Origin of the sequence: Enterobacter sp. BNK-13 (assembly GCF_048685015.1) — a bacterium.
Lineage (GTDB): Bacteria > Pseudomonadota > Gammaproteobacteria > Enterobacterales > Enterobacteriaceae > Enterobacter > Enterobacter quasiroggenkampii.
In genome coordinates this window covers 2,212,673-2,326,164 of the sequence record NZ_JBLQTP010000001.1, presented here as the reverse complement: position 1 = coordinate 2,326,164, position 113,492 = coordinate 2,212,673, and the positions used below count along the sequence as shown (strand labels likewise).

Below are 113,492 nucleotides of genomic sequence, written 5' to 3'. Positions count from 1 at the left end.
CTTACCCGGCCTACAAAGGCGGACTTGGTTTTTTTATGTTGGGGAAGTGATGGTGGTGGGGGAAGGATTCGAACCTTCGAAGTCGATGACGGCAGATTTACAGTCTGCTCCCTTTGGCCGCTCGGGAACCCCACCAGGGGTAATTCAAATTTTGAGGTCGTGCTGAGAGATGGTGGTGGGGGAAGGATTCGAACCTTCGAAGTCGATGACGGCAGATTTACAGTCTGCTCCCTTTGGCCGCTCGGGAACCCCACCACGGGGTAATGCTTTTTACTGGCCTGCTTCATGCTGGAAGCGGGGCGCATCATATCAAATGAGACGCCCCTGTAAAGCATTCCTTTAGGGAAACGAAGTTGTTTGCCTGCTTTTTATCCGTAAAGGCGCAAAGCTAATCAATTCATTTTCCGAAAGATTAAAGAATGATGGTTCTGTTACCGTAAACGAAGACTCGCTGAGCCAGCACCTGATACAGCGCGCGGCTTAACACATTCTTCTCAACGTCACGACCTGCGCGCATCATGTCCTCAGCGGTGTAGGTGTGATCTACATGAATCACGTCCTGCATGATGATGGGACCTTCGTCCAGGTTGTCATTCACGTAGTGTGCGGTCGCGCCGATGATCTTCACGCCGCGCTCGTAGGCCTGGTGGTATGGACGCGCGCCAATAAAGGCCGGCAGGAACGAGTGGTGGATGTTGATGATCTTGTTCGGGAAACGCGCCACGAAAGATGGCGTTAACACGCGCATGTATTTCGCCAGCACCACGTAGTCCGGGTTATGCGCTTCAATGGCCTGCGCCATCAAATCGTCGTGCTCTTCACGGGTATGACCTTCATGGCTGACCAGCTCGAACGGAATATCAAAGCGCTCGACCAGCGTACGCAGCGTCTCGTGGTTGCCAATCACGGCAGCAATTTCAACGTCCAGACCGCCGTAGTTGGCCTTCATCAGCAGGTCACCCAGGCAGTGTGCTTCTTTGGTCACCAGGATCACGATGCGGCGTCGGCCCGCAGGGGTTAATTCGCGCACGGAGCCTTCCGGAAGCGCGCTGTCCAGATCGGCCAGCAGCGTGGTGTCGTTGAAAATACCTTCCAGTTCGGTACGCATGAAGAAGCGGCCGGTACGGTGGTCAACGAACTCGTTGTTCTGCACGATATTCAGTTCATGTTTGTAGCAAATGTTGGTAATTCGTGCGATCAGCCCTTTTTGATCGGGACAGATGGTGCGCAGAACTTTACGTTGTAATGATTGCATCGCCGGGAAATCCTGTTTGTATTTGCGAAGTCTGGGTTGTCAGGCATTACTGCCCGCAACACTTTTTAAATTTTTTACCTGAACCACACGGGCAGGGATCGTTACGACCAAACTGTGGACGCGTTCCGTCAATATAATACCATTGCCCGCTTTCCTTTAAGAACCGGGAACGCTCGATAATGGCACCCGGTTTATTATTCTCGGTAAAACGGGCAACAAAGCTGACGTAACCTTCATCCACATGACTGCCTGGAGAGGACTCATAGACGGTGAGGCCGAGCCACTGCGTGTTCGCAAACCCGGCTTCGATGTCCTGTTTGAAATCGGCTGCTCGGCAGGATGGATGCCAGGTTTTAATCAGATAGTCTGCGTCTTTGATCACAAAAGCAGTGTACCGTGAACGCATAAGGTGTGACGGGTCTGGTGCAACCTGATCGCCAGAAAGATATCGCTGGCAACATAGGCTATACTCCAGAGCGCTACCACAAGGGCAGAGTTGAGACACGATTCTCTTCCTGGAACAAAATATAAAGGCGTAAAACGCTTCGGGTAGCACTATGTTAACTGAGGCGTTGCGTTGACGCTATGTCAGGAATCCAGGGGAAGTAAAACAGGACTAATGAGAAAGGTTAAAATTGGGCTGGCGTTGGGTTCAGGTGCCGCCCGGGGATGGTCGCACATCGGCGTGATTAATGCCTTAAATCAGATGGGCATTACCGTCGATATTGTTGCAGGGTGTTCAATCGGATCGCTTGTCGGCTCCGCTTACGCGTGCGGGAAGCTTCCGGAGCTCGAGACATGGGTGCGCTCCTTCAGCTACTGGGACGTGCTGCGTCTGATGGACCTCTCCTGGCAGCGTGGTGGACTGCTGCGCGGCGAACGCGTCTTTAACCAGTTCCGCCAGGTCATGCCTCTCGAAGACTTCACTGATTGTCAGATGCCTTTCGGCGCCGTCGCGACAAACCTCAGCACAGGACGCGAGCTCTGGCTCACCGAAGGCGATATCCATCTTGCCGTGCGTGCCTCCTGCAGTATGCCGGGACTCATGGCGCCTGTCCCACACAACGGTTACTGGCTTGTCGATGGTGGCGTCGTTAACCCGGTTCCCATCTCTCTGACGCGTGCTATGGGGGCGGACATCGTGATTGCCGTCGACTTGCAGCACGATGCCCACCTGATGCAGCAGGATCTCATGCCGGTCAATCTCCAGAGCGAAGATGCTGAGGGCGAGAAACTGGCCTGGCATGAACGCCTGCGCGGAAGAATCGGGCGTCTGGCCGCGCGTCGTTCGGTTGCCGCGCCGACGGCGATAGAAATCATGACCACGTCAATTCAGGTTCTCGAGAACCGCCTTAAACGTAACCGTATGGCAGGCGATCCTCCGGATATTCTTATTCAGCCGTACTGTCCGCAAATCTCTACCCTTGATTTCCATCGGGCTGAGGCCGCCATCGCAGCGGGCTCGTTAGCCGTCGAAAAGAAAATGGACGAATTGTTGCCTTTTGTGCAGACCGCACGTTAAGCACCTTTTTTTGACTACTTCAGCAAAATCTGACAGGCGATAGTGCCGATCGCATGCCACTATTTAGTTACTGTCAGCCAGGGGAGGAACCATGACGCAGCCATTGGCCGGAAAACACATTTTGATTGTTGAAGACGAGCCCGTTTTCCGATCGCTACTGGATTCGTGGTTATCCTCGCTGGGCGCAATGACGTCGCTGGCTGAAGATGGCATCGACGCCCTGGAAAAAATGATCAGCATTACGCCCGATTTGATGATTTGCGACATTGCGATGCCGCGCATGAATGGACTGAAGCTGGTTGAACATCTGCGTAACGAAGGCAATCAGACGCCGATACTGGTGATCTCTGCCACCGAGAACATGGCGGACATCGCAAAAGCATTACGTCTTGGGGTACAGGATATTCTGCTTAAGCCGGTCAAAGATTTGCACCGGCTGCGAGAAACGGTCCTGGCGTGCCTTTATCCGAATATGTTTAATTCCCGGGTAGAGGAAGAGGAGCGTCTTTTCCAGGATTGGGACGCTCTGGTGAGTAATCCGCCTGCCGCGGCGAAACTGTTGCAAGAACTCCAGCCGCCCGTTCAGCAAACTATTTCACACTGTCGCGTAAATTATCGGCAGCTGGTGGCCGCTGACCAGCCAGGACTGGTGCTGGATATTGCGCCACTGTCAGATTCCGATCTTGCGTTTTATTCTCTGGATGTCACCCGGGCCGGGGATAACGGTGTATTAGCGGCGTTACTTCTTCGTGCGCTATTTAATGGTTTGTTGCAGGAACAGTTATCCCATCAGGGACAACGGTTGCCTGAGTTAGGCAGTTTACTCAAACAGGTAAACCAGCTTTTTCGTCAGGCCAATCTGCCTGGACAGTTCCCGCTATTGGTTGGCTATTACCATAGCGGTTTAAAAAATCTGATCCTCGTTTCAGCCGGTCTCAATGCATCACTGAATACCGGTGAACACCATATTCAGGTGAGTAACGGTGTACCGCTTGGGACGTTGGGAACGGCGTATCTTAATCAAATTAGCCACCGCTGTTCCTCGTGGCAGTGCCAAATTTGGGGTGCCGGGGGACGGTTACGCTTAATGTTGTCCACGGAATAAGCAATTGGATCGTCATTTTAAGATTGCTTTACCTGTGTTTTACGGGGAGTGCTACTATCGCTGCCCGGTTTCATGCGTATTTATCCTAATTGATCGGCAACGCGTTCTTTTCAGACCCGGACTGCGGGGCGAGACTGATATACTCAACGCGTTATTTATTGCATAAAAGTTCAAAACTTGAACAGCTCAGGAGAATTTGAATGGCTGCCCTAAATTCGAAAGTCAGAAAGGCCGTTATCCCGGTAGCGGGATTGGGGACCAGGATGTTACCAGCAACTAAGGCGATTCCTAAAGAGATGCTGCCTCTGGTTGATAAGCCATTAATCCAGTATGTCGTGAATGAATGTATCGCAGCCGGCATCACTGAAATTGTGCTGGTTACGCATTCATCTAAAAACTCTATCGAAAACCATTTCGATACAAGCTTTGAACTTGAAGCCATGCTGGAAAAACGTGTTAAGCGTCAGCTGTTAGAAGAAGTTCAGTCTATTTGCCCTCCACACGTCACCATTATGCAGGTTCGTCAGGGGCTGGCTAAAGGTCTGGGCCACGCTGTTATGTGCGCGCACCCTGTCGTGGGTGATGAGCCTGTAGCGGTAATTCTGCCTGACGTTATTCTGGATGAATACGAATCCGATCTTTCTCAGGATAACCTGGCTGAAATGATCAAACGTTTCGACGAAACCGGCAGCAGCCAGATTATGGTAGAGCCTGTTGAAGACGTAACGGCATACGGTGTGGTTGACTGCAAAGGCGTTAACCTGGAGCCGGGTGAGAGTGTGCCAATGGTGGGCGTCGTAGAGAAGCCTAAAGCCGATGTCGCGCCTTCAAACCTTGCTGTTGTAGGTCGCTATGTCCTGAGTGCTGAAATCTGGCCTCTGCTGGCTAAAACGCCTCCAGGAGCGGGTGATGAGATCCAGCTGACGGATGCCATCGATATGCTGATCGAGAAAGAGACCGTTGAGGCCTACCATATGAAAGGTAAGAGCCATGACTGCGGTAATAAGCTCGGTTATATGCAGGCGTTTGTTGAATATGGTATCCGTCACAATACCCTTGGCGAAGAATTTAAAACCTGGCTCAAAGAGAGCGTAGGTATTAAGAAATAAGCCACGGTTGTAAATGTTCGAAACCGGTGAGGCGTTGCCCACCGGTTTTTTTATGCCCATAACACTCCCGAAAACCTGTCTGAAAGTACAGTCGATGAAATTGCTAAATAATGCTTTATGACAGAGTGTAAGAGGATGTTTGTGACAAATTTAGGTTAAAAAAAATCCCGCAATATGCGGGATTTTTCTGAATGAGGCTCGATTAATCCTTGATCAGGAAGTCGTCCAGCTGTTTACCCTGCTCATCCATCGCTTTCTTGATAACAGCAGGAGTACGACCCTGGCCAGTCCAGGTTTTAGTTTCGCCGTTCTCATCAACGTAGCTATATTTAGCAGGACGGGCAGCACGCTTAGCTTTAGTACCGGTTTTAGCGGCAGCCATGCTGTTCAGCAATTCATTTGGATCGATACCATCAGCAATCAGCATTTCACGATATTGCTGCAGTTTACGAGTACGTTCTTCGATTTCAGCCGCAGCAGCGCTTTCTTCTTCGCGACGTTCATTAACTACAACTTCTAATTTTTCCAGCATTTCTTCAAGCGTTTCGAGGGTGCATTCTCTTGCTTGCGCACGAAGAGTACGGATGTTGTTCAGAATTTTAAGTGCTTCGCTCATTGTAGTAATCTCAAACTTATAATGGGGGGTGGTTTGTTGACCTAATAATAGAGCCATAAATTCAGATGTGCAATAGCCAGGAATGTAAGGAATTCAAAAAATACTAAATAATGCCGCTATTATTAATTACGCTAACTTAAATTCCACCACCCAGCTGTCTCGGTTGTTATCACCGGAACCTGCTTAACCCGGTCGATTGCGTCTTTTTTTTGTGACATTTCCCGCAGGAATTATAGTTGCGGCGGAGAAATATCAGCCTTTTGTATTAGTTCTCACCCCTGGTGTTAAGCCTGAAATAGTTAATAAATAGTGAATTTTAAAGGGCCGGGATTCCACTATAAAAAGAAGTGTTATGTTTGGCTTAACTTATAACATATTGGCGTGGCTGAATGGGTTTACTTCATGTTTTAGCGGGTTATTTTCAGAAACAGAAGGTACTGAACGCGGCACTGAACCGCACCCTCTGTGCGCTGCATCGCTGATGACCGGACAAAATATGGTACAATGACTCATCGGGAATATTACACATTGATTAGGGTTTTACGGCCAATGGCACAACTTTATTTCTACTATTCGGCAATGAATGCCGGGAAATCCACCGCGCTGCTGCAATCCTCGTACAATTACCAGGAACGCGGGATGCGTACCGTTGTTTATACGGCTGAAATTGACGATCGCTTTGGCGCAGGGAAGGTGAGCTCCAGAATAGGGCTCTCGTCGCCTGCCAGGCTGTTTAACCCGAAAACCCATCTGTTTGAAGACATTCGTGCAGAACATGCGGCACAGCCCATTCACTGCGTACTGGTCGATGAGAGCCAGTTTCTGACGCGTGAACAGGTCCATGCCCTGTCAGAGGTAGTCGATGAGCTTGATATCCCCGTGCTCTGTTACGGCCTGCGTACGGATTTCCGCGGGGAGCTTTTTGAAGGGAGCCAGTATTTGCTCGCCTGGTCGGATAAACTTGTCGAACTGAAAACGATCTGCTTCTGCGGTCGTAAAGCGAGTATGGTGCTTCGTCTCGACCAGTCCGGGAAACCTTATGCAGATGGCGAGCAGGTGGTGATAGGCGGCAATGAACGCTATGTTTCGGTCTGCCGTAAGCATTATAAAGAAGCGTTATCTGTAGGCTCGCTGACGGCGATTCAGCACGACAACAGAAAATAACGTCAGTCTTATTATTCAGACATAAAAAAACCCGCCATTTAGGCGGGTTTTTCATCTGCTGCTGTCAATTAAGCGCTTTTCTTCGCTTTCTTGTCAGCTTTGATGACTGGGGCTTCTGTTTTCACAGCGGCAACGTCACCTTCTTTGAACTCACGACCGTAGTAGGTATCCAGCAGAATCTGTTTCAGCTCGGAGATCAGTGGGTAGCGCGGGTTGGCACCAGTACACTGGTCATCGAATGCATCTTCAGACAGCTTGTCTACGTGAGCGAGGAAGTCAGCTTCCTGTACGCCCGCTTCACGGATTGATTTAGGAATACCCAGTTCAGCCTTCAGGCTTTCCAGCCATGCCAGCAGTTTCTCAATCTTCGCAGCAGTGCGGTCGCCCGGTGCGCTCAGACCAAGGTGGTCAGCGATTTCAGCATAGCGACGACGGGCTTGTGGACGGTCGTACTGGCTGAAAGCCGTCTGCTTGGTTGGGTTGTCGTTAGCGTTATAACGGATAACGTTGCTGATCAACAGGGCGTTCGCAAGACCGTGAGGAATGTGGAACTGTGAGCCCAGTTTGTGCGCCATTGAGTGGCAAACACCCAGGAAGGCGTTGGCAAACGCGATACCGGCGATGGTTGCTGCACTGTGGACACGTTCACGTGCTACAGGGTTTTTAGAGCCTTCGTTGTAAGACGCTGGCAGGTTTTCTTTCAGCAGTTTCAGAGCCTGCAGGGCCTGACCGTCTGAGAACTCAGACGCCAGCACAGAAACGTAAGCTTCCAGGGCGTGAGTCACCGCATCCAGACCACCGAACGCACACAGTGACTTCGGCATCTCCATGACCAGGTTCGCATCAACGATAGCCATGTCTGGCGTCAGCGCATAGTCAGCCAGTGGGTATTTCTGACCTGTTGCATCGTCGGTTACTACCGCGAATGGCGTAACTTCAGAACCGGTACCGGAAGTGGTGGTGACCGCGATCATTTTCGCTTTTACGCCCATTTTCGGGAACTTGTAGATACGTTTACGGATGTCCATAAAGCGCAGTGCCAGTTCTTCGAAGTGCGTTTCTGGATGCTCGTACATAACCCACATGATTTTCGCGGCGTCCATTGGGGAACCACCACCCAGTGCGATAATCACATCTGGTTTGAAGGAGTTAGCCAGTTCAGCACCTTTACGTACAACGCTCAGAGTTGGGTCAGCTTCAACTTCGAAGAATACTTCAGTTTCGACGCCAGCCGCTTTCAGCACGGAGGTGATCTGGTCAGCGTAGCCGTTGTTAAACAGGAAACGGTCAGTCACGATGAGCGCACGTTTGTGGCCATCAGTAATCACTTCATCCAGCGCGATTGGCAGAGAACCACGGCGGAAGTAGATAGATTTCGGAAGTTTGTGCCACAACATGTTTTCAGCTCGCTTAGCAACGGTTTTCTTGTTGATCAGGTGTTTTGGACCAACGTTTTCAGAGATGGAGTTACCACCCCAGGAACCACAACCCAGAGTCAGGGAAGGTGCGAGTTTAAAGTTGTACAGGTCACCGATACCACCCTGAGAAGCAGGGGTGTTGATCAGGATACGTGCAGTTTTCATCATCTGACCGAAGTGAGCAACACGCTCTGGCTGGTTGTCCTGGTCAGTGTACAGACAAGAGGTGTGACCGATACCGCCCATGGCAACCAGCTTCTCTGCTTTCTCAACCGCGTCTTCGAAATCTTTCGCACGGTACATGGCAAGCGTAGGAGACAGTTTTTCGTGAGCAAACGGCTCGCTTTCGTCAACGACTTTTACTTCACCGATCAGGATTTTGGTTGTTGCCGGAACGGTAAAGCCTGCGAGTTCAGCAATTTTGTAGGCTGGCTGACCCACGATAGCGGCGTTCAGCGCGCCATTTTTCAGGATGATGTCCTGAACCGCTTTCAGCTCTTTGCCCTGCAGCAGGTAGCCGCCGTGGCTGGCGAAACGTTCGCGAACCGCGTCATATACGGAATCCACGACCACAACAGACTGTTCAGATGCACAGATTACGCCGTTATCGAAGGTTTTAGACATCAGCACAGACGCGACAGCACGTTTGATATCAGCGGTTTCATCGATAACAACAGGGGTGTTACCCGCGCCCACGCCGATAGCAGGTTTACCGGAGCTGTATGCGGCTTTAACCATGCCTGGACCACCGGTCGCCAGAATCAGGTTAATGTCCGGGTGATGCATCAGCGCGTTGGAGAGCTCAACAGAAGGTTGGTCGATCCAGCCGATCAGGTCTTTTGGTGCACCCGCAGCGATAGCCGCTTGCAGGACGATATCTGCAGCTTTGTTAGTCGCGTCTTTCGCACGTGGGTGTGGAGAGAAGATGATTGCGTTACGGGTCTTCAGGCTAATCAGTGATTTGAAGATTGCAGTAGACGTTGGGTTAGTGGTCGGAACAATACCGCAGATGATGCCGATAGGTTCAGCGATGGTGATGGTACCGAAGGTGTCGTCTTCGGACAGCACGCCACAGGTTTTCTCATCTTTATAGGCGTTGTAGATATACTCGGAAGCGAAGTGGTTTTTAATCACTTTATCTTCCACGATACCCATGCCGGATTCGGCAACGGCCATTTTAGCGAGAGGGATTCGAGCATCTGCAGCAGCCAGTGCGGCCGCGCGGAAGATTTTATCAACCTGTTCTTGAGTGAAATTGGCATATTCACGCTGGGCTTTTTTAACGCGCTCGACGAGGGCGTTCAGTTCAGCGATATTAGTAACAGCCATAATGCTCTCCTGATAATGTTTAAACTCTTTTAGTAAACCAGCGCTCGATACGTCACACAGTATAGACAGAGCCGATACGACTTGCGTAACACAAAGTAAAACAAAGAGTTACTTTCTGCGTCAGCACACTAATTTACTAAAAGAGCCTTACCTTAGCATCATCCCTTTTTGTCAGGTGACCTCCCTGGGGGTGTAACCAAGATTACTCACTTCTGAGTACGAAAATCATGATCTGTGTCAATTTTCCCCCAAGCTGATACCTTTCAGCAGGGTTATTTCGTGCTGATTTTTCCAGTGTTAAATAATTACGTAAGTATTGGAAGCGGCGCTATCATTGATTATACATATGTTTAACATCCTGAAATGATAACGTTTTGGTACAGATTTCAAGTGAAGTATGCTGATAAAAAGGGTATCTTCAGCGCGATTTCTCACGACAAATTGTCAGTCCAGGGCATGTGTATAAGCGGAGCAAAACGTGATCCAAACGCTCTTTGATTTTCCAACGTATTTTAAATTTTTTATTGGTTTGTTTGCCCTGGTCAACCCGGTGGGGATCATTCCTGTCTTCATTAGTATGACGAGTTACCAGACAGCGGCGGCCAGGAATAAAACCAACCTCACCGCTAACCTGTCGGTAGCGATCATATTGTTGACCTCTCTTTTTCTCGGCGACACGATTCTTCAGCTGTTCGGGATTTCCATTGATTCTTTCCGTATTGCCGGCGGGATCCTGGTGGTGACCATCGCCATGTCCATGATCAGCGGTAAGCTGGGCGAGGATAAGCAGAATAAACAAGAGAAGTCAGAAACCGCTATTCGCGAAAGCATTGGCGTAGTGCCGCTGGCCTTACCGCTGATGGCCGGTCCGGGTGCCATCAGTTCAACTATCGTCTGGGGGACGCGTTACCATAGCCTGATGCACCTGATTGGCTTTTCAGTGGCTATTGCCATTTTTGCGCTCTGCTGTTGGGGTGTGTTCCGCATGGCACCCTGGCTGGTACGCTTGCTGGGTCAAACGGGCATCAACGTCATTACGCGTATCATGGGCCTGTTGCTGATGGCATTAGGGATCGAATTCATCGTCACGGGTATTAAAAGCATTTTCCCCGGTTTGTTGCATTAATACTTCATATGAAAGGACGGAGCGACGGCTCCGTTTTTTTACGTGATTATCAGCAAATCATATAACTAAAGTTGAAATGCTCACATATCATAATAAATTCTACTAATAATGTTCATTGCTTGTATTTCAATAGGTTATTAATTCCGCTTCAACCCGCCTGCACAGAAAATCTTCGATCGCTCTGTTATTTTACTCACATGATACTCTTGGGCTTGCTGAGAGATAACCGAAATGATATTAGTAATTTCAACATTCCCCTAGACGAATGTGCTAAATAATAACCAGTTGTTAAATTTTTGTACAAAATCACTCGATGATAGCGCAGCGACGCGCTTGGAGAGAAAATTTTCTCTATCCTGTTGAATATCAGGTTGTTTTACTGATGTTCGATGTCTGGCAGGGCTGCCCTCAACGATACGGTACTCACCGTAAAAGAGAATTGCTTAACAAATTTGCAAAATGTATTGGCGCACGTTTACGCCATTTGATACTTTCCGGCCTAATATTTTGCAGCATAAAACAATCAGATGAGAATTATTTTCATATAGTTCTCTTCTCAGATATCCAGCGCAGGCCTCAAACAGGGGAGGCCTGTAAAGAATCGACGCAAGACGGCCATACGAGCGGTCAGTAATAAAAAAGTCGGTGATAGCAAGCAGTAAAAGAAGAACCTGACAGCAGCAAAAAAAACTCCTGCGCTGTACAGGCCCCAACAGGGGATTACACAGCTGGCGAAGGCCAGTCATTATAATGAGTGGAGTACCAACACAATGTCCATCATCACAAAAAAAAATCTGGTAGCGGCGGGGATTTTAACTGCGCTAATCGCGGGAAACGCTGCAATGGCTGCGGACGTTCCTGCAGGTGTTCAGCTGGCGGAGAAGCAAACGCTGGTGCGTAACAACGGTGCGGAAGTTCAGTCTCTCGACCCGCACAAAATTGAAGGTGTTCCTGAGTCTAACGTCAACCGCGATCTGTTCGAAGGTCTGCTGGTAACGGACGTAGACGGCCACCCGGCACCGGGTGTGGCAGAAAAATGGGAAAACAAAGATTTCAAAGTCTGGACTTTCCATCTGCGTAAAGATGCGAAATGGTCCGACGGTACGCCGGTCACGGCTGAAGATTTCGTTTATAGCTGGCAGCGTCTGGCGAATCCAACGACCGCCTCTCCGTATGCGAGCTACCTGCAATATGGCCATATTGCCAATATTGATGACATCATCGCGGGCAAAAAACCGATCACCGATCTGGGCGTTAAGGCGATCGATGCCAATACCTTCGAAGTCACGTTGAGCGAACCTGTTCCGTACTTCTATAAGCTGCTGGTTCACCCGTCCGTCTCCCCGGTACCAAAATCCGCCGTGGAAAAATTTGGTGAAAAATGGACCCAGCCTGCCAATATCGTGACCAACGGTGCCTACAAGCTGAAAGACTGGGTGGTCAACGAGCGTATGGTACTTGAGCGTAACCCGCAATACTGGGACAACGCGAAAACCGTGATTAATCAGGTTACCTACCTGCCAATTTCGTCCGAAGTGACTGACGTTAACCGCTACCGCAGCGGCGAAATCGACATGACCTATAACAACATGCCGATTGAACTGTTCCAGAAACTGATGAAAGAGATCCCTAAAGAAGTTCACGTCGACCCGTACCTGTGCACTTACTACTATGAAATCAACAACCAGAAAGCACCGTTCACCGACGTACGCGTTCGTACTGCGCTGAAGCTGGCACTGGATCGCGATATCATCGTGAACAAAGTGAAAAACCAGGGCGATCTGCCGGCATACAGCTATACCCCTCCATACACCGATGGCGCAAAACTGACCGAGCCAGACTGGTTCAAACAGACGCAGGAACAGCGTAACGCAGAAGCGAAGAAAATGCTGGCCGAAGCGGGCTATACCGCCGATAAGCCGCTGACCTTCAGCCTGCTGTACAACACCTCCGATCTGCACAAAAAACTGGCTATCGCCGTTGCCTCGATCTGGAAAAAGAACCTGGGCGCGAACGTGAAGCTGGAGAATCAGGAGTGGAAGACCTTCCTCGACAGCCGTCATCAGGGCACCTTTGACGTGGCGCGTGCTGGCTGGTGTGCGGACTATAACGAACCGACCTCCTTCCTGAACACCATGCTGAGTGACAGCTCAAACAACACCGCGCACTATAAGAGCCCGGCGTTTGACAAGCTGATCGCCGACACGCTGAAAACCACTGACGAAGCACAGCGTACTGAACTGTACTCTAAAGCTGAGCAGCAGCTGGATAAAGATTCCGCGATCGTTCCGGTTTACTACTACGTTAACGCCCGTCTGGTGAAACCGTGGGTAGGTGGATATACCGGTAAAGACCCGATGGATAATATCTACGTTAAAAACTTGTATATTATCAAGCATTAATGGCAATGAGTGGGGCGGGCGTGCTCGCCCCACGGTGTCTAACCAACGTCACATTATATAGGCACACGCCAGAAGGTACGGGCAATGTTGAAATTTATCCTACGTCGCTGTCTGGAAGCGATTCCAACGCTATTTATTCTCATCACGATTTCCTTCTTCATGATGCGCCTTGCGCCGGGAAGTCCATTTACCGGTGAGCGTACGTTGCCGCCAGAAGTTATGGCGAATATCGAAGCGAAATACCACTTAAACGATCCTATCTCCACCCAGTACTTCAACTACCTGAAGCAGCTGGCGCACGGTGATTTTGGACCGTCATTTAAATATAAAGACTATTCCGTTAACGACCTGGTGGCGTCCAGCTTCCCGGTGTCGGCGAAATTGGGTGCTGCGGCATTCATTCTGGCGATCGTTTTCGGGGTCACCGCTGGCGTCATCGCCGCGCTCAGACAAAATACCAAATGGGATTATGCCGTAATGGGGGTGGCGATGACCGGGGTAGTCATACCCAGCTTCGTTGTCGCGCCATTACTGGTGATGATATTTGCCATTACGCTGAAGTGGCTGCCTGGCGGCGGCTGGAACGGCGGGGCACTCAAGTTCATGATTTTGCCGATGGTGGCATTATCTCTGGCGTACATCGCCAGTATCGCGCGTATCACCCGTGGTTCAATGATCGAAGTGCTGCACTCGAACTTCATTCGTACCGCGCGCGCGAAAGGGCTGCCGATGCGTCGGATTATCTTCCGCCACGCGCTTAAACCGGCGCTGTTGCCCGTGCTCTCCTACATGGGACCGGCATTCGTCGGGATCATCACTGGCTCAATGGTTATCGAAACAATCTACGGCCTGCCAGGCATTGGTCAGCTGTTTGTTAACGGCGCGCTCAACCGCGACTATTCGCTGGTGCTGAGCCTGACCATTCTCGTCGGTGCACTGACCATTCTCTTTAACGCAATCGTCGATGTTCTGTACGCCGTCATCGACCCGAAAATCCGTTACTAACTGGAGCACGCCATGATGTTGAGTAAGAAAAACAGCGAGGCGCTGGAAAACTTCAGTGAAAAACTGGAAGTAGAAGGTCGTAGCCTCTGGCAGGACGCGCGCCGTCGCTTTATGCACAACCGCGCGGCGGTGGCGAGTCTGGTGGTTCTGGTGATCATCGCGCTGTTTGTGACCCTGGCGCCGATGCTGTCGCAATTTACCTATTTCGACACCGACTGGGGCATGATGTCCAGCGCGCCGGATATGGAGTCTGGCCACTATTTCGGCACGGACTCTTCCGGACGCGATCTGCTGGTGCGTGTTGCTATCGGGGGGCGTATCTCGCTGATGGTCGGGATTGCTGCCGCGCTGGTGGCGGTGATCGTCGGGACGCTCTATGGCTCACTGTCCGGCTACCTTGGCGGCAAAGTGGACTCGGTGATGATGCGTTTGCTGGAAATCCTGAACTCCTTCCCGTTTATGTTCTTCGTCATCCTGCTGGTGACCTTCTTCGGTCAGAATATCCTGTTGATCTTCGTGGCCATCGGGATGGTTTCCTGGCTGGATATGGCGCGTATTGTCCGCGGCCAGACGCTGAGCCTCAAACGCAAAGAGTTTATCGAAGCCGCACAGGTCGGCGGTGTCTCTACCGGGAATATCGTGGTTCGCCATATCGTTCCTAACGTGCTGGGCGTGGTGGTGGTTTATGCATCACTGCTGGTGCCAAGCATGATCCTGTTTGAATCCTTCCTGAGCTTCCTCGGTCTGGGTACGCAAGAGCCGCTGAGCAGCTGGGGCGCGCTGCTGAGTGACGGTGCAAACTCAATGGAAGTATCACCGTGGCTGCTGTTATACCCGGCGGGTTTCCTGGTCGTTACCCTGTTTTGTTTTAACTTTATCGGCGATGGCCTGCGTGATGCCCTCGACCCGAAAGACCGTTAAGGAGCGCCGTCATGACAATGATTGAAACGGCAACCGCGCCACAGGCGCAGCAGCGGAGCGACCTTCTGCTGGACGTAAAAGATCTTCGCGTCACCTTTAAGACCCCGGACGGGGATGTGACCGCCGTGAACGATCTCAACTTCAACCTGCGCGCGGGCGAAACGCTCGGCATCGTGGGTGAATCCGGATCCGGGAAATCCCAGACCGCCTTTGCGCTAATGGGCCTGCTGGCCGCTAACGGTGTGATTGGCGGTTCCGCGAAATTCAACGGTCGTGAAATCCTCAATCTTCCGGAGCACGAGCTGAACAAGCTGCGCGCCGAGCAGATCTCGATGATTTTCCAGGATCCGATGACCTCGCTGAACCCGTACATGCGCGTCGGTGAGCAGCTGATGGAAGTCCTGATGCTGCACAAAGGTCTGGGCAAAGCCGAAGCCTTTGAAGAGTCAGTCAAAATGCTCGATGCGGTGAAAATGCCGGAAGCGCGCAAGCGCATGCGAATGTTCCCGCACGAGTTCTCTGGCGGTATGCGTCAGCGCGTGATGATTGCGATGGCGCTGCTGTGCCGGCCAAAATTGCTGATTGCCGACGAACCGACCACCGCGCTGGACGTTACCGTTCAGGCACAAATCATGACCCTGCTGAACGAGCTGAAGCGTGAGTTCAACACGGCGATCATCATGATCACCCACGACCTGGGCGTGGTGGCGGGCATCTGTGACAAAGTGCTGGTGATGTATGCCGGCCGTACCATGGAATACGGCAAAGCGCGTGACGTATTCTATCAGCCTGCGCATCCTTACTCGATTGGCCTGCTGAACGCGGTACCGCGTCTCGATGCGGAAGGGGAATCCCTGCTCACCATTCCGGGCAACCCGCCAAACCTGCTGCGCCTGCCGAAAGGCTGTCCGTTCCAGCCGCGCTGCCCGCACGCCATGGAAATCTGCAACAGCGCACCGCCGCTGGAAGAGTTTGCACCAGGCCGCCTGCGCGCCTGCTTTAAGCCGCAGGAGGAGCTGGTATGAACGCATTAGATGAAAAACGCAATGTGCTGCTCGAGATTGCTGACCTTAAGGTGCATTTCGACATCAAAGACGGTAAACAGTGGTTCTGGCAGCCGTCGAAGACCCTGAAAGCGGTGGACGGCGTCACGCTGCGCCTGTATGAAGGGGAAACCCTGGGCGTGGTGGGCGAGTCCGGCTGCGGTAAATCGACCTTTGCGCGCGCCATTATCGGTCTGGTGAAAGCCACCGACGGCAAAGTGGCCTGGCTGGGTAAAGATCTGCTGGGCATGAAACCCGACGAGTGGCGCGACGTGCGCAGCGATATCCAGATGATTTTCCAGGATCCGCTGGCATCGCTAAACCCGCGTATGACCATCGGTGAGATTATTGCCGAGCCGCTGCGGACCTATCATCCGAAGATGTCCCGTCAGGAAGTTCGCGATCGCGTTAAGGCGATGATGCTTAAAGTTGGGCTGTTGCCTAACCTCATCAACCGCTATCCGCACGAATTCTCCGGCGGTCAGTGTCAGCGTATTGGTATTGCGCGCGCCCTGATCCTCGAACCGAAGCTGATTATCTGTGATGAACCGGTTTCCGCGCTCGACGTCTCCATTCAGGCGCAGGTGGTTAACCTGCTGCAGAAGCTGCAGCGCGAAATGGGGCTGTCGCTGATCTTCATCGCGCATGACCTTGCCGTGGTGAAACACATCTCTGACCGCGTGCTGGTGATGTATCTGGGGCACGCCGTGGAGCTGGGCACCTATGACGAGGTGTACCACAATCCGCTGCACCCGTACACCAAAGCGCTGATGTCGGCAGTGCCGATCCCCGATCCCGATCTGGAAAAGAATAAGACCATCCAGCTTCTGGAAGGGGAATTGCCTTCACCGATTAACCCGCCGTCGGGCTGCGTCTTCCGCACGCGCTGCCCAATGGCCGGGCCGGAATGTGCGAAAACGCGACCGGTTCTGGAAGGCAGTTTCCGACATGCGGTTTCCTGCCTGAAAGTAGACCCGTTATAATCGCAAGGGCTGACATGATGTCAGCCCTTATATTTTGCGAGGTCACTGTGTCGCGTTTATTCACGTCAGCCCGTCGGCGGCTTTATCATGTTTTATTCGATCCTGAAACGGTATCCGGGCGACGCTTCGAAGGTCTTTGCGGTTTATTTGCGCTCCTCAGCGTGGTGGTCATCTTTATTGAGTCAGGCGCCGGGACGCAATACCACCTGACGTTTGACGAATGGCATGTCTTTGTCTGGCTTGAGCTGGCGATTACCCTGGTGTTTACCGCTGAATATTTGCTCAGAGTAATTGCCTGGCCCAACCCGGCCCGATATGTTTTCAGCTTCTGGGGATTTATTGATTTGGCCACCATTCTGCCGCTCTACGTCATGTGGCTGTGGCCGGAAATCAGCCTGAGTTATGTCTTTGCCTGGCGGGCGATGCGCGTTATTCGCGTATTACGTATTCTGAAATTACTGCGCTTTATGCCCTCACTGCGCGTGTTCTGGAGCGCAATCGTCAGCGCCCGTCATCAGCTTATTCTCTTCTACTCGTTTATTGCCATCGTCATGATCGTTTTTGGCGCGCTGATGTATCTGATAGAGGGGCCGAAATATGGTTTCACGACGCTCAATGCGTCCGTTTATTGGGCGATAGTGACCGTGACGACCGTGGGGTACGGTGATATAACGCCCCATACGCCGCTGGGCCGCATTGTGGCCTCAGTGCTGATTTTGATTGGCTATTCGGTCATTGCTATTCCGACCGGGCTTATTACCACGCACATGAGCAGCGCATTTCAGAGCCGCAAGCAGCAGCGCAAATGTCCGGCATGTCACCAGGGTGAACATGACCTTAACGCGCGGTTTTGTAACCGCTGCGGAAGTGCGTTGCCGGAGTAAATAAAAAAGGCTGCAATCGCAGCCTTTTTTATTATTCGCGCCAGAGAATATGGCACAGCTTGTGGTCTTTCTCTCGACAGAGCAGGACGCGGGCGAAAATATCGTTAATCTCGCCACCGTCTTCATCGGCCAGCCCGATGACCACTTCGGCAAAGAAGTCAGGATTCAGATCGAAATCCACATGTTCAGCCCAGTCTTCTGAAGGGTCGAACAGTTCGGCACCGCCGCGCTCTTCGAACTGCAGATTAAAGAGGATCACGTCTGCGGGATCGAGGTTATCAACCGCCAGTTCGAGAAAAATGTCATAGGCCTGCTCGAGCGTTTCGTCTTCGGTCAGGCGATTGTTCAGATCCATTTCCATGATGACTACCTGTTTAACATCGTTGGGCACGTTTTACAGCAACGGACTAAAGAAGTAAAACAGTCGTTCGGCAATTCTCTGCCACAGCGGACGTTTTACCCACAGTCTGGCATCCAGCAGCCGCGAGCGGGAGATATAATCATCCTGCACCGCCGCGAGATCGCCGCCAAAGCCGGCATCATCAATAACCAGCGTGATTTCAAAGTTGAGCCACAGGCTGCGCATATCCAGGTTCACTGTCCCCACCAGGCTTAACTCGCCGTCGACAAGCACGCTTTTGGTGTGGAGCAATCCGCCTTCGAACTGGTAGATCTTCACCCCTGCAGCCAGCAGTTCGCTAAAGAATGCCCGGCTGGCCCAGCCCACCAGAAGGGAGTCATTTTTGCGCGGCAAAATAATGCTCACATCGACGCCGCGCTGCGCCGCGGTACAGATCGCGTGCAGGAGATCATCGCTGGGAACAAAGTAGGGAGTCGTCATGATCAGGTATTCACGCGCCGAGTACGTCGCCGTCAGCAGCGCCTGATGGATCAAATCCTCCGGGAAACCTGGCCCGGAAGCAATGGTATGAATGGTGTGACCACTGGCCTCTTCAAACGGCATAATATTGCCGTCCGGCGGGGGCGGCAGAATGCGTTTGCCGGTTTCTATCTCCCAGTCGCAGGAGTAAACGATGCCCATCGAGGTGGCAATCGGCCCCTCCATTCGCGCCATCAGATCCACCCACTGGCCCACGCCCGAGTCCTGCTTGAAGAAGCGCGGATCAACCATGTTCATGCTGCCGGTGTAGGCAATATAGTTATCGATCATGATCATTTTGCGATGCTGACGGAGATCCATCCGGCGCAGAAACACGCGCAGCAGGTTAACCTTCAGCGCCTCAACCACCTCGATACCGGCATTGCGCATCATGCCCGCCCAGGGGCTACGGAAAAATGCCACGCTGCCTGCGGAGTCAAGCATCAGACGGCAGTGAATGCCGCGTCGCGCCGCGGCCATCAGCGATTCAGCGACCTGGTCAGCCATCCCGCCAGGCTGCCAGATATAAAAAACCATCTCGATATTATGACGCGCCAGCTGGATATCGCGGATTAATGCCTGCATGACGTCGTCGGACGAGGTCAGCAGCTGCAGTTGATTGCCTTTAACACCACCAATCCCCTGACGGCGCTCGCACAGCTTAAACAGTGACGAGGCGACGCTGCTGTTCTCCTCGGCAAAGATATGCTTACAGGCCTTCAGATCGTTTAGCCACTTTGCGGTTGAGGGCCACATGGCGCGGGCACGCTCGGCGCGGCGTTTGCCGAGATGAAGCTCACCGAAAGAGAGATAGGCAATAATTCCCACCAGCGGCAGGATGTAGATGATCAGAAGCCAGGCCATGGCAGAGGGTACGGCTCTGCGCTTCATCAGGATGCGTAACGTCACACCCGCGATTAACAGCCAGTATCCTAAAATGACCAGCCAACTCACCACGGTGTAGAAGGTTGTCATAGGTAAAAAAATCCTTTTGAAAGCGTATTGTTATGAGTGTACGCATCAGGATTCATCTGGCAAATAAAAACGCCAGGTAAAAGCGCTGGTTTGCTGCCAGCATGGGTTTATAATGTCGCCTCTGTTAGAGAAAGAGTTGTAGACATGAAGCGCAGTAGAACAGAAGTAGGGCGCTGGCGCATGTTGCGACAGGTGAGTCGTCGCAAAGCTCGTTGGCTGGAAGCACAATCCCGCCGCAATATGCGTATTCACGCCATCAGAAAATGTGGAATGACCCGGCATCGCAACGCGTTGCTGTTCGCCGTCCAGGATATCTGAGTACCATGAGGGCACCGTAATGGTGCCCGCTGATTTTATAGAGTCTGATTTTTAGGAGTAGCGTATTTGCAGCGCTATTCCTGCTGTATTGAGCAAAAGGAGGGAGAAGAAGTGTTTGCGGAGTTTGGCGTACTGAATTTCTGGACGTATGTTGTTGGCGCGTTTTTTATCGTGCTCGTACCGGGGCCGAATACCCTGTTTGTGCTTAAAACCGGAATTGGACACGGCGTTAAAAAAGGGTACCTTGCCGCGTCGGGTGTATTTATCGGCGATGCGGTACTGATGTTTCTGGCCTGGGCGGGCGTCGCGGCATTAATCCAGACCACGCCGGTACTGTTTAATATCGTGCGCTATCTCGGCGCCTTCTATCTGCTGTGGCTGGGCGGCAAAATGCTCTGGTCGGTCATTACCCGGCAGAATCACGCTCAGGAAAGCGGTACCGAGCCTGCCAGCGCGATCATGAAACGTTCGCTGGTATTGAGCTTGACGAATCCAAAAGCGATTCTGTTCTACGTATCGTTCTTCGTTCAGTTCATTGACGTGAACGCACAGAGCACTGGCACCTCTTTCCTTATCCTCGCGACGACGCTTGAGTTAATCAGCTTTATGTACATGAGCTTCCTGATCTTCTCCGGTGCGTTTGTCACGCGTTATCTCAAAACGAAAAAGAAACTGGCAAAGCTGGGGAACGGGCTGATAGGACTGCTGTTCGTCGGGTTTGCGGCGAGGTTAGCGTCGCTGCATTGATTGATGAAAGGCTCCTGCGGGAGCCTTTTTAATTCTGTTTGACAATCCCTCATCATTTAGTTGTATAGTACAACTAAATGATGAGGACACAACATGCACAGCGAAACCCCGGTAGTCAGTGTTATTCGACGTTCCTCGCGCCTGATGGTGCGAGAGTTAGGTTTTATGGGGTCTACCCTGGCCTCAACGAATTACTCGCCTTCGGCCGTCCATACTCTGGTCGAAATTGCTCTACGCAAAGAGATGACGGCGAGCCAGCTGGTGCAACTGCTGGGCCTGGAAAAGTCCAGCGTCAGCCGGATGCTGGCTCGCCTGATTGCCGCAGGCGAACTCGAGGAAGTCATTTCTGCTGAGGATGCGAGAGCAAAGAGCCTCAGGCTGACCGCGAAAGGTCACGAGACGGTCAGCAAAATTAATGCCTTCAGCAATGAGCGCGTGGTCACAGCAATAAAGCGTCTTGCTCCTGCCCAGCAGCAGATCATCTCTGAGGGGCTTTCCCTTTATGCCAACGCGCTGCTGGCATGCCGCGAGGCGGGCAACGATATGCAGCCCGACGAGCTGAAGATAGTGCAGGGATATATCCCCGGCATGATTGGCCGTATTGCGGAGATGCATGGCAGCTATTATTCGCGGGAGCATAACTTTGGTCGCTTCTTCGAGGCCAAAGTGGCTTCTGGGCTGGCCGAGTTCAGTGAAAGACTGGAGAAGCCCTGTAACCAGATTTGGCTGGCAGTGCTCAACGACAAAATTGTCGGATCGGTGGCAATCGATGGCGAGGATCTGGCGCCGGGTGAAGCCCATCTTCGCTGGTTTATTCTTGATGATGGCTGTCGGGGACACGGCGTGGGGAAAAAACTGCTGAATGAAGCGATGCGGTTCTGCGACAGTGTCGGTTTTTCTGCCGTGCACCTCTGGACGTTCAATAAGCTGACCGCCGCCCGGCGTCTGTACGAGTCGTTTGGGTTTACGCTGGTAAAGGAGTGGGAAGGCGACCAGTGGGGGAGCCTGATTACAGAGCAGCAGTTTACTCGGTACAGAGGCGTGTAATCGCCGCCATAAAAAAGGCTCCTTTCGGAGCCGCTTTGGTATCAGAACACTTTCTTGTACGGTCTGACCGTCACTTTTGCATACACACCCGCTGCAACGTACGGGTCTGCGTCAGCCCAGGCCTGAGCGGCTTCCTGGGATTCAAATTCAGCAATAACCGTGGAGCCGGCAAAACCGGCAGCACCCGGATCGTTGCTGTCTACTGCGGGCATGGGGCCAGCGGTCAGTAATCGGCCTTCATCCTGAAGCAACTGCAAACGTGCCAGATGCGCAGGGCGCACAGACTGGCGTTTTTCGAGCGAATCAGCAACATCTTCAGAGTAAATCACGTAAAACACGGCGAAGCTCCTTAACCGGTAAAAGTGTCAGTTACGTTATGTGAAAGGGCAATCGACTGCAATGTAAAATAAAAACAATGTTAATACCCTGATCTGAATGCGCCTTTTTTGGCCTCTCAGGCGCTAAAGTTGCGCCAGAGCAAAGTGTCTTATTGAATATGATTGCTATTTGCATTTAAAATCAGGGTTCGGTTTTTTAACGTTGATGAATATGACTTCGATGACCCTTGATTTACCTCGCCGCTTTCCCTGGCCGACGCTGCTTTCTGTCGTGATTCACGGTGCCGTTGTGGCGGGTCTGCTGTATACCTCGGTTCATCAGGTTATTGAAACGCCCGCGCCCGCGCAGCCAATTTCCGTGACGATGGTCTCGCCAGCGGATCTTGAACCGCCGCAGGTTGCCCCTCCGCCGCCACAGCCGGTGGCTGAACCGGAGCCAGAACCCGAACCCGTTCCGGAGCCACCGAAGGAAGCCCCGGTGGTGATCCACAAACCTGAACCGAAGCCAAAACCTAAGCCGAAGCCAAAGCCGGTGAAGAAGGTTGAGGAGCGTCCGAAACGCGAGGAACGACCGGTTGAACCGCGCGCGACCCAGCCGGTCGAAAATGCAGCGCCTTCACGTCCTGTGATGAACAATACGGCAACGACGTCAAAGCCAACGGTTACCGCGCCAGCGGGCCCGCGAGCCGTAAGCCGCAATCAGCCTCAGTATCCGGCGCGAGCTCAGGCCTTGCGTATTGAAGGCCGTGTACGGGTGAAATTTGATGTCACTGCGGATGGCCGCGTGGATAACGTGGAAATCTTATCTGCGCAACCTTCTAATATGTTTGAGCGCGAAGTGAAATCTGCCATGCGCAGATGGCGCTATGAGCCAGGCAAGCCGGGTAGCGGATTGATCGTCAATATTGTTTTCCGCCTGAACGGCGGGGCGCAGATGGAATAAAAAAAGCCTCCGAAAGGAGGCTTTTTTTTGCCTGTCGATCAGGCCTGTGGAAGTTGACGAGGTTTACCCTCGCTGTCCACAGCGACATAAATAAACAGCGCTTCAGTGGCCTTATAACGTTGCCCAATCGGCTCAGAAGAGACTTTCTTCACCCAGACTTCGATGTTGATGGAAATGGAGGTATTACCGCGTTTCACGCAGCGCGCGTAGCAGCAAACCACATCACCCACCGCAACCGGGCGCAGGAAGGTCATGCCGTCCACTCTCACGGTGACCACGCGCCCGTGGGCAATCTCTTTTGCCAGAATTGCGCCGCCCATATCCATCTGCGACATCAGCCAGCCGCCAAAAATATCGCCATTGGCATTGGTGTCAGCGGGCATTGCCAGTGTGCGTAAAACCAGTTCGCCCTGAGGGGCGTTAGTTGTTGTCATTGTTTTAACTCGTAACGGAAGACTTCAGGCGGGATGCTACTATGATTCGCGTGCGGAGAGAATAGACCAGAACGCCCGTCGTTGACGTTCTGGTCAGTCAGTAATCAGTGGTTGTCGTCCTGCGGCATATGACGATAGATGTATACACCGCTCAACAGCGTGAAGATAAGCGTCAGCGCAGTCAGGCCAAAGACCTTAAAGTTGACCCAGATATCCTGCGGCAGCCAGAAGGCGATATAGATATTAGCGAGACCGCAGAGAATAAAGAAGATTGCCCAGGCAGTATTCAGACGCGACCAGACTACCTGCGGCAGGGTGAGTTCTTTACCTAACATGCTCTGGATAAGGGGCTTTTTCATGAACCATTGACTGAACAGTAATGCTGCTGCAAACAACGCATAAATAACAGTCACCTTCCACTTAATAAATTCAACATCATGCAAGGCAATGGTCAATCCACCGAACACCGCCACTAGGATGAACGTAATAAGTGCCATTTTTTCGACTTTGCGATAGCGAATCCAGCTATAGATCAGCACAACGGCGGTCACAACGATTAATGCTTTTGTTGCAGCAAAAATGTCGTACAACTTATAGACAGCGAAAAACACCGCGAGCGGTAAAAAATCAAGAAACTGCTTCATTCTGTGATTCCATCTTCTGAGCGGGGCGGGAGACAGCGATGCCCCCCGCCTCGGGATTACTGACGAATTAACATATACAGGCGGAACAGATAGACGAGCAGTACCGCTGAAATGAGATTGCTCAGCGTATTCGCCACCACGGCGCCAACATTAGGCGTTAAAACCGCAAAATTCGGCGCAAACAATAACAGCAGCGTTTTGGCCAGCAGCCAGCCGATCACGGCGGGCGCCACCAGACGCATATTAGCCCATGCCAGTCTGATGCTGTTGCGCATCGCGGTAAAAATACCCATCTTATCCTGCACGACCATCACCGGGGCAAATGAGAGCACGATAGCCAGTAATACGCCCGGCACCACAACCAGCATAATCCCAATCTGCACCAGCAGGGTGGTCAAAAAGATCAGGATAAACAGCTTAGGTAAGACCGGCGCGCTGGCACCAATCGCCCGTAAGGCGCTGACCCGGTGACCTGCCGATACCAGCTGAATCATCAGCAAAACGCCGCCCGCCAGAACCGCATTACCAATCAGGCCTGAGAACGTGGACGCGGCAGAAGCGCGCAGCAGAATTTGCTGCTGCTCCGGCGTCATGTTTTGCACCAGCTCAAACAACCCCACGCTACCCGCAAGATGGTCGCCCTGGCTCAGGCTGGCAATCTGTTCTTCACTCGGTGAGAACGCATGACCCAGCACCACCGTGATAAAGGCGCAAAGCAACGCGATCAGTAAAAAGGTAATGAACTGATTGCGGAAAAAGTTTCCCGTGTCACGGTAGACAGACTTCGCCGTGATAGACATGCACTCTCCTTGAGTATTGCAGGTGTTAATTAGCTGGCAATTGTACACCGGATGCACCTGCTGTGGCAGCATCAAGGCTTGTATGGAAAAGCATATCTTTGTAAAGCGGCGGTAATCCAACGCGGGCGCGGGCGCGGTTACAGGCTTCGTTGACCTGCCCATCTTCCCCCGACATGGCAAATTCCCGGCACGGGCTGGGGCGATCCTCATAGATGGAACAGCGGGTCGCGACCCCAGGCTCACCCTGTAGCGCCACACAGCGGGCCTGCTTTTGGTTCGTGCCGCTCATGCAGCGCAGAAAGGGTGTTAACGGCTCGGTAAGATGAACCGGAACGGTACCGCCGCCATCGCTGGCTTCGGCCCAGTAGAAAGAGACTCGAAAATACGCACAACAGGCTCCGCACGTCATGCACGGGTTAATATCACTCATGGCACACCTGCAAAAGAAGAACGCATCAAATCAACTTGTGAGAGCGATAAATTATCCAGCCGCCAGAGGAAGAGCAAGAGGGGGAAAAGGGAAAATTTTGTAACCGTGAAATGCCAAAAATTGACATGGAAACAACTTATTGGTTTTGGATGCGTAACAAAAAATTAATCCAGATCAATGAATGTTAAGTTACTGGTTTTAATGTGATCTGTGGCAGATCACTTATTACCCTTTTGTGAGTATATTCTCATCCGCGATTAAAACCACAACGATGGAGCGGATATGAAAAAATTAGCGGTGGCAGCCCTTGTATTAAGCAGTCTCTCTGGCGGCGCGTATGCGCATGAAGCAGGCGAATTCTTTATTCGTGCCGGTTCGGCTACGGTTCGCCCAACTGAAGGATCGGATAACGTGCTGGGAATGGGCGGTTTTAACGTCAGTAATAACACCCAGTTAGGTTTAACCTTTACCTGGATGGCGACGGATAACGTGGGCGTTGAGCTTCTGGCCGCAACGCCGTTCCGTCATCGCGTCGGTTTAGGACCAACCGGTGATATCGCCACGGTTCACCATTTACCGCCAACGCTGATGGCGCAATGGTACTTTGGCGACTCAAGCAGCAAGGTGCGTCCATATATTGGCGCCGGTGTGAACTACACCACCTTCTTTGATGAGAAATTCAACGATACCGGTAAAGAGGCGGGTCTGACGGACCTCAGCCTGAAAGATTCGTGGGGCATGGCGGGACAGGTCGGTCTGGATTACCTGATTAACCGCGACTGGCTGATCAACGCCTCGGTCTGGTATATGGATATTGATACGGACGTACGCTTCAAGGCGGGCGGTCAGCAGCAAAGTATCAATACCCGCCTGGATCCGTGGGTGTTTATGTTCTCTGCGGGTTATCGTTTCTGATCCCCCGTCAAACTGGCCACAGGGTGGCCAGTTTGCTTTGCTCACTTCAAAACGACGGATAAACCGGCCGCTCATCAAGCTTTACGCAGTGCCTCAGGATCGTTTCCCCATCATATAAATAGCTGAAAGCGTCGCTGGACAGGGAATGGAAGAGAATATCGCCGTTGGCAAACGGGATAATTTCGGTGTCACCCGCACGTTTATGTCCCGCGCCGGTTTCAAAATGACCGCGCCACCGTTCCTGGGTATGGTCATAGACGTGCAGAATGACCTCGACAAGTCCTCGTTGCGGACAATTAAGGCGCAGGAAGGTAGAAGAGAAATTCAGGGACAGCGCATGGAAGGGAATCAATAAGGCGAAAACCAGTAAAGCTCGTAAATACATCAAACCGCGAAAACCTCCTTCAAAAGGGAAATGAGATTTTACTTAAGTCAAAAATCACGTTTTTGCCGTGGATCAAGATGTCTTATAATTCAATACGATAAAGGCCCCTGACGGGGCCCTTAACGATCATTTTTGAATCAGATAGCGAATGGTTGGGCCATCCTGCTGGATATCCAGCACCGTATAACCGTGGTTTTTCGCGTCCAGCGGTATGTTGTTGATGGACTGCGGGCAGTCGCTGACTACCTCCAGAATTTCACCTTTCTTAAGCTGCGGCAGCGCTTCAAGCGTAGCCACCGCCGGATATGGACAGGGCTCGCCAACCATATCCAGACGATAATCAGGCACAATCTCTTTCATGCTGCATTCTCCTGCGTTTTTGTTTTAACGCTCGCACGGCGGAAGAAACGTCTCTCCTGTGCGACGACCAGTAAAAATGCGACCAACAGCAGGGCGTAGGTGACGAGCAGGCCGCCGAGAGGCCCGAAGGTATTCAGCAGGTTGATCTTGTCCCAGTTGGTGGCCAGGAGGGGAGACACGTCATCCCAGTAGTACGCCAGGATCGTCGAGCCAATCACATTTCCCAGACCCACCCACCAGTAGTGCACCTGGCCTTCGACGGCGCGATACATCCAGCCGGTTTCACACCCGCCAGCCAGCACGATCCCGAAGCCGAACAGCAGGCCGCCAATGACCGCGTTAGGACCGGCCCACATGATTTTTGGTTCGACGCCCAGTTGAACATAGCTGAAGATGCCGATGGCGCTGACCGCCATCCCGGCGATAATCGCCTTCGCCATCATCGTGCGCCCGGTGATCCACATATCGCGAAACGCGGAGGTGAAGCAGATCTGCGCGCGTTCAATGAGCAGGCCAAACCCCACGCCGAACAGCATCGCCAGACCGAGCTTAGGCTGGTTCAGGGCGGTGCAGAGCGCCCATGCCACCATGGCGAAAAAGACCAGCATTCCGAGGCGGAAACGGCGGCGGGCCTGAGAGGGCTTCTGGGTTAACGGAGACGCTGCGCTGACTTTTGTCATTTTCACTGGAATACGAAACAGCGGCAGCAGGGTGAATTTTGCGCCAAAGTAAGAGCCGATGGCCGTGGCGACGGCAAAGAACCAGGCGTGAAGCGAAAACTGCGGGATCCCGGTAAAGAAGGCGGCAAGGTTACACCCCATCGCCAGACGCGCGCCGAATCCGGCAATCATGCCGCCGACAACCGCCTGCACAATGCGGATCCGGCTTTTGGGCATACGCAACTTAACGTTGTTTGCCCACAGCGCGGCAGCGAAGCAGCCGCCGAACATGCCGATGATCATCATCCCGTCGATGCGGGTGAGCGGCGTACCGTCCAGATGAATGAGTTTAAAGTAGCCCCACTCTTCGGCATGTACGCCAGCGAGTTGCAGCAGTTGGCCACCCCAGCGGGTGAACTCGCCGGTTACGGCCCAGAAGGTACCGGTAATGCCAAAATAATAAGTAGAGAGAATGCCTGCCGCGATAACGGCCGGAACGGGTGACCAGAACTTAACCAGGTAAGCCTGTTTGAAGGATTGCCATGACATGAATAAGCCTCTGAACTCAGAAGGATTAAAGATAAAAAAGAGTCCAGATCATACGCTTACACGACGGTTTGAAAAGCCATTCACACCGAAAATATCGAAAGGATCAATTTTAACGTCATCCTTTGTTGATGGCGGGGAATAAAGGCTAACCGTCTGGCAGGGATGCCAGACGGTGGAGGGATCAGGCTTTACGCGTCGCCGCCTTCATGGCGGTTACAAACGCCTTCAGCTCGGCCAGCATCTGCTCGGGCTTGTCCACGTTCTTCTCGATGATCTTCACAATCGCAGAGCCGGAAATGGCACCCGCAGCCTTCGCGTCAATCGCCGCGGTGACTTGATCCGGAGAGGAGATCCCGAAGCCCTGCAGCGGCGGTGCGGCATGGTACTCGGCCAGCTTTTCCACCAAATGATGCAGCGGCAATGCGGCTTTATTCTCGGCACCGGTCACGCCTGCGCGGGAGAGCAGGTAGGTGTAACCGCGCCCGTAAGAGGCAATCTGGCGCAGCAGCTCATCGTCCGCGTTTGGCGGGCAGATGAAAATCGGGGCGACATTGTGACGCATCGCAGCCTGGCGGAACGGCGCGGACTCTTCAACCGGCACGTCGGCGACCAGAACGGAGTCGACACCCACGCGGGCGCACTCGGCGTAAAACTCATCGATACCGCGGTTGAACACCAGGTTGGCGTACATCAGCAGGCCAATCGGGATAGTGGGGTGCTTCTGACGGACCGCCGCCAGCATCTCGAAGCACTGGGTCGGCGTGACGCCCGAGGCAAATGCACGCAGCGTCGCATTCTGGATGGTCGGGCCATCCGCCAGCGGGTCAGAGAACGGGATCCCCAGCTCCAGCGCATCGGCACCGGCTTCAATCAGGGTGTCGATGATCTTCAGCGACTGTTCAGGGCCCGGATCGCCCAGGGTGACGAAGGGAACGAACGCGCCTTCCTGGCGGGATTTCAGTTCTGCAAATACGTTATCGTAGCGTTCCATCAGATTTCCCCTCGTGCTTTCAGAATATCGTGAACGGTGAAGATATCTTTGTCACCGCGTCCGGAAAGGTTGACCACCAGCAGCTGTTCTTTTTCCGGATTGTCTTTCATCATTTTCAGCGCATGGGCCAGAGCGTGTGAAGACTCCAGCGCCGGGATGATCCCTTCGCTGCGGCATAGCGTTTTAAACGCTTCCAGCGCTTCGTCATCGGTAATGGAGACATAGTCCGCACGACCGGTGCTGTTCAGATAGGCGTGCTGCGGCCCGACGGACGGGAAGTCGAGGCCGGCAGAGATAGAGTAAGACTCTTCAATCTGGCCTTCATCGGTCTGCATCATCGGGGATTTCATGCCGAAGTAGATCCCCACGCGGCCATGCTTCAGCGGCGCGCCGTGTTCTCCCGATTCAATGCCGTGACCCGCAGGCTCGACGCCAATCAGACCCACGCTGGTGTCGTCGATAAAGTCTGCGAACATGCCGATGGCGTTAGATCCGCCGCCGACGCAGGCGATGACCGCATCCGGCAGACGACCCTCTTTTTCGAGGATCTGCGCTTTGGTCTCTTCCCCGATCATGCGCTGGAATTCACGCACGATGGTCGGGAACGGGTGCGGGCCCGCCGCGGTACCGAGCATATAGTGCGCGGTTTCGTAGCTGCCAGACCAGTCGCGCAGCGCTTCGTTACAGGCATCCTTCAGCGTCGCGGAGCCGCTGTGCACCGGGATCACTTCCGCACCCATCAGACGCATACGGAAAACGTTTGGAGACTGACGCTCAACGTCTTTCGCCCCCATATAGATGCGGCATTTCAGACCGAGCAGGGCGCTGGCGAGCGCCGAGGCCACGCCATGCTGGCCTGCGCCGGTTTCGGCGATGATTTCGGTTTTGCCCATACGCTTCGCAAGCAGCGCCTGACCCAGCACCTGGTTAGTCTTGTGTGCGCCGCCGTGCAGCAGGTCTTCACGCTTAAGATACAGCGTGGTTTTCGTGCCTTCCGTCAGATTGCGGCATTTGGTCAGGGCCGTTGGGCGGCCTGCATAGTTTTTCAGCAGGTCGGTAAATTCAGCCTGAAATGCCGGATCCTTTTGTGCGCTCACAAACGCTTCTTCCAGCTGGCGCAGCGCGGGCATCAGGATTTGCGGGACGTACATCCCGCCGAACTCACCAAAATACGGGTTAAGTAATGTCGTCATCTTCTCTTCCTTAATATGCACGCAGAGTTTTAAAAACCGAGGCCAGTTTGCTGGCATCTTTAATACCCGGCTGGGACTCTACGCCTGAATTGAAATCGAGGCCTGCGCAGCCGGTTTTCGCGGCTTCTACACAGTTGTCCGGGCTTAAACCGCCCGCCAGCAGGACGTTGTCCAGCTTTTCGCCGTTCAGCAAGGACCAGTCAAAACGCTGGCCGGTTCCGCCCTGGCCGTTATCGAGGACGTATTTATCCACGTGGTTCAGGTTACGCGGGGGCAACGTATCGTCAACGCGTTGCGCTTTCCAGATCTGTACCTGCGGTGCCAGCGTGGCGCGCAGGGCATCGATATAGGCCTGATCTTCATCGCCGTGAAGCTGCACCGCGCTCAGGGATAACGCGTCGGCTTTTTCAACCACCTCTGCGATATCTGCATTGCGGAACACGCCAACATAGCTGAGCGGAGCCGCGGCGATGACCTTACGCGCCTGCTCTTCGCTGACCGCGCGAGGGGAGGAATCCACAAAAATCAGCCCGCCATAAATCGCTCCGGCTTCATACGCGGCCTGAGCGTCCTGTTCGCGGGTTAAGCCGCAGACTTTGTTTTCACCCAGCAGCACGCGACGTACTGCCGCATTGAGATCGTCATGTTCCATCATGGCGGAGCCAATCAGGAAACCGTTGGCGAAGTGGCTCAGCTCGCGCACCTGGGCATAGCTGTTAATGCCGGATTCGCTGATCACCGTGACGCCAGATCCCAGACGCGGCGCCAGCTGGCGCGTGCGGTTCAGGTCAATGGACAGGTCACGCAGATCGCGGTTATTAATGCCTACCACTTTGGCTTCCAGCGCAATCGCACGCTCCAGCTCCTCTTCATTACTCACTTCGGTCAGCACGCCCATTTTCAGGCTGTGCGCGACGGCAGAGAGCTGGCGATACTGCTCGTCGTCAAGCACCGAGAGCATCAGCAGGCAGGCGTCAGCCTGGTAAAAGCGCGCCAGCCAGATCTGATACGGGTCGATGATAAAGTCTTTGCACAGGATCGGCTGCGGCGCGATACCGCTGACGATCGGCAGAAAATCGAAGCTACCCTGAAAATATTTCTCATCCGTCAGCACGGAGATAGCGGACGCATGATGCTTATAAATGCCGGCAATACGCGCCGGGTCGAAATCGTCACGGATAACGCCTTTAGACGGAGACGCTTTTTTGCACTCAAGAATAAACGCGGTGCGCGCACCCTGCAGGGCGTCATAGAAACGACGGCTGCTCGGGACGACGTCATTCTGAAAACTGGCAAGCGGCTGCTGTTGCTTGCGGGCTTCCACCCAGATGGCCTTATCGGCAACGATTTTCGCTAAAACGGTCTGCATTCTTTACCCTCTTGCCGCAAGTGCGGTAACGCGATCGTAAGCTGCACCGGAGCGCAGTACATCCAGAACTTTTTGAACGTTGGCCTTCAGGTCTTCCTCGCCGTGCAAACGCATCAGCATGGCGACGTTGGCAGCAACGGCGGCCTCATGGGCAACCTCTCCCTTACCTTGTAATAAGCGCGTCAGAATGTCACGGTTTTCTTCCGGGGTACCGCCGGCCAGCGCTTCCTGGTGATACGGGGTTAAACCAAAGTCAGCGGCTTCCAGCTGGTAGCTCAGGATTTCACCGTCGCGCAGTTCGGCTACCAGCGTCGGCGCATGCAGTGACACTTCATCCATTCCGCCGCTGTGCACCACGGCGGCACGCTGGTAACCCAGCACGCGCAGCGTCTCAGCAATCGGCAGGACCAGTTCCGGACTGTAGACACCGATCAGCGCCAGCGGTGGATGGGCCGGGTTGATCAGGGGGCCGAGCACGTTAAACAGCGTGCGGGTTTTAAGCTGCTGACGAACCGGCATTGCGTGGCGGAAACCGGTGTGATACTTCGGCGCAAACAGGAAGCAGACGCCCAGGTCATCCAGCGCTTCACGGGAACGTTCGGCGTTCATATCGAGATTAATGCCGAATGCCGCGAGTAAATCAGACGAGCCTGACCGGCTGGACACGCTGCGGTTACCGTGCTTCGCCACTTTCAGGCCACACGCTGCGGCCACAAAGGCGCTGGCGGTTGAAATATTGATACTGTTGCTGCCGTCACCGCCGGTGCCGACGATATCGGCAAACGGATAGTCCGGACGCGGGAACGGGGCGGCATTTTCCAGCAGGGCCGTGGCGGCACCGGCGATCTCCTGCGGGCTTTCACCGCGGACCTTCATGCTCACCAGTGCGGCCGCCAGCTGTTCCGGCTTCAGCTCACCGCGAACCACGGCGGAGAAGAGCTGGTGGCTCTCCTGCTGGCTCAGGGTTTGCGCCTGATACAGTTTTTCCAGAATCGGCTGCAGGGTGTTGGTCTGCTCCAGCTTCTGTAACGCCCAGTCGAGTGTCTGCTCCAGCAGGCGGGCACCGTGGGAGGTCAGGATGGATTCCGGATGGAACTGCATCCCGCAGACGCGATCCGCGTCGTGACGTACCGCCATCACCATCCCTTCAAACGAGGCGTTGATCGTCAGCCCGGCGGGAATGTTGCTGCCGACCAGCGAGTGGTAGCGCGCGACCGGGAGCGGATTCGGCAGCCCGGCAAACATGGCCTGGCCGTCATGTTCGATGCTGGACGCTTTACCGTGCAGGATCTCACCCGCCTGGCCTACGTAACCGCCGTAGGCTTCAACAATCGCCTGATGACCGAGGCAGATGCCGATAATCGGCAGCTTGCCGCGCATACGGGTCAGCAGCTCCGGCATACAGCCTGCTTCGCTCGGTGCGCCTGGCCCCGGAGAGAGCATCAGCACCGGGTTTTGCATGGTGGCCAGACGGTCAATCAGGGTCTGCGCCGGTACGTGGTTGCGATAGATAACGACGTTATGGCCATTCGCACGCAGCTGATCTGCCAGGTTGTAGGTAAAGGAGTCGATATTATCGAGCAGCAGAATGTCAGCCATCAGAAAATCTCCTGTGCATGGTGTGCGGTAGCAATGGCGCGAAGGACCGCACGGGCTTTGCTGCGCGTTTCGTCAGCTTCAGACTGCGGAACAGAATCAAGAACAATCCCGGCACCCGCCTGGACGGTGGCAATACCGTCTTCAACATAGGCGGAGCGGATGACGATGCAGGTATCGAGGTCACCGTGGGCCGTAAAATAGCCTACCGCACCGCCGTAGCTGCCGCGACGACGCCCTTCGGCGGCGGCAATCAGCTGCATAGCGCGCACTTTCGGCGCACCGCTCAGGGTGCCCATGTTCATGCAGGCGCGGTAGGCGTGCAGCACGTCGAGGTCGTGGCGCAGCTCACCGACCACGCGGGAGACCAGGTGCATCACGAATGAATAGCGGTCGACTTTAGTCAGGTCCGCCACGTAGCGGCTGCCTGGGGTGCAAATACGAGCCAGATCGTTACGCGCCAGGTCAACCAGCATCAGGTGCTCAGAGAGCTCTTTATGGTCGGTGCGCATTTCCAGCTCGATGCGGCTGTCGAGATCGCGATCCAGCGAGCCGTCTGGGCGACGTCCACGTGGACGGGTTCCGGCGATCGGGTAGATCTCAATCTGACGGCTGGTGGCGTCATATTTCAGTGAGCTTTCCGGCGAGGCGCCGAACAGCGTGAAGTCGTTGTCCTGCATAAAGAACATGTACGGGCTTGGGTTGCTCTTTTTCAGCACGTCGTAAGCGGCCAGCGGAGACGGGCAGGGCAGAGAGAAGCGACGAGACGGTACAACCTGGAAAATTTCCCCGGCGCGAATCGCTTTTTGCATCTGGCGAACCACGGCACCGTACTGATCGTCGGTCTGGTTCACATCGCAGGTCATTTTTTCCACGCGCTGTACCGGCAGTGCAGGTGGCGCTTCCGTCATCTGCTGCTGAAGCTGCGCGATGCGGTGCTCAAGACGGTTTTTCTCAGCGGTCGAAGGCGTGAACAGGCTGGCCTGGATACGGGTGTACTGTTTCTGATGGTCGATCACCAGCAGGGTTTCGGCCAGATAGAAGCAATAGTCCGGGCAGCGATTGCCCTGCTCGGTTTCCGGTAAATCTTCAAATCCGGCGACCAGGTCGTAGGCAAACAGCCCGCCAAAGAACATCGCTTCACGCTCATCGTGCGGAACGGTGACCAGGTTCTGCAGCAGGCGGAAGGCATCGAAGACGGAAAGGGAGCACAGGCGCGCGTCTTCATCCAGCAACTGGCTAACCGGCGGGAAATGCAGAATACGCATTTCTGGATGACGTTCGTTTTCGATGCCTGAAGGCAGGGCGGCATCCAGCAGTGGCAGCAGCGAGGCGCCGTTGTCTGATAAGGCCTTGATTGTGACAGTGTCACCTAGAGCGGTAATGCGCAACGCGCTGTCGACCAGCAGTAGGCTTTTGAGATCGTCCTTGCTGTCAATGTCCGCAGATTCCAGCAGCAGCGTTGCCGGGCGTGCCCCGCACACCTGATGAAACAGCGCGGTCGGGTTGTGGCGATAGGCCGCCTCGCAGGTCAGCAATTCGAGATGGGGTTTGGCTGTTTGCATGTTGGTGTTCTCATTTATTCTGTTCAAAAAAAAGCCCGCTGGGTAGCGGGCGGGTATCTGTTTGCATTTCGCAGACGCGTGACACTGCCCGATGATCAGGAAGTACGCCACCAACCGTGCAGAGTGAAATGTGCTGTCATTTTCAGATACCTTTCTCGTGTGAACTTGCGTACTAGTTAACTAGTTCGATGGCGTGTTGTCAACCCTTGATTTCAGAATTTCGATATAAGTCGGTATCATGATGGTTTCGGATGTCTCCAACCTGTTATGGGAAGTGCTTTGAGCGATACCACCTACGCTATTATTTATGATTTACACAGCCATACTCAGGCCTCTGATGGCCTGCTGACACCCGAAGCCCTGGTTCATCGTGCCGTTGAAATGCGCGTCGGTACGCTGGCGATAACCGATCACGATACGACGGATGCCATTCCGGCGGCGCGCGCCGAGATCGCCCGCAGCGGGCTGGCGCTTAATCTGGTCTCCGGTGTCGAAATTTCGACCGTCTGGGAAAACCATGAGATTCATATCGTTGGCCTGAACATCGATATAGACCATCCGGCACTGACTGCTTTTTTGCAAGAACAAAAAACGCGCCGCAACCAGCGCGCAGAGATGATCGGCGAACGTCTGGAAAAGGCGCATATTCCGGGTGCGCTGGAAGGTGCCCAAAAGCTGGCGAACGGCGGGGCGGTCACGCGCGGTCATTTCGCCCGTTTTCTGGTAGAGGCGGGTAAAGCCACGACGATGGCGGATGTCTTTAAAAAGTATCTGGCGCGCGGGAAAACCGGATACGTTCCGCCACAGTGGTGTACAATAAAACAAGCTATTGATGTGATTCATCATTCTGGCGGTAAGGCCGTGCTGGCCCATCCGGGGCGGTATAATCTTTCTGCTAAATGGCTGAAAAGGCTGCTGGCGCACTTTGCCGAAAACGGTGGTGAGGCGATGGAAGTCGCCCAGTGTCAGCAGGCGCCCAATGAGCGCGCGCAGCTCGCGACCTATGCCCGACAGTACGGTCTGCTTGGCTCACAGGGTTCTGATTTCCATCAGCCCTGCGCCTGGATCGAACTGGGGCGCAAGCTCTGGCTGCCCGCTGGCGTTGAGCCGGTCTGGCAGCTCTGGGAACAGCCGCAGCAAATTGAAGAGAGGGAAGTATGAGTCAGTTTTTCTATATCCATCCGGACAACCCGCAGCCACGTCTGATTAACCAGGCCGTGGAGATCGTCCGCAAAGGCGGCGTGATTGTTTACCCGACCGATTCCGGCTACGCGCTGGGCTGCAAAATTGAAGATAAAGGGGCGATGGAACGCATTTGCCGTATTCGCCAGCTGCCGGACGGCCATAACTTTACCCTGATGTGCCGCGATCTCTCTGAGCTGTCCACCTATGCTTATGTGGATAACGTGGCGTTTCGCCTGATCAAGAACAACACGCCGGGCAACTACACCTTCATCCTGAAAGGGACGAAAGAGGTGCCGCGTCGCCTGCTGCAGGAAAAGCGTAAGACGATCGGCATGCGCGTGCCGTCGAACCCGATTGCGCAGGCGCTGCTGGAAACCCTCGGCGAACCGATGCTCTCTACCTCGCTGATGCTGCCGGGCAGCGAGTTTACCGAGTCCGATCCGGAAGAGATCAAAGATCGTCTGGAGAAGGTGGTCGAGCTGATTATTCACGGCGGTTATCTCGGCCAGCAGCCGACCACCGTGGTCGACTTAACCGAAGATGCACCGGAAGTGATTCGAGAAGGCGTGGGTGACGTAAAGCCTTTCTTGTAATGGTATAAGCAGATATACTACGCGGCCATCAAAGCAGGGCTCAGCCCTCTTTTGACCTGATTCGACGCCTGTGAAGGCGACACCTGAGGAAGCTCAATGAGCGAGAAGTTACAGAAAGTGCTGGCGCGTGCCGGCCACGGTTCACGCCGTGAAATCGAAGCCATTATTGAAGCGGGCCGCGTGAGTGTGGACGGTAAAATCGCCACGCTGGGTGACCGCGTAGAAATCGTACCGGGGCTGAAGATCCGTATCGACGGTCATCTTATCTCCGTGAAAGAGTCTGCTGAACAAATCTGCCGCGTGCTGGCTTACTACAAGCCGGAAGGCGAGCTGTGTACCCGCAATGACCCGGAAGGTCGCCCGACGGTGTTTGACCGTCTGCCTAAACTGCGTGGCGCTCGCTGGATTGCCGTTGGTCGTCTGGACGTGAATACCTGTGGTCTGCTGCTGTTTACCACCGATGGTGAACTGGCAAACCGTCTGATGCACCCAAGCCGTGAAGTGGAACGTGAATACGCCGTGCGCGTGTTCGGCCAGGTTGACGAGAATAAACTGCGCGACCTGTCACGTGGCGTTCAGCTGGAAGACGGTCCTGCGGCGTTCAAAACCATCAAATTTACCGGTGGGGAAGGCATCAACCAGTGGTACAACGTGACCCTGACCGAAGGCCGCAACCGCGAGGTGCGTCGTCTCTGGGAAGCGGTGGGCGTGCAGGTTAGCCGCCTGATCCGTGTCCGTTACGGCGACATCCTGCTGCCAAAAGGCCTGCCGCGTGGGGGATATACCGAACTGGATCTGACCCAGACCAACTACCTGCGCGAGCTGGTCGGTCTGACGCCGGAAACCACCTCTAAAGTGGCGGTGGAAAAAGATCGTCGCCGCATGAAGGCGAACCAGATTCGCCGTGCGGTGAAGCGTCACAGCCAGGTGAGCAGCAACCGCCGCTCTGGCAGCCGTAATAACAACGGTTAATGTAAAAGCCCGGTGAAGACACCGGGCTTTTTTCTTTAGTAATCAATCCCTATTTGCGCTTTGATGCCCGCATCAAACGCATGTTTAACCGGACGCAGCTCGCTGACGGTATCGGCCAGTTCCAGAATATCCCGATGGCACCCGCGGCCCGTGATGATAACCGTCTGATGGGCGGGACGGTCTTTCAGTGCATTAAGCACGTCTTCCAGCGGCAAATAGTCGTAGGCGACCATATACGTGATCTCATCCAGCAGAACCATATTGAGTGAAGGATCGGCCAACATTCTTTTAGCGTGCTCCCAGACGGCCAGACAGGCTGCGGTATCGGTTTCGCGGTTCTGGGTGTCCCACGTAAATCCGGTCGCCATCACCTGGAATTCAACGCCGTGGGGCTCAAGCAGATTACGCTCGCCGTTAGGCCACTCACCTTTAATAAACTGGATAACGCCGACCTTCTGCCCGTGGCCGACGGCGCGTGTCGCCGTGCCGAATGCGGCCGTGGTTTTCCCTTTGCCGTTGCCGGTAAAGACGATGACGATCCCGCGCTCATCCTGAGCGGCCGCGACGCGCGCATCAACCTGTTCCTTCAGACGCTGTTGGCGCTGCTGGTGACGTTCTTCACTCATTGCGATATTCCTGGTTTACGGCCTGGCTGGGCGTCAAAGGTCATCCCGGTTTTGCGGCGGCTGTCGTCGCCCATTAGCCAGAGATAGAGCGGCATAATGTCTGCCGGCGTTTTCAGCTTCTGCGGATCTTCCGTTGGGAAGGCGCTGGCGCGCATTTTGGTGCGCGTACCGCCCGGGTTAATGCAGTTTACGCGCAGATGGCGGCTTTGGTACTCCTCTGCCAGCACCTGCATCATGCCTTCGGTCGCGAATTTTGAAACGGCATAGGCACCCCAGTTTGCACGCCCCTCACGGCCTACGCTGGAGGAGGTGAATACCAGTGAACCTGAATCCGATTTGAGTAATAAAGGAAGCAGTGCCTGGGTCAGGAAAAACGTCCCGTTGACGTTGACCTGCATGACCTCCTGCCAGATCTCGGGATCCTGTTCATCCATCGGGCGAACTTCGCCAAGCAAGCCGGCATTGTGCAGTACGCCGTCCAGGCGCGGGTAATGGGTGCTGATGCGGTGAGCAAGCTCCTGACATGACGCGGGCGTGCAGGTGAGCAGATCGAGCGTGTACCAGCGAGCAGGAATCCCACCTGCGGCTTCAATCTCCTGCGCCACCCCTTTAAGTTTTTCTTCGTTGCGGCCGGTCAGGATGACGCTCGCGCCATACTCAGCGTAGGTCAGCGCTGCTTCACGGCCAATCCCGTCGCTGGCCCCAGTGACAAGAATGATGTGGTTCTGCAGCAGATTTTTTTGCGGTTGATAATGCAAGGTGACTCCTCGGCGCACTGTGACTCAAAGACGCCTTCTTTTGTGACTTTTCGGCTTTATGCCCGAATTCGCCTGATAATTCAATCAGTCTACAGGACGCATTGCTGTAAAATTAACAATTTGCAAATATTTAAACGCCAGACCGGGGATTCCTGAAGGCGGCTCGCAGAGGTAATGTCACGAGCGAGACGCATGGGCAGGGCTGTTGTACACTGCCGTGAAAGATTCGTGGTTAAATCAAGGTGGAACGCGTGGAATTACTTTCTCAATATGGGTTGTTTTTGGCGAAAATCGCGACGGTGGTGATTGCCATTGCGGTGGTTGCCGTTCTGATTGTCAACCTGACGCAGCGCAAGCGTCAGCGTGGGGAGTTACGCATCACCCGCCTGAGCGAGCAGTATAAAGAGATGCAGGAAGAGATGTCTCTGGCGCTGCTTGACAGTCATCAACAGAAACTGTGGCTCAAAGCGCAGAAGAAAAAGCATAAACAGGAAGCCAAAGCGGCAAAAGCAAAGGCGAAGCTCAATACGCCACAGGATAAGGTCGCGCCCCGCGTCTACGTGCTCGATTTTAAGGGCAGCATGGATGCGCATGAAGTGTCCTCTTTGCGGGAGGAAGTGACGGCCGTTCTGGCCGTGGCGACGCCGCAGGATCAGGTCGTTGTTCGTCTTGAAAGCCCGGGAGGTGTCGTGCATGGCTACGGCCTGGCCGCGTCTCAGCTACAGCGCCTGCGTGAAAAACAGATCCCGCTGACCGTAGCCGTAGATAAAGTGGCGGCGAGCGGTGGCTACATGATGGCCTGCGTGGCGGACAAAATTGTGGCCGCACCGTTTTCTATTATTGGCTCGATCGGCGTGGTCGCGCAGATCCCGAACTTTAACCGCTTCCTGAAAAATAAAGAGATTGATATCGAACTTCACACGGCGGGTCAGTACAAACGCACCCTGACGCTGCTGGGGGAAAACACGGAAGAAGGGCGCCAAAAATTCCGTGAGGATCTCAACGAAACGCATCATCTCTTTAAAGACTTTGTGCACCGTATGCGCCCGACGCTGGACATTGAGCAGGTCGCGACGGGTGAGCACTGGTACGGCGTTCAGGCGCAGGAGAAAGGGCTGGTGGATGAAGTCGGAACCAGTGACGATCTGCTGCTCAACCTGATGGAAGGTCGGGAACTGGTAGGCGTCCGCTTTGCCCAGCGCAAGCGACTCCTTGACCGCTTTACCAACAGTGCCGCAGAAAGCGCGGACCGCCTGCTGCTCCGCTGGCTACAGCGCGGACAAAAACCGCTGCTGTAAACAAAAACGCGAGGCTTATGCCTCGCGTTTTACGTTAATCGACCAGGTGATATTTCTCGGAAAGCGTGTGCGCCAGGTATTTAAACATGTTAAACACGGCGGTGCTTTTCGGGGTCGGTAGGCCCTGTTCATCAAGGAAGTATTCGCCGCTGAAAACCAGCACGCCATTTCGCTGCTCTACGCCGGTGGCTTCAATGCCTGCCAGCGTATCTTCATGGTCACGAATAAGCTTGTTTGCTTCGATAAGCAGAGAGGCTCGGTCAATAGGTTGGGTCGTATTCTGCATAATCCACTCCTTAAACAGTGACAATAGTCTACGCCGAGGGCGCTTTGGGGGCAAATTTTCCCTGTAATGTGAGGGGATAAGCTGCAGGGGCCTGGCTGGCAGGATTTGCTTTTGCATGCTAATAAAGTTGCGTAACGAATTTTATCAGGTAGAGTGTGCGCTTTCGTCATTCTGGCAACAGAATTGCTTGACATTCAACCGGGAATTCGTCACGAATTACACGAGATGTGAGAAAAATACCCGAGAACTCAATCACCTGGGCGGCTTTTCTTTAACGCCCGGTAAGACAAAGGGGTTGATATCTCCTGACGCAGTCGCAATATCATTGGCTCGTCGTCAGCGGAAGGGAAATCAACGTGCGGCGTATTCCTGGAAGAATTAAATTAGGTAAAGGTGAATATGGGTAAAGCTCTCGTCATCGTTGAGTCCCCGGCAAAAGCCAAAACGATCAATAAGTATCTGGGTAATGACTACGTGGTTAAGTCCAGCGTTGGTCATATCCGCGATTTGCCGACCAGTGGCTCAGCCAGCAAAAAGAGCGCAGACTCTACCTCCACCAAAGGGGCTAAAAAGCCTAAAAAGGATGAACGTAGCGCGCTTGTCAACCGCATGGGTGTTAACCCATGGCATAACTGGGATGCACAATATGAAGTGCTTCCAGGGAAAGAAAAAGTCGTTAACGAGCTGAAGCAGCTGGCTGAAAAAGCAGACCACATCTATCTCGCAACCGACCTTGACCGCGAAGGGGAAGCCATTGCGTGGCACCTGCGGGAAGTGATCGGGGGTGATGACAAACGCTACAGCCGCGTAGTGTTTAACGAAATTACGAAGAATGCGATTCGTCAGGCGTTTGAGAAGCCGGGCGAGCTGAATATCGACCGCGTCAACGCCCAGCAGGCGCGTCGCTTTATGGACCGCGTCGTGGGTTACATGGTTTCTCCACTGCTGTGGAAGAAGATTGCCCGTGGCCTGTCCGCAGGTCGCGTGCAATCCGTCGCCGTGCGTCTGGTCGTTGAGCGTGAGCGCGAAATTAAAGCCTTCGTGCCGGAAGAGTTCTGGGAAGTTGATGCCAATTTGACCACGCCGGGCGGTGACGCTCTGCCGCTGCAGGTAAGCCATCAGAACGATAAGCCTTTCCGTCCGGAAAACCGCGACCAGACCATGGCCGCCGTGGCGCTGCTGGAAAAGGCACGCTATCAGGTACTGGAACGTGAAGACAAACCGACCAGCAGCAAGCCTGGTGCGCCGTTTATCACCTCCACCCTGCAACAGGCGGCAAGCACCCGTCTGGGTTACGGCGTGAAGAAGACCATGATGATGGCCCAGCGCTTGTATGAAGCGGGTTACATCACCTACATGCGTACCGACTCAACCAACCTGAGTCAGGACGCGGTCAACATGGTGCGTGGCTACATCAGCGACAACTTCGGTAAGAAATACCTGCCGGAAAGCGCTAACCAGTTTGCCAGCAAAGAGAATTCTCAGGAAGCGCACGAAGCGATTCGTCCTTCTGATGTCTCTGTGCTCGCTGAATCACTGAAAGATATGGAAGCCGACGCGCAGAAGCTGTATCAGCTGATCTGGCGTCAGTTCGTGGCGTGCCAGATGACCCCGGCCCAGTACGACTCCACCACGCTGACCGTCGGAGCGGGTGATTTCCGTCTCAAGGCGCGCGGTCGTATTCTGCGTTTCGACGGCTGGACGAAAGTAATGCCTGCGCTGCGTAAAGGTGATGAAGATCGAACGCTGCCTGCGGTGAACAAAGGTGATGAACTGTCTCTGGTTGAGCTGATCCCGGCTCAGCACTTCACCAAGCCACCTGCACGCTTCAGTGAAGCATCTCTGGTAAAAGAGCTGGAAAAGCGCGGTATTGGCCGTCCGTCGACCTACGCGTCAATTATCTCGACGATTCAGGATCGCGGTTACGTCCGTGTTGAAAACCGTCGTTTCTATGCGGAAAAAATGGGTGAGATCGTCACTGATCGTCTGGAAGCCAACTTCCGCGAGCTGATGAACTACGATTTCACCGCGCAAATGGAAGACAGTCTCGACCAGGTTGCCAGCCACCAGGCAGAATGGAAAAAGGTCCTCGACAGCTTCTTCAGCGATTTCACCGACCAGCTTGAAAAAGCGGAGAAAGACCCTGAAGAGGGCGGCATGCTGCCTAACCAGATGGTACTGACCAGCATCGACTGCCCAACCTGTGGCCGCAAGATGGGGATCCGTACTGCCACCACGGGCGTGTTCCTCGGCTGCTCCGGCTATGCGCTGTCGCCAAAAGAGCGCTGCAAAACCACCATTAACCTGGTGCCGGAGAACGAAGTTCTCAACGTGCTGGAAGGTGACGATGCGGAAACTAACGCTCTGCGTGCCAAGCGCCGCTGCAAAAAATGCGGCACGGCAATGGACAGCTACCTGATCGATCCAAAACGCAAGCTGCACGTGTGTGGTAATAACCCAACGTGTGACGGGTATGAGATCGAAGAGGGCGAGTTCCGCATTAAAGGCTATGACGGCCCGATTGTGGAGTGCGAGAAGTGTGGTTCTGAAATGCACCTGAAAATGGGGCGTTTCGGTAAGTACATGGCCTGCACCAACGACGAATGTAAAAACACGCGCAAAATTCTGCGTAACGGTGAAGTGGCTCCGCCGAAGGAAGATCCGGTTCCGCTGCCTGAATTGCCTTGTGAGAAATCCGACGCGTACTTCGTGCTGCGTGACGGCGCGGCAGGTGTCTTCCTGGCCGCCAACACCTTCCCGAAATCGCGTGAAACCCGTGCGCCGCTGGTGGAAGAGCTGCATCGCTTCCGCGATCGTCTGCCGGAGAAACTGCGTTATCTGGCCGATGCGCCACAGCAGGATCCGGAAGGCAACAAAACCGTGGTGCGGTTTAGCCGTAAAACTAAGCAGCAGTACGTTGCGGCAGAGAAAGAGGGTAAAGCGACCGGATGGTCAGCCTTCTTTGTCGATGGCAAATGGGTTGAAGGCAAGAAATAATCTTCCCTAACCGTAACTTACCTGTGAAAGGGCCGGATTTCCGGCCCTTTTTTATTACCTTGTTATTATTTTTTGTTCCGTACTATACAGTCAGGCTATAAATGATATAGTGGTTATAGTTAACCTGTTTCTTATTATTAAATCGTCTTAAGCGATTGACCGCATGCGCTAAATCGGATGGTCTGGCATGAAATTACAGCAGCTTCGTTATATCGTTGAGGTGGTGAATCATAACCTTAACGTCTCTTCTACCGCCGAGGGGTTGTATACCTCGCAACCGGGCATCAGCAAACAAGTTCGTATGCTGGAGGATGAGTTAGGCATTCAGATCTTCGCCCGCAGCGGTAAGCATCTTACCCAGGTGACGCCGGCGGGGCAGGAAATCATCCGCATTGCGCGGGAAGTCCTCTCCAAAGTCGATGCGATTAAGTCTGTGGCAGGGGAGCATACCTGGCCGGATAAAGGCTCGCTGTATATTGCCACCACGCATACGCAGGCGCGCTATGCGCTGCCCGGCGTGATCAAAGGCTTTATCGAGCGTTATCCTCGCGTCTCGTTGCATATGCACCAGGGCTCGCCAACGCAAATCGCTGAAGCCGTCTCCAAGGGGAATGCAGACTTTGCCATCGCCACCGAAGCGCTTCACCTGTATGACGATCTGGTCATGCTCCCGTGCTACCACTGGAACCGCTCTATTGTGGTGACCCCCGATCACCCCCTGGCGGGTAAAGGGTCGGTCACTATCGAAGAGCTGGCCCAGTATCCTCTGGTGACGTATACCTTTGGCTTTACCGGCCGGTCCGAGCTTGATACGGCCTTTAACCGGGCAGGGTTAACGCCGCGCATTGTCTTTACCGCGACGGACGCCGACGTGATTAAGACCTATGTCCGGCTTGGATTGGGGGTGGGCGTCATTGCCAGCATGGCGGTGGATCCGGTGTCAGACCCTGACCTGGTGCGTCTTGATGCGCACGACGTTTTCAGCCATAGCACCACAAAAATTGGTTTCCGCCGCAGCACCTTCCTGCGCAGCTATATGTATGATTTTATTCAGCGCTTTGCCCCTCATTTAACGCGTGATGTGGTTGATACCGCCGTGGCATTACGCTCAAATGAAGATATTGAAGAGATGTTTAAAGACATCAAACTTCCCGAAAAATAATCACACCCGGTATCTTTCCCCCAGGGAAAGATACCGAAATAACCTCTCAAAGCTAAATTAGAATTATCATCATCTGCGATTCCCCTGCCATATAATGTCATTATCCATTTAATACGTAAGGTTATAATGTCGTGAATTGGCGACAAAAGTAGAAACTAATTTACGCCTTCGCAAATTTTTCTTTTCAATTATTTATTTCTGGTCAAAAGATTGAATATTTCATACCTCCCGGTGCGTAAATTCACTGGCTTTTCGGCTAAAGTTTCTTTAGGATTTATCTCAACAGATGATTAATTGTACCAATTGTTTGGTCCTAAATGATAAGCGATGTCGATTGTATGAGGTTAGCAATGCCTTCAGGAAGTGAAGAACCGCAAAGGGATCCTGCGCTCAAGCGTAAAGCCTGGCTGGCGGTCTTTCTCGTCTCTACCCTGTTTTGGGTGGTGGTTGCTCTCCTGGCCTGGAAATATTGGGGTTAAATATGTCAGTGACGGTACGTACAGCTTCGGTAAAACAGATGTGTCAGCATCGTGACAGCGGCCACAGAGGGCGTAAAGCACCTGCGACTGTTGTACCCGCGTCCTGGAAACTGACGCCGCAGCAGCAGGCTTTTATTGATGTGTTCGCAGAAGACGAACCCAAAAAACAATAATTTAGTTTATTGCGTAATGATGCAAATAGTCTGAATATCGACTCTGCGCTTTTGTACTCTTTAATAAATACACATCAGCAATATAGCACTGAGGAACGACCTCGGAATTTTTATAAATAATGCCTGGTGTCCCTATGATGAATAACATGACGTCTCACAAATACTGGTCGTGGATCGGCGTTTTTACCGTGTCGATTCTGTTCTGGAGTCAGCTCATCTGGCTGGCGCTCCACTAAATTGTAAAACCTCGCTACGGCGGGGTTTTTTGTTTCCCCGTGCTGGACCAATCCTAAATTTATCAATTTGGGTTGTTATCAAAACGTTACGACATCTTTGTGTTATCTTTAATTACGGCCCTGATGATTGTCAGGGCATCTCTGTGATTAAGGAGGAGCTTATGTCGTTAACCCTACGCGAAGCCAGTAAGGACACATTACAGGCAGAAAATAAAACCTGGCACTACTACAGCCTGCCGCTGGCTGCCAGAACGCTTGGGGACATTTCGCGTTTACCCAAGTCATTGAAAGTTTTACTGGAAAACCTCTTGCGCTGGCAGGACGGTGACTCTGTCACACTCGATGATATCCAGGCGCTGGCAGGGTGGCTTGAGAAGGCCCATGCCGACAGAGAAATCGCCTACCGCCCGGCAAGGGTGCTGATGCAGGACTTTACCGGTGTTCCGGCCGTGGTTGATTTGGCCGCGATGCGCGAAGCCGTTAAGCGTCTCGGCGGGGATACGGCAAAAGTTAACCCGCTTTCCCCGGTTGACCTCGTCATTGACCACTCCGTCACCGTTGACCACTTCGGTGATGATGACGCCTTTGGCGAAAACGTGCGTCTGGAGATGGAGCGTAACCACGAGCGCTATGTATTTCTGAAGTGGGGACAGCAGGCGTTCAGCCGGTTTAGCGTGGTCCCGCCAGGCACCGGCATTTGCCACCAGGTGAACCTTGAATATCTGGGTAAAGCCGTCTGGAGCGAATTGCAGGATAAAGAGTGGGTCGCTTATCCGGACACGGTGGTGGGCACGGATTCGCATACCACCATGATCAACGGTCTGGGCGTGCTGGGCTGGGGCGTCGGCGGTATTGAAGCGGAAGCCGCCATGCTCGGCCAGCCGGTATCCATGCTTATCCCGGATGTGGTGGGCTTCAAGCTGACCGGAAAGCTTTCTGAAGGCATTACCGCCACCGATCTGGTACTGACCGTCACCCAGATGCTGCGTAAGCATGGCGTGGTGGGCAAGTTTGTTGAATTCTACGGTGATGGTCTGGATTCGCTGCCGCTGGCCGACCGCGCCACCATTGCCAATATGGCGCCGGAATACGGTGCCACCTGCGGCTTTTTCCCCATTGACGACGTCACGCTGGAGTACATGCGCCTTAGCGGCCGCAGCGAAGAGCAGGTCGCGCTGGTGGAAGCGTACACCAAAGCGCAGGGCATGTGGCGCAATCCGGGCGATGAGCCTGTTTTCACCAGCACGCTTGAACTCGATATGGGAAGCGTCGAAGCGAGCCTCGCGGGGCCGAAACGTCCGCAGGATCGGGTTGCGTTGTCTGACGTGCCGAAAGCGTTTGCCGCCAGCAATGCCCTGGAAGTGAACGTGGCGCAGAAAGACCATCGTCCCGTCGACTATGTTCTGAACGGGCATCAGTATCAGCTTCCGGATGGCGCGGTTGTTATTGCCGCCATTACCTCCTGCACCAACACGTCCAACCCCAGCGTATTGATGGCAGCCGGTCTGCTGGCTAAAAAGGCGGTCGAACTTGGGTTAAAACCTCAGCCGTGGGTTAAGGCTTCGCTGGCGCCGGGATCCAAAGTGGTGTCGGACTACCTGGCTCAGGCCAAACTGACGCCGTACCTGGACGAGCTGGGCTTTAACCTCGTGGGCTACGGCTGTACGACCTGTATTGGTAACTCCGGGCCACTGCCTGAACCCATCGAAACGGCGATCAAGCAGGGTGACCTGACGGTAGGCGCCGTTCTTTCCGGTAACCGAAACTTTGAAGGGCGCATTCACCCGCTGGTAAAAACCAACTGGCTTGCTTCGCCACCGCTGGTGGTGGCATACGCTCTCGCAGGGAACATGAATATCAACCTGGTGACCGATCCGATTGGTCACGATCGCAAGAATGACCCTGTCTATCTGAAAGATATCTGGCCATCCTCGCGAGAAATCGCGCTGGCCGTTGAGAAGGTCTCTACCGAGATGTTCCGCAAAGAGTACGCGGAAGTCTTTGAAGGCACGCCGGAATGGAAAGCCATCAATGTTGCAGGTTCGGATACCTATGGCTGGCAGGATGACTCGACCTATATTCGTCTGTCGCCGTTCTTTGATGAGATGCAGGCCGAGCCCGCGCCGCTTAAGGATATCCACGGCGCGCGTATCCTGGCCATGCTGGGGGATTCCGTCACGACGGACCATATCTCTCCGGCGGGGAGCATCAAAGCCGATAGCCCGGCAGGCCGTTACCTGCAAAGCCGGGGTGTCGAACGCCGCGATTTTAACTCTTACGGCTCGCGCCGCGGTAACCATGAAGTCATGATGCGCGGGACCTTTGCCAACATCCGCATTCGTAACGAAATGGTGCAGGGTGTGGAAGGGGGCATGACGCGTCATCTGCCTGGAACGGAAGTCGTGTCGATCTATGATGCGGCCGTCAAATACCAACAGGAAGGGACGCCGCTGGCGGTGATTGCCGGTAAAGAGTACGGTTCCGGCTCCAGCCGCGACTGGGCGGCGAAAGGTCCGCGCCTGCTTGGCGTTCGGGTGGTCATCGCCGAATCGTTCGAACGTATTCACCGTTCGAATCTGATCGGCATGGGGATCCTGCCGCTTGAGTTCCCGCAGGGCGTGACGCGTAAAACGCTGGGCCTGACCGGGGAAGAGCAGATTGACATTAGCGGCCTGCAAAACCTGCAGCCGGGTAAAACGGTGCCGGTAACGTTAACGCGGGCAGACGGGAAAACCGAGGTGCTGGATTGCCGGTGCCGTATTGATACGGCAACCGAGCTGACCTACTACCAGAACGACGGCATTTTACATTACGTGATTCGTAAGATGCTGGATTGATGAACGAGCCCGGCACGCGTGCCGGGCTCAGACTGCTGACAAAGTGCTTGATGTACGTTTCGCCCGGCGGCGCTACGCTTGCACGGGCCTACAAATTACAGTAGGCCGGGTAAGCGCAGCGTCACCCGGCAAAAAACGGCTAAGCTGTTGATAACAGGGCTTGTCATCAATTTCAGTTAGCATCACTCTTTCAGCAGATGGCCCATTTTGGCGGCTTTGGTATCAAGGTAGTGGGCGTTTTTCGGGTTACGGCCGACAATCAGCGGTACGCGTTCAACGATGTTGATCCCGGCTTCGGTCAGGATCTCCACTTTTTTCGGGTTATTGGTCAGCAGACGTACTTCGTCCACGCCCAGCAGCTTGAACATATCGGCGCACAGGGTGAAATCACGTTCGTCAGCGGCAAAACCGAGCTGATGGTTCGCTTCAACCGTATCGTAGCCCTGGTCCTGAAGCGCGTAGGCGCGAATTTTATTCAGCAAACCAATATTACGCCCTTCCTGACGGTGATAAAGCAGCACGCCGCGGCCTTCTTCAGCAATATGAGAAAGGGCTGCTTCCAGCTGGAAACCGCAATCACAGCGCAGGCTGAACAACGCATCGCCGGTGAGACACTCTGAATGGACGCGGGACAGCACCGGTGTCTGCCCTGAAATGTCGCCATACACCAGTGCGACATGATCCTGTCCGGTTGCCAGTTCTTCAAAACCCACCATCAGGAAATCGCCCCATGGGGTTGGCAGTTTGGCTTCTGCCACACGTTTAAGCTGCATGTGATTCTCCAGAGTAGGCTGACACGTTTCGTGCCTGTGCCCTGTTTTGCTTTCTGTATCAGTTTATTTTGCCACAAGCTCAGCATGTTCGCCTAATGGGCACCATGCTATATGAACGTTAAACGCACGATCCGACATCTCCACCAGGTGAATAAATTTCAGTTATGATTGTGACGCTTAGCGAAAAAGGAGAAGACATGCATTCAATCGCCAGACGTACGGCAGCAGGTGCGGCCATTTTACTGATTATGCCTTTGGCCGTATGGCTTTCCGGGTGGATGTGGCAGCCCGGGCAGAACACCACGTGGTTGAAAACGTTATACTGGATTACGGAAACGGTCACCCAGCCCTGGGGAATTATTACCCACGTTCTCCTGTGCGCCTGGTTTCTGTGGTGCCTGCGCTTTCGTCTGCGCGCGGCGCTGATGCTCTTTGCTATCCTCGGTGGGGCTATCCTTATCGGTCAGGGCGTAAAATCCTGGGTGAAAGATCGCGTTCAGGAGCCGCGTCCTTTTGTCGTCTGGCTGGAAAAAACGCACCATGTTCCGGTGGATGAGTTCTACACTTTAAAGCGTAAAGATCGCGGCGCGCTGGTCAAAGAACAGCTTGCGGAACAGCAAGATATCCCGAAATTCTTGCGAAAACACTGGCAGAAAGAGACCGGGTTCGCGTTTCCTTCTGGCCATACCATGTTTGCCGCCAGCTGGGCGCTGCTGGGGGTTGGGCTGCTTTGGCCAAGACGTCGAACGGTCACTATCGTGATTCTGCTGGTCTGGGCGACGGCGGTCATGGGCAGTCGCTTACTGCTGGGGATGCACTGGCCACGGGATCTGGTCGTTGCCACGCTCATCTCGTGGCTGCTGGTGATGCTGGCGACCTGGCTGGCTGAACGATTCTGCGGCCCGCTAACGCCACCGCCGGAAGAGAAAGAAGAAATAGCCGAAAGGGACCAAACGGACGCCTGACGGTTGATATTCCGCATTTTGCCCATAGATCCATGACGTGCGCGTCACTTTTTCCGTTTCGCGCCCGTCACTAAAATGGTAGTTTATAAGGCTGATTGCGTTAAGTTGAACACACTTTATTCGCTTGAACCACATAACGGGAAGTAATGTGAAATATTTACTCATTTTCTTACTGGTATTGGCGATTTTTGTCATTTCAGTCACATTGGGTGCACAAAACGATCAGCAGGTGACGTTTAACTATCTGCTGGCTCAGGGTGAATACCGTGTGTCGAGCCTGCTCGCGGTCTTATTTGCAGCAGGCTTTGCCATTGGCTGGCTGGTTTGCGGTTTGTTCTGGTTAAAAGTCCGTGTTTCGCTTGCGCGCGCAGAACGTAAAATCAAACGACTCGAACATCACATTGCGCCTGCGTCCGACATGCCGGAAAGCTCTGGCGTGCCGGTCGTGAAGGAATAATCGACGATGCTGGAGTTGTTGTTTCTGCTTTTGCCTGTCGCCGCAGCCTATGGCTGGTATATGGGCCGCAGAAGTGCGCAACAAACAAAACAGGATGAGGCCAACCGACTCTCCCGCGACTACGTTGCGGGGGTCAACTTCCTCCTGAGCAATCAGCAGGACAAAGCGGTGGACCTGTTCCTCGACATGCTGAAAGAGGATACGGGGACCGTTGAAGCGCATCTTACCCTGGGTAACCTGTTCCGCTCGCGCGGCGAGGTTGACCGCGCCATTCGTATTCACCAGACCCTGATGGAAAGCGCCTCGCTGACCTACGATCAACGACTCCTGGCCGTACAACAGCTGGGACGAGATTACATGGCCGCGGGGTTGTACGATCGCGCTGAAGATATGTTCGCTCAACTGGTGGATGAAACAGATTTCCGCATCGGCGCGTTGCAGCAGCTCCTGCAGATTTATCAGGCCACCAGCGACTGGCAAAAAGCCATTGATACGGCCGAACGTCTGGTGAAGCTGGGTAAAGATAAGCAGCGCGTTGAGATAGCCCATTTCTACTGTGAACTTGCCCTTCAGCAGATGGGCAACGACGACATGGATAAAGCCATGACGTTGTTGAAGAAAGGTGCCGCCGCGGACCGCAACAGCGCCCGTATCTCTATCATGATGGGGCGCGTCTTTATGGCGAATGGCGACTACGCCAAAGCCGTTGAAAGCCTGCTGCGGGTTATCGATCAGGACAAAGAGCTGGTCAGTGAAACGCTGGAGATGCTGCAAACCTGCTATCAACAGCTGGACAAGCAGGAAGAATGGGTGGCGTTCCTGCGTCGCTGCGTGGAAGAGAATACCGGCGCAACCGCGGAACTGATGCTCGCTGACGTTGTTGAGCAGTATGAGGGTGGCGACACCGCGCAGGTCTATATCACCCGACAGCTTCAGCGTCATCCGACGATGCGGGTCTTCCATAAGCTGATGGATTACCACCTGAACGACGCGGAAGAAGGGCGCGCCAAAGAGAGCCTGATGGTGCTGCGCGACATGGTTGGCGAACAGGTGCGCAGCAAGCCGCGCTACCGTTGCCAGAAGTGTGGTTTTACCGCCTATACCCTCTATTGGCATTGTCCTTCATGCCGGGCCTGGTCAACCATCAAGCCAATCCGCGGCCTTGACGGGCAGTGATTTTTTAAAAGCCTTCATTTTAGTTACAACATACTGATAGCTTTTAGCACTTACTCAACACCGTGCGGTTTGCCAGCCTGGCAGAGACATAAATGGCTTCTGTCAATTTGCGGCGGCGGCAGGTAGAATGCTGGCCGTTTATCTGTTCCGCGCCGCTGCGCGCCCATAGACGAAAAGGGCTGGTCATGACGTCTGTTACATCCTCCACTTCCCGCGTAATTACGGATTCTCCTGTTGTTGTTGCGCTTGATTACAATAAGCGTGACGCTGCACTGGCGTTTGTCGACGGTATCGACCCTCGCGACTGCCGTCTGAAAGTTGGCAAAGAGATGTTCACGCTGTTTGGACCGCAAATCGTTCGCGATCTGCAACAGCGCGGCTTTGACGTTTTCCTCGACCTCAAATTCCATGATATTCCGAATACCACGGCCCACGCCGTTGCTGCAGCCGCAGAGTTGGGCGTATGGATGGTCAACGTCCATGCGTCGGGTGGGGCAAGAATGATGACCGCCGCCCGTGAGGCGCTCCTGCCGTTCGGTAAGGACGCGCCGTTGCTGATCGCCGTCACCGTGCTGACCAGTATGGACGAAAGTGATTTACGCGACCTTGGCGTGACGTTGTCACCTGCGGAGCATGCTGAACGTCTCGCCCGTTTGACGCAGCAGTGCGGCCTGGATGGTGTTGTCTGCTCCGCGCAGGAAGCGGTACGTTTCAAATCAGCACTGGGCCAGGATTTTAAACTCGTCACGCCAGGGATTCGCCCTGCGGGCAGCGACGTGGGCGATCAGCGCCGCATTATGACGCCTGAGCAGGCGCTGGCGGCGGGCGTAGACTATATGGTTATCGGGCGTCCGGTGACGCAGTCTGCAAACCCGGCTGAGACGCTTAAGGCTATCAATGCATCGCTGAACAAGGGGGCGTAATGACCGATTCCAACAGCCGTCTGGTCTACTCAACCGATTCCGGGCGGATAGACGAACCGAAAGCCAAAGTGGAGCGTCCAAAGGGAGACGGTATCGTTCGGATTCAGCGTCAAACCAGCGGACGTAAGGGGAAAGGGGTCTGCCTTATCTCCGGCATTGATCTGGATGATGCAGAACTGACTAAGCTGGCTGCCGAGCTGAAAAAGAAATGTGGCTGCGGCGGTGCCGTAAAGGACGGGGTTATTGAAATCCAGGGTGATAAACGTGATTTAATAAAATCACTGCTGGAAGCCAAAGGCATGAAAGTTAAACTGGCAGGCGGTTAAAATAAATGAGCCACGGCAAATGCCGTGGCTCGTGTTATATACGTGCGTATGTCAGACCTGAAATGCGTTTAAATATCGCAATATCGAGGAAGGCTTAGATAATAATTATTTGCCAACCTGGTGACCGATAATACCACCGACAGCAGCGCCACCTAATGTACCCAGCGTACTACCATCCGTTAATACTGCACCACCGAGAGCACCGGCACCGGCACCAATCGCGGTGTTACGGTCACGTTTAGACCAGTTAGAGCATGCGCTCAGGGACATTGCTACAGTGATTGCCAGAACAGCGGCGGCTAATTTTTTGCTGGTTAAGGTCATAATACTTTCTCCTGAATTATCGATTCACGGAAAGATGTACACGTTAAGTATAGACGAATCGAATACTTAATTCTTTTCCCCGTGAAAGCTGGTCGCGCAGGCGTTACTTCATCACGCAGGTGATAGTCACTTCCTGTTATATCGCTAACAGTAATTTTACGACTTTAGGGCAGGTTATACAGGTAAAAACTCTTAAAGCAGGGTTAAGAATCATCTCAGAGAAAGAACATGCGCGCCCGAAATTCGGGCGCGGAGGGAAATCAGGCGCTGGTTTCAATAATATTGACGATCAGACCGCTCTCTTCGAGTTTATTGCGATGCGCTTCGCTCAAACGGTCATCGGTAATCACGCGGCTAAAGCGTGAAGCGGGACCCATCGTGTAAGGATGAACGGCACCAAATTTAGAGCTGTCGGTGAGCACAATGGCTTCGCACTCTTTTTCCAGTACGGCATTGACCACGTCAGAGCGCATCATATCCCGGCCGGTAAAACCTGTTTCCGGCTGCCAGCCGTCAATCCCGATAAAGGCCTTGCTGAAATGAACCTGCTGGACGTACTGACGGGTCAGCGGGCCAACCATGCTTTCGCTTTTTTTCTGATAAATACCGCCCAGCAGAATCACCTCGCAGCGCGTCTCTTTAAGCAGATGCGCGATATAGCTACTGACGGTGATGATGGTAACGTCTTTTTGATCGGCAAGTGTTCGCGCCAGAAGGGCATTACTGCTGCCGTTTTCAATAAAGACGGTCTCACCGTTGTTCACCAGGGAGGCAGCAAATTCCGCCAGTTCATGTTTGAGCGCGTAGTTGTTCATCATGCGCGTCTCAACGTCATCACTGTCCAGCGGGACCGCATAGCCATGCGCGCGACGCAGGTAGCTCTGTTTTTCCAGCAGATTAAGATCCTGACGGATGGTGACTTCAGAAACGCCAGTGGTTTTCGCGAGATCGACTACGCTTACGCGTCCCTGATCGATGACCATCTGCAAAATGAGTTGTTGTCGGGAATTCATAGCATCCATTTAATAAAGCGAAACGAGGTCGGAAACGGTGGGCGTTAAACTTCCCACGGCGCTTTTGGCTGTCTGTTTTCGGGCGCAGCGTCAGCGCCATGCTGAGCAAGAAGTTCAGACTTCAGGATCTCAAGATTACGGATAGCAGAGTGATAATCGCCCGCCACCAGGATATCCAGCACGGTATCAATTCGTTGTGCTACAGCTTGTGCGTCAATCGTAGACATAATCTCACCCCAGGCGCGAAAAGTTAATATTTTCAATGATGCAGAAATTGGGTTCAAAAGAGAAGGGAAAAAATGCAATAACTAAATTACATAAACGGAAGTGATAAAATTATTCCCCCTCATACAGCGGGCTTATTGAGTGGATTAGTCTAAAACTGCGCGCAACGCGCTTTTTTATAGGAGGAAGTAGACTATGACAGTTATCAATCAGCCTACCTGTACACTGTTTACCGATACTGAACGGTTCACCCAGCTGTCAGGGTATTACGAGGCGGAGCGACATACCGTCTGGATGATGTTACGGGCTCAGCCACGGCCTTGCTTTAACCATGCGTTGATAGAGGAGATCATGAATTTTTCATGGCTCGTCCGCCAGTCTGGTTTTGCGGTTGATTTTTGGGTGACCGGATCGCTGGTTCCCGAAATGTATAACGCGGGCGGTGACCTGCAGTTCTTCGTTGAGTGCATTCAGCACGGTCGACGTGAAGCATTACGGGCCTATGCGCGCGCCTGCGTTGATTGCGTGCATGCGGCCTCGCGGGGATTTGATACGGGGGCCATCTCTCTGGCCATGGTTGAAGGCAGCGCGTTAGGGGGCGGGTTTGAGGCCGCTCTTGCGCACCATTTCGTTCTGGCTCAGCGCGATGCCCGTTTAGGTTTCCCCGAAATTGCCTTTAACCTGTTTCCGGGCATGGGGGGATATTCCCTTGTTGCACGCCGTTCAGGCATGAAGCTGGCAGAGGAGCTCATCTACAAAGGGGAATCCCATACGGCGGAATGGTACGAACAGCACGGCCTGGTGGATCTCCTGTTTGAACCCGGACAAAGCTATGTCTCCACCCGAACCTTCATCGACACGCTACGGCCAAAACTGAATGGCGTGAGGGCGATGCTGCGCGCCCGGACGCGCGTTCTGCAATTGCCGCGCAGTGAACTGATGGACATCACGGAGGACTGGGTAGACGCGGCTTTCTGCCTTGAACCGAAAGATATCGCCTACATGGAGCGTCTGGTGATGCTGCAAAACCGCCATCACGCGGCGGGCTTGCGTAAAGCCAGTTAATGCTGTTTTCGCACCTGATAGCGTTTTAGCCATCGCTCGAATGCGGCAGCGGGCATCGGCTTAGCAAACAGAAAACCCTGCCGTTCGTTGACGCCGTTCTTGGTCAGAAAGGCGTCTTCTTTTGCATTTTCGACCCCTTCGGCAATCACCTGCAGGTTTAACGCCTGCGCCACCGCGACGATGGCGCGCACCAGTGACTGGGAGATGGACTGCTTATGAATATCCCTGACAAACGATTGATCGAGTTTTATGGCGTCAATAGGGAAGCGGGCCAGCTGCGAAAGGGAGGAGTAGCCGGTACCAAAATCGTCGAGATGAATTTGCGCCCCCAGCCGGCTGAACTGCTGAATCACGGAGAGCGCCAGCTCTTCGTTCTCGATAAGACAGCTTTCGGTTAATTCGACGTCCACCGGGCAGTATTCAAAGTTCAGATCCTTCAGCGCCTGCTTTAAGTCGCTAAAGATAGTCTGGTCGGCCAGCTGACGCGCAGAGACGTTCACGGCCACGCGCAGGTTTATTCCCTTATCGCGCCATTTTGCCACCTGGCGAACCACATCGAGCATCACCCAGCGGCCCAGCGGCACGATCAACCCCGACTCCTCGGCATAAGAGATAAACTCCAGCGGTGGGATCAAACCGCGTTCGGGTGATTGCCAGCGTACCAGCGCTTCCAGGCTTCTGACCTCGCCGCGCCAGGTGATTTTTGGCTGGTAGTGGATCAAGAGCTGATCGTTATCCAGCGCTTTACGCAGGTTGGTATCCAGCCAGAGATACTCAAACACGCGTTGGTTCATCTCGGGCGAGAAGACGCAGAACTTGCCCCGGCCGTTCTCTTTGGCGGTGTACATGGCGGTATCGGCGTTGCGAATGACGCTTTCCCGGTCGTTGCCATGCTGAGGGGCGAGGGCGATACCCAGGGAACAGCCGGTGTAAATCTCAATCAGGCCGATTCGGAACGGCTGGCGCAGGCGGGTTAAAATGCGCGACGCCATCGCTTCCAGAGAGCCCTGAGAGGTATTGGTGGCCATGACGATAAACTCATCACCGCCAAGTCGTGCCAGCACCTGTTCCTCATCCAGACAGCTCAAAATGGCGAGCGCGACAGCCTGTAACAGCTGATCGCCAAACATATGCCCGTAAGCGTCGTTGACCTTTTTAAAGTTGTCCAGATCGAGATACACCACGCCAACCTGCGTGTCGCCGCGGTGGCTGATGGCGTCAGAAATCAGGTCATGGATTGCATTACGGTTTGGCAAGCCAGTGATGGTATCGGTATTGGCCAGCACGCGCAGCCGTTCCTGAGCGCGGCGTTCCTCGGTAATATCGGTACCGGAACAGATAAGGAAAATTTCATTTTTACCGCTGCCGCTGTGAACGAATTTGTTTCTGAACAGAAACAGTCGTTGCCCTTTACGCGTTTTGATCCAGCGCTCGACTTCATAGGAACTGCCGTTGCGGAAGAAACCGGAAATATTGCGCTTTGAGGCTGCCGCTTCGCTGCGGCTCATAAACAGCTTAAACACGTTCTGGCCAATCACTTCCTGCTCTTTCAGGCCGGTATACTCTTCGCTCAGTCGGTTAAAGCGCTGAATATTGCCGTTCTGATCGAGGATAACAATGACGGAGTTAGCCTCTGAAACGACCTGTTCCGCGAAAGAGAGCCCTTGCGCCAGGTCGCGCGCCACGGAGGGGGTATCATGCCAGGCGGAAGCGGTACCGGCCCACTCGTTACGGGTAATTTTCCGCCCAACAAGGTGAACCGGGAGGTCTTCCCCGAATAACGAGAGCGTCATGGAAATGCTGGAGGTAATCACGGTTAAGTGACGGATAAGATCGGCCTGATCGTCGTCCAGCGCAATCACCTGAGTGACATCGGCATTTTCACTGGCGGCAAGGTGCAGAGCATTGCTGTCAGCTGACAAACGCCACCATGGGCTGTGAGTCCCCATGTAGCGAAACAGCAAATTCTGCTCCAGATCGTCCATCATGTTTTCTCCCGCAGCTGTTCATTAGCGCACAAATTATTCATTTGCAGTCGACTTTTCCGTTGAGAAACAGCGGTAAAACCGAAGTGAACTTATTGTTTTTCCCTGATTTCTGATAATAAAACGAGTCAGGTTAAAAAGGATACTGAACGTATAAAAATTCACGTAACCGAATATAACAACACTCTTTTACTGTAGATAATTATGGCGAATTTGGGCGAAGGGAGACTGAAAATAGTAAGAAAAAATAATGCTTTTGTGGCGGGGGTAAAAAGAAAAATTGTCGGCCCTTCCGGAAAGGAAATGACCGACAATTGAACAGGTTATCAGGCGACAGGACGCGCGATAATACTGCGGGTTTCCATACGGACTTCAGCAATGGTGACGTCAATCACGTCGGTGACTTTGTAAACTGTTTCACCTTTAATTTGCACCGTACCGTTTTCCTGACTACAGACCATTTCATCGCGAACAGCATGCAGGAATGGCGCAGGAATAAACGCGACAGCACCGTTATCGACCAGACGGACGCGCATCCCTCCGCGGCTGATATCGATGATTTCTGCGGCGAAACGGGTATCCGTACCGGCTTTATCCTGCAGGAAGCGTGCGTACAGCCAGTCGCCAACGTCACGTTCCGCCATGCGGTTCAGACGACGGCGATCGGCCATCTGCAGCGTGGTGTCTTCCTGAGGACGGGCAACGGTTTCGCCTTTGATAATCGCTTTCAGCAGACGGTGGTTAACCATATCGCCATACTTACGGATCGGTGACGTCCAGGTCGCGTAGGCTTCGAGGCCGAGACCAAAGTGCGGGCCAGGCTCGGTGCTGATTTCTGCGAAGGACTGGAAGCGACGAATGCGGCTGTCCAGGAAGCCCGATGGCTGCGCGTCCAGTTCGCGGCGAAGCTTGCAGAAGCCCGGCAGCGTGAGCACTTCTTCCGGATCGACGTGCACGTCGTGATTCTTCAGCAGGGCTGCCAGCGCTTCGGTATTCGCTGGATCAAAGCCGGTATGGACGTTGTAAATACCAAAGCCCAGCTTGTCGCGCAGCACGCGTGCGGCACAGATGTTGGCGGAGATCATCGCCTCTTCAACGATGCGGTTCGCAATGCGTCGCGGTTCGGCCACGATATCCAGCACTTCGCCTTTCTCACCCAGAACAAAGCGATAATCCGGGCGATCTTTGAACACCAGCGCATGGGTTTGACGCCACTCGCCGCGGTTCAGACAGATGCGATGCAGCAGACGGATCTGCGCGGCAATGGCGTCTGATTCAGGTTTCCAGCTACCGGTATTTTCCAGCCAGTCGGAGACGTTATCGTAGGCCAGCTTGGCTTTCGACTCGATGGTGGCGGCAAAGAACTCGATATCGTCTTCAATCGCGCCATCCGCAGCAATGGTCATGCGGCAGGCAAGGACCGGACGCACTTCATTCGGACGCAGCGAGCAGAGATCGTCTGACAGTTCACGCGGCAGCATTGGGATGTTGAAGCCCGGCAGGTAGTTCGTGAACGCACGGATTTTCGCCGTTTCGTCAAGCTTGCTGCCTTCAACAATCCAGGCGGTGGGATCGGCAATGGCAACGGTCAGGTGCAGTTTGCCGTCGGCGCTCTCTTCAGCGTAGAGCGCATCGTCCATATCTTCGGTGCTGGCGCTGTCGATGGTGACAAACTCCAGCGCGGTAAGATCGCGACGCGTCAGACCTTCGTCCTGCATCTCGGTTGCCACGCCGTTCGGCGCTTCTTTTTCAAGATTGTGGCGTGCCAGTGTGACCCACCATGGCACGAAATGATCGGCGCCAAAGGTAATGAACTGAGTCAGTTCCGCATAAAAACAGCGATCGCCTTTCAGGGGATGACGGCGCATTTCTGCTACGGCCCAGTCACCTTCTTTAAAATCATGCTCAACACCACGGGCGGCGCGGCAGGGAATGGCATCTTTCAGCAGAGGATGATCCGGCACGATAGAAAGGCGATCGTCTTTTCGCTGCACCTTACCCACAAAACGGGTCAGGAACGGTTCGATCAGTTCTTCCGGTTCGGCGGACTCGCGATCCTTCTCGGTATGAATGACGGCCATGACGCGATCGCCATGCATCACTTTCTTCATCTGCGGTGGCGGAATGAAGTAGCTTTTCTGCGCGTCAACTTCAAGGAAGCCAAAGCCCTTTTCCGTGGCTTTTACGACCCCTTCTGCACGCGGCGTCTGGGAATGCAGTTGCTGTTTAAGCTGCGCTAGCAGCGGGTTGTCCTGAAACATAATGTTCTATTTTCGTAGCCATTGAGCGGCTGACAGTTTTACGCGATTCTCACTGTCTCAGCAAGCGGTCTTTGGGTAATGAGTGTGGTTATTCCTCTTTACCAAACGCCACTTTCAGACGATTGAGCCAGCCATCAAACGCACTTTGGGTAAGCAGCGTGATGGCATATTCGCCCTGGAGTCCTTGATCCGTGAGCGGGGTAAACTGCGCGGCGCTGAAGCGGTCCGGAGAGCGGGTCAGCAGTTCGACCGCTGCCGAAAGTGCGGGGGAGGTCTGCGGGATCTCCGCGCGGCTGTTTAACAGGATTTCTCCGGTCAGGTCGAGCAGCGTCGGCTCATGACAAAGCACCGGCGTCAACGCCTCGAGCGCGGGTTCGGCCTGCCAGCGGGACAGGGACTCCAGCTGATGCGCATTCGCGTAGCGCAGCTCGACGACGGGTAAAAGCGGCATCCACGCATCGTGGCTCGCGGGAAGCGTGTGCGGCTGAATATGGTGCCCCGGCAACCAGCGAACAGGATGTCCCAACAGGGCCTGAAAAATCGCGACCACGCGCGCCTGAAAACCGATAAAGCCGATAATCTGGTTAATCACCACGATGTCGTACGTGGACAGGCCCACCTCATCAAGCTGGTTCCGGGCTTTATCATCAATGACATCAGGTGAGCTGGCGAGCTGGCGGGCATACTGGGTGATTTGCGCCAGGCGGCGGTTGCTTTCGCGCGAGGAGTCCGGGCCGGGAAGCGGGGCGAGGAGGGCGGCGTAGTGGTTACAGAGCCGCTGAACGCCGCAGGCCTGTGCGACCGTTAACGCGGTACTGAGCCGATCGTAAGCGCTGAGCGTATGCAGTCGGTTCACGGGAATTGAGAGTGGAAACAGCTGGTGGCATAAGGCTCTGGCAGGAGTAAGCCAGCCAGAACAGGCGGCGACAATCTCATCAGGCAGGGCTAAATCGAGCAAAAAACGATCGTCGACGTTAGCGGCTTCGGGCACCAGGGGCAGAACATCCGTCTGCGCGTGGTTTGACTGGGTTTCATGATACCAGTGGCCTTTGCCGGAAAAACGGCGTTGTTCCATGTGCGTTCCTTGATCTCAAAATGGCGATCAATATCCTGGCGTAAGGCAGATAAAGGGAAAAATATTGTTAGGTGATAACAAATAGCAGAACGGAATAACGAAGGGGTGAAGTGGGGGGAAATACTCTCTTCCCGGGCGGGAAGAGAGTCATAGCTTATTTAATTTCCAGCTCGTTCATTGCAGCGATGTTGAAGCCGCCGTCAACGTGAACCACTTCGCCGGAGATACCTGCGGAAAGGTCAGAGCACAGGAATGCTGCAGAGTTACCCACATCTTCAATGGTAACAGTACGACGAATCGGGGTAACCGCTTCGCAGTGTGCCAGCATTTTACGGAAATCTTTAATACCGGAAGCGGCCAGGGTGCGGATAGGACCCGCAGAGATGGCGTTAACACGCACGCCTTCAGGACCCATTGCGTTCGCCATGTAGCGTACGTTGGCTTCCAGAGACGCTTTAGCCAGACCCATAACGTTGTAGTTAGGGATAGCACGTTCAGCGCCCAGGTAGGACAGAGTCAGCAGGGCTGCGCCCGGGTTCAGCATCGCGCGGCAGGATTTCGCCATCGCAACGAAGCTGTAGGAGCTGATGTCGTGCGCGATTTTGAAGCCATCACGGGTTACCGCGTTCACGTAGTCGCCGTCCAGCTGGTCGCCAGGAGCGAAGCCGATGGAGTGAACGAAACCGTCGAATTTCGGCCATGCTTTTGCCAGTTCAGCAAACATGCCGTCGATGCTTTCGTCTTGTGCAACGTCACATTCCAGAACAATGCTGGAACCCAGCTGCGCGGCAAACTCTTCAACACGGCCTTTCAGCTTGTCGTTCTGGTAGGTGAACGCCAGCTCAGCGCCTTCGCGATGCATTGCCTGTGCGATGCCGTATGCGATGGACAGTTTGCTGGCAACGCCAGTCACCAGAATGCGCTTACCGGAAAGAAAACCCATAGCTTTAATCCTTATATTCATTGCTTATTTTGCCTTGTAATTCATAGCGTTACAGGCAGTATTTCAAAATCATTCGAAATTAGCTCGAAATTATAGCCCACTCACAGCCCCTTGTGTCACGATATTTCTCGCACTTCTCCGAAGTCGCATGTCCCGAAGAATGCGTCGCGGACACGCGGGGGCGCGAAATTTCAGCATTCGTCCAGTATATCACCCGGCAACAGCTTCGCCTCATCCAACCAGCGAGGAGGCGCGATCCCGCAAGGGTGTTCACGCTTTCCTGATGTTGCCGATGAAGCGCGCAATAACGATAAAGAAAACCGGTACGAAGAAGATCGCGAGAAGCGTACCGCTAATCATGCCGCCAAATACGCCGGTACCGATGGCATGCTGCGTACTGTCGCTTGCACCACTGGCCAGCATCAGAGGAACAACCCCTAAGGTAAAGGCTAACGATGTCATCAGAATGGGGCGCAGGCGCTGACTGGCGGCATGAATGGTCGCCGCCAGCAGGGGTTGCCCTTCGCGATGCAGCTGCCTGGCAAACTCCACAATCAGAATGGCGTTCTTGGCCGACAGGCCGATAAGCGTAATCAGACCGACCTTAAAGAACACGTCATTGGTCATGCCGGCAACAAACACCGCTATCACCGCGCCGATAAGGCCCAGTGGAACAACCAGCATGACCGCAAAAGGAATAGACCAGCTCTCATACAGGGCGGCGAGCACCATAAACACGACCAGTATCGACAGGGCGATCAGGCCCGGAAGCTGCGATTCCGATTTTTTCTCCTGCAACGAACTCCCGGCCCACTCACCCGCCATGCCCTGAGGCAGGCTCCTGGACAAACCCTCCATGATCTTCATTGCGGTGCCGCTGGATACGCCTGACGCCGCACTTCCGGTAATCCGTATAGCAGAATAACCCTGGTAGCGCGTCAACTGCTGCGGCGCAACGTTCCAGGAGATCGTCGCAAACGTTGATACCGGCACCATCTCACCCATCCGGTTTTTCACTGATAGTTTCAGTATCTGTTCAGGCTGCATTCGGTAGGGGGCGTCGGCCTGCATAATCACCTGTTGAACGCGGCCGTTGTTGGTATAGTCGTTGACGTAATTTGAGCCCAGGGTGACGGAGAGCGTCTGGTTGATTTCATCGAATGGGACGCCCATCGCTTCCGCCTTTTCCCGGTCAACCAGAAGCGCAAGGCTGGTTCCTTCCGGCAGACCGTCTATATAGACATCACTGAGTTCAGGGCGTTGATTAGCCTGCAGAACCAGCGCGTCGGCGGCCCTCTTTAGAGCCTCATAGCCCGCTCCCGCTCTGTCCTGAACGTACCAGGTGAAGCCCGAGGAGGTGCCCATATCCGAAATGGCCGGCGGGAGCAGGCTCATTGTGACGGCATCAGTGACGTTCGTCATGCTGGCCTGTATGTGGTCGGCTTCATCATGCGCCGTCGAGCCCTGCCGATTTTTCCAGTCCTTCAGCGTGGTGAAGGCCATAGCCGAATTCGGTCCAGAACCTGAAAAGCCAAACCCCAGGATCATAATGTTGCTTTCAATGTCCGGCCGGGCCGCAATTTCCGCTTCAAATTTTTTAACCACGTTGAGGGTGCGCTGCATCGTGGCATCAGAAGGCAGCTGGATAGAGGACATAAAGTAGCCCTGATCTTCATCCGGCAGAAAGGACGACGGTAACGAAGACAATCCAACAAACAGCGCCGTGCAAAGCGCAACGTACAGGAGCAGCATACGTCCGCTTCGCTTCAGAACGGCACTCAGCCCGGCTTCGTAACAGACGGTGAGCAAACGGAAGCGCGCGTTAAACCTGGCCGCGAACCTTCCACTTCCGCTCTTTCCTGCCTTGTGCGGCTTGAGCAACGTGGCGCACAGGGCAGGCGTCAGCGTCAGGGCTAGAAACGCGGACAGCAGTATGGAGACCGCCATGGAAATACAAAATTGTCGATAAATAATCCCGACCGAACCCTCAGCAAACCCCATGGGGATAAAGACGGCAGTGAGCACCAGCGTGATCCCGATAATCGCCGGGGTGATCTCCTGCATGGCCTGCCGGGTAGCATCCCGTGGGGAGAGGCTTTTTTCCGTCATCAGTCGTTCGACGTTCTCCACAACCACAATGGCATCATCAACGATAATCCCTATCGCCAGCACCATGCCGAACATCGTCAGAATATTTATGGAGTATCCGCTCAATAACATCACCGTGAAGGTGCCAAGAAGTGCGACGGGAGCAACAATCGCCGGGATAAGCGTACAGCGTATCTTATGCAGAAACAGAAGCATCACCAGGAAGACCAGGACCATCGCTTCTACAAAGGTCTGAACCACCTTCATGATAGACAGTTTCACAAACGGCGCGGTATCGAAGGGAACCGTAAACGTCATTCCTTCCGGTAATACCTGGGAAAGCTCGCCGATGCGCGCGCGTACGCCTGAAGCCGTACTTATTGCGTTGGCACCCGGCGAGAGCTGGATTGCCGCAGCCGTTGCAGGCACGCCATTTTCGCGGATACCGAAAGCGTAACTTTGCAGGCCGGACTCAACGCGCGCGACGTCGGACAGTTTCAGCCTCGCGCCCGATGCATCTGATTTCAGGGTAATGTTTCTGAACGCCTCTACCGAAGTGAGTTGCCCCTTCACGGTGATGGGATATGTTACGCCTTGTCCCGCAGATGCTGGCTCATCTCCCGTTTTGCCGGGCGAAACCAGGGCATTTTGCTGGCCAACAGCAGTAAGCACATCGCTCACCGAAAGGCCGTAGCTGTGGAGCTTCATCGGATCCAGCCAGATACGCAGCGCTTTTTCGCCGCCAAACAGCTGAACTTTCCCTACGCCGGGCACGCGACGAAGCTCGTCACTGACGTTTCGGGCAAAATAATCGCTTAAGTCGGCTTCCTCGAATTGACCGTTGGTGGACTTCAGCCCCACCATCATTAAAAATCCAGAATTAGCGGCTTCGACGTTAATGCCGTTTTGTCTTACCGCCTGAGGAAGACGAGGCTCGACGATCTTTATCTGATTCTGCAGATCCATCTGTGCCAGCTTGATGTCCGTGCCGGGTTTAAACGTGACGGTAATCGATGCCGAACCGGTTGTGTCGCTGGATGATTCGAAGTAGAGCAAATTATCTACGCCAGAGATTTCGCGTTCGATTAACGATATCACCGACGTATTCATGATATCGGGGCTGGCCCCCGGGTAACTGACGGAAATAATGATGCCTGGCGGAGCCACCGCCGGATACTGCGCAACCGGCAAACGAGGAATAGACAGGAGACCCGTCAGGACGATAAACAGCGCCACAACCCAGGCGAAAATGGGACGTTCGATAAAAAAATGAGGCATTGGGTTATTTTTGTGCAAAAGAGTGAGGCAGAGACTCTACCGCGCACCTGTTTAGCGGAAGTGGGCGGTTTATGGAGGCCGTGTGGAGCAAGGGCTCAGATCATTCTCATAATGAGGTACAGCGGTGCTCCACCAAAAAAAATGATCAAATAACATTCATAGTAAAAGATCAGATCCTCAATATCGGGCATCGCGTTTAACAGCACGGTGAACGTAATAATGAGATAAACAAAAATCACCATCAGCCAGAAGGCGATGATAAGTAGCTCAATGAACGCGCCGGCTTTATTTTGTATGACCAGAAAAACCACTGACAATGCGATGCAGCCATAGATAAGGGGTGAAGAGAGCAGCGTCGAGGCGACTTTCTCATCCATTCTGTGTACCAGCACCAGCCAGGTATAAAGTAATCCCCACGACAGCAGCAGAAACAGGGAATATATACCCAGTTTTTTAGGAGAAAAATATTTGGAAAGTTCCATGTTCATTATTTCAGCCAACTTCATAAAATCTTTAAGAAACAGTGGTAATTTGCAGCGCGCAATGCACAACGCGTTATGCCTCATTAGCGATTTTGAACGGACATTGTCGAGTCTTTATTGACTGAATGTGTAGGCTGTGTGGAGAAATAACCGGGCATTTAAATCAACCGGGAAATTTTCGTGACTACGGCACTTTTTCCCGGAGGCTGTGTCTTATTGTGCTCAAGATATCTGATAGCGTGCTTAAAGGGATTTCACCCGCGGAGATAATATGAACAAAAATACGCTGATCCTTGTTGTTGAAGATGAAGACGAAATCGCCGATATACTGATGAGCTACTTAGAGCGTTCGGGAATGAAAACGCTCAGGGCCAGGCAGGGCGAGCAGGCGATAACGCTCAATCGCCTCCATAAACCGGATCTCATCTTGCTGGACATTCACCTGCCCGTGTGTGACGGCTGGAGTGTGCTCACCACACTTCGCCATGAAAGTGCTGTCCCCGTCATTATGGTTTCCGCTCTCGATCAGGACGTCGATAAACTTATGGGTCTGAGGCTCGGCGCGGATGATTACGTCATCAAACCCTTCAACCCTTCGGAAGTTGTCGCACGGGTTGAGGCGGTGCTGCGTAGAACAAAGCCTGCGCTTCAGCAGGCGGGGGCCATGCCGCTCAGAACGCCATTCATTACGGTCTATCCGGATGATTTCTACGTGGAGGTTACTGCGGGGCCCGAGGTTATCTCCCCGGTCTTAACGACGACCGAATTTAAATTGCTTTCTTACCTGGTGCGTTATCCGCGCAAGGTCTGTTCTCGTGAAGAGTTGCTCAACGCGTGTTTGCCGGAAGGCGATACGCTCGACAGAACCGTCGACAGCCATATGAGCAAGCTGCGAAAAAAACTGGAGCTGGCCGGTCTTTATGGCGTTCCCGAGAGCATCAGGGGCATGGGTTACCGACTTGGGGAAAAGAAATGAATAAAGAGTCTGTCCTGAGTCGTCAGATCTTAACGTATATGCTGTTGCTGACGTTTACGATAATTGGCATCGCCATACTGGGCTCCTGGTTTTTTTACTCCTTTATTCTGGATCATCTTCCCGGCGGCCCTGCTGCGGGTGATGACGAGCAGATGACGATGTGGGACTGGGTATGGATTGGGACCGCGACAACGATCAGCCTGATCATTGCCGTATTCTTTACGGTCAAACTTTCATCGCGAATACTCACCCCGCTAAACGCGGTCGCGTCCAGCCTGAAAAAAATTTCTCAGGGCGATCTGGACGCCAGAGCATTCTGTGCCAGTTCCCGGCTGGGAGAGATCAATCACCTGGTTACGGATTTCAATGAAATGGCAGAAAAGCTGCAAACGCTGGATATCCAGCGGAAATCCTGGAATGCTGCGATTGCGCATGAACTCAGAACCCCGGTCACCATTTTACGCGGAAGGCTTCAGGGGCTGGTTGACGGGGTGTTTACCCCGGACCCGGTGCTGTTTACTAACCTCCTCAAACAGACGGAAGGATTAACCCGTCTGATTGAAGATCTCCGGGTTATCAGTTCGGATGGCGGGGCAGGATACACGTTATACCAGGCCAGAACGGATCTGAAAGGGACAATACAGGACGCGCTCGATACCTTCATGCCCGAGTTCAACCGTAAGGCATTTACCGTCCATACTGAACTGAGGGAGCAGCAGTGCGTATTCGATCCCTTACGCATCAATCAGTGTCTGACCGTTTTATTTGACAATGCCTTACACTATTCAACTTCGCGCAAGCTCACGGTAAAAAATGGTGTTTCGGATAAAGGCAATTTTATCCTGATTCAGGATGGGGGACCGGGTATTCCCAGGGAGTTTCATGACTTCCTGTTTCAGCCCTTTCAGCGCGATAACGGCGCCAGACAGCTGAACCCGGAAGGCTGTGGTTTGGGCTTGTCGGTGGTAAAAGCCATCATGCTGGCGCATGGTGGCGATGTTACCTATACCTTATCCACGCAAAACCACTCGATATTTAAACTCACCTGGCCCGACTCGTGAGCGTCAGCGGCAGGTCAAATGTGCCTGCCGGCGGTAAATGCCATATTTTTCCTAGCTTAGCATCCCATTCCTGCGGGGTAATCGACAGTTTACCGCGTCTCGGGCTTAAGGTTATTTCACTGAAATAGATTTCATCTTTTTTTAGCATGAGGTCAACGCGGCAGTAGTCAATGCCATCCGCCAGCTCCTGGGATGCCAGCAACGCTTGTCGGAACAAGGCCGGCTCGCCTGGCGCCAACGGTGTATTCGGATATTCCATCTGAAAGGGTTGTAAGTTCCAGTACCTGTCGTAAACGTTGATGAAACCTTTGCCGCTGTCATCGGTAAAATCCGCTTCAACATAGTGGGCAACGCCATGAAAGCAATGGAACCTCAGCATTTCGGGCGCTGTGTTCCTGTCTGCATCATCGAAGAGATCGACATACGGTTCGCAAAGTATTTTTGGCGTAATGTTTTTGTACTGCCATTCGCGCGTGGTGTAGTACATATTTTTCTTTAACGCGAGACTGAGTTTTTTACACGCTTCCCTGACGTTAAATTGCGCTTTGTTTGTACATATTATTGTGCTGCCACTGTCATGGTTGCACTTAAGGACAAATTTTTCAGGGAGCGTCGAAAAATCAATCTGGGACACCTTACTGTAGACGCCGAGTAATGGCACCGATTTGACTCGCGTTGTTCTGGAGATTACGTATTCCCGAACGGCGAGTTTATCGGCAAGCAGGGTATAGACGTTATTGTGGTCATAAACCAGACGATGACATATTTTTTCACTCAACGTCGTGGGGGATTTAATGTCAGGATGCTGCCCCGATGTTTTCTTAAGCCTCACAGTATGAAAGTACAGGTCTGTCATTAAAAATGAACGACATTTTCTGATGAGATACTCGGTATATTTGAGAATGTAAGTGGCGTTGTTCATTTCTTCTCCTCCGTAATGTCCGGATATTCTGGAGAAGAACTGTTGATGTATTTTGCTGAGAGTATGGAGCAGCAATGGAGATGAAAAAGTTAAGGATTAAACAGCGTATTAAGGCTATTTAATCCTTATTAAGCGGCGCAACGTTTGTTTACCGGTCTTTGCGCCACGCATCGGCTGTCAGTGCTTCACCGAAATGACCGGCTATCAGCCGTTTTGTCAGCTCGTGAAGCGGGGAGGCCATCACATCCGCCGTGCTGCCACGCTCGACCACTTCACCCTGGTGCATAACCATCACCTGATCGCTGATGTGTTTCATCATCCCCAGATGCTGGGTGACGTAGATATACGAGATGCCCTGTTTTTCCTGCAGCTCCAGCATCAGGTTTATCAGCTGCGAACGCATCGACATATCCAGCGAGGCAAGCGCTTCGTCAGCAATGATCACTTTCGGGCGCAAAATCAACGCACGCGCCAGACCCAGACGCTGTTTCTGGCCGGGGGCCAGCATGTGTGGGTAGTAGCTTTCGTGATCCGGTAACAGCCCAACCATGCGCAGGGTTTCGAAGATACGCTTGCGGCGCGCCTCGGGTTCCAGGTCGGTGTTCAGACGCAGCGGAAAATCGAGGATCTGCGAAATGCGCTGGCGCGGATTGAGTGAGGTCGATGGATCCTGGAAGATCATGCGGATGCGCTGGCTGCGGAAAGAGTAATCCCCGAACGTCAGAGGGTGATCGTCAATCAATACTTCGCCAGCCGTAGGTTCAACCATGCCGGCAAGCATTTTCGCCAGGGTCGATTTCCCGGAACCGTTCTCGCCGATGATCGCCAGGGTCTGTTTTTCACGCAGGGTAAAGCTGAGCGGTTTTACCGCGTCGACAGTTTGACGATGAAACAGCCCCGTGCGGTAGCGAAAGGTCTTACTCAGGTTGCGGACTTCAAGCAAGGTTTCGACCATTTCACTCTCTCTCCATGTTCAGCGGGAAATGACAGGCGTAAAGATGATTTTTGGCCCCGGTCAGGCGTGGCGTCTCGATACATTTACGCTGAGCATACGGGCAACGCGGCCCCAGACGACAGCCTATCGGCAACGATTCCAGCAGCGGAATCGCCCCGGGCAGGGTATTCAGGCGGCTCTTATGCGGCATGGCGCTGCCAAAATCGGGAATTGCGCGGATTAGCGCCTGCGTATACGGGTGGTGCGGTGCGGTGATCAGGTCTTCACTCGGCGCGGTTTCGACCGTTTGTCCGCAGTACATCACGTCAATTTTATCCGCCCATTTGCTGAGCATTTGCAGGTCATGGCTGATCAGCAAAATGGTGGTGTTGTTGTTCTGGTTGAGACGCGACAGCAGGCGGAAGATTTGCGCCTGCGTGGTGGGTTCCATCGCGTTCGTCGGTTCATCCGCAATCAGCAAACGCGGCTGATTAGCCAGCGCGATGGCAATCATCACTTTCTGACATTCACCGTCGGTCAGCTCGTACGGGAAGCTGCGCATCGCATCTTTGTGATCTTTGATCCCGACGCGGTGTAAAAGCTCAATGGCGCGACGCTTGCGCCAGCCAACGCGCTGCCACCAGCGACCTTTATAGGTCCAGCCGGGGATGTTCTGCATCAGCTGTTTGCCCACGCGTTCGGACGGGTCGAGACAGGACTGCGGCTCCTGGAAAATCATCGAGACGTTATGTCCGACCAGCTTACGCCGCTCGCGGGGAGAGAGGCGCAGCAGGTCGATGTCATCAAACCGCATACGGTCGGCGGTCACGCGCCAGTTATCTTTCGCCACGCCGCAGATGGCTTTGGCGATCAGGCTTTTGCCTGAGCCGGATTCCCCCACCAGCCCGCGGATTTCACCTTCCGCGAGGGTGATACTGATGCGATCGACGGCTTTAACCCAACCTTCACCGGTTTTGAATTCAATGGTGAGGTTGCGAATATCAAGAAGCGGCATTATTGCACCCCCGCGTTAATTGCACGGCGAATACCGTCGCCCAGCAGGTTGATCAGCAGCACGCTCACCATAATGGCCGCACCCGGCAGCATAACCGTCCACGGCGCCACGTAAATTAACTCCAGCGCGTCACCGAGCATCGCACCCCATTCAGGCGACGGCAGCTGCGCGCCGAGGTCGAGGAAGCCGAGCGCCGCGATGTCCAGAATCGCCATCGACAGGGCGCGGGTGATCTCGGTGACCAGCCCGGACGCGATGTTAGGCAGCACGGCAAACCACAGAATGTTGAAGGTGGTCGCGCCGTCCAGACGCGCAGCGACGACATACTCTTTTTCCAGCTCGTCATGCACCATGCTGTAAACCGAGCGCACGATGCGGGGCAGGATAGCCAGCCAGACGGCGAACATGGCATGCGACAGGTGCGGACCGGCAAAGGCAACCACAATGATCGCCAGCAGCAGAGACGGAATCGACAGCAGCGTATCCAGAATGTGGTTAAGCACCGCCGAGCGGAGGCCATGCGTGGATCCCGCAAAAATACCCAGCGCCAGCCCGCAGATCGTGGCCGCGAGCGTCACCACAAACGCGCCGCCCACCGTCGGGGCCGCACCGCTCAGCAGGCGGCTCAACACGTCACGTCCGAGGTCGTCCGTTCCCAGGAAGAAGGAGACTTCCCCGTAGCGGGACCAGGACGGCGGCAGCAGCTGATAGCCAAGGAACTGCTGGTCAATGCCATACGGCGCAAACCAGGAGCCAAAGACGCACAGCAACACCAGACCGGCACAGCCATAAAGGCCGATCATTGCCGTGGTATCGCCATAGAATTTACGCCACACGGTACGCAGCACACCGGGCGTGCGCTTTTCACTGTATACGCTATCGTAAGGCATACCATTCCTTATGCTTCAATGGGTTGGCCATGGCACCCAAAATATCGGACAACACGTTGACAATAATCACCAGCGAACCAATCACCATCACGCCTGCGGAAATCGCGGCGTAGTCCTGCTGGCGGATAGCGTTAATCAGCCACCGCCCCAGGCCAGGCCAGCTAAAGACCATCTCGGTGATCATGGCCAGCGTGAGCATGGTGGAAAACTGTAATCCCAGACGCGGAATAACCGGCGGCAGCGCGTTATGCAGGACGTTGCGGCGCAGGATGGTCAGGCGCGACAGTCCGCGCGTGGCGGCGGCTTTGACATAGTTCTGGTCAAACACCTCGATGGTGCTCAGGCGCATCAGGCGGATCACTTCGGTTGTTGGCGCAACCGCCAGCGTCAGCACCGGCAATACCATATGGCGCAGGGCGCTGACGATCATCTCGTGACGCCACACCGAATCAGACAGCCACGCATCGATGATGGCAAAGCCCGTCACCGATTTAACCGTGTAGAGCAGGTCAAAACGGCCAGAAACCGGTAGCCAGCCCATCGTCAGCGAGAAGAAAAGCGTCAGCAGTAGCGCCAGCCAGAAGACCGGGATGGAGAAGCCGAGCAGGGCGAGGGCGCTGATAAACTTATCCTGCCATTTGTTGCGATATATCCCGGCCAGCATGCCCACGGGGATCCCGACCATCAGGGCAAAACCGAAGGCCAGAATGCACAGTTCCATCGTGGCCGGGAAAACCTCTTTCAACTGATCGGAAATAAGCTGCCCGTTAATGCTGGACACGCCGAAATCCCAGTGCAGCAGTCCGTTAAACCAGAAGAGCCAGGCATCCCACAGCGACGATCCCTGGAGTGGGGCGTGGGGCGTGAAATAGCTCAGACTAAAGCCGACAAAGTTCAGGAAAAAGAGCGTCACCAGCAGCAAAAGGAGCCGACGCAAGGTAAAAATAATCATGGTTTTTTCACCTCTTGTTCTTTTTCACGCGACACGCCAGCGAACGAGGCGTTGCCAAACGGGCTCAGCACCAGGCCTTTAATATCATAGCGATATGCCTGAAGGCGCAGGGAAGAGGCCAGCGGCAGCACCGGCAGTTCCTGAGCAAGGATCTTCTGCGCTTCATCATAGGCGTCGATGCGCGAGGCCAGCTGTTGGGAAGCCAGCGCTTTTTGCAGCACGGCGTCAAACTCCCGGTTACACCAGTGCGCATAGTTGGTCTGCGAGTTTATCGCCGCACAGCTCAGCAGCGGCCGGAAGAAGCTGTCCGGGTCGTTGCTGTCGGTGGCCCAGCCGGTGAGGGTTAAATCATGATTCATATCCATCAGGCGCGCCTCCTGGAAACGGCCCTCTACCGGTACGATGATCACTTTAACGCCTACCTGCGCCATATCCGCCTGCAGCAGTTCGGCGGTCTTGAGCGGGCTGGGGTTCCACGCCTGGGAGCTGGTGGGCACCCAAAGCTGCAGCGTGAGGTTTTCTGCCCCCAGCGCTTTCAGCTGTTCACGCGCTTTTGCCGGATTGTATTCCGTAATTTTAGCCTCACCGTCGTAGGCCCACGAGGCGCGCGGTAAAATTGAGGCGGCGGTTTCCGCCGTGCCGTAGTAGATCGACTGCATCAGGCGCTGGTTGTTAATGGCCAGCGCCAGAGCGTGCCGAACGGCAGGGTTATTCAACGGCGGCTTATCCGTGTTAAAGGCCAGATACGCGATGTTCATCCCCGGGCGTAGCGTCAGACGCAGACGCGGATCGTCGCGCAAAATCGTGAGCTGGCTGGCCGCGGGCCAGGCAAGCACGTCACATTCCCCGGTGAGCAGTTTCGAGAGCCGCCCCGTTCCGCCAGAGCCGAGATCGACCACCACCTGCGGCATCAGCGGCGTGCCGCGCCAGAAATGCTCGTGGCGCTGCAGACGAATGTATTGACCGGCGCGATATTCGGCCAGCTGGAACGGACCGGTGCCGACCGGCTGGCGATCGAGCAGTTCCTGACGATCCTTTTTCGTCAACTGAGCCGCGTATTCGGCCGACATGACGGATGCATAGTGGGTTGCCAGGTGCCAGAGGAAGGAGGCGTCCGGGCGCGTCAGCGTGAATTCAACCGTACGGTTGTCGAGCTTACGTACGCTTTTTACGGTGTCGGCAAACTGCAGGCTGTCGAAATAGGGGAAATTGCTGCCGTTAACGTTATGCCACGGATGGTTGCGGTTGAAGATACGCTGGAAGGTGAAGACCACGTCATCCGCGTTCAGCTTGCGCGAGGGGGTAAACCACGGCGTACGCTGAAACGCGACATCATCGCGCAGGTGAAAACGGTAGGTTGCGCCGTTATCCAGCACTTCCCAGCTTTCCGCAAGCTCGGGCACGAGACGGTAGGTGTACGGGTCAACATCAAGCAGACGATCGTAAAGCTGCGCGGCAAGGGTATCCACAATCAGGCCGCTACCCGCTTTTTGCGGGTTGAATGTATCCACCTGGCCGCTTACGCAATAGACGAAGCCGCTGTCACGAATGTCAGGCTGCGGCGTTTGCCCGGGCGCGGCAAAGGCCTGGCTGCTAAACAGACCAAGTGCAAAAAAGGACGATAAAACCAGACGCATAATTTTTAAGGTTTTTAGGTTCGATCTGCAAAGTGTATCGCACTTACGCCTGCTTCGTAAAAATGTCTATGGTAAGTGCTGATATTGTCAGCGCATTTGATGCTTTTTAAGCAATGCCCTTAACTGATGGTAGGTCAGACCCAGCAGTTCAGCTGCCCGTTTCTGGTTGTATTTCGCCATCTTCAGGCTTTGCTCCAGCAGCTGTTTCTCCTGGTCGTGCTGGAACTGGCGCAAATCAAGGGGAAGAGCAGGGGCGTCGCCTGGAGATGCTGGTGCGGGCAAGGGCGGGGCGCTGCGCTGAAAAGGATCGATAATGATGTTGTCCAGCTCCGTCTCGCTGCTGCCGTGGCGATAGACGGAACGCTCCACGACGTTTTTCAGCTCGCGGATATTGCCCGGCCAGTGGTACGCGAGCAGCGTCTCCCGTGCATAATCGCTGAAGCCTGGGAACAGCGGCAGTCCGAGCTCGCGGCACATCTGAATCGCAAACTGGTCTGCCAGCAGCATAATGTCGCTTCTTCGCTCGCGCAGCGGAGGAAGCTGCACGACGTCAAAGGCTAGGCGGTCGAGCAGGTCGGCACGGAATTTTTCCTCTGCCACCCTCTCCGGCAGGTTGGCGTTAGTGGCGCATACCAGGCGCACGTTCACCTGCAGCGGCTGGCTGCCGCCGACGCGCTCCAGCTCGCCGTATTCAATCACGCGTAGCAGTTTCTCCTGCACCAGCATGGGCGCGGTGGCCAGCTCATCAAGAAACAGCGTACCGCCGTCGGCGCGCTCAAAGCGTCCGGGATGGCGTTTCTGGGCACCGGTAAACGCGCCCGCCTCATGGCCGAAGAGCTCGGTGTCGAGCAAGTTTTCATTCAGCGCCGCGCAATTAAGGGAAATGAAGGGGCCGTCCCAGCGCCCGGATAAGTAGTGCAGACGGTTGGCGATGAGTTCCTTACCCGTACCGCGCTCGCCGATAATCAGCACCGGTTTATTGAGCGGCGCCAGGCGAGAAACCTGTTCCAGCACTTCCAGAAAACTGTTTGCTTCGCCGAGTAAATTGTCTTTGTATCCAGGCATGATGAAATTAACCACTCCTTAGCGATATTCACCAGGCAAGAATAGTTCTTCACTGCATGAAAATCAACCATGGCCTGTTAAATCAATAAGATAAAAAGTTGGCATGAGATTTGTATTATCTGTGCAGCAGGGCATCGCCCGATAACAGAACTATGAGGAGTCAATTATGGGTATTTTTTCTCGTTTTGCCGACATCGTGAACGCCAACATCAACTCACTGCTGGAGAAAGCGGAAGATCCGCAGAAGCTGGTGCGTCTGATGATTCAGGAAATGGAAGACACGCTGGTTGAAGTCCGCTCTACCTCCGCCCGCGCGCTAGCGGAGAAAAAACAGCTTACGCGTCGTATTGAACAGGCCACCGCTCAGCTGAACGAATGGCAGGAGAAAGCAGAACTCGCGCTGCGCAAAGACAAAGAGGATCTGGCCCGTGCGGCGCTGATCGAAAAACAGAAGCTGGCAGACATGGTCGCGACGCTCGAGCATGAAGTGACGCTGGTGGATGACACGCTCACCCGCATGAAGAAAGAGATTGGCGAGCTGGAAAACAAGCTGAGCGAAACCCGCGCGCGTCAGCAGGCGCTGACCCTGCGTCATCAGGCGGCAAGCTCTTCCCGTGACGTGCGTCGCCAGCTCGACAGCGGTAAGCTGGATGAAGCGATGGCCCGTTTTGAGTCGTTTGAGCGTCGTATCGACCAGATGGAAGCGGAAGCCGAAAGTCACGGTATCGGTAAGCAGAAGTCGCTGGATCAGCAGTTTGCTGACCTCAAGGCCGATGATGAAATCAGCGAGCAGCTGGCGGCACTGAAAGCCAAAATGAAGCAAGATAACCAATAATAATTCGTGCGGCACCTGAACGTGCCGCATCGTAAGACAAGGAGTACACATGAGCGCGCTTTTTCTGGCTATTCCCCTGACTATTTTCGTGCTGTTCGTTTTGCCGATTTGGCTATGGCTGCACTACAGCAACCGTTCCTCACGGGGCGAACTCTCCCAGAGTGAACAACAGCGTCTGGTACAGCTCTCCGATGAGGCGAACAAAATGCGCGAACGCATTCAGGCGCTGGAAGCCATCCTGGATGCTGAACATCCAAACTGGAGGGACCGTTAATGTCTGGACTGAATCTGAACAAAAAGCTGTGGCGAATTCCACAGCAGGGCATGGTACGCGGCGTCTGTGCCGGGCTGGCTCATTATCTTGACGTCCCGGTTAAGCTGGTACGCGTGGTGACGGTGCTATCGATCTTCTTTGGTCTGGCATTTATTACCCTGGTCGCGTACATCGTGCTGTCGTTTGTTCTTGACCCGATGCCGGAAGGAGAACTGGCGGCGGAAGGCGCACCCACCAGCAGCGATCTCCTTAATGCTGTTGATGAACAACTCGCTGCCGGGGAGAAGCGGTTACGGGAAATGGAACGCTATGTCACGTCGGATACCTTTACGCTGAGAAGTCGTTTTCGTCAGCTTTAAGAGAGAGAAGAGATGAAACAACACTGGCAACAGGCCGGTCAGAAGGTTAAACCCGGCCTCAAAATCGCAGGTAAACTGGTCCTGCTGACCGCGTTACGTTTCGGCCCGGCAGGCGTGGCGGGATGGGCGATAAAATCCGTTGCCCGCAAGCCGGTCAGAATGGTTCTGGCCGTGGCGCTCGAACCGCTGTTGCAAAAAGTGGCAAAACGGCTGTCGCGCCGCTACTTGTCCCAGTAATTCCCTCACGCGTTAGCCCTTACTCTTCCAGGAGAGGGGCTGGCGATGATTAACCGCACTTCCTCGTTAACCCTGCTTTCTTTGCGGCAGCTCACAATATTGTGCTGAGCTGCTTTGCAATCGTGTTTTTCTCCTGCCCGGTCCGTTGACAGATATTTTTCATGGGAGTAGATTGCCACTCCGTGGGACCGCTACCATGGAAAATCAAGTGAACGAAAAAATTAAAGCACTCATTAATCTTGTTTATGGAAAAACGTTTTCTGAAGCACATCTTCATGTGTTGCTGGAAAATATTGAAAAGGCCGCCTCTGTTATTACAGAAAAGCGTAAAATGGGCTGGGATGAAAAAGATGTCGTTCTGATAACCTATGCCGACCAGTTTTCAGCGAAAGGGGAGAAAGCACTCCCTGTTTTTACACGTTTTTATAACAAATGGCTTTCGCGTTCTTTTTCTCATGTCCATCTTTTGCCTTTTTATCCGTGGTCCTCGGACGACGGCTTTTCTGTCATTGATTATCATGAAGTTGCGCCTGAAACCGGAACATGGCGAGATGTTGCTGAATTAAAACAGTCAGCCAGCCTGATGTTTGATTTCGTCTGCAATCATATGTCGGCCAAAAGTGCCTGGTTTGCTAATTACCTGAAGCAAATGCCAGGGTATGATGATTTCTTTATTTCTGTCGATCCTGAAACAGATTTATCCGCGGTGACGCGTCCGCGTGCCTTACCGCTTCTTACCCCTTTCACGCTTCATGATGGCAGCGTACGACACCTGTGGACCACCTTTAGTGAGGACCAGGTTGATCTCAACTTCGCCTCTCCGCAGGTGCTGATTGCGATGGTCGACGTGCTGCTGCATTACCTTATTGAAGGGGCGCGATATATTCGACTGGATGCCGTTGGGTTCATGTGGAAAATACCGGGAACGAGCTGCATTCACCTTGAGCAAACTCACCAGCTCATCCAGCTTTTCCGCGCCATTACCGAGGCGGTTGCCCCCGGCACGGTGATAATCACCGAGACGAACGTTCCGCATAAAGATAACGTCTCTTACTTCGGTAACGGCGAAAATGAAGCGCAGATGGTTTATCAGTTCTCGTTGCCCCCGCTGGTGCTGCATGCGGTGCATTGTCAGGATGTGCGCACGCTGAGTCAGTGGGCGGCGTCGCTTACGTTGCCTTCTACCAAAACCACCTGGTTCAACTTCCTGGCCTCGCATGATGGCATTGGTCTTAACCCATTACGCGGAATATTACCTGAGTCGGAGATCCTCTCGCTTGTAGAGAAGCTTCAGTCCGAAGGCGCGTTGGTTAACTGGAAAAATAACCCGGATGGCACGCGAAGCCCTTATGAAATTAATGTGACCTATCTGGATGCATTAAGTACGCGAGAAAGTCATGATAGCGATCGCATTGCCCGGTTTATTCTGGCCCATGCCGTCCTGTTAAGCTTCCCCGGTGTGCCTGCGATTTATATCCAGAGTATTCTCGGCTCCCGTAATGATTATGACGGGGTAGAGCGTCTGGGATATAACCGTGCGATAAATCGCGAAAAATATACCGCAGGACAAATTGATAGCACGCTTGAAGATAAAAATAGTCTGCGTTATCAGGTCTATTGTGCGTTAAGCCAGTTAATCGTACTGCGTCGTGCGGAAAAAGCATTTCACCCTGACAGTCAGGCTTATTTTAGCACGTCAGGTGAGCATGTTTTAAAAATTGTTCGCGTGGCGGATTGTGGTGAAAAAATAACAGCGCTATTTAATTTCAGTGATGCTCCTCAAACGGTTGGAACTGATATTCACGCCGGAAGGGAATTGATTAGCGGAGAAGATATTACCGATACGACTCTGACCCTAAATCCATGGCAGGTTTTGTGGATTAAAGAAAACTAAAAAGGACCTTAAACATGAAAACACCCAGAATTGTGCTGATATCAGCACTGGTTTCGTGCGCCCTGTTATCAGGCTGTAAGGATGACAAAGCGTCCTCTGTCACCATTGAGTTTATGCACTCGTCGGTAGAGCAGGAGCGTCAGGCCGTTATTACGAAACTGATCGAAAAATTCGAGAAAGAGAACCCTGACATCACGGTAAAACAGGTACCGGTGGAAGAGGATGCCTACAACACCAAGGTGATTACGCTGGCAAGAACCGGCGCGCTGCCTGAAGTGATTGAGGTCAGCCATGACTACGCAAAAGTGATGGATAAAGAACAGCTTCTGGATCGTGACGCTATCGCTGAAGCCGTTAAGGCGGTGGGGGAAAACACCTTCTATGACGGAATCTTACGCGTAGTCCGTACGGAAGATGGCGCAGCCTGGACGGGCGTGCCGGTCAGCGCCTGGCTTTCCGGCGTCTGGTATCACAAAGATGTGCTGGCCGCGGCGGGTATTGAGGAGCCGCATAACTGGGAACAGCTTCTGCAAGCCAGCCAGCGCCTGAACGACCCGGCTAAAAAGCATTACGGCATCGCGCTGCCGACGGCGGAAAGCGTGATGACCGAGCAGTCATTCTCTCAGTTTGCCCTTTCCGGTGGCGCGAACGTGTTTGATGCAAAAGGCAATGTCGATATCGATACCCCGGAAATGGCAAAAGCGCTGGCGTTTTATAAAGCGCTGGCTGCGACCACCATGCCGGGTTCGAACGATGTCATGGAGATCAAAGACGCCTTCATGAACGGTTCTGCGCCGATGGCGGTTTACTCCACCTACATCCTGCCTGCCGTCTACAAGGACGGAAACCCTTCTAGTCTGGGCTTCGTTGTCCCGACTGAAACGTCATCGGCGGTGTACGGCATGATCACCTCGCTCACGATCACCACCGGACAAACCGAAGCGGAGACCAAAGCGGCCGAGAAGTTTGTTACCTGGATGGAACAGGCTCAAAACGCGACGGACTGGGTCATGATGTCGCCGGGCGCGGCGCTGCCGGTAAACAAACTGGTGGTGGGCACGGAGACCTGGAAAAACAACGACGTGATTAAAGCGTTTGGGCAGTTGCCTTATGAGCTGATTGCGCAGTTCCCGAACGTGCAGGTGTTTGGCGCCGTGGGGGATAAAAACTTCACCCGCATGGGCGACGTGACGGGCTCCGGCATTATCAGTTCCATGGTGCATAACGTCACGGTGGGGCAGAAGGATCTTAACACAACGTTAAGCAGCAGCCAGAAGCGACTGACTGATCTCATTACACAACGATAGGAGCGCTCTGCGGAAGGAAATTATGAAGACGTTGTTTTCTGGTCGTTCAGATATGCCTTTCGCCATGCTGCTGTTGGCCCCCAGCCTGATTCTGCTGGGGGGCCTGGTGGCCTGGCCAATGATTTCCAATATTGAAATCAGTTTTTTACGCTTGCCGCTCAATCCGCGCATTAGTGCCGTGTTTGTCGGACTGGACAATTACATTCGCATTCTCAGCGATGCCGCTTTCTGGCACTCGCTGTGGATGACCTTCTGGTACACGGCGCTGGTCGTAATTGGCAGCACGGTGCTGGGTCTCGCCGTCGCCATCTTCTTCAATCGCGAGTTTCGCCTGCGTAAGACGGCACGTTCACTGGTGATTTTATCCTACGTCACGCCGTCTATTTCGCTGGTGTTTGCCTGGAAATATATGTTCAACAACGGCTACGGCATCGTGAACTATCTGGGTGTAGACCTGTTGCACCTGTATGACCAGGCGCCGCTGTGGTTTGACAACCCGAACAGCAGCTTCGTACTGGTGGTGCTGTTCGCGATCTGGCGTTACTTCCCGTACGCATTTATCTCATTCCTGGCGATTTTACAGACCATTGATAAATCCCTGTATGAAGCGGCGGAAATGGACGGCGCAAATGCCTGGCAGCGTTTTCGTATCGTCACGCTGCCCGCGATTATGCCGGTGCTGGCCACGGTGGTCACGCTTCGCACCATCTGGATGTTCTACATGTTTGCTGACGTCTACCTGCTGACCACGAAGGTCGATATTTTGGGCGTCTATCTCTACAAAACCGCATTCGCTTTCAACGACTTGGGCAAAGCAGCGGCGATCTCTGTGGTGCTGTTCGTGATCATCTTCGCTGTGATTCTGCTGACCAGAAAAAGGGTGAACCTCAATGGCAACAAATAAACGCGTACTGAGCCGTATTGGTTTTTATCTGGGGCTGGCGGTATTTCTGATCATCACGCTTTTCCCGTTCTTCGTGATGCTGATGACGTCATTCAAGAGCGCCAAAGAGGCGATCTCGCTCCATCCGACCATTCTGCCGCAGGCGTGGACGCTGCAGCATTACATCGACATCTTTAACCCGCTGATCTTCCCGTTTGTGGATTACTTCAGAAACAGCATGGTGGTGTCGCTGACCTCATCGGTGATTGCCGTGTTTCTCGGTACGCTGGGCGCTTACGCCTTGTCCAAGCTGCGTTTTAAGGGCCGTACGACGATCAATGCGAGTTTTTACACCGTCTACATGTTCTCCGGCATCTTGCTGGTGGTGCCGTTGTTCAAAATCATCACCGCGCTGGGGATCTACGACACCGAGCTGGCGCTGATTATCACCATGGTGACGCAGACGTTACCGACGGCGGTGTTCATGCTGCGCAGCTACTTCGACACCATTCCGGACGAAATAGAAGAAGCCGCAATGATGGACGGCCTTAACCGCCTGCAAATCATCTTCCGTATTACCGTGCCGCTGGCGATATCCGGGCTCGTATCGGTGTTTGTCTACTGCTTCATGGTGGCGTGGAACGACTACCTGTTTGCGTCCATTTTCCTGTCCAGCGCCAGCAACTTCACCTTGCCGGTCGGGCTGAACACGCTCTTTAGCACACCTGATTATATCTGGGGTCGCATGATGGCGGCATCGCTGGTGACGGCACTTCCGGTGGTCATCATGTACGCCCTGTCTGAACGTTTTATTAAAAGTGGTTTGACCGCCGGTGGCGTGAAGGGCTGAGGCGGCCAATTTTAACAAGGAGTCAATCATGAAAAAATTAGTTGCGACAGCGCCACGCGTGGCGGCGCTCGTAGAGTATGAAGATCGCCCGGTTGCGGGACATGAAGTGAAAATTCGTGCCTGCTTTGGCGCACCGAAACACGGTACCGAAGTGGTGGATTTCCGCGCGGCAAGTCCGTTTATCGATGAAGAGTTCAATGCGGAGTGGCAGATGTTTACCCCGCGCGAAGAGGGGGCTGCCCGCGGGATAGAATTCGGTAAGTTCCAGCTGGGCAATATGATTGTCGGCGACATTATCGAATGCGGCGCTGACGTCACGGAATACCAGACGGGCGATCGCGTCTGCTGTTACGGGCCGCTCCAGGAGACGGTCATCGTGAATGCCGTCAACAACTACAAGCTGCGCAAAATGCCGCAGGGTGCCTCCTGGAAGAACGCCGTCTGCTACGATCCGGCACAGTTTGCCATGAGCGGCGTGCGTGATGCCAACGTGCGGGTCGGGGATTTTGTCGTGGTGGTAGGCCTCGGCGCGATTGGGCAGATTGCGATCCAACTGGCGAAAAAAGCCGGCGCGTCAGTCGTCATCGGCGTGGATCCTATCGAACACCGTTGCGACATTGCCCGCCGTCATGGCGCGGACCATTGCCTGAACCCAATCGGCACAGATGTCGGTCTGGAAATTAAAAAGCTGACCGGAAAGCAGGGCGCAGATGTGATCATCGAGACCAGCGGCTTTGCCGATGCGCTGCAGTCCGCACTGCGCGGCCTCGCCTACGGCGGCACCATTTCCTACGTTGCGTTCGCTAAACCGTTCGCTGCAGGCTTCAATCTGGGGCGTGAAGCGCACTTCAACAACGCGAAGATTGTCTTCTCCCGCGCCTGCAGTGAGCCAAACCCGGACTACCCGCGCTGGAGCCGCAAGCGTATTGAAGAGACCTGCTGGGAACTGCTGATGAACGGTTATCTGAATTGTGAAGATCTGATCGACCCGGTCGTGACCTTCACCAGCAGCGCTGAAAGCTACATGAAATATGTGGATCAGCATCCGGAACTGAGCATCAAAATGGGCGTCACTTTTTAAGCTAAGGAAAGCAACTCATGAAAATCGCAACACAAAATCAGGCCTTTTTCCCGGGCAATATCCTGGAGAAATTCGAGTACATCAAAGCGATGGGTTTTGATGGCTATGAAATTGACGGCAAGCTGCTGGTGGAAAACCTCGCCGAGGTGAAAGCGGCGATTAAGGCCACCGGCCTGCCGGTCACGACCGCCTGCGGCGGATACGATGGCTGGATTGGTGACTTTATCGAAGAGCGTCGTCTGAACGGCTTAGCCCAGATTGAACGCATTCTGGAAGCGCTGGCCGAAGTGGGCGGCAAGGGCATTATCGTACCTGCAGCCTGGGGCATGTTCACCTTCCGTTTACCGCCAATGACTTCACCACGCAGCCTCGAAGGCGACCGCAAAGCGGTAAGTGCTTCGCTGCGCTGGCTGGATGAGGTGGCAGCGCGCACCGGAACCACCGTCTATCTGGAGCCGCTGAACCGCTACCAGGATCACATGATCAACACCCTGGCTGACGCACGACGCTATATCGAAGAGAACGGCCTCAAGCACGTGCAGATCATCGGTGATTTCTATCATATGAACATTGAAGAAGATTCGCTGACGGAGGCGCTGCATCAGCATCGCGATCTGCTGGGCCATGTGCACATCGCTGATAACCATCGTTACCAGCCGGGAAGCGGTAGCCTCGATTTTGCCAGCCTGTTCGATCAGCTGCGTGCGGATAATTACCAGGGCTATGTGGTTTACGAGTGCCGCGTACGTGCTGAAGATCCCGCTCAGGCTTATCGGGATTCCCTCACTTATTTACGTGAATGCTAAGGATGACGAGCGTGATGAGTGCTTCAACAACGTCGCCACTGCGCGTCGCCATCATTGGCGCCGGGCAGGTTGCGGACAAAGTGCATGCCTCGTATTACGCCACGCGCAGTGATGTTCAGATGGTGGCTGTCATGGACAGCCGCCTCGAACAGGCACAGGCTTTTGCGGAGCGTCATGCCATACCGTCGGCGTGGCAGGACGCGTGCGCCATGCTGGAGGCGGTTAAGCCGGACGTGGTGAGCGTTTGTTCGCCAAACCGATTTCATTTTGAGCATGTGATGGCGGCGCTGGAGGCTGGCTGTCATGTGATGTGCGAAAAACCGCCCGCCATGACGCCGCAAGAGGCCGATGAGATGCGGATAGCTGCCCGCAAGGCGGGGAAGGTGCTGGCGTATGATTTTCATCACCGCTTCGCGCTCGACACGCAGCTGCTGCGCGAGGCCGTGATGAACGGAACGCTGGGCGAAATCTACTTCACCTCGGCGCAGGCACTGCGGCGCTGCGGCGTGCCGGGCTGGGGCGTCTTCACTAACAAAGCGCTGCAGGGCGGTGGGCCGCTGATTGACATTGGCATTCACATGCTGGATGCCGCGATGTACGTACTGGGTTTCCCGGCGGTCAAAAGGGTCACGGCGCACGGCTTCCAGAGGCTGGGAACCCAAAAAAGCAGCGGCCAGTTCGGCGCGTGGGATCCCGAACAGTTTACGGTGGAAGATGCCCTGTTTGGCACTATCGAATTCTGCAACGGCGGCATTTTGCGTCTGGACACCTCCTTCGCGCTGAATATCCGCGAGCAGTCGATCATGAATGTCGTCTTTTGCGGTGAAAAGGCGGGGGCGACGCTTTTCCCGGCCCACGTTTATCAGGACGACGCCGGGACGTTACAAACCCTGGTTCAGCGTGAAGAGGCTGACGACCAGCGCCATTTACGCAGCATGGAGGCCTTTGTGCGCCACGTGCAGGGAGAGCCCGTAATGATTGCAGATGCTGAACAGGGGCTGGTGATTCAGCAGCTTGTCGCGGCGCTTTATCAATCGGCAGAAACAGGGGAAAGCGTAACATTATGCTGAGCGTGTCTGTATTAACCGATCCGGGCTTTTGTCCGCACAGTCTGAATAAGTACGCATCCATTATGGCATGCGGTAACGGCTACATGGGCATTCGCGCTGCGCATGAAGAAGATTACACCAAGCAAACCCGAGGAATGTATCTTGCGGGCCTCTATCATCAGGCGGGACGTAACGAGACCACTGAGCTGATCAATTTGCCCGATATCACCGGTATCGAGGTTGAGCTGGACGGGGTGAATTACACCCTTCTGGCCGGGGACATTCTTGAGTGGCAGCGCGAGCTGGCGTTTGCCAACGGCGAACTGCATCGCCGCGTCGTCTGGCGTTCGCCCAACGGAAAGCGCTATCGCCTGGAGAGTCGTCGTTTTGTCTCTCTGGATCAGCTGCCGCTTGTGGCCATGCAGCTTGCGATCACCCCGCTGGATGATGCTTCGCAGGTGGTGATGAAAACCGGCATTGATGCGACACAAACCAATACGGGCCGGCAACATCTGGATGAAATTTCCGTCAGGGTGTTCGACCAGCACTATATGCAGGGTGTGTATGAAACGCAGGACCGGGCCGCTGATGTTGTCATCTCAGCCTTTTGTCAGCTATCAGCCGACAGCGAAAGCTGCTTTACCGCTAAAAATCGTCAGCTCTCTGCTCACTATTCCCTGACGATACCGCAGGGTGACACTGTCACGCTGGATAAGTTTGTCTGGGTGGTCCATCGCAGCGATAAAGCCCTGTCGCAGGAATCTTTCGCGCGCGGCGCGCTGGCGGATCTCAAGGTTTGTGCAGCAAGGGGTTATGCCTCGCTGCTGGAAAGTTCAGCCTGCGCATGGGAAGACGTATGGCGTGACGCCCGGGTGGAAGTGGCTTCTGCATCTCCTGACGATCAGATGGCGCTGGACTATGCCGTCTGGCATCTGACCACCATGACGCCAGCCCATGATGAGCGGAGCAGCATTGCCGCTAAGGGATTAACCGGCGAGGGGTATAAAGGCCATGTCTTCTGGGACACCGAAATATTCCTGCTGCCTTTCCATCTTTTCACTCGTCCGCAAGTGGCCCGCAGTCTGCTGCGCTATCGCTGGCTGAACCTGGCCGGGGCCCGGGAAAAAGCCCGCCGCAACGGCTGGCCGGGCGCGCTGTTCCCGTGGGAGAGTGCCGCGAGCGGCAAAGAGGAGACGCCGGAGTTTGCGGCTATCAACATCCGTACGGGCATGCGGCAGAAAGTGGCCTCCGCCCTGGCCGAACACCACATTGTGGCGGACATTGCCTGGGCCGTTGTGGCCTACTGGCAGGCCACGCGCGATGACGCGTTTATGCGTAATGAAGGGCTGACCCTGCTGGTGGAGACGGCAACGTTCTGGATGGGCCGCGCCACGGAGGTCAACGGGCGCCTGGAAATTCATGATGTGATTGGGCCGGACGAATACACCGAGCATGTGAATAACAACGCCTACACCAACTATCTGGCCTGGCACAACGTGGCCAGCGCATGCCGGTTTATGTCGATGTTTGAGCGTGAAGAGGCCTGCTTCATGGAGAAGGCGACCACCTTCCTGGCCCGCTTGTGGCTGCCGGAAGCCGACGCCGGGGGAGTGATCCCGCAGGACGATTCGTTCATGGCGAAACCCGCCATCGATTTAAGCCGCTATAAAGCCAACGCGGGTAAGCAGACCATCCTGCTGGATTACTCTCGCGCGGAAGTTAACGAGATGCAAATCCTCAAGCAGGCTGACGTGGTGATGCTTAACTACCTGTTGCCGGAGAAATTTACCCCAGACCAGTGCGCGGCCAACCTGGCGTTTTACGAGCCGCGGACGATCCATGACTCTTCACTGAGCAAGGCTATTCACGGCATTGTGGCCGCCCGCTGTGGCGATACGGAAGGGGCTTACGCCTTCTGGCGCGCTGGCGTGGCTATCGATCTGGGCGACGATCCGCACAGTAGCGATGACGGCATTCATGCCGCGGCCACGGGTGCCATCTGGTCCGGCGTCATTCAGGGGTTTGCCGGCATGCAGATTGTTGAGGGCGAGCTGCACCTTGCGCCGAAGCTACCCGCTCACTGGCGAAAACTTGCCTTCCCGCTGCGCTGGCAGAACGCACGCCTGCGCTTCACGTTTGAAAATGACGTTTTAACCATTGTTACCTCCGCGCCCGTCACGTTAACGCTGTGGGGAAAAACGGTTTGCGTATCGGAGCGACAGGCATTCTCTCGTAGGGAATTTCTTACATCTTTTAATGGGACCGCTACCACGGAGGCCAGCGATGAAGCCTGAAGCCGTTGTATTCGATCTTGATGGGGTTATCACCGATACCGCACATCTGCACTTTCTCGCCTGGCGTTCGGTCGCGCAGGAGATCGGCATCACTATCGATGAGGTGTTTAACGAGGAGCTGAAGGGAATTAGCCGCATGGAGTCCCTGCAGCGGATCCTGCGACACGGTGGGAAAGGGGGGGCGTTTGACGATAAACAGTGCCTGGCGCTGGCGGGGAAGAAAAATGCGCTCTACGTCGCATCGCTGTCGTCATTGACCGAGGCGTCGCTGCTGCCGGGTATCCGGGAGGTGCTGGCGGACATTCGGGCGGCAGAGGTCAAAATTGGGCTCGCCTCCGTTTCCCTCAATGCACCTGGAATACTGCATGCCCTGGGTATTCATGACGCCTTTGATTTTTGCGCTGATGCCTCCCGCATTGTCTGTTCAAAACCGGATCCGGAGATCTTCCTCGCCGCGTGTGCTGGCCTGAACGTCCGCCCTGGCGCGGCCATTGGGGTCGAAGATGCGCCCGCAGGCGTGGCGGCGATCAACGCGGCGGGCATGCTGTCGGTCGGGATTGGCTCAGGCCTGACCCATGCGGGATTACAGCTTCATTCAACGCAGGAACTGACCTGGAAATGCCTGACCGATTTCTGGGCCTCCCGGGCGTATTGATAAGGAATTAATAATGGCACAACTGTCACTGAAACATATTCAGAAAATTTACGATAACCAGGTCCACGTGGTGAAGGATTTTAATCTCGAAATCGAGGACAAGGAGTTTATCGTTTTTGTCGGTCCGTCTGGCTGCGGTAAATCGACAACGCTGCGCATGATTGCCGGGCTGGAGGAGATCTCCGCCGGCGAACTGGTCATCGACGGCGTTTGCATGAACGACGTGCCCGCCAAGTCACGCGACATTGCCATGGTGTTCCAGAACTATGCGCTTTACCCGCATATGACGGTCTACGACAACATGGCCTTTGGCCTGAAGATGCAGAAAATCGCCCCGGCGGTTATCGAAGAGCGCGTTAACTGGGCGGCACAGATCCTCGGCTTACGGGAGTACCTCAAGCGTAAACCCGGCGCGCTGTCCGGTGGCCAGCGTCAGCGCGTGGCGTTGGGCAGGGCGATAGTTCGGGAAGCGGGCGTCTTCCTGATGGATGAACCGCTCTCCAACCTCGATGCTAAGCTTCGCGTGCAGATGCGGGCTGAAATCAGCAAGCTCCATCAGAAGCTCAATACCACGATGATTTACGTGACCCACGATCAGACGGAAGCCATGACGATGGCGACCCGGATTGTGATCTTAAAAGACGGCATTATTCAGCAGGTTGGTGCACCGAAGCAGGTATACAACGAGCCGGCAAACATGTTTGTTGCGGGGTTCATTGGCTCGCCAGCCATGAACTTTGTTCGTGGCGCCATCGACGACCGCTATTTCGTCACGGAAACGCTGCGTCTCGAGATCCCGGAAGACAAGCTCGCGTCACTGCATGCCGCAGGGTACCAGCGTAAAGCCGTGGTCTTTGGGATCCGCCCGGAAGATATTCTCACCCAGCAGAGTAGCGGTGAAAACATCGCGGCAAAAGTCAGCGTGGCCGAACTGACCGGTGCAGAGTTCATGCTCTATGCCACCGTTGGCGGCCATGAACTGGTTGTTCGCGCGGGAGCCGCGAATGATTATGCCGCTGGGGATAATATCGGCATCCAGTTCGACATGAATAAGTGCCATTTCTTCGACGCTGAAACCGAAGCGGCTATTAGATAAGAAAGGTGTTCGCCGGAAATACCCATTTCCGGTTTTTTTGTTTGTTACTTATAAAGGGAATATTTGATGAGTACTCTACTAAAAAGTGCTGCGCTCGTGCTGTGCGCAGGGGTTAGCTGTGCACATGCAACAGAAACGGCTAAACAGTGGGAATTTAATATTGGCGCGATGTATGAAATAGAAAACGTCGAAGGCCAGGGGGAGGATAAAGACGGGTTATATGAACCTTCCGTGTGGTTTAATGCAACCTGGGATGCCTGGACTATTTCGCTGGCAATGTATCAGGAAGGGCCGGTTGATTATAGCAGCATGACCCGCGGCACCTATTTTGATCGCCCGGAATTTGAATTACGCTATCGCTTTATCGGAACCGATGATTTTACGTTCGGTCTGACCGGCGGCTTCCGTAATTATGGTTATCACTTTAAGGATGAACACGGTGCCAGAGACGGCAGCGCAAATATGCAGCGCTACAAAATTCAGCCTGACTGGGATATAAAATTAACCGACGACTGGCGTTTTGGCGGCTGGTTTGCCATGTATCAGTTTGCCAACGATCTGGAAAAAACCGGCTATTCAGACAGCCGTGTCGAAACCGAAACGGGCTTTACCTGGACCATTAACGAAACCTTTGCCGCTAAAGTAAATTACTATTTAGAGCGCGGTTTCAATATGGACGGTTCACGTAACAACGGCGAGTTCTCCACCCAGGAAATTCGCGCCTATCTCCCTATTTCGTTGGGCCAGACGACCTTAACGCCTTACACCCGCCTGGGGCTCGATCGCTGGTCGAACTGGGACTGGCAGGACGATCCTGAGCGTGAAGGGCATAATTTCAACCGCCTGGGTATGCAGTACGCCTATGACTTCAACAACGGTTTATCCATGACGCTTGAATACGCCTATGAATGGGAAAACCATGACGAGGGCGAAAACGACCGCTTCCACTATGCGGGCGTTGGGGTAAATTACGCGTTCTGACCGAGGGGCTTCCAGGGGCTACAAGCCCCTGGTTTTAGCGCAGCGAGGCCGCCAGTAAAAAATGCGTATCAACAAGCACTTTTTGCGGGGCGGGATGACCCGCGATACGCCTGAAGAGAAGATCGCAGCTCTCTTCCCCGAGTTTTCGGGTGGGGATATCAAAGCCGCCAGGCGCGGGCGTTAAAATGAGAGACAGCATCGGGTCGCTGTATCCGGCTATCACCACCTGTTCCGGAATCATCAGATTCAACTCATCCGCCGCGCGATAAAGGCCGAGTAATTTCATGCTGTCGGTAGCAAAGACGGCATCAGGCGGCGTGGGTGATGAGAGCAATTCCAGAGCCGCTTTAAGCGCACTCTCATGGGTATAACCGCCGTCCATGATCCAGTCCGGGTTCATCGCAATATGGTGCTTTTCCAGACTGGCTTTATAACCCGCCAGGCGATCGATCGAAACATGATAATCAAGCGGCGCATGCAGACAGGCAATTTTCTTGCGGCCGTTTTTAATAAAGGTTTCCGTCAGCGTGGCGCTGTCATGAAAATTATCCGTGTCGACGGAGTAAATATTCTGGTACTCACCTTCCACTTTGCCGATAACTACTACTGGTACGCCATACGCATCCAGCGTGGTGAAAAAGGATTCATTTGCGGGCGAACTCAGCATGATGATCCCTTTGATCATCTTCTGTTTTATTTTACTCACGCATTTCAGCAGATCGTCTTCACTGCTTTTTGAGGTTTGTAAAATAACATCGAATCCTTCTTCTTCCGCTTTTGCCGTAATGGCATGAAGGACATCGGAGAAAAAAGGGTTGCCGGCAGTGGTTTTGGTTGAACGGGTCGAAATAACCATAATGGCATCGAATCCTGACGAGGTCAGGGCGCGAGCCAGTTTGTTGGGCTGATAATTTAATTCATCAATCGCCTTCAGCACTTTGTCACGTGCTTCGGGAGAAATATTCGTTTGTTTATTCAGAACGCGGGAAACGGTTGATTTCGATACGCCCGCAACCCGTGCGATATCATAAATGGTGGGTGACATACACCTTACTCACTCAGAACTGACAGCAATGTCGTTCATCTTACTGGAGAAAAAACGGCAATAGCAATAAATAAGAATTGATAATCAACGATCTGCCCCCATTTATTGTATTCTGAAGCCATGCATTCAAGGCTTCCAGGCAACGAAGGACGGCGATGAAGCGACTTAAAAACGAAATCAATTCACTGGTAAACCGCGGCGTTGACCGTCATCTGCGACTGGCGGTGACAGGATTGAGCCGCAGCGGTAAGACGGCGTTTATCACCGCGATGGTGAACCAGCTCCTGAACCTGCACGCCGGAGCGCGTCTGCCGTTGCTTGGCGCGGTGCGGGAAGAGCGTTTGCTGGGCGTTAAGCGCGTCCCTCAGCGCGATTTTGGTATTCCCCGTTTTACCTATGACGAAGGGCTGGCGCAGCTGTATGGCGATCCGCCCGCGTGGCCGACGCCGACGCGAGGGGTCAGTGAAATTCGTCTTGCGTTGCGTTTCCGCTCGAATGAATCCCTGATGCGCCATTTCAAGGATACCTCCACGCTATACCTTGAAATCGTCGATTATCCCGGCGAATGGCTGCTCGACCTGCCGATGCTGGCGCAGGATTACCTCAGCTGGTCACGCCAGATGACGGGATTGCTGCAGGGGCAGCGCGCCGGGTGGTCAGCCAAATGGCGCAAGTTGTGCGAAGGGCTGGATCCGCTTGCCCCAGCAGATGAAAACCGTCTGGCGGCCATTGCCGACGCCTGGACGGCGTATTTACACCAGTGTAAACAGGAAGGGTTACACTTCATTCAGCCGGGGCGCTTTGTTCTGCCGGGTGATTTAGCAGGCGCGCCTGCGCTTCAGTTTTTCCCCTGGCCGGATGTGGGCGGGGTTGGCGAGTCGACGCTGGCGCAGGCTGATAAGCACACTAACGCCGGGATGCTGCGCGAGCGTTACCATTACTACTGTGAAAAAGTGGTTAAGGGATTTTATAAGAACCACTTTTTACGATTTGACCGTCAGATTGTGCTGGTGGATTGTCTGCAGCCGCTCAACAGCGGGCCACAGGCATTCAACGATATGCGCCTAGCCCTGACGCAGCTGATGCAAAGTTTTCACTACGGGCAGCGGACGCTGTTCCGCCGTCTTTTCTCACCGGTGATCGACAAACTGCTCTTTGCGGCCACAAAAGCCGATCACGTCACGGTCGATCAGCATGCCAATATGGTGTCGCTGCTGCAGCAGCTGGTGCAGGACGCCTGGCAAAACGCCGCCTTCGAAGGGATCAGCATGGATTGCCTTGGGCTCGCATCGGTGCAGGCGACGCAAAGTGGGCTGATTGACCTTAACGGCGAGAAAATACCGGCATTACGCGGGAACCGACTCAGCGACGGTGAACCGCTTACCGTGTATCCGGGCGAAGTGCCTGCGCGGCTGCCGGGTCAGGCCTTCTGGCAGAATCAAGGCTTCCAGTTTGAAGCCTTCCGCCCGCAGGCAATGAGCGTCGACAGGCCATTACCGCACATCCGTCTGGATGCGGCGCTGGAGTTTTTGATTGGAGATAAATTGCGATGACGGAACCGTTAAAACCGCGCATTGACTTTACCGGAACGCTTGAGCAGGACGCTCAGGAGGCGTTCAAAACGGCGCAGACGTTCAGCGGAACCCAGGCCGATAACTTTGCCCCGGCGCTGCAGGACGAGCCCGCTGTTGAGGACGGTCCGGCGGAGGCGGTCGTGGACGCCGCGCTGCGTCCAAAACGCAGCCTGTGGCGCAGGATGGTTACCGCCGGTCTGGCGCTGTTTGGCGTAAGCGTGGTGGCTCAGGGCGTGCAGTGGACGATGAATGCCTGGCAAACTCAGGACTGGGTCGCGCTGGGCGGATGCGCCGCGGGCGCGCTGATTGTGGGGGCGGGCGTCGGGTCGGTTGCCACCGAGTGGCGTCGGCTCTGGCGTTTGCGCCAGCGCGCGCATGAGCGTGATGAAGCGCGGGATCTGCTCCACAGCCACGGCACCGGGAAAGGTCGCGCGTTCTGTGAAAAGCTGGCGAGTCAGGCCGGAATCGATCAGTCGCACCCGGCGCTTCAGCGCTGGTACGCCGCCATCCATGAGACCCAGAATGACCGGGAAGTAGTGACGCTCTATTCCCACATGGTTCAGCCGGTGCTGGATGCTCAGGCGCGGCGCGAAATCAGCCGGTCTGCGGCGGAATCCACCCTGATGATTGCCGTCAGCCCGCTGGCGCTGGTCGATATGGCCTTTATCGCCTGGCGTAATCTGCGCCTGATCAACCGTATTGCGAACCTTTACGGTATAGAGCTGGGTTACTACAGTCGGCTCAGACTGTTTAAGCTGGTCCTGCTCAATATCGCGTTTGCCGGGGCGAGTGAGTTGGTGCGCGAAGTGGGAATGGACTGGATGTCGCAGGATCTGGCGGCGCGTCTCTCTGCCCGTGCGGCTCAGGGCATCGGTGCGGGATTATTAACCGCACGCCTGGGGATTAAAGCGATGGAAGTCTGCCGTCCGCTGCCGTGGATCGATGGCGATAAGCCCCGTCTGGGGGATTTCAGGCGTGAACTGATCGGCCAGCTCAAAGAGACGCTCAATAAAAAACCTGCGCCATGAGGTTTTGTTCACTAATCGTGCTGGCTGTCAATATTTGTTGACAGCCATCTTCCGGATCACCGTGTTCTGACATATCATTTTACTGTTATTGGCTTAAAACGGTGAATTTCCCATGCGTCTTGAAGTCTTCTGTGAAGACCGTCTCGGTCTGACCCGCGAATTACTCGATCTTCTTGTTTTACGTAGCATTGATTTACGTGGCATTGAGATCGATCCTGTCGGGCGAATTTACCTCAATTTTGCCGAAATTGAATTTAATACCTTCAGTAGCCTGATGGCGGAAATCCGCCGTATCGCTGGCGTTACGGATGTGCGCACCATTCCCTGGATGCCGTCCGAGCGTGAGCACCTGGCGCTGAGCGCGCTGCTGGAAGCCATGCCTGAGCCGTTCCTCTCCCTGGATTTGAAAAGCAAAGTTGAGCGCGTTAACCACGCGAGCTGCCAGCTTTTCGCACAGAGTCAGGAGAAGCTGAGCAATCATCACGCCGCGCAGCTGATCCCCGGTTTTAACTTCCAGCGCTGGCTGGACAGCAATCCGCAGAACACGCACAGCGAGCATGTGGTGATTAACGGGCAGAATTTCCTGATGGAGATCACGCCGGTCTATCTGAAAGGGGAAGGGAATACCCGCGTGTTGACCGGGGCGGTGATCATGCTGCGCTCGACGCTACGCATGGGGCGTCAGCTGCAAAACCTCTCCAGTCAGGACGTTGGCGCATTCAGCCAGATTATTGCCGTCAGCCCGAAAATGCGTCATGTGGTTGATCAGGCGCGTAAGCTCGCAAGCCTGACCGCGCCGCTGTTGATTACCGGGGATACCGGCACCGGGAAAGACCTGCTGGCTCACGCCGTGCATCTGGCGAGCCCGCGTGCGGCCAAGCCTTACCTGGCACTTAACTGCGCCTCTATCCCGGAAGATGCTGTTGAAAGTGAGCTGTTTGGTCACGCGCCGGAGGGCAAGAAAGGGTTCTTCGAGCAGGCTAACGGTGGCTCCGTGCTGCTGGACGAGATCGGCGAAATGTCGCCGCGTATGCAGGCTAAGCTGCTGCGTTTCCTGAATGACGGCACGTTCCGCCGCGTCGGTGAGGATCACGAAGTGCATGTAGACGTGCGCGTCATTTGCGCCACCCAGAAGAATCTGGTGGAACTGGTGCAAAAGGGGATCTTCCGCGAGGATCTCTATTACCGCCTTAACGTCCTGACGCTGAACATTCCGCCGCTGCGCGATTGCCCGCAGGACATCATGCCGCTTACGGAGCTGTTCGTCGCCCGCTTTGCCGACGAGCAGGGTGTGCCGCGTCCGAAGCTGTCTGCCGATCTGGGCACGGTGCTCATGCGCTACGGCTGGCCGGGCAACATTCGTCAGCTTAAAAACGCCGTTTATCGTGCGCTGACCCAGCTTGAAGGGTATGAGCTGCGTCCGCAGGATATTCTGTTGCCGGATTACGACGCCGGGACGGTATCCGTAGGCGAAGAGGCGATGGAAGGGTCGCTGGATGATATCACCAGCCGTTTTGAGCGCTCTGTGCTGACGCAGCTGTACCGCAGCTATCCCAGCACCCGCAAGCTGGCAAAACGCCTTGGCGTGTCGCACACCGCGATCGCAAATAAGCTACGTGAATATGGTTTGAATCATAAGAAAGGTGACGAATAACAAAAAAGCCTCTGCAAAGAGGCTTTTTACTTTTCACTTTAGATTTATTCCTTCGCCAGCGGCGTGTTAACGATGTCTGTTTTCGTCTCGCCCTGAATCGACGCAATCCTGCTTGCAACCTCTTTCACCTGCTGCGGGCTGTGGAGCAGGGTATAGGTCAGATCAAACTGCGCGCTGGCGCCAGGCTGCAGCTGCTTGACCCGCTTCTGTTCGCGTTCAATCGTGACGGGGTAGGCATAGCTGGTGCCCGGTTCAATGCCCGTGACATAACCCTGCTTCAGCGTGTCGGTGTTTTTCCATAAGGTCAGCACGGGCAGCTGGCGCGTATCAAACTGGATGGATGCGCCTTTATCGCCGGCTTTATTGACCACTGCCGCGAGCGTTTCGTGGTTGTTGTCGGCGAGCGGCTGAATGTTAAAGACCATCTCATCAAAGCCTTTTGTCGGCCCGGCGTAGGTTTGCCAGTCGTTTACGCCCGCTTTGGCGTAGTCATTGAATGGGCTCACGCTCACGGCCGGCGCAAGGAAACGTGCGCCTTCTTCGAGGATCGGCGTCCCGAAGTTGCTGTGATAGATGATTTGATAATCATGAGGGTAATCGGCATGGTTGGTCAGAACATCATGCAGACTGAACTGGTTGGTCCCTGGAACGTAGCGCAGTTCGGTCATGGTTTGCAGATCCGCTTTTTTGAACGTGCTCTCTTTGATCAAACCCCGAACGCGGATCTCATGCGGGGCGGTATCCGCCACCTCAACTTCCACCTGCGATACCGGTGTATTTCCGGCCCTGCCGTGAAGGGTATAAATTTGCCCATCTGCGGTGACCGGATGACCTGTCCACTCGTAGCCACAGCGCACCATCATCTCGTTGAAACCATCCAGCCAGCCGAGACCGTTTCGGCTTTCAAGATTGATATAGGCAGGATTGACGACCTCTTTGACGGGTGAATTCCATCCCAGTCGGGTGCCAAACCCTTCAACGTGCAGAAGGTTCATGCCGCGTGTCGGGCTCAGGGCAATCGTCAGGCCATCTTTACTGCTAATAATGATGACTTTACTGCCTTCCTGCTTGCCGCCGTGTAAGATTTTTTGCTCAATGCTGAACGTCTGATCTTTAACTTTCAGCTCATCACTGGAAATCTTCCAGTTTCCTTTCTCCACGCTGCTTTCAGCACTGGTCAGCACCCAGGTTTTAGCCGCGGCATGGCCAGAAACCAGGACCGCCAGGAGCGTAAAAGCGAATTTGATCTTCATATTTTATCCTTATTGCTGAAACGATTATTTTCTTTCGTAAGCAAATCTAATGTTTAGACAAAAAGGGAAATGTGATGAGCTTCACTCGGGATGAAAATAGGGGATTTTAACGATTATTATGCGTTGTTGATCACGATCATGTTACATATCTCTCTGATCATTGCAGGATTAATGTGACATACGAGTATTTATGCCTTAACGATTCAGCTTTGAAATAATAAAAAACCCCGCCGAAGCGAGGTTGAGAATAAGTTGTATAGAATGCTAAGGACTTATTATGCTTTCAGCACGTCCAGCGCGGCAGTGTAGTCCGGCTCGGTGGTGATTTCGTTAACCAGTTCGCTGAAGACGACAGTGTCGTTTTCGTCCAGAACCAGTACAGCACGTGCTGCCAGACCTTTCAGTGGGCCTTCCGCAATGCTGACGCCGTATTTCTCGAGGAAATCTGCGCTGCGCAGGGTGGAGAGGGTGATAACGTTGCTCAGGCCTTCGGCACCGCAGAAACGGGACTGGGCAAACGGCAGGTCAGCGGAAATGCACAGCACAACGGTGTTGTCCATTTCAGTCGCCAGCTGGTTGAATTTACGCACGGATGCGGCACAAACACCGGTATCAATGCTTGGGAAAATGTTCAGTACTTTGCGTTTGCCCGCAAACTGAGCCAGTGTGACGTCAGACAGATCTTTAGCCACCAGAGTAAATGCCTGCGCTTTGCTGCCAGCCTGCGGAATGGAACCTGCTACAGCAACCGGGTTGCCCTGGAAATGAACGAGTTGTGACATAGATATCTTCCTGTTTACATATAGTTAACGTCGTGGCTAGTGTATGCCATCAGCAGATAACACGGCAAACCAAATTTTTCGCCTTTCCGGGCCGCAAGGAGTCAGTGATGAGAAGCGTTAAGGTCTATGAAGAAGCCTGGCCATTGCATACCCCGTTTGTGATCTCGCGCGGCAGCCGAAGTGAAGCCAGCGTGGTTGTGGTTGAAATTGAAGAAGAGGGTGTGAAAGGCGTCGGGGAATGTACGCCTTATCCGCGCTATGGGGAAAGCCTTGCATCTGTGATGGCGCAGATCATGACCCTGGTGCCAGACCTGCAAAAAGGGCTCACGCGCGAGGTATTACAGCAGCGTTTACCCGCCGGGGCGGCGCGCAACGCCATCGACTGTGCGCTCTGGAGCCTTGAAGCCGCTCAGCAGCAAAAATCGCTGACATCATTGCTGGGCGTGGTCGTGCCGGAGTCCGTCGTGACCGCGCAAACGGTCGTGATTGGGGAGCCGGAGCAGATGGCCGCCAGTGCGAAAGCGCTCTATGACGCTGGAGCCACGCTGTTAAAAGTGAAGCTGGACGATCGTCTGATCAGCGAGCGCATGGTCGCGATTCGCTCGGCGGTGCCCTCAGCCACGCTGATTGTGGACGCCAACGAGTCGTGGCATCCCGAAGGGCTGGCCGCGCGATGCCAGCTGCTGGCCGATCTGGGGGTGGCGATGCTGGAGCAGCCTCTGCCGGTAGAAGAGGATGCGGCGCTGAAGAATTTTATCCATCCGTTGCCTGTGTGCGCGGATGAAAGCTGCCACACACGCGAGAATTTGAGCGAGCTTAAGGGCCGCTATGACATGGTCAATATCAAGCTCGACAAGGCAGGCGGACTGACTGAAGCCCTGGCTCTGGCGGCGGACGCCAGGGCGCAGGGGTTCGACCTAATGTTGGGATGCATGCTTTGCACTTCCCGGGCGATCGGCGCGGCGCTGCCGCTGGTCAATCAGGTTCGTTTCGCCGATCTGGATGGCCCGACGTGGCTGGCGGTTGACGTTTCACCGGCCCTGAAATTTACCAGCGGCGTGCTTCATCTCTGAGGTTGCCAGCGCAGAAGCTCCATCATGGCTTTTAAGTATTTTTCGCTGGCTTCGTCGGAGGAGATCGCCGGGAACTCAGCGGTAATGCAGGGCAGGCTTAAGTCGGCGCACCAGCTCCCGAATGATCCGGGTGTTTCATAACCCACGCTGGTGACGAGCGGCAGGTCGAACGCCCGTGCCAGCCACGCGCCCAGGTCAGAGTGGCGCGGATCTTCAATGCAGGCCAGTGGGTCGTGGAAGGAGACAACCCAGGCGGGGTGGATCTTATGGATAAGCTGGCACAGCGCCTGCGTTTCCGGCTCTGAGCCAGGGTTGTCTCCCGTCAGCAACACCACGTCTCGCTCCTCGGCGGAGCTGTTCCAGCGATAAACCGTTTCGCCAGCGCGCCAGTTTGCTGCCGGGAAATTACGGTTCAGGTCGACGCCTCGCGCATTCGCCCGCAATCCCAGCTGACAGCCATCCGGATTGACGGCAAGAATCACGTGATGACGTCGTAATGAAGGGGTCAATGTCCGTAGCGCGCACGAGAGCGTGACGACAGACGAGTTTTCATCACCGTGCGTGCCGGCAATAATCAAACCGCTTTCGCGATCGGCATCGGGTGCCGGGAACCAGATCAGCGATGCGCCTAAAAATGAGCGGCCATATTGTTCAGCGCCCGGAGGGAAGGCGCCGCGTTCCGCGCGGGGTCGGGTGGTTGCCATACGAAATCCTGATAAAGAAGTCTCTACTGGCAGTGTTGTGCAAAAGCCGCTGTTAATCAAATAGTTTCCGTAGCGGCTGAGAATTGCCTTAAATCACTATTCAGGCGTAAGTTATTTGCATTTCTTATTGTCGAAACAAATAATTACGCATCTGCTTGTTACCTGAATTTTTTAAAGGGGATCTTATGAAGCATCCTGTTTCGCGTCTTTTCACCGCACTGTGCCTGTGCGGGCTCTCTACACTCTCATACGCTGCTGATGTCCCACAGGGCACGGTGCTGGCGCAAAAACAGGAGCTGGTCAGACATATTAAAGATGAACCGGCTTCGCTCGATCCGGCAAAAGCGGTGGGGTTGCCAGAGATTCAGGTGATTCGCGATCTTTTCGAAGGGCTGGTGAATCAGAATGAGAAAGGGGAACTGACCCCGGGCGTGGCGACGCGCTGGCAGAGTAACGATAACCGTACCTGGACGTTCACCCTGCGTGATAACGCAAAATGGTCTGACGGTACGCCGGTCACCGCGCAGGATTTTGTCTACAGCTGGCAGCGTCTGGTTGACCCAAAAACGACCTCTCCGTTTGCCTGGTTTGCAGCGCTGGCAGGTATCAACAATGCTCAGGCTATCATCGACGGTAAGGCAGCGCCTGATACCCTGGGCGTGACGGCGGTGGATGCCAGGACGTTGCGCGTCCAACTGGATAAACCGCTACCGTGGTTTAGCAACCTGACGGCAAACTTCGCCTTCTATCCGGTGCAAAAAGCGAACGTTGAAAGTGGGAAAGAGTGGACGCGTCCGGGAGCGCTGGTCGGCAATGGCGCCTACGTCCTGAACGACCGCGTGGTGAATGAAAAACTGGTAGTCGTGCCGAACTCCCACTATTGGGACAATGCGAAAACTGTCCTGCAAAAAGTGACCTTTATTCCGATTAACCAGGAATCGTCCGCCACGAAACGCTATCTGGCAGGGGATATCGATATTACCGAATCGTTCCCGAAAAACATGTATCAGAAGCTCCTGAAGGACATTCCGGGACAGGTGTATACGCCGCCTCAGCTCGGGACCTACTACTACGCGTTTAATACGCAAAAGGGGCCGACGGCCGATGCCCGGGTTCGTCTTGCCCTGAGTATGACTATCGATCGCCGCATTATGGCAGAAAAGGTACTGGGTACCGGCGAAAAACCGGCCTGGCATTTTACCCCTGACGTGACGGCGGGCTTCACGCCTGAACCTTCACCGTTCGAGCAGATGTCCCAGCAGGAGCTGAATGCTCAGGCCAAAACCTTGCTCCAGGCCGCAGGCTACGGCCCTCAGCGTCCGCTGAAGCTGAACCTGCTGTACAACACGTCGGAAAACCACCAGAAAATCGCCATTGCGGTGGCGTCCATGTGGAAGAAAAATCTCGGTGTGAATGTCAAGCTGCAAAACCAGGAGTGGAAAACCTACATCGACAGCCGCAATACCGGCAATTTTGATGTGATCCGCGCGTCATGGGTGGGGGATTACAACGAGCCCTCGACCTTCCTGTCCCTGCTGACCTCAACCCACAGCGGCAATATCTCGCGTTTTAATGACCCTGCTTACGATAAAATTATCCACCAGGCGACGCTCGAAACCACGGCGAAAGCGCGTAACACCGACTACAACATGGCGGAGAAAATCCTCATGGAGAAAGCACCTATCGCGCCTATTTACCAGTACACCAACGGTCGCCTGATTAAACCCTGGGTGAAAGGGTACCCGATAAATAACCCGGAAGACGTGGCGTATAGCCGGACGATGTATATTGAGAAACACTGACGGTTAATATAAAACTGGCGCACCTAAGCGCCAGTTTTACAATGCATGACGCTTCCCGGCAGCGATGTGGCCGGAGCTGTTATTCTAATAACGCACTAAACTTCGCCAGCCACTGCGGATGGGCGGGCCAGGCGGGAGCCGTCACCAGGTTGCCGTCGACATGGGCCTGATCGATGCCGATCGTGGCGTAGTGTCCACCTGCGAGGCGTACCTCAGGTGCACAAGCCGGGTAGGCGCTACAGGTACGGCCTTTCAGGATGCCCGCGGCAGCGAGCAGCTGCGGGCCATGGCACACTGCAGCAATCGGTTTGCGCGCGGCGTCAAATGCCTGTACCAGCTTTAACACATCCTCATTTAGCCGCAGATACTCGGGCGCTCTGCCGCCGGGGATGAGCAGTGCGTCGTAGTCCTGCTCCTTTACGGCGGAAAAGTCGGCGTTGAGGGTAAAGCGGTGACCGGGTTTTTCGCTATAGGTCTGGGCGCCGTCGAAATCATGGATTGCCGTCATGATGTAGTCGCCTTTTGGTTTGTCGGGACAGACTGCATCCACCTGATGGCCAATCATCTGCAAAGCCTGAAAAGGCACCATGGTTTCGTAATCTTCGGCATAATCGCCCACCAGCATCAGGATCTTCTTGCTCATCATTCCTCTCCCTTGTCATTAAAGATGATTAAGATATAGCCTGGCGTGGCTGAAATGCCGGAAATAAAAAAGCCCGTCAGAGCACGGGCAACATAAGCAAATGAATAAGTGATTCGTTATCAACGTAGTTGGAGGATAACGGCGCGTATCTTACGCGGCTGTCAGGCTTGCAGATACCTGACAAATTCAGTAGGTGAAACACGATATTAAACGTGCGTTATGGTGCATCGAAGGTCGGGTAAAGACTATTTTCGAGAAATTCGACGAGATACCAGATCTCACCGCTAAAAATAAACCATAAGCCAAATATAATAAGGAGCAAAATAATTAAGGTGAGTATTATTTCTGTTTTTCCCATTGCAGATTTTACCCACCTGAAGTTAATTAAGTCGAGGCAGGCATTGTAGCGGGGCTTTCCCGTATACTCCAGTTTCATGCTGCAAGGACTTTATTGCGTCCGTCATTTTTAGCGCGATACAGCGCGTCGTCTACCCGCTTAAACAGCTCATCAATCGTCTCGCCCTGGTTATGTCGCGCCACGCCAATGCTAACGGTAAACCGCGGTAAGCCCGGAATCGTAATGCGGGCAACGGCTGCACGGATCGACTCGGCAATCTGCAACGCGATGTCGAGAGGGGTATGCGGCAGCAGGATAACGAACTCTTCGCCTCCCCAGCGGAATACCAGGTCATTCTCCCGGCTACAGGCTTCCAGCGTTCGGGAGAGGGCGATAAGCACCTCATCGCCCTTCAAATGACCAAACAGGTCGTTGATGTTTTTGAAGCGATCGGTATCCACCAGCAGCAGGCTAAACTGCTGTTGGGCAGGAAGATGATTCAGGTTGTTGGGATCGGTAATCGCGTAGAACTGGCGACGGTTGAGTAACCCGGTCATGGAGTCACGTAGCGCGGCATGTTCCAGCTCTTGCTCCAGTCTTTTTTGCTCGGTGATATCGTGGATGATGCACAGCATCAGCTTGTCACCGTAGATCTCAATGGGGCCGGCATACGTCTGAACGTAGCGGGTAGAGCCGTCGGCAAGGCGGTGAACAAAGTTGAGCGGCTTATGGCCGCCGGGCAGCGCGGCAATCGCAGTCATAATGGGCAAGACGTCTCGCCCCAGGGTATTGATTTCCCAGGTATGTTTACTGCACATGTCATCATGTGAGTAACCGTAAAAATTGAGCGCGGCCAGGTTAGCATCAACGATCTGGCCATCGCGGGCCGGATCGATTAACAGCATCGGTGCGCTGTTGGTCTGAAAAAAACGGGCGTAAAACCCCTGTTTTTTCCGCCGGTAGGTTGCGGAGCGGCTGGCCTTTAGCCCAGAGAGAATGTGCTGGGCGATCCCCTCGAAAACAATTACATCTCCCCAGGGGGCATAATGGGCAAGCGAGAGACGACAGCTTAGCGGCGTATCCTGTCCATCCCGGTTTATTGTCCAGATTTCGACGATCTCCTGCCCGGTTTTCAGTTCAGGTACATACATCGACAGGAGGTGCTGTGCATTCGCGGAATAGAGACCTTTACGCAGCTGGTCCAGGGTCTTCTCTCCCATAAGCTGCGTTGCGGTCACATTCGCAAAAACGATCGTTTCCGAAGCGGGGGAAATCAGCCACACGGGTGTTTTAATGACGTTCAGCGCTTCAAAACCGTTTTGCGACATAGGCATTTCCTGTTCATCGGCTCAATGCGCCTGACAATCATGACAGACGTGACGAGTGTCTACTGCTTTGAAACATACTCTACTCAACCCCGTCAGGCATGGTTTTTTTGCGAAATAAATGCGGGGTCCGTTTGAATTTTATTAATGGGTATAATTTGCCTGTCGGAGTTTATCTGCAGAAGCAGCCACGGCACCTGCTCGGCAGGTAAGGGGCGGGAGAAAAGATAACCCTGCAGGTAGTCGCAGCCGAGACGGGTGAGAACCTCCTGCTGCTCTTGGGTTTCAATCCCTTCAGCCACCACGTTCATCTCCATGGTTCGGGCGATACTCATGATGGTTTCAACCAGCTTGTAGCTTTTTTCATTTTCCAGCATCGACGTTACAAAGCTTTTGTCGATCTTGAGCTCTTTTGCCGGCAGCACGCTCAGCATCAGCAGGTTCGAGTAGCCCGTACCGAAATCATCAATCGAGACGGTGATCCCCGCATGATTAAACGCGTTGAGTAACTCAATGCTGCGGTCGAGATTTTTCAGCGCGGTGCTCTCCGTAACCTCAAGGATCAGCCTGGATGGGGACAAGCTATATTTTTCCAGCATCGACGATACGATGTGGAAAATGTCCGGCTGTTCGAACTGGACGGGGGACAGGTTGAGCGACAGCGTCCACTGGCTGAACCCTTGTTCAGTCCAGAAATGCAGCTGTCGACATGCCGCTTCAATGGCCCAGTTGCCCACCGGAATAATCAAGCCGGTTTGTTCCAGCGAGGGGATAAACAGGCCCGGCAGAACAACGCCTTGCTCAGGGTGCCGCCAGCGCAGCAGGGCTTCAAAACCATGGATAGTCTTCTCTTGTGCATACCAGGTTGGCTGGTACCAGAGTTCAAACTGATCGCGCTCAAGCGCCTGAGAGAGTTCCTGCAGAAAACCGGGTTTTGCCGGGATTGCTGTCGACATCTCGGAGCGGTAGTGCGCCCAGCCGTTCCGGCCGTCGTCTTTGACGTGATGCAGGGCTGCATCCGCCTTGAGCTTTAGCTCATGCAGCGTTTCGCCATCCTGAGGATATAGGCTGACGCCCGCACTGATTGTCGTGCTTAGCGTATGACCACAGATCGAAAGAGGACGTCGCACATCCTCAAGCAACGACGCGAGCAGGGCGTTGAGTTTGTCCTCGTCGCATTCCGGTACCAGCAGAATAAAGGCGTCACCTCCCAGCCTTGCCAGGGTCATCTCACGCGTGAGACGGGAAGTGATGCGCTGAGCAATGGTGATCAATAACTCATCGCCGACGCTGTGACCCCAGGTATCGTTGACGCGTTTGAAATGATCGACGTTCAGGAAAATGACGGCAAATTGCCTGTTACTCAGCAACGCGCTGCGCAGGCAGTCCTGCATGCGGATGTCCATCTGATGGCGATTCGCGAGTCCGGTGAGCGCATCAAAGCGCGCCTGCAGCTCAAGCTGCCGATTGAGCTGCCGCAGATTGTCCGTCAGCCGGCCGGTACGCCGGTGAGAGTCGACAAGGGAAATAATTAACATCACGCCAAGCAGGCAGAGGGTGGTGACAGAAACCCAGATGGATAACCCGAGCTCGCCGATCCCACCTGGAAGGGTATGCGACATTTCCGGGTAATGCGCGGCACTCATGCCGGTATAGTGCATCGCACAAATGGCGGCGGCCATGACCAGGGCCGCGAGAAGGCGCTCAATAAAAATCCCTTTGTCTCGCAGGCGGAAAGCCAGCCACAGCGCAGTGCCGGAAGCCACCATGGCAATGACCACGGACAACCCCACAATACGGCGATCCCAGATGATGCTGCCATCCAGCATCAGGGCCGCCATACCGATATAGTGCATGGATACCACGCCTGCGCTCAGGATTGCGGTGGCAACGATGGGGCGAAAGAGAGACCGTTTTTTTCCCGCGACGGCAATATCAAGGGCCGTGGTCGACGCAATAACCGCGACGCCCAGCGATGCAAGGGTTAACCAGAGGTCATAGCGCATCATCATGGGCATTTGCATCGATAGCATGCCGATAAAGTGCATCGACCAAATGCCGATGCCGAGCGAGATGCCGCCGGCCATACGCCAGAACAGGGCAGCCTTTCGGCTGGAAAGGGGGATCTTTCCGGCACTGTCCAGCGCCACAAAGGAGGCGATAAACGCCACCAGATAAGAGATAGCGATTAACACAGGGTCCCACGATATATTGAGCATTATGCAATCCCACGCCTGAGAGGGTTACCGATTTCGCCTGCCGGGCACATCTTTATCTGGCAACGAACATGCGCATTCAAACAATATTAGTTTTTTATCGTGTAAAATGACCAGTCATATTAATACTCTAAAACGTATTAAGAATATAAAATATATTCTCATTGTTAACGTATTAAGCATTGCTAAACAAGAGCGAATAAAAGTAGCAAAGCTCCTTAAATATAACGGCGATTGTATCAGTGCGCCGCAGCGGATGGTATCGCTTAACGTGGCGGCAGACCAGTATCACAGCACGCTGCGAAGAACATTTTCACTAATACGCTCTTTTTATCTGACTTAAGCTAAATCCCAGGTTGCTAACGGCGAAAAAACAATCCCGTGAAGTTTGCGAGGAAAATCGTCTGAGCCAATGCTATAAGTCTAGATGCCGACCAAAATATAAAACGTGGGTATCATCATGCTAAGAAATATTAGTGTCAGAACCTTTATTATCGGGTTCCTTTTATCGCTATTTTTGGTAAACGCAGGTGTCGTTGTTCTAATTTCCAGCAAGTCCTCTCTCTTTATTTCCCTTAACGTTATCAATTTCGTTGCGCTATTTTTGCTTTGGGTCTACATGACCCGCTATCTTGTGACGCCGATCAATACGGTAAAGAGAAGTATTGAAGAGGTGACAGCAGGCAACCTTGGGGTTTCTATCCCGGAGTTTGGCAATAACTGCGCGGGTCGACTTATTCCCGGGATCAATAGCCTTTCCGGCAACATTGCGACGCTGGTGCGCGAGATCAGGGCGTCGTCGCAAACCGCCATGACCTTATCGGATCAGCTCTCGGCCCGTAGCGCTCAGCTCTCGGTAAAAACCGAACAGCAGTCTGCGTCTTTAGTGCAAACCGCAGCCAGCATGGAACAAATGGCGGCGAGCACCAAAAACAATGCCGATAACACCCGCCTGGCGAGCGAACAGGCGAATGTGGCGACGCTGCAGGCGCGCAAGGGCGGGGAGCTGATGGGGCAGGTCGCCAACAATATGCAGTCCATTACCGAATGCGCCCAACAGATGACGGAGATTATTTCATTGATTGACGGCATTGCGTTCCAGACCAATATTCTGGCGCTCAACGCGGCCGTTGAGGCGGCAAGGGCAGGCGACCACGGAAAAGGTTTTTCTGTCGTTGCGGAGGAGGTCAGAAACCTGGCACACCGCAGCGCAGAGGCCGCGAAGAATATCAAAGCGCTGATTGAAGTCACCAGCAGTAACGTCACGCAGGGCGCGACCGTGGTGTCACAGGCAGAGAAGAATATGCATGAAATCGTGACGGGGTCGGGGAACGTCAGCCGCTTGATGGATGAAATTTCCGCGTCGACCTCTGAGCAGGAGAAAGGCATTTCCCAGATCACGCTGGCGCTTTCGGAGCTGGAGCGGGTCACGCAAAGCAACGTGGCGATGGCGGAGGAACTCAACGGCTCCTCTGATGTCCTGCGCAATCAGGTGATTGAGCTCCAGGCCCGCACGCGTAATTTCAGACTGGATCAGGGATCGTTGTCCTCATTACCTGGCGGCTCGCCATCCTTCCTCCCGCGGCCGGAGCACTCTCTCTGACAAAACTGCAACTCTCTCGCCATATTTCTTGCCGGGTAGCGCTGCGCTTACCCGGCCTACACGCTGCCACAATATCAATACATTACACCCTTCACTGTAGGCCCGTGCAAGCGTAGTGCCGCCGGGCGAAACGCATGGCATGTACATTTCATGAACGATTTCAGCGCGATGGCATACATAGTTGTTGCTTAACCCCTGATGAAAGCTAGACTGACACCGAAAGAGCTAAAAGGCGGAGGAGCTGTGGAAAGCATTAAAGGATCTGAACTAAACGTTCCAGACGCAGTTTTTGCGTGGGTGCTGGACGGTCGCGGCGGTGCCCGGCCGCTGGAAGACAATGATGTGATCGACAGTGCGCATCCCTGCTGGCTGCATCTGAACTACACCCACCCGGACAGCGCTGACTGGCTGGCGTCGACCCCGCTCTTGCCTAACAACGTGCGAGATGCGCTGGCGGGTGAAAGCCTGCGCCCCCGCGTGAGCCGAATGGGGGACGGGACGCTGATCACCCTGCGCTGTATTAACGGCAGCACGGATGAACGTCCGGATCAGCTGGTTGCGATGCGGGTCTATATGGACGATGGGCTGATTGTCTCCACCCGACAGCGTAAGGTTCTGGCGCTGGATGACATCGTCAACGATCTGAAAGAGGGCACCGGGCCGATCGACTGCGGTAGCTGGCTGGTGGACGTCTGTGACGCTCTTACCGATCACGCGAGCGAGTTTATCGAAGAACTGCACGACAAAATCATCGACCTGGAAGATAACCTGCTCGATCAGCAGATCCCGCCGCGCGGTTTTCTGGCCTTGTTGCGTAAGCAGTTGATTGTGATGCGCCGCTACATGACGCCGCAGCGCGACGTGTATGCGCGGCTGGCCAGCGAAAGGCTCGCCTGGATGAACGACGACCATCGACGCAGAATGCAGGATATTGCCGACAGGCTGGGCCGCGGGCTGGATGAAATTGATTCCTGTATTGCCAGAACGGCGGTGATGGCGGACGAAATCGCGCAGGTGATGCAGGAGTCGCTGGCGCGAAGAACCTATACGATGTCCCTGATGGCGATGGTGTTTTTACCCAGCACGTTTCTGACCGGGCTGTTTGGCGTCAATCTGGGGGGAATTCCCGGGGGCGCTTATCGCTACGGCTTTACGGCCTTTTGCGTGATGTTAGTTGTTTTGATTGGGGGTGTTGCATGGTGGTTGCATCGTAGTAAATGGCTGTAAATTTACGCTTTTTTCGTCTTTTTCCGGGATTAAAACGCTCTTTTAATTGAGCGAAGTCAATAAACATCTACCCCGTAAGGTGCAATATTACTCCCGCAGGTGAATGCAACGTCAAGCGATGGGCGTTGCGCTCCATATTGTCTTACTTCCTTTTTTGAATTACTGCATAGCACAATTGATTCGTACGACGCCGACTTCATAGTCGGCTTTTTTTTGCCTCCTGATTCTCAGCGTCTACCCTAAAAGGGACGACAGCAAATTCTGGAGGGAATGATGAGCATCCTTAACGCTCTGCTACTGCCACAATCGCGTCAGTCCGATCCTATCCCCAGCGATCCGGTACCCATGCCCGATCCTATCCCGCGTCCGCAGCCGATGCCGGACCCGCCGCCCGATGAAGAACCGATTAAATTGTCGCATCGAACCGCGAGATCTGCGAGGATACGCGCCATCTGACTGCAAAGATCACCACGAGAGACTACAGTGACCGCTTTTTCTACCCTGAATGTTCTGCCCGCCGCCCAACTCGATAACCTCAACGAGTTGGGATACCTCACGATGACGCCTGTTCAGGCGGCCGCCTTACCTGCCATTCTCGAGGGCCGTGACGTGCGCGTGCAGGCGAAAACGGGCAGTGGAAAAACGGCGGCATTCGGCCTTGGCCTGTTGCAGCATATCGATGCGGCGCTTTTTCAGACCCAGTCTCTGGTGCTGTGTCCGACCCGCGAACTGGCAGACCAGGTCGCGGGTGAACTGCGTCGCCTGGCGCGTTTCCTGCCCAATACCAAGATCTTAACCCTCTGCGGCGGGCAGCCGTTCGGCACCCAGCGTGATTCGCTCCAGCATGCCCCGCACATTATTGTCGCGACGCCTGGCCGTCTTCTCGATCATCTGCAGAAGGGCACCGTCTCGCTGGATGCGCTACAAACGCTGGTCATGGATGAGGCCGATCGCATGCTGGACATGGGTTTCAGCGATGCCATTGACGAGGTGATCCGTTTTGCGCCGGCCGATCGCCAGACGCTGCTGTTCTCCGCAACCTGGCCGGAAGCCATTGCCGCCATCAGCGGCAGCGTGCAGAAAAATCCCCTTACCATTGAAATTGACAGCGTAGATGCGCTGCCCGCGATCGAACAGCAGTTCTTTGAAACCTCGCAGCAGGGGAAGATCCCGCTCCTGCAGAAATTGCTGAGCCAGCATCAGCCTGCCTCCTGCGTGGTGTTCTGTAATACCAAAAAAGATTGTCAGTCGGTTTGTGATGCCCTGAATGCCGCCGGGCAGAGCGCGCTGTCGCTGCATGGCGATCTGGAACAGCGCGATCGCGATCAGACGCTGGTCCGTTTCGCGAACGGCAGCGCCCGCGTACTGGTAGCGACCGACGTCGCTGCGCGCGGTCTGGATATTAAATCGCTTGAGCTGGTGGTGAACTTTGAGCTGGCGTGGGATCCGGAAGTACACGTGCACCGTATTGGCCGCACCGCGCGCGCAGGAAACAGCGGTCTGGCGATCAGCTTCTGCGCACCTGAAGAGGCGCAGCGCGCCAATATTCTCTCTGAGATGCTGCAGATTAAGCTGAACTGGATGAATCCCCCAGCCGGCGTCAGCCTTGTGCCGCTGGAGGCCGAAATGGCGACCCTGTGCATTGATGGCGGTAAAAAAGCCAAGATGCGTCCTGGTGATGTTCTGGGTGCACTGACCGGGGATGTGGGTCTGGACGGGGCGGATATCGGTAAGATTGCTGTCCATCCGGCGCATGTCTACGTCGCGGTTCGCCAGGCGGTTGCCCATAAGGCATGGAAGCAGCTGCAAAACGGGAAAATTAAGGGTAAAACCTGCCGCGTACGCCTGCTGAAATAAAGCATGAAGCGTCTCAGAAGGTGTTTCTGAGACGCTAACCGCTTACTTCACTTCAAGCACGTTCAGACGCAACTCTTCAAATTGATTGTCATCGTCTTCCGGCTGCCAGCCTGCTGGCTGCATCGGGATCTCTTCCCGGTCAAACGCCAGATCGCCGCCATTCACCACGTCTGAGTCATGGTTGATGCCTTTAAAGTCGAACAGCTCCACATCCGCGAGATGGGAAGGGACGACGTTCTGCATGGCGCTGAACATGGTTTCGATACGACCAGGATAGCGCTTATCCCAGTCGCGCAACATGTCGCCAATCACCTGACGCTGCAGGTTCGGCTGAGAGCCGCAGAGGTTACATGGAATGATCGGGAACCCTTTCGCCTGAGAGAAACGCTCAATGTCTTTTTCACGGCAGTAGGCAAGCGGGCGGATCACAATATGTTTACCGTCATCACTCATCAGCTTAGGCGGCATGCCTTTCATCTTGCCGCCGTAGAACATATTGAGGAACAGCGTTTGCAGAATATCGTCGCGGTGATGGCCCAGCGCAATTTTGGTCGCGCCCAGCTCCGTCGCGGTACGATACAGAATGCCGCGGCGCAGACGAGAGCACAGAGAGCAGGTGGTTTTCCCTTCCGGGATCTTCTCTTTCACAATACCGTAGGTATTTTCTTCGACGATTTTGTACTCAACGCCCAGCTTCTCGAGGTATTCCGGCAGAATGTGTTCCGGGAAACCCGGCTGTTTCTGGTCAAGGTTGACCGCCACCAGAGAAAATTTCACCGGCGCACTTTGCTGAAGATTACGCAGGATCTCCAGCATGGTGTAGCTGTCTTTACCCCCTGACAGGCAAACCATAATGCGGTCGCCTTCTTCAATCATGTTGAAGTCTGCAATGGCTTCGCCCACGTTACGGCGCAGTCGCTTTTGCAGTTTGTTAAGATTGTATTGCTCTTTTTTGTTAATCTCTTGATTCTCTTGCATTGAGTACTACCTTCGGAGCCAGCAGGGGCAAAAATTGTATGCCGCGTATGGTACGGATTCCGGCGGCGAATGCCAGCACGTTTTACTGCTGCGTGAAATCTGGCGCCGATACTCGATAAAGAGTAGTAGGCTTTCTGTTTGCCCTTGCGCATCCTGGGCATGAAAACAAATCGCAGGTTTTGATATTCCATCGCACCATACTCACGGTGATGAAAAACAATCTCGGTTTTAGGCTGTAACGAGGTCAGCGTATGCTGTGCCTTCAAAGCCCCAAGTGCGGGCTCTAATAGCGTGATAACTCGATCACCTGCATCAGTTTTTGGTGGGACGAACATTCCTAGCGCATTAAGGTTGCGCTGTATATGAATCGTCCCTTTTCCCAGTCGATATCTTCCCAGGCAAGAGCTGCAAGCTCTCCATGACGGACACCTGTATAAACTGCGAATGTCCACATATTTAGACAAACCGAAATCGGGAAAAGTGTTACCGAAAACGGGAAAAACCTTCCCGGAAACGGTAGACACCCAAGACTATAACAAGAACAATATTAAAATATCCTCGTCTCGGAATTCTGACGAATCCCGAAACCAGAAAACTCAAAAGTTTCTCTCTCGCCATCCTGAAGCTGCCGACGGGATATACACCCCGGCAGGTAAATCATGGGGATCCGCTGACGACCTTAAGGCCGCTCGCTGGATTTACGACAGGCTTCTCACCGTCAACGCATCGCTATCCGAACCCAACTGGGCTGAATGGGCAAACACCATCAGGCTGATGCGTGTCCAGGACAAGCGCACGCACTACGAAATTTGTGACCTGTTCCAGTGGGCAAACCGGGACGAGTTCTGGAAAGACAACATCTTGAGCCCCTCGAGTCTGCGCAAGCAGTGGGATCAGCTCACAACCAAACGGCTGCGCGCAACCGGAACGGCAAAGCTACCCCGGGGCGGCATCGACCTGCATAACACCGACTGGATTGACGGGGTGCTGGAATGAAAAACCTTGCCGAGAGCATTCGCAATTTTGACCGGGAACAGGCTCGCCGTGTGGCGCACAACATGCCTGAACAGTACACCGAGCGCGAACAAACGCAGCAGGTGGCGCAGATTATCAACGGGCTGTTCGTACAGCTGGCGGCCGCGTTCCCGGCAAGCCTGGTTAATCGCAGCCAGGAAGACGTGAACGAGATCCGCCGCCAGTGGGTGCTGGCCTTCAAAGAAAACGGGATCACCACTCTGGAGCAAGTTGAAGCCGGTATGCGTATGGTGCGGCGCCAGGATCGTCCCTTTCTGCCTTCGCCAGGCCAGTTCATCAAGTGGTGCAGGGAAGGGCGCAGCGTGCTGGGGATCACCACCGCTGACGTAATGGCTGAATACTGGCAGTGGCGCAAGCTGGTGTTCCGCTACCCGAGCAGTGAGCAGTATCCGTGGCCAAAGCCGGTTTTTTACCACATCTGCATTGAGCTGCGCCGCCGCGGAACTGATGGCCAGTTGAGCCACAAAGAACTAGAGCGCGAAGCCAGCGACATTCTGGATGTATGGGAGAAGCGAGTGCTGGCCTGTAAGCCGATTCCGCCTGTGCGTCGGGCGATTGCGGCACCGTCAAAAGCAAGCGGACCTACGCCAGCAGAAATGCTGAAGGCCCAATACGAACAACACAAAAGCGCTAGATTTATTTGATAGGAGTTCCCATGGAAACCATAATTCAAGCACTGGAAAAAATGGGGCGGGCGACGTACCGCGAAGTGGCTGCCCGTCTTGAAATCGACCCGGTTGATGCGCTCACCATGTTACGTGAGCAGCGTGACCAAGGGTTATGTGATTTTGGCTATGGTGGCTGGTTCATCGGTACCGTGACAAAACAGCCGCAACAATCAACGCCAAAAGCTCAAGTGAGTCTTACCTCGCGCCTGAAAGGTAAGGAGCCGGAGGAAGTTGATCCCGATGTCATCCGCCAGCAGCTGCGCGATAACGTGGCAATGACCACCGTATCGCTGGCCGCGGCCGTCAATCGCAATGCCCGCGGGATGGTCTCTGTACTTCGCGCGCTGGAACGCCAGGGCGTTGTGGTGAAGAACGGGCAGGGTAAAGGCGTAACCTGGTCGCTGCCGGCGTCCTCGACAGAACCCGTTAAGCAAGAACCGATACCGGAGGCACCAGCCGCGCCGGAAGAAGTAAAACCGGTCCAACAGATCGTGAGTGAAATCCCGTCGTTCACTGAAGGGCGCGCCGCAGTCGAAGCGGTACCAGCGGTGCGGGAAATTTCTCGCGAAATCCGCCGCACCAGAAACAAGCTGGAGCAACTGACCAAACTGCGTGATGCGGTTCGTGTTATTGGTCGCCACAGAAATCTCGTGC

General features: G+C 54.2%; 109 protein-coding genes, 2 tRNA genes, 1 pseudogene and 1 other annotated feature (1 of these 113 cut by a window edge). Of the genes and pseudogenes, 61 read left to right on the top strand and 51 right to left on the bottom strand.

Going from position 1 to position 113,492, the window contains the following annotated elements; translation table 11 throughout:
* Positions 1-50: 50 nt before the first annotated feature.
* The 4 genes from ACMGGQ_RS11305 to ACMGGQ_RS11290 all read right to left on the bottom strand — a co-directional run bounded on the left by ACMGGQ_RS11305 (position 51) and on the right by ACMGGQ_RS11290 (position 1,760).
* Positions 51-135: transfer RNA gene (locus tag ACMGGQ_RS11305), tRNA-Tyr, on the bottom strand.
* A gap of 35 nt (positions 136-170) precedes the next feature.
* Positions 171-255, bottom strand: a tRNA-Tyr gene (locus ACMGGQ_RS11300).
* Between the two features lie 157 nt (positions 256-412).
* Positions 413-1,255 (bottom strand): formyltetrahydrofolate deformylase, encoded by an 843-nt coding sequence (gene purU / locus ACMGGQ_RS11295; protein WP_023312104.1) that lies wholly within the window; start codon positions 1,253-1,255, stop codon positions 413-415.
* A 46-nt stretch (positions 1,256-1,301) separates the two neighbouring features.
* Positions 1,302-1,760: a YchJ family protein gene (locus ACMGGQ_RS11290; RefSeq protein WP_045908969.1), complete on the bottom strand. Its 459-nt coding sequence runs from the start codon at positions 1,758-1,760 to the stop codon at positions 1,302-1,304.
* 114 nt (positions 1,761-1,874) lie between these two features.
* Here ACMGGQ_RS11290 and rssA point away from each other — a divergent pair, with 114 nt between their 5' ends.
* From rssA to galU, 3 genes are all read left to right on the top strand, one after another.
* Positions 1,875-2,777: a patatin-like phospholipase RssA gene (rssA, locus tag ACMGGQ_RS11285; protein ID WP_045908968.1), complete on the top strand. Its 903-nt coding sequence runs from the start codon at positions 1,875-1,877 to the stop codon at positions 2,775-2,777.
* A gap of 91 nt (positions 2,778-2,868) precedes the next feature.
* Entirely contained in the window at positions 2,869-3,882 is a 1,014-nt protein-coding gene (gene rssB / locus ACMGGQ_RS11280) for a two-component system response regulator RssB (RefSeq protein WP_032647605.1), read from the top strand.
* 200 nt (positions 3,883-4,082) lie between these two features.
* Positions 4,083-4,991: a UTP--glucose-1-phosphate uridylyltransferase GalU gene (gene galU, locus ACMGGQ_RS11275; protein WP_008502780.1), complete on the top strand. Its 909-nt coding sequence runs from the start codon at positions 4,083-4,085 to the stop codon at positions 4,989-4,991.
* A gap of 202 nt (positions 4,992-5,193) precedes the next feature.
* On the opposite strand, the gene hns is transcribed toward galU, so the two are convergent.
* Positions 5,194-5,607 (bottom strand): histone-like nucleoid-structuring protein H-NS, encoded by a 414-nt coding sequence (gene hns, locus ACMGGQ_RS11270; RefSeq protein WP_008502781.1) that lies wholly within the window; start codon positions 5,605-5,607, stop codon positions 5,194-5,196.
* A 549-nt stretch (positions 5,608-6,156) separates the two neighbouring features.
* On the opposite strand from hns, the gene tdk reads away from it, so the two are divergent.
* Entirely contained in the window at positions 6,157-6,771 is a 615-nt protein-coding gene (tdk, locus tag ACMGGQ_RS11265) for a thymidine kinase (RefSeq protein ID WP_420290050.1), read from the top strand.
* Positions 6,772-6,839: 68 nt separating this feature from the next.
* Here tdk and adhE read toward each other — a convergent pair whose 3' ends face one another.
* Entirely contained in the window at positions 6,840-9,518 is a 2,679-nt protein-coding gene (adhE, locus tag ACMGGQ_RS11260; protein ID WP_028013432.1) for a bifunctional acetaldehyde-CoA/alcohol dehydrogenase, read from the bottom strand.
* A 478-nt stretch (positions 9,519-9,996) separates the two neighbouring features.
* Between adhE and ACMGGQ_RS11255 the strand changes: the two genes are divergently transcribed.
* The 7 genes from ACMGGQ_RS11255 to ACMGGQ_RS11225 all read left to right on the top strand — a co-directional run bounded on the left by ACMGGQ_RS11255 (position 9,997) and on the right by ACMGGQ_RS11225 (position 17,882).
* Positions 9,997-10,644, top strand: coding sequence for a YchE family NAAT transporter (locus tag ACMGGQ_RS11255; RefSeq protein WP_008502784.1), 648 nt, complete (start codon positions 9,997-9,999; stop codon positions 10,642-10,644).
* A 770-nt stretch (positions 10,645-11,414) separates the two neighbouring features.
* Positions 11,415-13,046 carry an oligopeptide ABC transporter substrate-binding protein OppA gene (gene oppA, locus ACMGGQ_RS11250; RefSeq protein WP_420290049.1) on the top strand — a complete coding sequence of 544 codons (1,632 nt, stop codon included), beginning with the start codon at positions 11,415-11,417 and terminating at the stop codon, positions 13,044-13,046.
* A gap of 84 nt (positions 13,047-13,130) precedes the next feature.
* Entirely contained in the window at positions 13,131-14,051 is a 921-nt protein-coding gene (oppB, locus tag ACMGGQ_RS11245; RefSeq protein WP_008502786.1) for an oligopeptide ABC transporter permease OppB, read from the top strand.
* 12 nt (positions 14,052-14,063) lie between these two features.
* On the top strand, positions 14,064-14,972 hold the full coding sequence (gene oppC / locus ACMGGQ_RS11240) for an oligopeptide ABC transporter permease OppC (protein WP_008502787.1): 909 nt from the start codon (positions 14,064-14,066) through the stop codon (positions 14,970-14,972).
* An 11-nt stretch (positions 14,973-14,983) separates the two neighbouring features.
* Entirely contained in the window at positions 14,984-15,997 is a 1,014-nt protein-coding gene (locus ACMGGQ_RS11235) for an ABC transporter ATP-binding protein (protein WP_024907097.1), read from the top strand.
* Positions 15,994-16,998, top strand: coding sequence for a murein tripeptide/oligopeptide ABC transporter ATP-binding protein OppF (oppF, locus tag ACMGGQ_RS11230; RefSeq protein ID WP_008502789.1), 1,005 nt, complete (start codon positions 15,994-15,996; stop codon positions 16,996-16,998). The genes ACMGGQ_RS11235 and oppF overlap by 4 nt, the downstream gene beginning before the upstream one ends.
* Positions 16,999-17,012: 14 nt before the next feature.
* On the top strand, positions 17,013-17,882 hold the full coding sequence (locus ACMGGQ_RS11225; RefSeq protein ID WP_048223634.1) for an ion transporter: 870 nt from the start codon (positions 17,013-17,015) through the stop codon (positions 17,880-17,882).
* A gap of 31 nt (positions 17,883-17,913) precedes the next feature.
* Here the strand turns inward: ACMGGQ_RS11225 and ACMGGQ_RS11220 are convergent, their stop codons facing one another.
* Together ACMGGQ_RS11220 and cls are read right to left on the bottom strand one after the other, a co-directional pair.
* Positions 17,914-18,243 (bottom strand): HI1450 family dsDNA-mimic protein, encoded by a 330-nt coding sequence (locus ACMGGQ_RS11220; RefSeq protein WP_006810881.1) that lies wholly within the window; start codon positions 18,241-18,243, stop codon positions 17,914-17,916.
* Between the two features lie 33 nt (positions 18,244-18,276).
* Positions 18,277-19,737, bottom strand: a complete 1,461-nt coding sequence (gene cls / locus ACMGGQ_RS11215) for a cardiolipin synthase (RefSeq protein ID WP_008502791.1) — start codon at positions 19,735-19,737, stop codon at positions 18,277-18,279.
* Between the two features lie 144 nt (positions 19,738-19,881).
* Here cls and ACMGGQ_RS11210 point away from each other — a divergent pair, with 144 nt between their 5' ends.
* The 3 genes from ACMGGQ_RS11210 (at position 19,882) to ACMGGQ_RS11200 (ending at position 21,849) form a co-directional block, all read left to right on the top strand.
* A complete protein-coding gene (locus ACMGGQ_RS11210) occupies positions 19,882-20,055 on the top strand; it encodes a YciY family protein (RefSeq protein ID WP_021240326.1) in 174 nt (57 codons plus the stop codon).
* A gap of 111 nt (positions 20,056-20,166) precedes the next feature.
* The gene (gene leuE / locus ACMGGQ_RS11205; RefSeq protein ID WP_048029752.1) at positions 20,167-20,802 is read left to right on the top strand and encodes a leucine efflux protein LeuE; all 636 of its coding nucleotides are present in this window, start codon (positions 20,167-20,169) and stop codon (positions 20,800-20,802) included.
* A 93-nt stretch (positions 20,803-20,895) separates the two neighbouring features.
* Complete coding sequence (locus ACMGGQ_RS11200; protein ID WP_420290048.1) at positions 20,896-21,849, top strand: bifunctional helix-turn-helix transcriptional regulator/GNAT family N-acetyltransferase; 954 nt, start codon at positions 20,896-20,898, stop codon at positions 21,847-21,849.
* A gap of 41 nt (positions 21,850-21,890) precedes the next feature.
* On the opposite strand, the gene ACMGGQ_RS11195 is transcribed toward ACMGGQ_RS11200, so the two are convergent.
* Positions 21,891-22,187 (bottom strand): YciI family protein, encoded by a 297-nt coding sequence (locus ACMGGQ_RS11195; RefSeq protein WP_023327637.1) that lies wholly within the window; start codon positions 22,185-22,187, stop codon positions 21,891-21,893.
* A gap of 220 nt (positions 22,188-22,407) precedes the next feature.
* On the opposite strand from ACMGGQ_RS11195, the gene tonB reads away from it, so the two are divergent.
* Complete coding sequence (tonB, locus tag ACMGGQ_RS11190) at positions 22,408-23,130, top strand: TonB system transport protein TonB (RefSeq protein ID WP_196364980.1); 723 nt, start codon at positions 22,408-22,410, stop codon at positions 23,128-23,130.
* A gap of 38 nt (positions 23,131-23,168) precedes the next feature.
* Here tonB and yciA read toward each other — a convergent pair whose 3' ends face one another.
* From yciA to ACMGGQ_RS11170, 4 genes are all read right to left on the bottom strand, one after another.
* On the bottom strand, positions 23,169-23,564 hold the full coding sequence (gene yciA / locus ACMGGQ_RS11185) for an acyl-CoA thioester hydrolase YciA (RefSeq protein ID WP_008502796.1): 396 nt from the start codon (positions 23,562-23,564) through the stop codon (positions 23,169-23,171).
* A 104-nt stretch (positions 23,565-23,668) separates the two neighbouring features.
* Positions 23,669-24,208: a septation protein A gene (locus tag ACMGGQ_RS11180; RefSeq protein ID WP_028018783.1), complete on the bottom strand. Its 540-nt coding sequence runs from the start codon at positions 24,206-24,208 to the stop codon at positions 23,669-23,671.
* A 56-nt stretch (positions 24,209-24,264) separates the two neighbouring features.
* Positions 24,265-25,008 carry a YciC family protein gene (locus ACMGGQ_RS11175; protein ID WP_420290047.1) on the bottom strand — a complete coding sequence of 248 codons (744 nt, stop codon included), beginning with the start codon at positions 25,006-25,008 and terminating at the stop codon, positions 24,265-24,267.
* 25 nt (positions 25,009-25,033) lie between these two features.
* On the bottom strand, positions 25,034-25,438 hold the full coding sequence (locus ACMGGQ_RS11170; protein ID WP_032674935.1) for a YkgJ family cysteine cluster protein: 405 nt from the start codon (positions 25,436-25,438) through the stop codon (positions 25,034-25,036).
* A 282-nt stretch (positions 25,439-25,720) separates the two neighbouring features.
* Here ACMGGQ_RS11170 and ompW point away from each other — a divergent pair, with 282 nt between their 5' ends.
* Together ompW and ACMGGQ_RS11160 are read left to right on the top strand one after the other, a co-directional pair.
* Positions 25,721-26,353, top strand: a complete 633-nt coding sequence (ompW, locus tag ACMGGQ_RS11165) for an outer membrane protein OmpW (RefSeq protein ID WP_032674934.1) — start codon at positions 25,721-25,723, stop codon at positions 26,351-26,353.
* Positions 26,354-26,498: 145 nt separating this feature from the next.
* Positions 26,499-26,708 carry a hypothetical protein gene (locus ACMGGQ_RS11160; RefSeq protein WP_420290046.1) on the top strand — a complete coding sequence of 70 codons (210 nt, stop codon included), beginning with the start codon at positions 26,499-26,501 and terminating at the stop codon, positions 26,706-26,708.
* A 156-nt stretch (positions 26,709-26,864) separates the two neighbouring features.
* Here ACMGGQ_RS11160 and yedF read toward each other — a convergent pair whose 3' ends face one another.
* From yedF to trpL, 8 genes are all read right to left on the bottom strand, one after another.
* Entirely contained in the window at positions 26,865-27,098 is a 234-nt protein-coding gene (gene yedF, locus ACMGGQ_RS11155; RefSeq protein WP_003856774.1) for a sulfurtransferase-like selenium metabolism protein YedF, read from the bottom strand.
* Positions 27,095-28,306, bottom strand: coding sequence for a selenium metabolism membrane protein YedE/FdhT (yedE, locus tag ACMGGQ_RS11150; protein ID WP_420290045.1), 1,212 nt, complete (start codon positions 28,304-28,306; stop codon positions 27,095-27,097). The genes yedF and yedE overlap by 4 nt, the downstream gene beginning before the upstream one ends.
* Before the next feature lie 181 nt (positions 28,307-28,487).
* Positions 28,488-29,297: a tryptophan synthase subunit alpha gene (gene trpA / locus ACMGGQ_RS11145; protein ID WP_262780539.1), complete on the bottom strand. Its 810-nt coding sequence runs from the start codon at positions 29,295-29,297 to the stop codon at positions 28,488-28,490.
* Complete coding sequence (gene trpB, locus ACMGGQ_RS11140; RefSeq protein ID WP_024907111.1) at positions 29,297-30,490, bottom strand: tryptophan synthase subunit beta; 1,194 nt, start codon at positions 30,488-30,490, stop codon at positions 29,297-29,299. Before trpB ends, trpA begins: the two co-directional genes overlap by 1 nt.
* Before the next feature lie 10 nt (positions 30,491-30,500).
* Positions 30,501-31,859, bottom strand: coding sequence for a bifunctional indole-3-glycerol-phosphate synthase TrpC/phosphoribosylanthranilate isomerase TrpF (gene trpCF, locus ACMGGQ_RS11135; RefSeq protein ID WP_063621874.1), 1,359 nt, complete (start codon positions 31,857-31,859; stop codon positions 30,501-30,503).
* Positions 31,860-31,862: 3 nt separating this feature from the next.
* The gene (gene trpD, locus ACMGGQ_RS11130) at positions 31,863-33,458 is read right to left on the bottom strand and encodes a bifunctional anthranilate synthase glutamate amidotransferase component TrpG/anthranilate phosphoribosyltransferase TrpD (RefSeq protein ID WP_008502806.1); all 1,596 of its coding nucleotides are present in this window, start codon (positions 33,456-33,458) and stop codon (positions 31,863-31,865) included.
* Entirely contained in the window at positions 33,458-35,020 is a 1,563-nt protein-coding gene (locus ACMGGQ_RS11125; protein WP_045908894.1) for an anthranilate synthase component 1, read from the bottom strand. Before ACMGGQ_RS11125 ends, trpD begins: the two co-directional genes overlap by 1 nt.
* A 25-nt stretch (positions 35,021-35,045) precedes the next feature.
* Positions 35,046-35,139 (bottom strand) — a sequence feature (Trp leader region).
* On the bottom strand, positions 35,116-35,160 hold the full coding sequence (gene trpL, locus ACMGGQ_RS11120) for a trp operon leader peptide (RefSeq protein WP_106993556.1): 45 nt from the start codon (positions 35,158-35,160) through the stop codon (positions 35,116-35,118). It overlaps the preceding feature by 24 nt.
* Before the next feature lie 139 nt (positions 35,161-35,299).
* On the opposite strand from trpL, the gene rnm reads away from it, so the two are divergent.
* The 3 genes from rnm (at position 35,300) to rluB (ending at position 37,770) form a co-directional block, all read left to right on the top strand.
* Positions 35,300-36,181 carry an RNase RNM gene (gene rnm / locus ACMGGQ_RS11115; RefSeq protein WP_045908893.1) on the top strand — a complete coding sequence of 294 codons (882 nt, stop codon included), beginning with the start codon at positions 35,300-35,302 and terminating at the stop codon, positions 36,179-36,181.
* Positions 36,178-36,798 carry an L-threonylcarbamoyladenylate synthase gene (locus ACMGGQ_RS11110; protein ID WP_003856793.1) on the top strand — a complete coding sequence of 207 codons (621 nt, stop codon included), beginning with the start codon at positions 36,178-36,180 and terminating at the stop codon, positions 36,796-36,798. Before rnm ends, ACMGGQ_RS11110 begins: the two co-directional genes overlap by 4 nt.
* A 96-nt stretch (positions 36,799-36,894) precedes the next feature.
* Entirely contained in the window at positions 36,895-37,770 is an 876-nt protein-coding gene (rluB, locus tag ACMGGQ_RS11105; RefSeq protein WP_008502809.1) for a 23S rRNA pseudouridine(2605) synthase RluB, read from the top strand.
* A gap of 35 nt (positions 37,771-37,805) precedes the next feature.
* On the opposite strand, the gene cobO is transcribed toward rluB, so the two are convergent.
* Together cobO and ACMGGQ_RS11095 are read right to left on the bottom strand one after the other, a co-directional pair.
* Positions 37,806-38,396: a cob(I)yrinic acid a,c-diamide adenosyltransferase gene (gene cobO / locus ACMGGQ_RS11100; RefSeq protein WP_045908891.1), complete on the bottom strand. Its 591-nt coding sequence runs from the start codon at positions 38,394-38,396 to the stop codon at positions 37,806-37,808.
* Positions 38,393-39,154 carry a YciK family oxidoreductase gene (locus tag ACMGGQ_RS11095; protein WP_063621872.1) on the bottom strand — a complete coding sequence of 254 codons (762 nt, stop codon included), beginning with the start codon at positions 39,152-39,154 and terminating at the stop codon, positions 38,393-38,395. The genes cobO and ACMGGQ_RS11095 overlap by 4 nt, the downstream gene beginning before the upstream one ends.
* A 251-nt stretch (positions 39,155-39,405) precedes the next feature.
* Here ACMGGQ_RS11095 and sohB point away from each other — a divergent pair, with 251 nt between their 5' ends.
* Entirely contained in the window at positions 39,406-40,452 is a 1,047-nt protein-coding gene (sohB, locus tag ACMGGQ_RS11090) for a protease SohB (RefSeq protein WP_063621870.1), read from the top strand.
* Positions 40,453-40,486: 34 nt separating this feature from the next.
* On the opposite strand, the gene ACMGGQ_RS11085 is transcribed toward sohB, so the two are convergent.
* A complete protein-coding gene (locus tag ACMGGQ_RS11085) occupies positions 40,487-40,738 on the bottom strand; it encodes a YciN family protein (protein ID WP_003856804.1) in 252 nt (83 codons plus the stop codon).
* 399 nt (positions 40,739-41,137) lie between these two features.
* Here ACMGGQ_RS11085 and topA point away from each other — a divergent pair, with 399 nt between their 5' ends.
* The 5 genes from topA (at position 41,138) to acnA (ending at position 48,622) form a co-directional block, all read left to right on the top strand.
* Entirely contained in the window at positions 41,138-43,735 is a 2,598-nt protein-coding gene (gene topA, locus ACMGGQ_RS11080; protein WP_420290044.1) for a type I DNA topoisomerase, read from the top strand.
* 187 nt (positions 43,736-43,922) lie between these two features.
* Entirely contained in the window at positions 43,923-44,897 is a 975-nt protein-coding gene (gene cysB, locus ACMGGQ_RS11075) for an HTH-type transcriptional regulator CysB (protein ID WP_008502814.1), read from the top strand.
* Between the two features lie 338 nt (positions 44,898-45,235).
* A complete protein-coding gene (locus ACMGGQ_RS11070; RefSeq protein WP_213327741.1) occupies positions 45,236-45,376 on the top strand; it encodes a YmiA family putative membrane protein in 141 nt (46 codons plus the stop codon).
* A gap of 310 nt (positions 45,377-45,686) precedes the next feature.
* Positions 45,687-45,785, top strand: a complete 99-nt coding sequence (ymiC, locus tag ACMGGQ_RS11065; RefSeq protein ID WP_032623144.1) for a small membrane protein YmiC — start codon at positions 45,687-45,689, stop codon at positions 45,783-45,785.
* 161 nt (positions 45,786-45,946) lie between these two features.
* Positions 45,947-48,622, top strand: a complete 2,676-nt coding sequence (gene acnA / locus ACMGGQ_RS11060) for an aconitate hydratase AcnA (RefSeq protein ID WP_420290043.1) — start codon at positions 45,947-45,949, stop codon at positions 48,620-48,622.
* 182 nt (positions 48,623-48,804) lie between these two features.
* On the opposite strand, the gene ribA is transcribed toward acnA, so the two are convergent.
* The gene (ribA, locus tag ACMGGQ_RS11055) at positions 48,805-49,395 is read right to left on the bottom strand and encodes a GTP cyclohydrolase II (protein ID WP_008501210.1); all 591 of its coding nucleotides are present in this window, start codon (positions 49,393-49,395) and stop codon (positions 48,805-48,807) included.
* 197 nt (positions 49,396-49,592) lie between these two features.
* Between ribA and pgpB the strand changes: the two genes are divergently transcribed.
* The 5 genes from pgpB (at position 49,593) to yciH (ending at position 53,242) form a co-directional block, all read left to right on the top strand.
* Positions 49,593-50,360: a phosphatidylglycerophosphatase B gene (gene pgpB, locus ACMGGQ_RS11050; protein ID WP_048029766.1), complete on the top strand. Its 768-nt coding sequence runs from the start codon at positions 49,593-49,595 to the stop codon at positions 50,358-50,360.
* A gap of 148 nt (positions 50,361-50,508) precedes the next feature.
* The gene (locus ACMGGQ_RS11045; protein WP_008501212.1) at positions 50,509-50,817 is read left to right on the top strand and encodes a LapA family protein; all 309 of its coding nucleotides are present in this window, start codon (positions 50,509-50,511) and stop codon (positions 50,815-50,817) included.
* A gap of 6 nt (positions 50,818-50,823) precedes the next feature.
* On the top strand, positions 50,824-51,993 hold the full coding sequence (lapB, locus tag ACMGGQ_RS11040) for a lipopolysaccharide assembly protein LapB (RefSeq protein ID WP_063621868.1): 1,170 nt from the start codon (positions 50,824-50,826) through the stop codon (positions 51,991-51,993).
* A 185-nt stretch (positions 51,994-52,178) separates the two neighbouring features.
* The gene (gene pyrF, locus ACMGGQ_RS11035; protein WP_063621865.1) at positions 52,179-52,916 is read left to right on the top strand and encodes an orotidine-5'-phosphate decarboxylase; all 738 of its coding nucleotides are present in this window, start codon (positions 52,179-52,181) and stop codon (positions 52,914-52,916) included.
* Complete coding sequence (yciH, locus tag ACMGGQ_RS11030; protein ID WP_045908885.1) at positions 52,916-53,242, top strand: stress response translation initiation inhibitor YciH; 327 nt, start codon at positions 52,916-52,918, stop codon at positions 53,240-53,242. Before pyrF ends, yciH begins: the two co-directional genes overlap by 1 nt.
* A 105-nt stretch (positions 53,243-53,347) precedes the next feature.
* Here the strand turns inward: yciH and osmB are convergent, their stop codons facing one another.
* From osmB to ACMGGQ_RS11015, 3 genes are all read right to left on the bottom strand, one after another.
* A complete protein-coding gene (gene osmB, locus ACMGGQ_RS11025) occupies positions 53,348-53,566 on the bottom strand; it encodes an osmotically-inducible lipoprotein OsmB (protein WP_008501216.1) in 219 nt (72 codons plus the stop codon).
* A 260-nt stretch (positions 53,567-53,826) separates the two neighbouring features.
* Positions 53,827-54,579: a DNA-binding transcriptional regulator YciT gene (locus tag ACMGGQ_RS11020; RefSeq protein ID WP_420290042.1), complete on the bottom strand. Its 753-nt coding sequence runs from the start codon at positions 54,577-54,579 to the stop codon at positions 53,827-53,829.
* A gap of 44 nt (positions 54,580-54,623) precedes the next feature.
* Positions 54,624-54,806, bottom strand: coding sequence for a hypothetical protein (locus tag ACMGGQ_RS11015; protein WP_045908883.1), 183 nt, complete (start codon positions 54,804-54,806; stop codon positions 54,624-54,626).
* A 193-nt stretch (positions 54,807-54,999) separates the two neighbouring features.
* Between ACMGGQ_RS11015 and ACMGGQ_RS11010 the strand changes: the two genes are divergently transcribed.
* Entirely contained in the window at positions 55,000-55,869 is an 870-nt protein-coding gene (locus tag ACMGGQ_RS11010) for a crotonase/enoyl-CoA hydratase family protein (RefSeq protein ID WP_032674921.1), read from the top strand.
* Here ACMGGQ_RS11010 and pdeR read toward each other — a convergent pair.
* The 6 genes from pdeR to ACMGGQ_RS10980 form a co-directional block, all read right to left on the bottom strand.
* A complete protein-coding gene (gene pdeR, locus ACMGGQ_RS11005) occupies positions 55,866-57,857 on the bottom strand; it encodes a cyclic di-GMP phosphodiesterase (RefSeq protein WP_111966564.1) in 1,992 nt (663 codons plus the stop codon). The two genes, ACMGGQ_RS11010 and pdeR, sit on opposite strands and share 4 nt — an antisense overlap.
* Before the next feature lie 323 nt (positions 57,858-58,180).
* Positions 58,181-60,115, bottom strand: coding sequence for an exoribonuclease II (locus ACMGGQ_RS11000; protein ID WP_420290041.1), 1,935 nt, complete (start codon positions 60,113-60,115; stop codon positions 58,181-58,183).
* A gap of 88 nt (positions 60,116-60,203) precedes the next feature.
* Positions 60,204-61,190, bottom strand: coding sequence for a CMD domain-containing protein (locus ACMGGQ_RS10995; protein WP_008501221.1), 987 nt, complete (start codon positions 61,188-61,190; stop codon positions 60,204-60,206).
* A gap of 154 nt (positions 61,191-61,344) precedes the next feature.
* A complete protein-coding gene (gene fabI, locus ACMGGQ_RS10990; RefSeq protein ID WP_003856831.1) occupies positions 61,345-62,133 on the bottom strand; it encodes an enoyl-ACP reductase FabI in 789 nt (262 codons plus the stop codon).
* A gap of 270 nt (positions 62,134-62,403) precedes the next feature.
* Entirely contained in the window at positions 62,404-65,499 is a 3,096-nt protein-coding gene (locus tag ACMGGQ_RS10985) for a multidrug efflux RND transporter permease subunit (protein WP_420290040.1), read from the bottom strand.
* Between the two features lie 95 nt (positions 65,500-65,594).
* Positions 65,595-66,005: a transporter gene (locus ACMGGQ_RS10980; RefSeq protein ID WP_080474231.1), complete on the bottom strand. Its 411-nt coding sequence runs from the start codon at positions 66,003-66,005 to the stop codon at positions 65,595-65,597.
* A 247-nt stretch (positions 66,006-66,252) separates the two neighbouring features.
* Between ACMGGQ_RS10980 and ACMGGQ_RS10975 the strand changes: the two genes are divergently transcribed.
* Together ACMGGQ_RS10975 and ACMGGQ_RS10970 are read left to right on the top strand one after the other, a co-directional pair.
* Positions 66,253-66,957, top strand: coding sequence for a response regulator (locus tag ACMGGQ_RS10975; protein WP_048029776.1), 705 nt, complete (start codon positions 66,253-66,255; stop codon positions 66,955-66,957).
* Positions 66,954-68,018, top strand: coding sequence for an ATP-binding protein (locus ACMGGQ_RS10970; RefSeq protein WP_420290039.1), 1,065 nt, complete (start codon positions 66,954-66,956; stop codon positions 68,016-68,018). Before ACMGGQ_RS10975 ends, ACMGGQ_RS10970 begins: the two co-directional genes overlap by 4 nt.
* Here the strand turns inward: ACMGGQ_RS10970 and ACMGGQ_RS10965 are convergent.
* From ACMGGQ_RS10965 to pspF, 7 genes are all read right to left on the bottom strand, one after another.
* A complete protein-coding gene (locus ACMGGQ_RS10965) occupies positions 67,999-68,940 on the bottom strand; it encodes an ATP-grasp fold amidoligase family protein (protein WP_420290038.1) in 942 nt (313 codons plus the stop codon). The genes ACMGGQ_RS10970 and ACMGGQ_RS10965 overlap by 20 nt on opposite strands.
* Positions 68,941-69,088: 148 nt before the next feature.
* Positions 69,089-69,895, bottom strand: coding sequence for a putrescine export ABC transporter ATP-binding protein SapF (gene sapF, locus ACMGGQ_RS10960; RefSeq protein WP_008501227.1), 807 nt, complete (start codon positions 69,893-69,895; stop codon positions 69,089-69,091).
* A gap of 1 nt (position 69,896) precedes the next feature.
* Positions 69,897-70,889 (bottom strand): putrescine export ABC transporter ATP-binding protein SapD, encoded by a 993-nt coding sequence (sapD, locus tag ACMGGQ_RS10955; RefSeq protein WP_008501228.1) that lies wholly within the window; start codon positions 70,887-70,889, stop codon positions 69,897-69,899.
* Complete coding sequence (sapC, locus tag ACMGGQ_RS10950; protein WP_045908876.1) at positions 70,889-71,779, bottom strand: putrescine export ABC transporter permease SapC; 891 nt, start codon at positions 71,777-71,779, stop codon at positions 70,889-70,891. The genes sapD and sapC overlap by 1 nt, the downstream gene beginning before the upstream one ends.
* Positions 71,766-72,731, bottom strand: coding sequence for a putrescine export ABC transporter permease SapB (gene sapB / locus ACMGGQ_RS10945; protein WP_023616846.1), 966 nt, complete (start codon positions 72,729-72,731; stop codon positions 71,766-71,768). Before sapB ends, sapC begins: the two co-directional genes overlap by 14 nt.
* The gene (gene sapA / locus ACMGGQ_RS10940) at positions 72,728-74,368 is read right to left on the bottom strand and encodes an ABC transporter substrate-binding protein SapA (protein WP_045908875.1); all 1,641 of its coding nucleotides are present in this window, start codon (positions 74,366-74,368) and stop codon (positions 72,728-72,730) included. The genes sapB and sapA overlap by 4 nt, the downstream gene beginning before the upstream one ends.
* Before the next feature lie 87 nt (positions 74,369-74,455).
* Positions 74,456-75,433: a phage shock protein operon transcriptional activator gene (pspF, locus tag ACMGGQ_RS10935; RefSeq protein ID WP_045410368.1), complete on the bottom strand. Its 978-nt coding sequence runs from the start codon at positions 75,431-75,433 to the stop codon at positions 74,456-74,458.
* 166 nt (positions 75,434-75,599) lie between these two features.
* Here pspF and pspA point away from each other — a divergent pair, with 166 nt between their 5' ends.
* The 15 genes from pspA (at position 75,600) to ACMGGQ_RS10860 (ending at position 90,034) form a co-directional block, all read left to right on the top strand.
* Positions 75,600-76,268 carry a phage shock protein PspA gene (gene pspA, locus ACMGGQ_RS10930; RefSeq protein ID WP_023617933.1) on the top strand — a complete coding sequence of 223 codons (669 nt, stop codon included), beginning with the start codon at positions 75,600-75,602 and terminating at the stop codon, positions 76,266-76,268.
* Between the two features lie 49 nt (positions 76,269-76,317).
* Positions 76,318-76,542, top strand: a complete 225-nt coding sequence (pspB, locus tag ACMGGQ_RS10925) for an envelope stress response membrane protein PspB (RefSeq protein ID WP_023312045.1) — start codon at positions 76,318-76,320, stop codon at positions 76,540-76,542.
* Positions 76,542-76,901 carry an envelope stress response membrane protein PspC gene (gene pspC / locus ACMGGQ_RS10920; protein ID WP_023617934.1) on the top strand — a complete coding sequence of 120 codons (360 nt, stop codon included), beginning with the start codon at positions 76,542-76,544 and terminating at the stop codon, positions 76,899-76,901. The genes pspB and pspC overlap by 1 nt, the downstream gene beginning before the upstream one ends.
* Before the next feature lie 12 nt (positions 76,902-76,913).
* Complete coding sequence (gene pspD, locus ACMGGQ_RS10915; RefSeq protein WP_023312043.1) at positions 76,914-77,138, top strand: phage shock protein PspD; 225 nt, start codon at positions 76,914-76,916, stop codon at positions 77,136-77,138.
* A gap of 196 nt (positions 77,139-77,334) precedes the next feature.
* The gene (locus ACMGGQ_RS10910; protein ID WP_420290037.1) at positions 77,335-79,032 is read left to right on the top strand and encodes an alpha-amylase family glycosyl hydrolase; all 1,698 of its coding nucleotides are present in this window, start codon (positions 77,335-77,337) and stop codon (positions 79,030-79,032) included.
* 14 nt (positions 79,033-79,046) lie between these two features.
* A complete protein-coding gene (locus tag ACMGGQ_RS10905) occupies positions 79,047-80,339 on the top strand; it encodes an ABC transporter substrate-binding protein (RefSeq protein WP_420290036.1) in 1,293 nt (430 codons plus the stop codon).
* Between the two features lie 22 nt (positions 80,340-80,361).
* A complete protein-coding gene (locus tag ACMGGQ_RS10900) occupies positions 80,362-81,243 on the top strand; it encodes a carbohydrate ABC transporter permease (RefSeq protein WP_045908871.1) in 882 nt (293 codons plus the stop codon).
* A complete protein-coding gene (locus ACMGGQ_RS10895) occupies positions 81,230-82,072 on the top strand; it encodes a carbohydrate ABC transporter permease (RefSeq protein ID WP_008501243.1) in 843 nt (280 codons plus the stop codon). Before ACMGGQ_RS10900 ends, ACMGGQ_RS10895 begins: the two co-directional genes overlap by 14 nt.
* Before the next feature lie 28 nt (positions 82,073-82,100).
* Positions 82,101-83,153, top strand: a complete 1,053-nt coding sequence (locus tag ACMGGQ_RS10890) for a zinc-dependent alcohol dehydrogenase (protein ID WP_111966570.1) — start codon at positions 82,101-82,103, stop codon at positions 83,151-83,153.
* Positions 83,154-83,170: 17 nt separating this feature from the next.
* Positions 83,171-83,959 carry a sugar phosphate isomerase/epimerase family protein gene (locus tag ACMGGQ_RS10885; protein WP_100121947.1) on the top strand — a complete coding sequence of 263 codons (789 nt, stop codon included), beginning with the start codon at positions 83,171-83,173 and terminating at the stop codon, positions 83,957-83,959.
* A gap of 11 nt (positions 83,960-83,970) precedes the next feature.
* Positions 83,971-85,029, top strand: coding sequence for a Gfo/Idh/MocA family protein (locus tag ACMGGQ_RS10880; protein ID WP_420290035.1), 1,059 nt, complete (start codon positions 83,971-83,973; stop codon positions 85,027-85,029).
* A complete protein-coding gene (locus ACMGGQ_RS10875; RefSeq protein WP_420290034.1) occupies positions 85,023-87,302 on the top strand; it encodes a glycoside hydrolase family 65 protein in 2,280 nt (759 codons plus the stop codon). The genes ACMGGQ_RS10880 and ACMGGQ_RS10875 overlap by 7 nt, the downstream gene beginning before the upstream one ends.
* Positions 87,292-87,957, top strand: coding sequence for a beta-phosphoglucomutase (gene pgmB / locus ACMGGQ_RS10870; RefSeq protein ID WP_420290033.1), 666 nt, complete (start codon positions 87,292-87,294; stop codon positions 87,955-87,957). Before ACMGGQ_RS10875 ends, pgmB begins: the two co-directional genes overlap by 11 nt.
* A 13-nt stretch (positions 87,958-87,970) precedes the next feature.
* Positions 87,971-89,053, top strand: coding sequence for an ABC transporter ATP-binding protein (locus ACMGGQ_RS10865; protein ID WP_048223583.1), 1,083 nt, complete (start codon positions 87,971-87,973; stop codon positions 89,051-89,053).
* Between the two features lie 66 nt (positions 89,054-89,119).
* A complete protein-coding gene (locus ACMGGQ_RS10860; protein ID WP_196352905.1) occupies positions 89,120-90,034 on the top strand; it encodes an OmpG family monomeric porin in 915 nt (304 codons plus the stop codon).
* Positions 90,035-90,068: 34 nt separating this feature from the next.
* On the opposite strand, the gene ACMGGQ_RS10855 is transcribed toward ACMGGQ_RS10860, so the two are convergent.
* Entirely contained in the window at positions 90,069-91,079 is a 1,011-nt protein-coding gene (locus ACMGGQ_RS10855; protein WP_032674909.1) for a LacI family DNA-binding transcriptional regulator, read from the bottom strand.
* A gap of 155 nt (positions 91,080-91,234) precedes the next feature.
* Here ACMGGQ_RS10855 and ACMGGQ_RS10850 point away from each other — a divergent pair, with 155 nt between their 5' ends.
* The 3 genes from ACMGGQ_RS10850 to tyrR all read left to right on the top strand — a co-directional run bounded on the left by ACMGGQ_RS10850 (position 91,235) and on the right by tyrR (position 95,335).
* Entirely contained in the window at positions 91,235-92,632 is a 1,398-nt protein-coding gene (locus ACMGGQ_RS10850) for a YcjX family protein (RefSeq protein WP_420290032.1), read from the top strand.
* Positions 92,629-93,681, top strand: coding sequence for a YcjF family protein (locus tag ACMGGQ_RS10845; protein WP_032674907.1), 1,053 nt, complete (start codon positions 92,629-92,631; stop codon positions 93,679-93,681). Before ACMGGQ_RS10850 ends, ACMGGQ_RS10845 begins: the two co-directional genes overlap by 4 nt.
* A gap of 112 nt (positions 93,682-93,793) precedes the next feature.
* The gene (tyrR, locus tag ACMGGQ_RS10840) at positions 93,794-95,335 is read left to right on the top strand and encodes a transcriptional regulator TyrR (protein ID WP_008501254.1); all 1,542 of its coding nucleotides are present in this window, start codon (positions 93,794-93,796) and stop codon (positions 95,333-95,335) included.
* A 44-nt stretch (positions 95,336-95,379) separates the two neighbouring features.
* Here the strand turns inward: tyrR and ACMGGQ_RS10835 are convergent, their stop codons facing one another.
* The gene (locus tag ACMGGQ_RS10835) at positions 95,380-96,588 is read right to left on the bottom strand and encodes an aldose 1-epimerase family protein (protein WP_420290031.1); all 1,209 of its coding nucleotides are present in this window, start codon (positions 96,586-96,588) and stop codon (positions 95,380-95,382) included.
* 275 nt (positions 96,589-96,863) lie between these two features.
* Positions 96,864-97,370, bottom strand: coding sequence for a thiol peroxidase (gene tpx / locus ACMGGQ_RS10830; protein ID WP_023335907.1), 507 nt, complete (start codon positions 97,368-97,370; stop codon positions 96,864-96,866).
* A gap of 107 nt (positions 97,371-97,477) precedes the next feature.
* On the opposite strand from tpx, the gene ycjG reads away from it, so the two are divergent.
* Positions 97,478-98,443 (top strand): L-Ala-D/L-Glu epimerase, encoded by a 966-nt coding sequence (gene ycjG / locus ACMGGQ_RS10825; protein WP_420290030.1) that lies wholly within the window; start codon positions 97,478-97,480, stop codon positions 98,441-98,443.
* Here ycjG and mpaA read toward each other — a convergent pair.
* Complete coding sequence (gene mpaA / locus ACMGGQ_RS10820) at positions 98,434-99,147, bottom strand: murein tripeptide amidase MpaA (protein WP_045908858.1); 714 nt, start codon at positions 99,145-99,147, stop codon at positions 98,434-98,436. The two genes, ycjG and mpaA, sit on opposite strands and share 10 nt — an antisense overlap.
* Positions 99,148-99,332: 185 nt before the next feature.
* On the opposite strand from mpaA, the gene ACMGGQ_RS10815 reads away from it, so the two are divergent.
* Positions 99,333-100,949: a peptide ABC transporter substrate-binding protein gene (locus ACMGGQ_RS10815; protein WP_420290029.1), complete on the top strand. Its 1,617-nt coding sequence runs from the start codon at positions 99,333-99,335 to the stop codon at positions 100,947-100,949.
* Between the two features lie 79 nt (positions 100,950-101,028).
* On the opposite strand, the gene ACMGGQ_RS10810 is transcribed toward ACMGGQ_RS10815, so the two are convergent.
* The 4 genes from ACMGGQ_RS10810 to ACMGGQ_RS10795 all read right to left on the bottom strand — a co-directional run bounded on the left by ACMGGQ_RS10810 (position 101,029) and on the right by ACMGGQ_RS10795 (position 105,473).
* Positions 101,029-101,592, bottom strand: a complete 564-nt coding sequence (locus tag ACMGGQ_RS10810) for a DJ-1/PfpI family protein (RefSeq protein WP_196352900.1) — start codon at positions 101,590-101,592, stop codon at positions 101,029-101,031.
* A 217-nt stretch (positions 101,593-101,809) separates the two neighbouring features.
* A complete protein-coding gene (locus tag ACMGGQ_RS10805) occupies positions 101,810-101,950 on the bottom strand; it encodes an Ecr family regulatory small membrane protein (protein WP_045909000.1) in 141 nt (46 codons plus the stop codon).
* 74 nt (positions 101,951-102,024) lie between these two features.
* Positions 102,025-103,257: a sensor domain-containing diguanylate cyclase gene (locus ACMGGQ_RS10800; RefSeq protein ID WP_420290028.1), complete on the bottom strand. Its 1,233-nt coding sequence runs from the start codon at positions 103,255-103,257 to the stop codon at positions 102,025-102,027.
* Between the two features lie 92 nt (positions 103,258-103,349).
* Positions 103,350-105,473: a putative bifunctional diguanylate cyclase/phosphodiesterase gene (locus ACMGGQ_RS10795; RefSeq protein WP_420290027.1), complete on the bottom strand. Its 2,124-nt coding sequence runs from the start codon at positions 105,471-105,473 to the stop codon at positions 103,350-103,352.
* Between the two features lie 457 nt (positions 105,474-105,930).
* Between ACMGGQ_RS10795 and ACMGGQ_RS10790 the strand changes: the two genes are divergently transcribed.
* The 4 genes from ACMGGQ_RS10790 to dbpA all read left to right on the top strand — a co-directional run bounded on the left by ACMGGQ_RS10790 (position 105,931) and on the right by dbpA (position 110,157).
* Positions 105,931-107,073 carry a methyl-accepting chemotaxis protein gene (locus tag ACMGGQ_RS10790; RefSeq protein ID WP_069719081.1) on the top strand — a complete coding sequence of 381 codons (1,143 nt, stop codon included), beginning with the start codon at positions 105,931-105,933 and terminating at the stop codon, positions 107,071-107,073.
* A 243-nt stretch (positions 107,074-107,316) separates the two neighbouring features.
* Positions 107,317-108,300: a zinc transporter ZntB gene (zntB, locus tag ACMGGQ_RS10785; RefSeq protein WP_023292275.1), complete on the top strand. Its 984-nt coding sequence runs from the start codon at positions 107,317-107,319 to the stop codon at positions 108,298-108,300.
* A 291-nt stretch (positions 108,301-108,591) separates the two neighbouring features.
* Entirely contained in the window at positions 108,592-108,756 is a 165-nt protein-coding gene (locus tag ACMGGQ_RS10780) for a hypothetical protein (RefSeq protein ID WP_304665500.1), read from the top strand.
* Between the two features lie 27 nt (positions 108,757-108,783).
* Positions 108,784-110,157 carry an ATP-dependent RNA helicase DbpA gene (gene dbpA, locus ACMGGQ_RS10775; protein ID WP_420290026.1) on the top strand — a complete coding sequence of 458 codons (1,374 nt, stop codon included), beginning with the start codon at positions 108,784-108,786 and terminating at the stop codon, positions 110,155-110,157.
* A gap of 42 nt (positions 110,158-110,199) precedes the next feature.
* Here dbpA and ttcA read toward each other — a convergent pair whose 3' ends face one another.
* Together ttcA and ACMGGQ_RS10765 are read right to left on the bottom strand one after the other, a co-directional pair.
* On the bottom strand, positions 110,200-111,135 hold the full coding sequence (gene ttcA / locus ACMGGQ_RS10770; RefSeq protein WP_048029802.1) for a tRNA 2-thiocytidine(32) synthetase TtcA: 936 nt from the start codon (positions 111,133-111,135) through the stop codon (positions 110,200-110,202).
* 35 nt (positions 111,136-111,170) lie between these two features.
* Positions 111,171-111,592 (bottom strand): annotated as a pseudogene (locus tag ACMGGQ_RS10765) (tyrosine-type recombinase/integrase); the annotation flags it as partial.
* Between the two features lie 23 nt (positions 111,593-111,615).
* On the opposite strand from ACMGGQ_RS10765, the gene ACMGGQ_RS10760 reads away from it, so the two are divergent.
* The 3 genes in view from ACMGGQ_RS10760 to ACMGGQ_RS10750 are tightly spaced (at most 11 nt apart) and all read left to right on the top strand, a layout consistent with a single transcriptional unit that may run on beyond the window.
* Entirely contained in the window at positions 111,616-112,131 is a 516-nt protein-coding gene (locus tag ACMGGQ_RS10760; protein ID WP_420290025.1) for a hypothetical protein, read from the top strand.
* A complete protein-coding gene (locus ACMGGQ_RS10755; protein ID WP_420290024.1) occupies positions 112,128-112,814 on the top strand; it encodes a replication protein P in 687 nt (228 codons plus the stop codon). Before ACMGGQ_RS10760 ends, ACMGGQ_RS10755 begins: the two co-directional genes overlap by 4 nt.
* An 11-nt stretch (positions 112,815-112,825) precedes the next feature.
* Positions 112,826-113,492, top strand: the 5' portion of a protein-coding gene (locus ACMGGQ_RS10750; RefSeq protein WP_420290023.1) for a DUF1627 domain-containing protein. The gene runs 23 nt beyond the window's last position; the window shows 667 of its 690 coding nt (coding positions 1-667); it begins with the start codon at positions 112,826-112,828; its stop codon lies off the right edge, out of view.

Bases quoted from the DNA above. Each gene is read 5' to 3' on its own strand.
- purU (WP_023312104.1), bottom strand. From the start codon at position 1,255: ATGCAATCATTACAACGTAAAGTTCTGCGCACCATCTGTCCCGATCAA.
- rssA (WP_045908968.1), top strand. From the start codon at position 1,875: ATGAGAAAGGTTAAAATTGGGCTGGCGTTGGGTTCAGGTGCCGCCCGG.
- rssB (WP_032647605.1), top strand. From the start codon at position 2,869: ATGACGCAGCCATTGGCCGGAAAACACATTTTGATTGTTGAAGACGAG.
- galU (WP_008502780.1), top strand. From the start codon at position 4,083: ATGGCTGCCCTAAATTCGAAAGTCAGAAAGGCCGTTATCCCGGTAGCG.
- hns (WP_008502781.1), bottom strand. From the start codon at position 5,607: ATGAGCGAAGCACTTAAAATTCTGAACAACATCCGTACTCTTCGTGCG.
- tdk (WP_420290050.1), top strand. From the start codon at position 6,157: ATGGCACAACTTTATTTCTACTATTCGGCAATGAATGCCGGGAAATCC.
- adhE (WP_028013432.1), bottom strand. From the start codon at position 9,518: ATGGCTGTTACTAATATCGCTGAACTGAACGCCCTCGTCGAGCGCGTT.
- oppA (WP_420290049.1), top strand. From the start codon at position 11,415: ATGTCCATCATCACAAAAAAAAATCTGGTAGCGGCGGGGATTTTAACT.
- oppB (WP_008502786.1), top strand. From the start codon at position 13,131: ATGTTGAAATTTATCCTACGTCGCTGTCTGGAAGCGATTCCAACGCTA.
- oppC (WP_008502787.1), top strand. From the start codon at position 14,064: ATGATGTTGAGTAAGAAAAACAGCGAGGCGCTGGAAAACTTCAGTGAA.
- ACMGGQ_RS11235 (WP_024907097.1), top strand. From the start codon at position 14,984: ATGACAATGATTGAAACGGCAACCGCGCCACAGGCGCAGCAGCGGAGC.
- oppF (WP_008502789.1), top strand. From the start codon at position 15,994: ATGAACGCATTAGATGAAAAACGCAATGTGCTGCTCGAGATTGCTGAC.
- ACMGGQ_RS11225 (WP_048223634.1), top strand. From the start codon at position 17,013: ATGATGTCAGCCCTTATATTTTGCGAGGTCACTGTGTCGCGTTTATTC.
- ACMGGQ_RS11220 (WP_006810881.1), bottom strand. From the start codon at position 18,243: ATGGAAATGGATCTGAACAATCGCCTGACCGAAGACGAAACGCTCGAG.
- cls (WP_008502791.1), bottom strand. From the start codon at position 19,737: ATGACAACCTTCTACACCGTGGTGAGTTGGCTGGTCATTTTAGGATAC.
- ACMGGQ_RS11210 (WP_021240326.1), top strand. From the start codon at position 19,882: ATGAAGCGCAGTAGAACAGAAGTAGGGCGCTGGCGCATGTTGCGACAG.
- ACMGGQ_RS11200 (WP_420290048.1), top strand. From the start codon at position 20,896: ATGCACAGCGAAACCCCGGTAGTCAGTGTTATTCGACGTTCCTCGCGC.
- tonB (WP_196364980.1), top strand. From the start codon at position 22,408: ATGACCCTTGATTTACCTCGCCGCTTTCCCTGGCCGACGCTGCTTTCT.
- yciA (WP_008502796.1), bottom strand. From the start codon at position 23,564: ATGACAACAACTAACGCCCCTCAGGGCGAACTGGTTTTACGCACACTG.
- ACMGGQ_RS11180 (WP_028018783.1), bottom strand. From the start codon at position 24,208: ATGAAGCAGTTTCTTGATTTTTTACCGCTCGCGGTGTTTTTCGCTGTC.
- ACMGGQ_RS11175 (WP_420290047.1), bottom strand. From the start codon at position 25,008: ATGTCTATCACGGCGAAGTCTGTCTACCGTGACACGGGAAACTTTTTC.
- ACMGGQ_RS11170 (WP_032674935.1), bottom strand. From the start codon at position 25,438: ATGAGTGATATTAACCCGTGCATGACGTGCGGAGCCTGTTGTGCGTAT.
- ompW (WP_032674934.1), top strand. From the start codon at position 25,721: ATGAAAAAATTAGCGGTGGCAGCCCTTGTATTAAGCAGTCTCTCTGGC.
- ACMGGQ_RS11160 (WP_420290046.1), top strand. From the start codon at position 26,499: ATGGAAGAGAATATCGCCGTTGGCAAACGGGATAATTTCGGTGTCACC.
- yedF (WP_003856774.1), bottom strand. From the start codon at position 27,098: ATGAAAGAGATTGTGCCTGATTATCGTCTGGATATGGTTGGCGAGCCC.
- yedE (WP_420290045.1), bottom strand. From the start codon at position 28,306: ATGTCATGGCAATCCTTCAAACAGGCTTACCTGGTTAAGTTCTGGTCA.
- trpA (WP_262780539.1), bottom strand. From the start codon at position 29,297: ATGGAACGCTACGATAACGTATTTGCAGAACTGAAATCCCGCCAGGAA.
- trpB (WP_024907111.1), bottom strand. From the start codon at position 30,490: ATGACGACATTACTTAACCCGTATTTTGGTGAGTTCGGCGGGATGTAC.
- trpCF (WP_063621874.1), bottom strand. From the start codon at position 31,859: ATGCAGACCGTTTTAGCGAAAATCGTTGCCGATAAGGCCATCTGGGTG.
- trpD (WP_008502806.1), bottom strand. From the start codon at position 33,458: ATGGCTGACATTCTGCTGCTCGATAATATCGACTCCTTTACCTACAAC.
- ACMGGQ_RS11125 (WP_045908894.1), bottom strand. From the start codon at position 35,020: ATGCAAACAGCCAAACCCCATCTCGAATTGCTGACCTGCGAGGCGGCC.
- ACMGGQ_RS11110 (WP_003856793.1), top strand. From the start codon at position 36,178: ATGAGTCAGTTTTTCTATATCCATCCGGACAACCCGCAGCCACGTCTG.
- rluB (WP_008502809.1), top strand. From the start codon at position 36,895: ATGAGCGAGAAGTTACAGAAAGTGCTGGCGCGTGCCGGCCACGGTTCA.
- cobO (WP_045908891.1), bottom strand. From the start codon at position 38,396: ATGAGTGAAGAACGTCACCAGCAGCGCCAACAGCGTCTGAAGGAACAG.
- ACMGGQ_RS11085 (WP_003856804.1), bottom strand. From the start codon at position 40,738: ATGCAGAATACGACCCAACCTATTGACCGAGCCTCTCTGCTTATCGAA.
- topA (WP_420290044.1), top strand. From the start codon at position 41,138: ATGGGTAAAGCTCTCGTCATCGTTGAGTCCCCGGCAAAAGCCAAAACG.
- cysB (WP_008502814.1), top strand. From the start codon at position 43,923: ATGAAATTACAGCAGCTTCGTTATATCGTTGAGGTGGTGAATCATAAC.
- ACMGGQ_RS11070 (WP_213327741.1), top strand. From the start codon at position 45,236: ATGAGGTTAGCAATGCCTTCAGGAAGTGAAGAACCGCAAAGGGATCCT.
- ymiC (WP_032623144.1), top strand. From the start codon at position 45,687: ATGAATAACATGACGTCTCACAAATACTGGTCGTGGATCGGCGTTTTT.
- acnA (WP_420290043.1), top strand. From the start codon at position 45,947: ATGTCGTTAACCCTACGCGAAGCCAGTAAGGACACATTACAGGCAGAA.
- ribA (WP_008501210.1), bottom strand. From the start codon at position 49,395: ATGCAGCTTAAACGTGTGGCAGAAGCCAAACTGCCAACCCCATGGGGC.
- pgpB (WP_048029766.1), top strand. From the start codon at position 49,593: ATGCATTCAATCGCCAGACGTACGGCAGCAGGTGCGGCCATTTTACTG.
- lapB (WP_063621868.1), top strand. From the start codon at position 50,824: ATGCTGGAGTTGTTGTTTCTGCTTTTGCCTGTCGCCGCAGCCTATGGC.
- pyrF (WP_063621865.1), top strand. From the start codon at position 52,179: ATGACGTCTGTTACATCCTCCACTTCCCGCGTAATTACGGATTCTCCT.
- yciH (WP_045908885.1), top strand. From the start codon at position 52,916: ATGACCGATTCCAACAGCCGTCTGGTCTACTCAACCGATTCCGGGCGG.
- osmB (WP_008501216.1), bottom strand. From the start codon at position 53,566: ATGACCTTAACCAGCAAAAAATTAGCCGCCGCTGTTCTGGCAATCACT.
- ACMGGQ_RS11020 (WP_420290042.1), bottom strand. From the start codon at position 54,579: ATGAATTCCCGACAACAACTCATTTTGCAGATGGTCATCGATCAGGGA.
- ACMGGQ_RS11015 (WP_045908883.1), bottom strand. From the start codon at position 54,806: ATGTCTACGATTGACGCACAAGCTGTAGCACAACGAATTGATACCGTG.
- ACMGGQ_RS11010 (WP_032674921.1), top strand. From the start codon at position 55,000: ATGACAGTTATCAATCAGCCTACCTGTACACTGTTTACCGATACTGAA.
- pdeR (WP_111966564.1), bottom strand. From the start codon at position 57,857: ATGATGGACGATCTGGAGCAGAATTTGCTGTTTCGCTACATGGGGACT.
- ACMGGQ_RS11000 (WP_420290041.1), bottom strand. From the start codon at position 60,115: ATGTTTCAGGACAACCCGCTGCTAGCGCAGCTTAAACAGCAACTGCAT.
- ACMGGQ_RS10995 (WP_008501221.1), bottom strand. From the start codon at position 61,190: ATGGAACAACGCCGTTTTTCCGGCAAAGGCCACTGGTATCATGAAACC.
- fabI (WP_003856831.1), bottom strand. From the start codon at position 62,133: ATGGGTTTTCTTTCCGGTAAGCGCATTCTGGTGACTGGCGTTGCCAGC.
- ACMGGQ_RS10985 (WP_420290040.1), bottom strand. From the start codon at position 65,499: ATGCCTCATTTTTTTATCGAACGTCCCATTTTCGCCTGGGTTGTGGCG.
- ACMGGQ_RS10980 (WP_080474231.1), bottom strand. From the start codon at position 66,005: ATGAAGTTGGCTGAAATAATGAACATGGAACTTTCCAAATATTTTTCT.
- ACMGGQ_RS10975 (WP_048029776.1), top strand. From the start codon at position 66,253: ATGAACAAAAATACGCTGATCCTTGTTGTTGAAGATGAAGACGAAATC.
- ACMGGQ_RS10970 (WP_420290039.1), top strand. From the start codon at position 66,954: ATGAATAAAGAGTCTGTCCTGAGTCGTCAGATCTTAACGTATATGCTG.
- ACMGGQ_RS10965 (WP_420290038.1), bottom strand. From the start codon at position 68,940: ATGAACAACGCCACTTACATTCTCAAATATACCGAGTATCTCATCAGA.
- sapF (WP_008501227.1), bottom strand. From the start codon at position 69,895: ATGGTCGAAACCTTGCTTGAAGTCCGCAACCTGAGTAAGACCTTTCGC.
- sapD (WP_008501228.1), bottom strand. From the start codon at position 70,889: ATGCCGCTTCTTGATATTCGCAACCTCACCATTGAATTCAAAACCGGT.
- sapC (WP_045908876.1), bottom strand. From the start codon at position 71,779: ATGCCTTACGATAGCGTATACAGTGAAAAGCGCACGCCCGGTGTGCTG.
- sapB (WP_023616846.1), bottom strand. From the start codon at position 72,731: ATGATTATTTTTACCTTGCGTCGGCTCCTTTTGCTGCTGGTGACGCTC.
- sapA (WP_045908875.1), bottom strand. From the start codon at position 74,368: ATGCGTCTGGTTTTATCGTCCTTTTTTGCACTTGGTCTGTTTAGCAGC.
- pspF (WP_045410368.1), bottom strand. From the start codon at position 75,433: ATGCCTGGATACAAAGACAATTTACTCGGCGAAGCAAACAGTTTTCTG.
- pspA (WP_023617933.1), top strand. From the start codon at position 75,600: ATGGGTATTTTTTCTCGTTTTGCCGACATCGTGAACGCCAACATCAAC.
- pspB (WP_023312045.1), top strand. From the start codon at position 76,318: ATGAGCGCGCTTTTTCTGGCTATTCCCCTGACTATTTTCGTGCTGTTC.
- pspC (WP_023617934.1), top strand. From the start codon at position 76,542: ATGTCTGGACTGAATCTGAACAAAAAGCTGTGGCGAATTCCACAGCAG.
- pspD (WP_023312043.1), top strand. From the start codon at position 76,914: ATGAAACAACACTGGCAACAGGCCGGTCAGAAGGTTAAACCCGGCCTC.
- ACMGGQ_RS10910 (WP_420290037.1), top strand. From the start codon at position 77,335: ATGGAAAATCAAGTGAACGAAAAAATTAAAGCACTCATTAATCTTGTT.
- ACMGGQ_RS10905 (WP_420290036.1), top strand. From the start codon at position 79,047: ATGAAAACACCCAGAATTGTGCTGATATCAGCACTGGTTTCGTGCGCC.
- ACMGGQ_RS10900 (WP_045908871.1), top strand. From the start codon at position 80,362: ATGAAGACGTTGTTTTCTGGTCGTTCAGATATGCCTTTCGCCATGCTG.
- ACMGGQ_RS10895 (WP_008501243.1), top strand. From the start codon at position 81,230: ATGGCAACAAATAAACGCGTACTGAGCCGTATTGGTTTTTATCTGGGG.
- ACMGGQ_RS10890 (WP_111966570.1), top strand. From the start codon at position 82,101: ATGAAAAAATTAGTTGCGACAGCGCCACGCGTGGCGGCGCTCGTAGAG.
- ACMGGQ_RS10885 (WP_100121947.1), top strand. From the start codon at position 83,171: ATGAAAATCGCAACACAAAATCAGGCCTTTTTCCCGGGCAATATCCTG.
- ACMGGQ_RS10875 (WP_420290034.1), top strand. From the start codon at position 85,023: ATGCTGAGCGTGTCTGTATTAACCGATCCGGGCTTTTGTCCGCACAGT.
- pgmB (WP_420290033.1), top strand. From the start codon at position 87,292: ATGAAGCCTGAAGCCGTTGTATTCGATCTTGATGGGGTTATCACCGAT.
- ACMGGQ_RS10865 (WP_048223583.1), top strand. From the start codon at position 87,971: ATGGCACAACTGTCACTGAAACATATTCAGAAAATTTACGATAACCAG.
- ACMGGQ_RS10860 (WP_196352905.1), top strand. From the start codon at position 89,120: ATGAGTACTCTACTAAAAAGTGCTGCGCTCGTGCTGTGCGCAGGGGTT.
- ACMGGQ_RS10855 (WP_032674909.1), bottom strand. From the start codon at position 91,079: ATGTCACCCACCATTTATGATATCGCACGGGTTGCGGGCGTATCGAAA.
- ACMGGQ_RS10850 (WP_420290032.1), top strand. From the start codon at position 91,235: ATGAAGCGACTTAAAAACGAAATCAATTCACTGGTAAACCGCGGCGTT.
- ACMGGQ_RS10845 (WP_032674907.1), top strand. From the start codon at position 92,629: ATGACGGAACCGTTAAAACCGCGCATTGACTTTACCGGAACGCTTGAG.
- tyrR (WP_008501254.1), top strand. From the start codon at position 93,794: ATGCGTCTTGAAGTCTTCTGTGAAGACCGTCTCGGTCTGACCCGCGAA.
- ACMGGQ_RS10835 (WP_420290031.1), bottom strand. From the start codon at position 96,588: ATGAAGATCAAATTCGCTTTTACGCTCCTGGCGGTCCTGGTTTCTGGC.
- tpx (WP_023335907.1), bottom strand. From the start codon at position 97,370: ATGTCACAACTCGTTCATTTCCAGGGCAACCCGGTTGCTGTAGCAGGT.
- ycjG (WP_420290030.1), top strand. From the start codon at position 97,478: ATGAGAAGCGTTAAGGTCTATGAAGAAGCCTGGCCATTGCATACCCCG.
- mpaA (WP_045908858.1), bottom strand. From the start codon at position 99,147: ATGGCAACCACCCGACCCCGCGCGGAACGCGGCGCCTTCCCTCCGGGC.
- ACMGGQ_RS10815 (WP_420290029.1), top strand. From the start codon at position 99,333: ATGAAGCATCCTGTTTCGCGTCTTTTCACCGCACTGTGCCTGTGCGGG.
- ACMGGQ_RS10810 (WP_196352900.1), bottom strand. From the start codon at position 101,592: ATGAGCAAGAAGATCCTGATGCTGGTGGGCGATTATGCCGAAGATTAC.
- ACMGGQ_RS10805 (WP_045909000.1), bottom strand. From the start codon at position 101,950: ATGGGAAAAACAGAAATAATACTCACCTTAATTATTTTGCTCCTTATT.
- ACMGGQ_RS10800 (WP_420290028.1), bottom strand. From the start codon at position 103,257: ATGTCGCAAAACGGTTTTGAAGCGCTGAACGTCATTAAAACACCCGTG.
- ACMGGQ_RS10795 (WP_420290027.1), bottom strand. From the start codon at position 105,473: ATGCTCAATATATCGTGGGACCCTGTGTTAATCGCTATCTCTTATCTG.
- ACMGGQ_RS10790 (WP_069719081.1), top strand. From the start codon at position 105,931: ATGCTAAGAAATATTAGTGTCAGAACCTTTATTATCGGGTTCCTTTTA.
- ttcA (WP_048029802.1), bottom strand. From the start codon at position 111,135: ATGCAAGAGAATCAAGAGATTAACAAAAAAGAGCAATACAATCTTAAC.
- ACMGGQ_RS10755 (WP_420290024.1), top strand. From the start codon at position 112,128: ATGAAAAACCTTGCCGAGAGCATTCGCAATTTTGACCGGGAACAGGCT.